67 protein-coding genes, 10 tRNA genes and 4 pseudogenes (1 of these 81 running past the window's edge) are annotated in these 83,948 nt (G+C 60.5%); 32 read left to right on the top strand and 49 right to left on the bottom strand.

Annotation, left to right across the window (positions count from 1 at the left end):
• Together rapA and rluA are read left to right on the top strand one after the other, a co-directional pair.
• Positions 1–1,578, top strand: the 3' portion of a protein-coding gene (gene rapA, locus ACTG2O_RS06580; RefSeq protein WP_026035047.1) for an RNA polymerase-associated protein RapA. It extends 1,290 nt beyond the left edge of the window; only the last 1,578 of its 2,868 coding nucleotides appear in the window; the start codon falls outside the window, past its left edge; the stop codon is at positions 1,576–1,578.
• Between the two features lie 113 nt (positions 1,579–1,691).
• Complete coding sequence (rluA, locus tag ACTG2O_RS06575) at positions 1,692–2,348, top strand: bifunctional tRNA pseudouridine(32) synthase/23S rRNA pseudouridine(746) synthase RluA (protein ID WP_019446233.1); 657 nt, start codon at positions 1,692–1,694, stop codon at positions 2,346–2,348.
• A gap of 64 nt (positions 2,349–2,412) precedes the next feature.
• On the opposite strand, the gene ACTG2O_RS06570 is transcribed toward rluA, so the two are convergent.
• From ACTG2O_RS06570 to treR, 5 genes are all read right to left on the bottom strand, one after another.
• Positions 2,413–2,601, bottom strand: coding sequence for a hypothetical protein (locus ACTG2O_RS06570; RefSeq protein ID WP_019446232.1), 189 nt, complete (start codon positions 2,599–2,601; stop codon positions 2,413–2,415).
• Between the two features lie 246 nt (positions 2,602–2,847).
• A complete protein-coding gene (locus ACTG2O_RS06565; RefSeq protein ID WP_439975490.1) occupies positions 2,848–3,441 on the bottom strand; it encodes a sugar O-acetyltransferase in 594 nt (197 codons plus the stop codon).
• 3 nt (positions 3,442–3,444) lie between these two features.
• Complete coding sequence (gene treC, locus ACTG2O_RS06560) at positions 3,445–5,106, bottom strand: alpha,alpha-phosphotrehalase (protein WP_439975489.1); 1,662 nt, start codon at positions 5,104–5,106, stop codon at positions 3,445–3,447.
• 67 nt (positions 5,107–5,173) lie between these two features.
• Entirely contained in the window at positions 5,174–6,604 is a 1,431-nt protein-coding gene (gene treB, locus ACTG2O_RS06555) for a PTS trehalose transporter subunit IIBC (RefSeq protein ID WP_439975488.1), read from the bottom strand.
• Positions 6,605–6,796: 192 nt separating this feature from the next.
• Positions 6,797–7,744 carry a trehalose operon repressor TreR gene (gene treR / locus ACTG2O_RS06550; RefSeq protein ID WP_058057580.1) on the bottom strand — a complete coding sequence of 316 codons (948 nt, stop codon included), beginning with the start codon at positions 7,742–7,744 and terminating at the stop codon, positions 6,797–6,799.
• 137 nt (positions 7,745–7,881) lie between these two features.
• On the opposite strand from treR, the gene ACTG2O_RS06545 reads away from it, so the two are divergent.
• The 7 genes from ACTG2O_RS06545 to pbpG all read left to right on the top strand — a co-directional run bounded on the left by ACTG2O_RS06545 (position 7,882) and on the right by pbpG (position 13,612).
• Positions 7,882–8,832, top strand: coding sequence for an AEC family transporter (locus tag ACTG2O_RS06545; RefSeq protein ID WP_005336047.1), 951 nt, complete (start codon positions 7,882–7,884; stop codon positions 8,830–8,832).
• Positions 8,833–9,005: 173 nt separating this feature from the next.
• Positions 9,006–9,200 carry a heavy-metal-associated domain-containing protein gene (locus ACTG2O_RS06540; protein WP_005348755.1) on the top strand — a complete coding sequence of 65 codons (195 nt, stop codon included), beginning with the start codon at positions 9,006–9,008 and terminating at the stop codon, positions 9,198–9,200.
• A 130-nt stretch (positions 9,201–9,330) separates the two neighbouring features.
• Complete coding sequence (gene ansB / locus ACTG2O_RS06535; RefSeq protein ID WP_005348754.1) at positions 9,331–10,389, top strand: L-asparaginase 2; 1,059 nt, start codon at positions 9,331–9,333, stop codon at positions 10,387–10,389.
• A 90-nt stretch (positions 10,390–10,479) separates the two neighbouring features.
• On the top strand, positions 10,480–10,686 hold the full coding sequence (locus ACTG2O_RS06530; RefSeq protein WP_139123930.1) for a hypothetical protein: 207 nt from the start codon (positions 10,480–10,482) through the stop codon (positions 10,684–10,686).
• Positions 10,649–11,941: a hemolysin family protein gene (locus tag ACTG2O_RS06525; RefSeq protein WP_005336050.1), complete on the top strand. Its 1,293-nt coding sequence runs from the start codon at positions 10,649–10,651 to the stop codon at positions 11,939–11,941. The genes ACTG2O_RS06530 and ACTG2O_RS06525 overlap by 38 nt, the downstream gene beginning before the upstream one ends.
• Positions 11,942–11,959: 18 nt before the next feature.
• Complete coding sequence (locus tag ACTG2O_RS06520; RefSeq protein ID WP_005343012.1) at positions 11,960–12,625, top strand: DedA family protein; 666 nt, start codon at positions 11,960–11,962, stop codon at positions 12,623–12,625.
• Positions 12,626–12,784: 159 nt separating this feature from the next.
• Positions 12,785–13,612: a D-alanyl-D-alanine endopeptidase gene (gene pbpG, locus ACTG2O_RS06515; protein WP_005343009.1), complete on the top strand. Its 828-nt coding sequence runs from the start codon at positions 12,785–12,787 to the stop codon at positions 13,610–13,612.
• A 349-nt stretch (positions 13,613–13,961) separates the two neighbouring features.
• Here the strand turns inward: pbpG and ACTG2O_RS06510 are convergent.
• The 12 genes from ACTG2O_RS06510 to pncC form a co-directional block, all read right to left on the bottom strand.
• Positions 13,962–14,038 (bottom strand) — tRNA-Arg (locus ACTG2O_RS06510).
• A gap of 28 nt (positions 14,039–14,066) precedes the next feature.
• Positions 14,067–14,143: transfer RNA gene (locus ACTG2O_RS06505), tRNA-Arg, on the bottom strand.
• Between the two features lie 29 nt (positions 14,144–14,172).
• Positions 14,173–14,249, bottom strand: a tRNA-Arg gene (locus ACTG2O_RS06500).
• 25 nt (positions 14,250–14,274) lie between these two features.
• Positions 14,275–14,351: transfer RNA gene (locus ACTG2O_RS06495), tRNA-Arg, on the bottom strand.
• 100 nt (positions 14,352–14,451) lie between these two features.
• Positions 14,452–14,528: transfer RNA gene (locus ACTG2O_RS06490), tRNA-Arg, on the bottom strand.
• A 3-nt stretch (positions 14,529–14,531) separates the two neighbouring features.
• A tRNA-Ser gene (locus ACTG2O_RS06485) sits at positions 14,532–14,624 on the bottom strand.
• Positions 14,625–14,837: 213 nt separating this feature from the next.
• A complete protein-coding gene (csrA, locus tag ACTG2O_RS06480; protein WP_005336053.1) occupies positions 14,838–15,026 on the bottom strand; it encodes a carbon storage regulator CsrA in 189 nt (62 codons plus the stop codon).
• A 103-nt stretch (positions 15,027–15,129) separates the two neighbouring features.
• Positions 15,130–16,368 (bottom strand): aspartate kinase, encoded by a 1,239-nt coding sequence (locus tag ACTG2O_RS06475; RefSeq protein ID WP_005336054.1) that lies wholly within the window; start codon positions 16,366–16,368, stop codon positions 15,130–15,132.
• A 16-nt stretch (positions 16,369–16,384) separates the two neighbouring features.
• Entirely contained in the window at positions 16,385–19,009 is a 2,625-nt protein-coding gene (gene alaS, locus ACTG2O_RS06470; protein ID WP_042033273.1) for an alanine--tRNA ligase, read from the bottom strand.
• Positions 19,010–19,304: 295 nt separating this feature from the next.
• Positions 19,305–19,814 carry a regulatory protein RecX gene (locus ACTG2O_RS06465; RefSeq protein WP_257125025.1) on the bottom strand — a complete coding sequence of 170 codons (510 nt, stop codon included), beginning with the start codon at positions 19,812–19,814 and terminating at the stop codon, positions 19,305–19,307.
• A 44-nt stretch (positions 19,815–19,858) separates the two neighbouring features.
• Positions 19,859–20,923, bottom strand: coding sequence for a recombinase RecA (gene recA, locus ACTG2O_RS06460; protein ID WP_005348744.1), 1,065 nt, complete (start codon positions 20,921–20,923; stop codon positions 19,859–19,861).
• 80 nt (positions 20,924–21,003) lie between these two features.
• Positions 21,004–21,495 (bottom strand): nicotinamide-nucleotide amidase, encoded by a 492-nt coding sequence (gene pncC, locus ACTG2O_RS06455; protein WP_203118958.1) that lies wholly within the window; start codon positions 21,493–21,495, stop codon positions 21,004–21,006.
• Positions 21,496–21,745: 250 nt separating this feature from the next.
• Between pncC and mutS the strand changes: the two genes are divergently transcribed.
• Positions 21,746–24,328: a DNA mismatch repair protein MutS gene (mutS, locus tag ACTG2O_RS06450; RefSeq protein ID WP_439975487.1), complete on the top strand. Its 2,583-nt coding sequence runs from the start codon at positions 21,746–21,748 to the stop codon at positions 24,326–24,328.
• Between the two features lie 76 nt (positions 24,329–24,404).
• Here the strand turns inward: mutS and ACTG2O_RS06445 are convergent, their stop codons facing one another.
• The 4 genes from ACTG2O_RS06445 to ACTG2O_RS06430 all read right to left on the bottom strand — a co-directional run bounded on the left by ACTG2O_RS06445 (position 24,405) and on the right by ACTG2O_RS06430 (position 27,604).
• Positions 24,405–25,268, bottom strand: a complete 864-nt coding sequence (locus ACTG2O_RS06445) for a patatin-like phospholipase family protein (RefSeq protein WP_439975486.1) — start codon at positions 25,266–25,268, stop codon at positions 24,405–24,407.
• A gap of 278 nt (positions 25,269–25,546) precedes the next feature.
• A complete protein-coding gene (locus ACTG2O_RS06440; protein WP_439975485.1) occupies positions 25,547–26,446 on the bottom strand; it encodes a hypothetical protein in 900 nt (299 codons plus the stop codon).
• A gap of 74 nt (positions 26,447–26,520) precedes the next feature.
• Entirely contained in the window at positions 26,521–27,210 is a 690-nt protein-coding gene (locus ACTG2O_RS06435; RefSeq protein ID WP_005341581.1) for an LrgB family protein, read from the bottom strand.
• A complete protein-coding gene (locus ACTG2O_RS06430; protein WP_041202734.1) occupies positions 27,203–27,604 on the bottom strand; it encodes a CidA/LrgA family protein in 402 nt (133 codons plus the stop codon). The genes ACTG2O_RS06435 and ACTG2O_RS06430 overlap by 8 nt, the downstream gene beginning before the upstream one ends.
• 134 nt (positions 27,605–27,738) lie before the next feature.
• Here ACTG2O_RS06430 and ACTG2O_RS06425 point away from each other — a divergent pair, with 134 nt between their 5' ends.
• Positions 27,739–28,623 (top strand): LysR family transcriptional regulator, encoded by an 885-nt coding sequence (locus ACTG2O_RS06425; protein WP_103252113.1) that lies wholly within the window; start codon positions 27,739–27,741, stop codon positions 28,621–28,623.
• Here ACTG2O_RS06425 and ACTG2O_RS06420 read toward each other — a convergent pair.
• From ACTG2O_RS06420 to argE, 6 genes are all read right to left on the bottom strand, one after another.
• On the bottom strand, positions 28,617–29,501 hold the full coding sequence (locus ACTG2O_RS06420; RefSeq protein ID WP_439975484.1) for a hypothetical protein: 885 nt from the start codon (positions 29,499–29,501) through the stop codon (positions 28,617–28,619). The two genes, ACTG2O_RS06425 and ACTG2O_RS06420, sit on opposite strands and share 7 nt — an antisense overlap.
• 111 nt (positions 29,502–29,612) lie before the next feature.
• On the bottom strand, positions 29,613–30,404 hold the full coding sequence (locus ACTG2O_RS06415; protein WP_279465699.1) for a substrate-binding periplasmic protein: 792 nt from the start codon (positions 30,402–30,404) through the stop codon (positions 29,613–29,615).
• 116 nt (positions 30,405–30,520) lie between these two features.
• Entirely contained in the window at positions 30,521–30,985 is a 465-nt protein-coding gene (ybaK, locus tag ACTG2O_RS06410; protein ID WP_005336092.1) for a Cys-tRNA(Pro) deacylase, read from the bottom strand.
• Between the two features lie 147 nt (positions 30,986–31,132).
• Positions 31,133–31,534, bottom strand: a complete 402-nt coding sequence (locus ACTG2O_RS06405; RefSeq protein ID WP_021231250.1) for a hypothetical protein — start codon at positions 31,532–31,534, stop codon at positions 31,133–31,135.
• 121 nt (positions 31,535–31,655) lie between these two features.
• Positions 31,656–34,289: a phosphoenolpyruvate carboxylase gene (gene ppc, locus ACTG2O_RS06400; protein ID WP_439975483.1), complete on the bottom strand. Its 2,634-nt coding sequence runs from the start codon at positions 34,287–34,289 to the stop codon at positions 31,656–31,658.
• A 230-nt stretch (positions 34,290–34,519) separates the two neighbouring features.
• Positions 34,520–35,680: an acetylornithine deacetylase gene (gene argE / locus ACTG2O_RS06395; RefSeq protein ID WP_429140612.1), complete on the bottom strand. Its 1,161-nt coding sequence runs from the start codon at positions 35,678–35,680 to the stop codon at positions 34,520–34,522.
• Positions 35,681–35,951: 271 nt separating this feature from the next.
• Between argE and argC the strand changes: the two genes are divergently transcribed.
• The 5 genes from argC to argH all read left to right on the top strand — a co-directional run bounded on the left by argC (position 35,952) and on the right by argH (position 41,615).
• Complete coding sequence (argC, locus tag ACTG2O_RS06390; protein WP_429140611.1) at positions 35,952–36,959, top strand: N-acetyl-gamma-glutamyl-phosphate reductase; 1,008 nt, start codon at positions 35,952–35,954, stop codon at positions 36,957–36,959.
• A 22-nt stretch (positions 36,960–36,981) separates the two neighbouring features.
• Positions 36,982–37,761, top strand: coding sequence for an acetylglutamate kinase (argB, locus tag ACTG2O_RS06385; RefSeq protein WP_005336097.1), 780 nt, complete (start codon positions 36,982–36,984; stop codon positions 37,759–37,761).
• A 25-nt stretch (positions 37,762–37,786) separates the two neighbouring features.
• Positions 37,787–38,698 carry an ornithine carbamoyltransferase gene (locus ACTG2O_RS06380; protein ID WP_439975482.1) on the top strand — a complete coding sequence of 304 codons (912 nt, stop codon included), beginning with the start codon at positions 37,787–37,789 and terminating at the stop codon, positions 38,696–38,698.
• 84 nt (positions 38,699–38,782) lie between these two features.
• Entirely contained in the window at positions 38,783–40,018 is a 1,236-nt protein-coding gene (locus tag ACTG2O_RS06375) for an argininosuccinate synthase (protein WP_439975481.1), read from the top strand.
• Between the two features lie 211 nt (positions 40,019–40,229).
• Positions 40,230–41,615 (top strand): argininosuccinate lyase, encoded by a 1,386-nt coding sequence (argH, locus tag ACTG2O_RS06370; protein WP_439975480.1) that lies wholly within the window; start codon positions 40,230–40,232, stop codon positions 41,613–41,615.
• A 75-nt stretch (positions 41,616–41,690) separates the two neighbouring features.
• Here argH and ACTG2O_RS06365 read toward each other — a convergent pair.
• Positions 41,691–42,148, bottom strand: a pseudogene (locus ACTG2O_RS06365) (hypothetical protein).
• 245 nt (positions 42,149–42,393) lie between these two features.
• Positions 42,394–42,909, bottom strand: a complete 516-nt coding sequence (locus tag ACTG2O_RS06360) for a ClbS/DfsB family four-helix bundle protein (RefSeq protein WP_128815834.1) — start codon at positions 42,907–42,909, stop codon at positions 42,394–42,396.
• Between the two features lie 132 nt (positions 42,910–43,041).
• Between ACTG2O_RS06360 and ACTG2O_RS06355 the strand changes: the two genes are divergently transcribed.
• Positions 43,042–43,374, top strand: coding sequence for a hypothetical protein (locus ACTG2O_RS06355; RefSeq protein WP_042053566.1), 333 nt, complete (start codon positions 43,042–43,044; stop codon positions 43,372–43,374).
• A gap of 86 nt (positions 43,375–43,460) precedes the next feature.
• On the opposite strand, the gene ACTG2O_RS06350 is transcribed toward ACTG2O_RS06355, so the two are convergent.
• The 6 genes from ACTG2O_RS06350 to plsY form a co-directional block, all read right to left on the bottom strand.
• Positions 43,461–44,633 carry a CD0519/CD1768 family membrane protein gene (locus ACTG2O_RS06350; RefSeq protein WP_005355060.1) on the bottom strand — a complete coding sequence of 391 codons (1,173 nt, stop codon included), beginning with the start codon at positions 44,631–44,633 and terminating at the stop codon, positions 43,461–43,463.
• A 105-nt stretch (positions 44,634–44,738) separates the two neighbouring features.
• Positions 44,739–44,814, bottom strand: a tRNA-Asn gene (locus ACTG2O_RS06345).
• 8 nt (positions 44,815–44,822) lie between these two features.
• Positions 44,823–44,898 (bottom strand) — tRNA-Phe (locus ACTG2O_RS06340).
• A 3-nt stretch (positions 44,899–44,901) separates the two neighbouring features.
• Positions 44,902–44,977, bottom strand: a tRNA-Thr gene (locus ACTG2O_RS06335).
• Between the two features lie 52 nt (positions 44,978–45,029).
• A tRNA-Phe gene (locus ACTG2O_RS06330) sits at positions 45,030–45,105 on the bottom strand.
• A gap of 47 nt (positions 45,106–45,152) precedes the next feature.
• Complete coding sequence (plsY, locus tag ACTG2O_RS06325) at positions 45,153–45,815, bottom strand: glycerol-3-phosphate 1-O-acyltransferase PlsY (RefSeq protein WP_158110320.1); 663 nt, start codon at positions 45,813–45,815, stop codon at positions 45,153–45,155.
• A 157-nt stretch (positions 45,816–45,972) separates the two neighbouring features.
• Here plsY and folB point away from each other — a divergent pair, with 157 nt between their 5' ends.
• The 3 genes from folB (at position 45,973) to ACTG2O_RS06310 (ending at position 47,468) form a co-directional block, all read left to right on the top strand.
• On the top strand, positions 45,973–46,344 hold the full coding sequence (folB, locus tag ACTG2O_RS06320; RefSeq protein ID WP_075115845.1) for a dihydroneopterin aldolase: 372 nt from the start codon (positions 45,973–45,975) through the stop codon (positions 46,342–46,344).
• Complete coding sequence (gene folK / locus ACTG2O_RS06315; RefSeq protein WP_005336107.1) at positions 46,344–46,853, top strand: 2-amino-4-hydroxy-6-hydroxymethyldihydropteridine diphosphokinase; 510 nt, start codon at positions 46,344–46,346, stop codon at positions 46,851–46,853. The genes folB and folK overlap by 1 nt, the downstream gene beginning before the upstream one ends.
• Positions 46,854–46,979: 126 nt before the next feature.
• Positions 46,980–47,468: a YbaK/EbsC family protein gene (locus ACTG2O_RS06310; RefSeq protein WP_005336108.1), complete on the top strand. Its 489-nt coding sequence runs from the start codon at positions 46,980–46,982 to the stop codon at positions 47,466–47,468.
• Here ACTG2O_RS06310 and mdtD read toward each other — a convergent pair.
• Both mdtD and ACTG2O_RS06300 read right to left on the bottom strand, forming a co-directional pair.
• The gene (gene mdtD, locus ACTG2O_RS06305) at positions 47,440–48,855 is read right to left on the bottom strand and encodes a multidrug transporter subunit MdtD (protein WP_439975479.1); all 1,416 of its coding nucleotides are present in this window, start codon (positions 48,853–48,855) and stop codon (positions 47,440–47,442) included. The genes ACTG2O_RS06310 and mdtD overlap by 29 nt on opposite strands.
• Positions 48,856–48,866: 11 nt before the next feature.
• A complete protein-coding gene (locus ACTG2O_RS06300) occupies positions 48,867–49,475 on the bottom strand; it encodes a TetR/AcrR family transcriptional regulator (RefSeq protein ID WP_139433422.1) in 609 nt (202 codons plus the stop codon).
• Between the two features lie 90 nt (positions 49,476–49,565).
• Between ACTG2O_RS06300 and ACTG2O_RS06295 the strand changes: the two genes are divergently transcribed.
• Entirely contained in the window at positions 49,566–50,666 is a 1,101-nt protein-coding gene (locus tag ACTG2O_RS06295) for an efflux RND transporter periplasmic adaptor subunit (protein WP_439975478.1), read from the top strand.
• Positions 50,663–53,770, top strand: coding sequence for an efflux RND transporter permease subunit (locus ACTG2O_RS06290; RefSeq protein WP_439975477.1), 3,108 nt, complete (start codon positions 50,663–50,665; stop codon positions 53,768–53,770). The genes ACTG2O_RS06295 and ACTG2O_RS06290 overlap by 4 nt, the downstream gene beginning before the upstream one ends.
• Here ACTG2O_RS06290 and ACTG2O_RS06285 read toward each other — a convergent pair.
• From ACTG2O_RS06285 to ACTG2O_RS06265, 5 genes and pseudogenes are all read right to left on the bottom strand, one after another.
• Positions 53,755–54,882 carry a CobW family GTP-binding protein gene (locus tag ACTG2O_RS06285; RefSeq protein WP_439975476.1) on the bottom strand — a complete coding sequence of 376 codons (1,128 nt, stop codon included), beginning with the start codon at positions 54,880–54,882 and terminating at the stop codon, positions 53,755–53,757. The genes ACTG2O_RS06290 and ACTG2O_RS06285 overlap by 16 nt on opposite strands.
• 9 nt (positions 54,883–54,891) lie before the next feature.
• On the bottom strand, positions 54,892–56,286 hold the full coding sequence (locus ACTG2O_RS06280; RefSeq protein WP_439975475.1) for a D-arabinono-1,4-lactone oxidase: 1,395 nt from the start codon (positions 56,284–56,286) through the stop codon (positions 54,892–54,894).
• Positions 56,287–56,448: 162 nt separating this feature from the next.
• Positions 56,449–58,032 carry an EAL domain-containing protein gene (locus ACTG2O_RS06275; RefSeq protein ID WP_439975474.1) on the bottom strand — a complete coding sequence of 528 codons (1,584 nt, stop codon included), beginning with the start codon at positions 58,030–58,032 and terminating at the stop codon, positions 56,449–56,451.
• A gap of 280 nt (positions 58,033–58,312) precedes the next feature.
• Positions 58,313–60,909: pseudogene (acnB, locus tag ACTG2O_RS06270) on the bottom strand (bifunctional aconitate hydratase 2/2-methylisocitrate dehydratase).
• 229 nt (positions 60,910–61,138) lie between these two features.
• Positions 61,139–63,398: pseudogene (locus tag ACTG2O_RS06265) on the bottom strand (patatin-like phospholipase family protein).
• A gap of 234 nt (positions 63,399–63,632) precedes the next feature.
• Between ACTG2O_RS06265 and ACTG2O_RS06260 the strand changes: the two are divergent.
• Positions 63,633–65,543, top strand: coding sequence for a methyl-accepting chemotaxis protein (locus tag ACTG2O_RS06260; protein WP_439975473.1), 1,911 nt, complete (start codon positions 63,633–63,635; stop codon positions 65,541–65,543).
• 84 nt (positions 65,544–65,627) lie between these two features.
• Here ACTG2O_RS06260 and ACTG2O_RS06255 read toward each other — a convergent pair whose 3' ends face one another.
• From ACTG2O_RS06255 to ampD, 7 genes and pseudogenes are all read right to left on the bottom strand, one after another.
• Entirely contained in the window at positions 65,628–66,590 is a 963-nt protein-coding gene (locus ACTG2O_RS06255) for a sensor domain-containing diguanylate cyclase (RefSeq protein ID WP_236285564.1), read from the bottom strand.
• Positions 66,591–66,711: 121 nt separating this feature from the next.
• Positions 66,712–67,931 (bottom strand): IS3 family transposase gene (locus ACTG2O_RS06250; RefSeq protein ID WP_439975195.1). Its coding sequence is split into 2 segments (ribosomal slippage): positions 66,712–67,583 and positions 67,583–67,931, totalling 1,221 coding nucleotides; the frame shifts between segments, so codons are not numbered across the junction.
• Positions 67,932–68,040: 109 nt separating this feature from the next.
• Positions 68,041–69,468: a dihydrolipoyl dehydrogenase gene (gene lpdA / locus ACTG2O_RS06245; protein WP_033115370.1), complete on the bottom strand. Its 1,428-nt coding sequence runs from the start codon at positions 69,466–69,468 to the stop codon at positions 68,041–68,043.
• A 148-nt stretch (positions 69,469–69,616) separates the two neighbouring features.
• A complete protein-coding gene (gene aceF / locus ACTG2O_RS06240) occupies positions 69,617–71,506 on the bottom strand; it encodes a pyruvate dehydrogenase complex dihydrolipoyllysine-residue acetyltransferase (protein ID WP_439975472.1) in 1,890 nt (629 codons plus the stop codon).
• 119 nt (positions 71,507–71,625) lie between these two features.
• Positions 71,626–74,285 (bottom strand): annotated as a pseudogene (gene aceE / locus ACTG2O_RS06235) (pyruvate dehydrogenase (acetyl-transferring), homodimeric type).
• A 79-nt stretch (positions 74,286–74,364) separates the two neighbouring features.
• On the bottom strand, positions 74,365–75,129 hold the full coding sequence (pdhR, locus tag ACTG2O_RS06230) for a pyruvate dehydrogenase complex transcriptional repressor PdhR (RefSeq protein ID WP_005336127.1): 765 nt from the start codon (positions 75,127–75,129) through the stop codon (positions 74,365–74,367).
• A 278-nt stretch (positions 75,130–75,407) separates the two neighbouring features.
• Complete coding sequence (gene ampD / locus ACTG2O_RS06225; protein ID WP_439975471.1) at positions 75,408–75,983, bottom strand: 1,6-anhydro-N-acetylmuramyl-L-alanine amidase AmpD; 576 nt, start codon at positions 75,981–75,983, stop codon at positions 75,408–75,410.
• Between the two features lie 130 nt (positions 75,984–76,113).
• Between ampD and ACTG2O_RS06220 the strand changes: the two genes are divergently transcribed.
• The 9 genes from ACTG2O_RS06220 to yacG all read left to right on the top strand — a co-directional run bounded on the left by ACTG2O_RS06220 (position 76,114) and on the right by yacG (position 83,925).
• Entirely contained in the window at positions 76,114–76,584 is a 471-nt protein-coding gene (locus tag ACTG2O_RS06220; RefSeq protein WP_005336129.1) for a retropepsin-like aspartic protease family protein, read from the top strand.
• A gap of 3 nt (positions 76,585–76,587) precedes the next feature.
• On the top strand, positions 76,588–77,451 hold the full coding sequence (nadC, locus tag ACTG2O_RS06215) for a carboxylating nicotinate-nucleotide diphosphorylase (protein WP_043821973.1): 864 nt from the start codon (positions 76,588–76,590) through the stop codon (positions 77,449–77,451).
• 315 nt (positions 77,452–77,766) lie between these two features.
• Positions 77,767–78,207, top strand: a complete 441-nt coding sequence (tapA, locus tag ACTG2O_RS06210) for a type IVa pilus major pilin TapA (RefSeq protein WP_302054763.1) — start codon at positions 77,767–77,769, stop codon at positions 78,205–78,207.
• A gap of 3 nt (positions 78,208–78,210) precedes the next feature.
• A complete protein-coding gene (gene tapB, locus ACTG2O_RS06205; protein WP_005336134.1) occupies positions 78,211–79,917 on the top strand; it encodes a PilB family type IVa pilus assembly ATPase TapB in 1,707 nt (568 codons plus the stop codon).
• Positions 79,918–80,157: 240 nt separating this feature from the next.
• Positions 80,158–81,399 (top strand): type II secretion system F family protein, encoded by a 1,242-nt coding sequence (locus ACTG2O_RS06200; protein ID WP_005336136.1) that lies wholly within the window; start codon positions 80,158–80,160, stop codon positions 81,397–81,399.
• 61 nt (positions 81,400–81,460) lie between these two features.
• Positions 81,461–82,333 carry a prepilin peptidase gene (locus ACTG2O_RS06195; protein ID WP_439975470.1) on the top strand — a complete coding sequence of 291 codons (873 nt, stop codon included), beginning with the start codon at positions 81,461–81,463 and terminating at the stop codon, positions 82,331–82,333.
• 13 nt (positions 82,334–82,346) lie between these two features.
• A complete protein-coding gene (gene coaE / locus ACTG2O_RS06190; RefSeq protein ID WP_439975469.1) occupies positions 82,347–82,961 on the top strand; it encodes a dephospho-CoA kinase in 615 nt (204 codons plus the stop codon).
• A gap of 37 nt (positions 82,962–82,998) precedes the next feature.
• Positions 82,999–83,721 carry a cell division protein ZapD gene (zapD, locus tag ACTG2O_RS06185; protein WP_005336141.1) on the top strand — a complete coding sequence of 241 codons (723 nt, stop codon included), beginning with the start codon at positions 82,999–83,001 and terminating at the stop codon, positions 83,719–83,721.
• A gap of 9 nt (positions 83,722–83,730) precedes the next feature.
• Positions 83,731–83,925 (top strand): DNA gyrase inhibitor YacG, encoded by a 195-nt coding sequence (gene yacG, locus ACTG2O_RS06180; RefSeq protein WP_005336142.1) that lies wholly within the window; start codon positions 83,731–83,733, stop codon positions 83,923–83,925.
• Positions 83,926–83,948: the final 23 nt, after the last annotated feature.

The raw sequence follows: 83,948 nt of genomic DNA, 5'->3' as shown, positions 1-83,948 counted from the left end.
TACAAGACCGCCATCAAGGTAATGGGCATGATGGGTGGCAACGGTGGCGATCTGCAGACCCGTGCCTTGCGCTATCTCTATCCCGAGAAGATCTTCCAGCAGTTCGAAGGTGACAACGCCACCTGGACCCAGTTCGACCCGCGCGTCGAATGGTTGCTGGAGCTGCTGCTCTCAGCCCGCCAGCAGAAGGTGCTGGTGATCTGCTCCGAAGCGGCGACCGCTATCGCGCTGGAAGAGGCGCTGCGTACCCGTGAAGGGATCCGTGGTGCCGTGTTCCACGAAGGGATGTCGATCCTCGAGCGGGACAAGGCCTCCGCCTATTTTGCCCAGCAAGAGGGTGGCGCCCAGGTGCTGCTCTGCTCCGAGATCGGCTCAGAAGGGCGCAACTTCCAGTTTGCCAGCCATCTGGTGCTGTTCGATCTGCCTCTCAACCCGGATCTGCTGGAACAGCGTATCGGCCGACTGGATCGTATCGGTCAGCAGAACACCGTCGAGATCCACGTTCCCTATCTGGAAGGGACTGCCCAGCGCGCCCTGCAGCTCTGGTATCACGATGGTCTGGACGCGTTCGAGCAGACCTGCCCGACTGCCCGCCCGGTATTCGAAGCGGTACGTGAAGAGCTGTTCGAGCTGCTGGCCGCCAACACCGGCGATCAGGCAGCCCTCGACGCCCTGCTGGTCAAGACCCGCGAACTGCACGAGCCGCTCAAGGCCAGGCTGGAGCAGGGCCGCGATCGTCTGCTGGAGATTCACTCCAGCGGTGGCGAAGCCGCCAAGCAGCTGGTCGAGAAGCTGGCCGCCGAAGATGACGACACCGGCATGATCTCCTTCGCCCTCAAGATGTTCGACGAGATCGGTGTCAATCAGGATGACCGCGGCGAGAACGCGCTGGTGCTGATGCCGGGCGATCACATGCTGGTGCCCAGCTTCCCGGGCCTGCCGCAAGACGGCATGACCATCACCTTTGATCGCACCACCGCCCTGTCGCGGGACGATATGTCGTTCCTCTCCTGGGATCACCCCATGATGCGCGGCGGTATCGACCTGATCCTCGGCTCCGAGATCGGTGCCACCTCGGTGGCTCTGCTCAAGAACAAGGCGCTGCCGGTCGGTTCCATCCTGCTGGAGCTGATCTTCGTCGCCGAGTCTGCGGCTCATCCCCAGCTTTACCGCTTCATGCCGCCGACACCGATCCGCCTGCTGATGGACAAGAACGGCAACAATCTCGGCGAGAAGGTGGCGTTCGATGCCTTCAACCGCCAGCTGACGCCGGTCAACCGCCACCTCGGCAGCAAGCTGGTGACTGCGTCCCAGCCGGTGATCCATGGTCTGATTGGCCAGGGTCAGGCGATTGCCGAAGAGCTGAAGGCCGGGATTGTCGACAAGGCCCGCGCCCAGATGGCGCAGACCCTGCAGCAGGATCTCGATCGTCTGGAGGCGCTCAAGGCGGTCAACCCGAACGTGCGCGACAGCGAGCTGGAATATCTGCGCAATCTGCAGGCAGAATTGCACCACCTGATCGACCAGACCCAGCTCAAGCTGGATGCCATCCGCTTTATTGTGGTGACCCATAACTGATAAAACGGTGAAATGGCCAAACCCAACGCAAGTTGGCTGCCATGCACTTTTTATCGTGGTAACCCATAACTGATGGGGGCTTGCCCCCGCTTTGACCAAAGATGCGAGACGCTATGTTTGTATACTCACCGCCCCTGGAACCCTGGCTCGATATCCTGTTCAAGGACAAGGACATCATGGTGGTCAACAAGCCCACTGGCCTGCTGAGCGTCCCCGGGCGCGGCCCCGAGAACGAAGACAGCGTGCTCCATCGGGTCAAGCAGCAGCACCCCAAGGCGGCAGCCGCCCATCGCCTCGATATGGCGACCACCGGCGTGCTGGTGATCCCGCTCAACCCTAACTCCCACCGGGAGCTGAGCCGGCAATTCCGCGAGCGGGAGACCGAGAAGCACTACCTCGCCTGGGTGTGGGGTGAACCGGAGCTGGATGCGGGTGAAGTGGATCTGCCACTCTGCGTCGACTGGCCCAATCGGCCGAAACAGAAAGTTGACCACGAGGAGGGGCGTCATGCCCTGACCCTGTGGCAGAAGCTGAAGGTGGAGAATGGCAACAGCCTGATCAAGCTGACCCCGATTACCGGTCGCTCCCATCAGCTGCGGGTGCATATGCTGGAGCTGGGTCACCCTATCCTCGGCGATAACCTCTACGCCAACCCGGATGCGCTGGCGGCGGCACCGCACCTTTATCTGCATGCGGCCAGCCTGACCATCAGCCACCCCCGCAGCGGCGAGCGGATGACCTTCGAGGCACCAGCCCCTTTCCCGGTCTGAGCCCGCCAGGTAACAGCCCAATAAAAAGAAAGCCCCCATCGAGAGATGGGGGCTTTTTTATCGCTCAGACGCGGATATCGATATTGCTTCCGAGGGAAGCGCTGGCCGATGTCGGCGCAGCCGGAGCGGATTGCGCTGCTGTTTGCAGCAATTTCAGTGCGGATTCGCCCTCTTGGGTCTGCTGTTTTTTGGCCAGACTGGCCGCCATCAACGCAGAACCGAACGACGCATTTGCAGAGCTGGATATGTCCATAGGTTACCTCCTGCATCAAAGAGTATCGGCCGCCCTCAGCCAGACATGAGCAATCAATGGACAATAATCCGAACCGGAGCCCGGTTGCATGTCGATCGGACGAACGCTGCGGAAGGGATAAATCGCCCCGAAACCGCGCCAGCTGGGCGCTGTAAGTGTTTATTATTCATTCGATAAGCAAATGATGGTGGCAATATCATTTAAAAAATAAATGATAAAAAGCGCCGGCAAGCCCCTCGAAAATGCCTATTCGAGGCCCGCAAGCTCCTCCGCCGTCATCGCCCGCAATACCCGACAAGGGTTGCCGGCCGCCACCACGTTGGCTGGCACATCTTTGGTCACCACCGAACCGGCACCGATGACGCTGTTGTCACCGATGGTGACGCCGGGGCAGATGACGACGCTGCCACCAATCCAGACGTTGTGACCGATCCGTACCGGCTTGCCGAACTCGACACCCCTGATGCGCGGCGCCACCGCCACCGGGTGAGCGGCGGTGTAGATCTGCACCCCGGGCGCCAGCAGCACGTTGTCGCCGATGTGCACCTCACAGACGTCGAGGATGGTGCAATTGACGTTGGCGTAGAAGTTCTCGCCGACGAAGATGTTGGCGCCATAGTCGCAGAAGAACGGCGGATTGATGGCACACTCCTGGCCACGACTACCGAGCAGCTCGTGCAGCAAAGCATCCCGCGCCGGTTTCTCCTGCCAGCTGGTGTTGAAGGTGTGATAGAGCCTGCGGCAGCGCTCGCGCGCCGCTTTCAGCTCAGGGTCAGCCGCATCATAAGGCTCCCCCGCCACCATCTTCTGCCACTCGGCACCACGCACCACCTTCTCCATTACCTACTCCATCAGCCAGATCAGGGATTCATAAGGGCGCAGCATACCCGATTGCGGTTGGGCCGGGCTATCCGGGTAGTTGCCGAGCAGCAGCCGACCCTTCCCGCTTTGCAGCTCGGCAGGCAAGGCAAACTCAACCGGCTCGCCGTAGAAGTTGCTCACAACCAGCAGGGTCTGACCGTTGGCGCGGCGGGCATAGGCCCAGATCTGCGGGTGCCCGGTCAGCAGCTCCTGATAATCCCCCTGCGTGAAGATGGGGTGCGCCTTGCGAAGGGCGATGAGATCCCGGTAGTGCCAGAACACCGAGTGCTGGTTGGTCAGCGCCGCCTCGGCATTGATCTCGGAATAGTTGGCGGCTGGCTTGAGCCAGGGTGTCCCGTTGGTGAAACCGGCGTTGGCCGCAGCGCTCCACTGCATCGGGGTGCGCGAGTTGTCGCGGGACTTGGCACCGAGAATGGAGAGGATCTCGGCCTCGCTCATCCCTTCGGCCTGCTTGATGGCAAAGATGTTGCGGCTCTCCACATCCTGATAGTCATCGATGCGCTGATAGCCGGGGTTGGTCATGCCGATCTCCTCCCCCTGATAGATGTAGGGGGTGCCCTGCAAACCGTGCAGAGTGCTGGCCAGCATCTTGGCGGCCACTACCCGATGCTCGCCCTCATCGCCGAAACGGGAGACGATGCGCGGCTGATCGTGGTTGCACCAGAACAGCGCCGACCACCCCTTGCCATGCATACCGCTCTGCCAGTGGTTGAAGATGCGCTTGAGCTCGAGGAAATCGAACGGCGCCTTGGTCCACTTGTTGCCGTTGGGGTAATCCACCTTGAGGTGGTGGAAGTTGAACACCATGGAGAGCTCGGAGCCATCGAGGGCGCCATAGCGCTGGCAGTGCTCCAGCGAAGTGGAGGACATCTCCCCCACCGTCATGGCTCCCACCGGGGCAAACACGTCGCGGCTCACATCCTGCAAAAATTCGTGGATGCGCGGCCCGTCAGTGTAGAAGCGGCGGCCATCGCCAATCTCGTCGTTCGGGAACACCTGATCCTTGGAGATAAGGTTGATGACGTCGAGGCGGAACCCGTCCACCCCCTTCTTCGCCCAGAAGTGAATGATGTTTTTGACCTCGGCGCGCACCGCCGGATTTTCCCAGTTGAGATCCGCCTGCTCGCGGGCAAACAGGTGCAGGTAGTACTGACCGGTGGCTGAGTCCAGCTCCCAGGCGCTGCCGCCAAACTTGGATTGCCAGTTGTTGGGCACGCCGCCATCCACCGGATCGCGCCAGATGTAATAGTCGCGGTAGGGGCTGTTCTTGTCCCCCAGCGCCGACTTGAACCAGGCGTGCTCGGTGGAGGTGTGGTTGACCACGATATCCATCACGATGCGGATGTCGCGCGCGTGGGCGGCGGCCAGCAGCGCCTCAAAGTCGGCCATGGTGCCGTAGGCGGGATCGATGGCGTAGTAGTCGGCGATGTCGTAGCCGTTGTCCACCTGCGGCGAGACGTAGACCGGGGTCAGCCAGAGGGCATCGACCCCCAGCGTCTTGAGGTAATCGAGGCGGGCCATGATCCCCTTGAGATCACCGGTGCCACGGGCACCGGAATCCTGAAAACTCTTGGGATAGATCTGGTAAATCACGGCGCTCTGCCACCAGGGTGTTTGGCTCATGGCTCTTTCTCTTGTCACAAATTGAAAAGGGAGAGGGCGACCCGTTGGGTCGCCCTGACAATCAGATTCAGGCGCTGGCTTCGGCCAGCTTGCCGGCCGCTTGCTGGCGCTTGTAGACCAGCAGGGTCAGCACCACCGGCACCACGATGGCGACCAGCATGGCGATGGCAAATACCGCCCAGTATTGCGGCTGGATGGAGAGGATGCCGGGCAGGCCGCCTACCCCGATGCCGTTGGCCATCACCCCGGCGAAACCGCAGATGAGGGCCGCAAGGCTGGAGCCCACCATGGCGCACAACATGGGGAACTTGTACTTGAGGTTGATACCGTACATGGCCGGTTCGGTCACCCCGAGGTAGGCGGAGATGGCAGCAGGCACCGAAATCTCCCGCTCGTTCTCCTTGCGGCTGATCAGAATGATGCCCACTACGGCAGAAGCCTGGGCGATATTGGAGAGGGCGATCAGCGGCCAGATCGGGGTGCCACCCATGCTCTGCATCAGCTGCAGATCCACCGCGTTGGTGGTGTGGTGGATACCGGTGATGACCAGCGGTGCGTAGAGGAAACCGAACAGGGCAGCACCGATGGGAGCGAAGGAGCCGGTCATGGCAGCCTTGGCCGCGAAACCGACGCCATCACCAATCCAGCGACCGAACGGGCCGATAAAGGCGTGGGCCACGATCACTGCCAGCAGCAGCGAGACAAACGGCACAATCACCAGATAGAGATAGGCCGGAATGATCCGCTTGAGGTTGGTCTCAACCCAGGCGAGGAAGACACCCGCCAGCAGCGCCGGAATGACCTGGGCCTGATAACCCACCTTCTGGATCACGAACAGGCCGAAGTCCCACACCTCGGGAGTCTGCTGACCAATGCCGTAGGCGTTCATCAACTGCGGTGACACCAGCGTCACCCCCAGCACGATACCCAGGATCTCGGAGCCGCCCATCTTCTTCACTGCAGACCAGCAAACACCAACCGGCAGGAAGTGGAAAATCGCCTCGCCCAGCAGCCAGAGGAAGGCGTGTACCTGAGCCCAGAACTGGCTGATCTCGGTGAGGGTGTGAGTGCCATCGTCGAACATCTTGATGTCGCCGATGACGTTGCGAAAGCCCAGGATCAGACCGCCGGTGATGATGGCGGGCAGCAACGGTACGAAGATCTCCGCCAGATGGGAAATGCCCCGCTCCAGCGGGTTCATGTTCTGGCGCGCCGCCTGCTTGGCGGTCTCCTTGCTGCCACCGCTGACACCGAGCTGTTCGGTCAGCGCCTTGTACCACTGCTCTACCTCGTTGCCGATCACCACCTGGAATTGACCGCCCTGGGTGAAGCTTCCCTTCACCGCCGGAATGGTTTCGATGGCCTTGCTGTCGGCCTTGGCCGGATCGTTCAGGACAAAGCGCAACCGGGTCAGGCAGTGGCTAACGGTGGCGATGTTCTCCTTGCCGCCGATCTTGTCGATCAGGGTGGCAAGCTGCTGTGCGTTGATCTTGGACATGGGTCTTCCCTCTGTGACGCCATTGAATAGTGGTCTGTATCGCCCTTTTGAGCCAGTCTGTCGGCCGGAGCGTTTTTGGTATCGTTCCCATTTAGCATGCCGACAATCTGGCCAGATCAAAATGGGAACGTTCCCAATTCGTGGCCAGCGTCACAAAAAGCACGTTTTTTGTTCAGTTCGAAGTGATGGGGGTCACAGGGTGCGACAGGGGGCAATGGTCGCCAGCGGAGGCTGATCCTGCTCAATCTGACCGAGCAGCTGACGCGCCGCCTGCTCCCCCGCCCCCTTGTAGCCAAGATCGAGACTGAGGGCGTTGGGGAAGAGGAAACTGAGCATGGGATTGTTGCCAAGGCCGGTCACCAGCACCTCGCTACGCCCTTGTTCTTGCAGATATTTTGCCGCACCGATGGCGAGGGTGTCGCTGGCGCAGACCAGCGCCTGAGTGGAGGGGGTAAGCAGCTCGGCCGCCAGCCGGTAGCCGCTCTGCAGGCTGAGATCGCCGAGGGCGCTGCGCGGGCGCAACCCCTGCTCTGCGCAGTAAGCGAGATAAGCATCTAGGCGGCGCTGGCCGGTGGTGAGATCCGAGGTATCCACCCCCAGATAGGCGATGTCGCGGGCGCCACGGCTTGCCAGCTGCGCCAGCATGGTGCGCACCGCACCGGCGTCGTCAAAGCAGACCGAGGAGAAACCGGGATATTCACGGGCGACCAGCACCAGCTTCTCTTGCAGCGGCGCCATGGCGGCATAGTCCAAGTCATTGAAAGCAAAAAGGATAATGCCATCCACCCCGCGCCGCTCCAGCACCGCCAGATGCTCCTGTACCTTGGCGGGGGAGAACTTGCTCTCCATCAGCACGGCATCGTAGCCGCGCTGATAGAGGGTCTCCAGCATGCCGCGCACCGCCTGATTCTCCGAGCTGGAGTCGAGCCGCGAGACGATGATCCCCACCACCTGCTGGCTCTGGCTGCGCATGGCCCGCGCCGATTTGCTCGGCACAAAGCCGTGCTCGGCGATGATCTGCTCCACCCGCTCGCGGGTCTCCTGCTTCACCTTGGGATCCTGGTTGAGCACCCGGGAGACGGTCGACTTGCCGACGCCACTCAGTCTGGCGATATCGAGGATGGTCAGTTTCTTGTCCATGAATTGGCTCACAGGAGGCTAGGCGGTGGAATTGCCCACATTGTTGTGATTAACCCCTGTGAATACAAGCCCATGGCGTTAGAATGCCCTTTTTGCCCCGCCGTCAGGGTGTGTGGGCACAGCACAGGATGCCCATCATGGATCTGCTGGCCAGTCTGCTCTTCTCCCTCTCCATCACAGGCCCCATCTGCGTGGTGCTGCTGCTCGGCATCTTGCTCAAGCGGCTGGGGCTGCTGCCGGATCCCTTTACCGAATCCGCCTCGCGACTGGTGTTTCAGGTCACCCTGCCCGCTCTGCTCTTTCTCAGTATTCTGGGTACCAACTTCGCCACCATGCCGAGCCTCTGGTTTATCGGCTATGGCCTGCTCGCCACCGTTATCAGCTATCTGGTGCTGGAGCTGCTGGCCGGACGTTTTATCGGGGAGCAGCGACTGCGCGGGATCTTCGTGCAGGGGAGCTTTCGCGGCAACAGCGCCATTATCGGGCTCGCCTATGTGCAGAACGCCTACGGCCACGAGGGGTTGGGGGCGGCGGCCTTCTACGTCGGCGCGGTGACCGTGCTCTACAACATTCTCGCGGTGATCACCCTCACCCGCAGTCTCGGCGGCGCTACCGGTATTCGCCCCATTCTGCTCGGCATCATCAAGAATCCGTTGATCATCGCCATTGTGGCGGCGCTGCCGTTTACCCTGCTCGGTATCAAGATGCCGCAACTGCTGCTCACCACCGGCAGCTACTTCGCCAACATGACGTTGCCGCTGGCGCTGCTCTGCACCGGCGCCTCCCTCAGCCTGGATGCTCTGCGTGGTGGTGCAGCCATTGCGGGCTGGGCCAGCATCATGCGGCTCTGTCTCATTCCGGCTGCGTTCACTCTTGGGGCGGCCCTGCTCGGCTTCAGCCATCTGGAGCTGGGTATTCTGTTTCTCATCAGCGCCACTCCGACTGCCGCCGCCAGCTATGTGATGACCCGCGCCATGGGTGGCGACAGCGTGCTGGCCGCAAACATCATCGCCACCACCACCCTCGGCTCGCTGGTTACTACCAGCCTCGGGGCGACTCTGATGAACTACCTAGGGTTGATGTACTGACCCTGCCCGAGGAAACTGCCAACCTCATCGCCACCACGAACCTTTGCTCGCATGTCACCCATACACCGGCCGGGAGCAACCCTGATGAACTATCTGGGTCTTATGTACTGACGGCTTGACCTTGCCGGAGGCGGCAGCTTTAGGCTGGCGTCCATCAACAGAGGAGATATCCCATGACCATCGAACTCACCGTGTCCGGCATGTCCTGTGGTGGCTGCGCCGCCAGTCTGCAAAAAGCGCTGCTGGCCCAGCCTGCGGTCACCACCGCAACCGTCGATTTCGCCAGCAGCAAGGCCTTCATCGAGAGCGAGCTGAGCAAGGCCGAGCTGATCGCCCTGATCGAAGCCAAGGGTTTCTCTGCGAGTTAAATTATCTCCATAGAGGTATAAAACAGGTTAAAAATCTGTACTCACCTGTCTTTTGGTGAGTTTTATCACAGACCGGGGTTATTAAACGGGCAAACTTGCTGCGATTATTCCAACCATAAGGATTTGCAGCATGACCCTACCGATCCGCAAGACCCTGCTCGCCGCCGTCGTTGGCCTGACCCTCTCCCCCATGGCAATGGCGCTGCCCAACGTGCACATTCTGGCAACCGGCGGCACCATTGCCGGGGCAGGCCAGTCGGCTACCCAGTCCAACTATGAGGCTGGCAAGGTGGCCATCGAAACCCTGATCGCCGCCGTGCCCGAGATGAAGAACGTGGCCGATGTGCAGGGTGAGCAGGTGGTGAAGATCGGCTCCCAGGACATGAACGACGAGGTGTGGCTCAAGCTGGCCAAACGGGTCAACGAGCTGCTGGCCAAGGATGACGTGGATGGCATTGTCATCACCCACGGCACCGACACCATGGAAGAGACCGCCTACTTCCTCAATCTGACCGTCAAGAGCGACAAGCCGGTGGTACTGGTTGGCGCCATGCGCCCCTCCACCGCCATGAGTGCTGATGGCCCGCTCAACCTCTACAACGCCGTGGTGACCGCCTCCGACCCCGCCTCCAAAGGCCGTGGCGTGATGGTGGCGATGAACGACACCGTGCTGGATGCCCGCGATGTCACCAAGACCAACACCACCGGCGTGCAGACCTTCGCCTCCCCCAACTTCGGCCCGCTCGGTTACATCCACAACGGCAAGATCGACTATCAGCGCAGCCCAGCTCGTCTGCACACCAGCAAGACGCCGTTTGACGTGAGCAAGCTCGACAAGCTGCCGCAAGTGGGCATCGTCTACAGCTACGCCAACGCCACCGACTTGCCGGCCAAGGCGATGGTGGATGCCAAGTTCGACGGCATCGTCAGCGCCGGGGTGGGCAACGGCAACCTCTACCACACCCTGTTCGACACCCTGGCCAAGGCGAGCAAGGATGGCATCCGGGTAGTGCGCTCCGCCCGCGTGCCGACCGGCGCCACCACCCTGGATGCCGAAATCGATGATGCCAAGTACGGCTTCGTGGCATCCGGCACCCTCAACCCGCAGAAAGCGCGGGTGCTGCTGATGCTCTCCCTGACCCAGAGCAAGGACCCGGCCCAGATCCAGCGCTGGTTCCAGCAGTTCTGATAACGGTTGCCTGACAAGTGATAAGCAAGGGCGGGACTTCCCGCCCTTTTCCCTCCTGCAATGCTGTCTCGCCAAGCTCCCGCTTCGTCCATGACACCATTTGGCGGGGTCATCCTTCCCTTTTCCGGCCATCTTTTTCAGCCATCGCAAAGCGCGGTCATCAAATTAGCGAGCCGGATCACCCGCTTTCACAAGCGCATCGCCGCCAAATTCATTACACTGCCAGCGATCTTATCCACTCAAGGAGTGCTGTTGCTGTATGGAAATATTGATCCTGCTGGGATTGATTTTGCTTAATGGCGTCTTCGCCATGTCAGAAATCGCCATCGTCACCGCACGCAAGGCTCGCCTCGGCAAGCTTGCCTCTGAAGGCAACCGCTCCGCCGCCATTGCCCTCAAACTGGGCGAAGACCCGACCCATTTTCTCTCTGCCGTCCAGATCGGCATTACCAGCATCGGCCTGCTCAACGGTATCTATGGCGAATCCCTGCTGGCCCAGCCCTTCTCCCTCTGGTTGCAGGAGTGGGGACTCCCGGCCAAGAGCAGTGGCCTGATCGCCACCATCATAGTGGTGGTGGTGGTTACTTACCTCTCCATCGTTGTGGGGGAGCTGGTGCCCAAGCGCCTCGGCCAGCTCAATGCCGAGCGCATCGCCTGTCTGGTGGCCCGCCCCATGCACTGGCTCGCCACCCTGACCCGCCCCTTCGTCTGGCTACTGTCGGCCTCTACCAATGCCAGCCTGCGGCTGCTGCGGGTCAACCAGAACGGCAGCGCCAACGTTACCGAGGAGGAGATCCACGCCATGCTGGTGGAGGGCTCTGAAGCCGGGGTGATCGAGGATCATGAACACACCATGCTGCGCAACGTCTTCCGTCTTGACGAGCGCAGCCTCTCCTCCCTGATGGTGCCGCGCAGCGATATCCGCTATCTGGATCTGGCGCTGCCGCTGGAGACCAACCTGCAGCGGCTGGTGGAGTATCGACACAGCTATTTTCCGGTCTGCGACGGCAACTTGTCAGAATTGGTGGGTATCATCAATGTCAGCAAGGTGCTGCACGCCTATATCAAGGGGGAGCCCATCGATCTGGCTGCCCTGACCCAGGAGGGCAGCCTGCTGCCCGAGACCCTCAACGGCGTCGAGCTGCTCAACCACTTCCGCACCCACAGCGAACAGATGGCGCTGGTGGTTGACGAATATGGCGAGTTGCAGGGACTGGTCACCCAGCAGGATCTGCTGGAGGCGCTGGCGGGGGATTTCCAGCAGGAGGATGGCGAGGACAACTGGGCCTTCCGGCGCGCCGACGGCAGCTGGCTGCTCGATGGCCTGATCCCGCTGCCAGAGTTGAAGGACTGTCTGGAGTTGGTTCGTCTGCCAGAAGAAGAAAAACATCACTATCACACCCTCGGAGGGCTTATCATGCTGCTCCTTGGTCGTGTTCCACAAACCGGAGACCTGGTGACACTGGAACAGTGGCAACTGGAAATTGTTGACATGGATGGCCTGCGCATCGACAAGGTGCTCGCCATGCCCTTGACCGATCAACCCAGCTAACCTGCGGAGTTTGCAAGTATGGAGCAGTTTTACCAACTGGCTCACGCCTTTATGAATCACGATCTGAACACACTTTCCGATCCCAAGATGGCCTTCATGATCTGTGGTGTGATTCTGACGTTTCTGGTACTGGAAAACGGATTCATCCCTACCGCCTTTCTGCCCGGTGACAGCCTGCTGATCCTCACCGGCGTGCTCATCTATCAGGATGTATTGTCTCTCGGGGTGATCCCGCTGTTGATCATGGCTACCTTTGTCGGCACCTGGCTCGGTTACATGCAGGGGCGCTTTCTCGGCCACACCCAGCTCTACCATCGGCTGATGTCCCACGTGGAAGAGCGGCACCAGCAGAAGGTCTACCACCTGCTGGACAAGTACGGGATCATCACCCTGATCACCGCGCGCTATATCGCCTTCGTGCGCACCGCCTACCCCTATATAGTGGGAGCTACCGAGCTGCCCCAGGGGCGCTTTCTCATCGTCAATCTGATCAGCTCCATCATGTGGATCTGCCCGCTGGTCGGGTTTGGCTACTACCTGAGCCACACCAAGCTGGCCGCCGAATACCAGACCCAGTTCTTCAACATCATCATCTATCTGCCGGTGGCCCTGCTGGTGGGTGGCATGGTGGCGCTGGTCTGGCGCTGGATCAGCAAACGCAGGGCTGCGCAGCCGCGGGATTGACCCCTCGTCCAACGCCCGACCCGAAAGCCCTCGCCAGAGGGCTTTTTTGATCGCCAATTTTGCGCAAATAGCAGAAATAGTCCCGCTCGGCCCTTGTAAAGCCGGGGTAAAAATGAGTGAATCTAGCGCCTTTTTTTGGATGGGAACGGAGTCGGTTGTATGTGGTGTCGGATTCGCGCAGCAGCGCTGGTTGTCGGGTTGATGGGAATACTGGGATTGCCTGCGGTCAGCGCGGCCCCCAACCCTGCCAAACTGGAAGTACGCTCGAGCAGCGCCCTGGTCGTGGATGTAAAAACGGGCAAGACGCTCTACCAGAAGAATGCCACCAAGGTACGTCCCATCGCCTCCCTCACCAAGCTGATGACAGCGCTGGTGGTGCTGGATGCCAAACAGAATCTCAACCAGACCATTACGGTCGACAAGAACGATCTGGATCGGGTCAAACACACCCACTCCCGCATCCGCATGGGCACCAAGGTGACCCGCCGCGACGCCCTGCATCTGGCATTGATGTCCTCCGAAAACCGGATGGCCTCGGCACTGGCGCGTCACTATCCGGGCGGTCGCAGCGCCTTCGTGCGAGCCATGAACAACAAGGCCAGACAGCTGGGTATGCGTAATACCCACTTCTACGACTCCACCGGCCTCTCCACCCGCAACGTATCTACCGCCCAGGATCTCGGCAAGCTGGCCGCCGCCGCCTATCGTCAGCCGCTGATCCGTCAGTTCACTCAGGATGAGAACCGGGAGATGCGCTTCAGCGCCCCCGCCTACAGCCTGATGTTCAACAACACCAACCCGCTGGTGAAAAACCCGGATTGGGACGTGCGCCTCTCCAAGACCGGCTTCACTGACGAAGCGGGTCGCTGTCTGGTGATGCGCGCCAAACCGGACAGCCGCGAGCTCGCCATCGTGCTGCTCAACTCGGTGGGCAAACGCACCCCTATCGGCGATGCCAACCGCATTCGCAAATGGCTGAAAAGCTGAGTAAATATTTCAACACGAGAGGATGCTGCGGCATCCTTTTTTATTGCCCGCAGAACGCCTCAGCAGGCCTTGCAGGATGTTGATGAGCGAACCCTGAGTGATGAGCTGCGCGGCATCTGCCGTTGCAACAGCAGGCATACAGGGCGCCTATAGATGAGGCAAAGGGTTGTACCGTTCAGAAGAACGCAGCTCAATAACAGAAGAGGTATAAAAGAGGACAAGAACAGACAGGCAGGCAGGCAGGCAGGCAGGAGGGTGACCCGGCCGCCACAGCGAACGCGGATCCACACGACAGGGGTAAATTTCGCCCATAAAAAAACGGCCCCGACCGAAGTCGAGGCTGTCTGTATGGTGCGCCCGAGAGGATTCGAACCTCTGACCACCTGGTTCGTAGCCAGGTACTCTATCCAGCTGAGCTACGGGCGCTCATAAACTTTTGGTACTGCTTGAAATATGGTGCGCCCGAGAGGATTCGAACCTCTGACCACCTGGTTCGTAGCCAGGTACTCTATCCAGCTGAGCTACGGGCGCTCACAAACTTTTGTGTACTGCTTGAAAAATGGTGCGCCCGAGAGGATTCGAACCTCTGACCACCTGGTTCGTAGCCAGGTACTCTATCCAGCTGAGCTACGGGCGCTCATAAATCGTTGTGTCGTTTTAAATGGTGCGCCCGAGAGGATTCGAACCTCTGACCACCTGGTTCGTAGCCAGGTACTCTATCCAGCTGAGCTACGGGCGCCCTGTTTTAAAACGATAAAAAAAGCTTACTTATCAGTAAGCCTTTTCCAAAGTGTCGACTTGCTGATGGTCAACACATGACTCTTGCTTGAGTCGTAATATGGTGCGCCCGAGAGGATTCGAACCTCTGACCACCTGGTTCGTAGCCAGGTACTCTATCCAGCTGAGCTACGGGCGCAAATGGCGGAGAAGGGGGGATTCGAACCCCCGATGCGGGTATAAGCCGCATACTCCCTTAGCAGGGGAGCGCCTTCAGCCTCTCGGCCACCTCTCCGTTTGCGGGGCTGATAATACTTCACAGGGATTTTTAGTCAAACACTTTTTTGGAGAAAAAAGTGCGTTCGCTCAGCATTTGGTCAAAGCGTGGAATATTCAAACAATATCGGCACTTATCCCGCAGTTTCGCGCCCTGCAGGGCGATTTCAGGGGGCCGAAAAAACAAAAGGCGACACATGAGGTGTCGCCTTGTCACAGCCATGAAAGTGGCTTAGAAGCCCGGTTGGCCCGGAACTTTCTCGGCCTGGATGCGCTGGTAGATCTCTTCGCGGTGTACGGAGACCTCTTTCGGCGCGTTAACACCGATACGGACCTGGTTGCCTTTAACGCCCAGTACGGTGACAGTCACTTCATCACCAATCATCAGGGTTTCCCCAACACGACGAGTCAAAATAAGCATTCGCTTGCTCCTGTATCCTGTTTTGTTTTTATATCGATATGCGACATTATCTAACAAAGATACCGATATGGTAAATGGTTGAAACTAAATCAATCAGAGATTGTTAGCCCAAGGGCTGCTCTTGCGGTGCCTGATCCAACCCGAAAGCCGCGTGCAGGGCCCGCACCGCCAGCTCCAGATACTTCTCGTCAATCACCACAGAGATTTTGATTTCAGAGGTCGAGATCAACTGCATGTTGATCCCCTCCTCGCCCAATACCTTGAACATGGTGCGCGCAACACCAGGATGGTTCCACATGCCGACACCGACAATGGAAACCTTGGCAATTTCGCCATTTCCCTGCACGCAGGAGGCGCCAAGTTCGGTGGCGGTCTCCTCCAACAGAGCCCGGGCACGGCGATAGTCATCACGATTCACCGTGAAGGTGAAGTCGGCGGTGCCATCTCCCAGGGTGTTCTGCACAATCATGTCGACATCAATGTTGGCGTCGCTGATCGGATTCAGGATCTGCGCGGCAACGGTTGGTCTGTCCGGCACGCCCAGAATGGTCAGGCTGGCCTCGTTGCGGTTAAAAGCGATCCCGGATACCAGGGGAGCTTCCATCCTATCACCTCCATATGTGATTAAGGTTCCCTCTCCATCGATAAAGCTCGACAGCACCCGCAGCGGGACGCGGTACTTGCCCGCAAACTCCACCGAGCGGATCTGCAGCACCTTGGCGCCGAGACTGGCCATCTCCAGCATCTCCTCGAAGGTGATGGTGTCGAGACGACGAGCCTTGGGCTCGATGCGCGGATCCGTGGTGTATACCCCATCCACATCGGTAAATATCTGGCACTCATCAGCCTTGATGGCCGCCGCCACGGCAACTGCCGTGGTATCCGAACCGCCGCGGCCCAGCGTCGTGATGGCGTTATGCTCGTCACGGCCCTGGAAACCGGCGATCACCACCACCTTGCCCGCAGCCAGTTCGGCATGAACCAGCTCGGTGTCGATGTGGGTGATGCGCGCCTTGCCATAGGCGGAATCGGTATGAATCCGTACCTGATCGCCAGTCATCGAGACCGCCGGGCAACCGCGTTTGTTCAACGCGATGGCCAGCAGCGCTATGGTGACCTGCTCACCGGTGGAGACCAGTACATCCATCTCGCGCCGGTTGGCATCAGGATCCAGTTGCTGGGCCATGCCCAGCAACCGGTTGGTTTCGCCCGACATGGCGGAGACAACCACCACCACGTCGTGTCCCTGGGCGCGGGTCTGCTCGACCCGCTCAGCTACCGCCTCGATCCGCTCCAGTGTGCCGACCGAGGTGCCGCCGTACTTCTGTACATAGAGTGCCACAGATCACCTCGCCCGATTACAGGCGCTCTTCCAGCCAGGAGTGAACGGATTGCAGCGCTGCCGGCACCGCCTCAGGCTGGGTACCACCCGCCTGTGCCATGTCCGGACGGCCACCGCCCTTGCCCCCCACCTGCTGGGCAACCAGATTGACCAGCTCACCGGCCTTGACCTTGCCGGTCAGGTCGTTGGTGACGCCCGCGATCAGGTTGACCTTGCCGTCGGCACAGGTGGCCAGCAGCACGACACCGGACTTCATCTGGTTCTTCAGCTCGTCCAGCATGCCGCGCAGGGATTTCGGATCGGCCCCTTCCAGCGCTGCAACCAGCACCTTCTGACCGTTGATCTCGATCACCTGACCCAGCAGATCGTTACCAGCCTGAGCGGCCAGCTTGGCCTTAAGCTGCTCCAGCTCGCGCTCCATCATCTTGGCCTTGTCCAGCATCTGGCGAACCTTGTCGGCGATGCAGAACTGGTCACCTTTCACCAGTGCAGCAGCCTCTTCAATCTGCTCGCCAACCTGATGCATGAAGTCGATGGCCGCTTTGCCGGTCACCGCTTCGATACGGCGCACGCCAGCAGCGATACCGCTCTCGGCGATGATCTTGAAGAAGCCAATATCACCGGTACGCTTGGCGTGAGTACCGCCGCACAGCTCGGTGGAGTAGTCGCCCATGCGCACGACACGCACGTCGTCTTCATATTTTTCACCAAACAGCGCCATGGCACCGGCGGACTTGGCCGCTTCCAGATCCATCAGCTGGGTGGTGATTTCGTGGTTGGCGCGGATCTGGTTGTTGACCAGCTCCTCGACCCGGCGAATGGTCGCCATGGTCAGCCCCTCGAAGTGGGAGAAGTCGAAACGCATGCGCTCGGCTCCAACCAGAGAACCTTTCTGGGTGACGTGCTCGCCCAGTGCCTGACGCAGGGCAGCGTGCAGCAGGTGAGTTACGGAGTGGTTCAGGGCGATGGCCTGACGACGGTCAGCATCCACCACGGCCTCGACCTCGGCCCCTTTCTCCAGGGTGCCCAACTCCATGTAGCCCTTGTGGATGATCGCCTTGCCCGCTTTCAGGGTGTCGGTCACGGCAAAGATGCCGTCGTCCACTTTCAGGGTACCGCTGTCGCCAATCTGGCCGCCGGACTCGGCGTAGAAGGGGGTCTCTTCCAGCACGATGACCGCTTCGTCACCGGCGATAAGACCGCTCACCTCTTCCACACCCTTGTAGATGCCGACCACGCGAGTGCGCTCGCTCAGGGTCTTGTAACCGGTGAAGGGGGTCTCGAAGTCGAGCTTGAGCATCTCGTTGTAGTTCACGCCGAAGCTGGACGCTTCCTTGGCACGAGCACGCTGCTTCTCCATCTCGGCCTTGAAGCCTTCTTCGTCGATGCCGATCTCGCGCTCGCGCACCACGTCGGCAGTCAGGTCGGCCGGGAAGCCGTAAGTGTCATAGAGCTTGAACACCACTTCGCCCGGAATAACCTTGGCATCGCCCAGGTTGGCCAGAGCATCTTCCAGCAGCAGCAGACCGCGATCCAGCGTGCGGACGAACTGCTCCTCTTCGATGCGCAGCACGCGCTCGACCAGCGGCAGCTGGGCAATCAGCTCGGCAGCGACATCCTTCATCTGCACTGCCAGCTCGGCAGCCAGTTTGTAGAAGAAGACATCGGTCGCGCCCAGCTTGCGACCGTGACGCACGGCGCGGCGGATGATGCGACGCAGCACATAGCCACGACCTTCGTTGGACGGCATCACGCCATCTGCCACCAGGAAGGCGCAGGAGCGGATGTGGTCAGCGATGACGCGCAGGGACTGGTTGCTCAGATCGGTGGTGCCGACAATCTCGGCCGCTTTCTTGATCAGCGCCTGGAAGATGTCGATTTCGTAGTTGGAGTGCACACCCTGCATGATGGCGGAGATACGCTCCAGACCCATGCCGGTATCCACGGACGGACGCGGCAGCGGCTCCATGGTGCCGTCAGCCTGACGGTTGAACTGCATGAAGACCACGTTCCAGATCTCGATGAAACGGTCGCCATCCTCTTCCGGTGAGCCGGGACGGCCACCCCAGATGTGATCGCCGTGGTCATAGAAGATCTCGGTGCAGGGACCGCACGGGCCGGTATCGCCCATCGCCCAGAAGTTGTCGGAAGCGTAAGGGGCACCCTTGTTGTCACCGATGCGCACGATGCGATCGGCCGGGACACCAACCTCTTTTTCCCAGATATCGAAAGCTTCATCGTCAGTCGCGTAGACGGTCACCAGCAGGCGATCTTTCGGCAGCTGCAGCACCTCGGTCAGGAAGCCCCATGCAAACTTGATGGCATCCTGCTTGAAGTAGTCACCGAAGCTGAAGTTGCCCAGCATTTCAAAGAAGGTGTGGTGACGAGCGGTATAGCCGACGTTTTCCAGATCGTTGTGCTTACCACCGGCACGCACGCAACGCTGGGAAGTCGTCGCGCGATTGTAGGCACGCTTGTCTGCGCCAAGGAACACGTCCTTGAACTGGTTCATACCCGCGTTGGTAAACAACAGGGTCGGGTCGTTATGCGGTACCAGCGAGCTGGAGGAGACAACCTGGTGCCCCTGGGAACGGAAATACTCGAGAAACGCAGCGCGAATCTCTGACGTGGACATATACATGGAAAATCCTGCTTGATTCGAATACGGACTTTTAACCGCATTAATGTAAGTTTTCTGCGGGGTAAAGTAAAACGGACAGGGCCGCCACGGGCGAAAAAGCGCACATAAACGGGCCAGATAAGAGCGCCGCTGCCCACAGTGGCTTTTTTCAGTGTCGAGAGGCAAAAAAGCAGCGCATAAAGAGGGATGAGATGAACAAAAGGCCGCTTTTTCGGGATTGTGCGCGCAAGCTACTGAACGGGCAGGAAAAACCTGCCGCAAGGAGAGGTGAAACGATGTTTGCCACGCAGTGGCGTTACTCCTCCCGCTCCTGAAGGGCCGAGATGGCGTAACGGGCCTGATCCTGGGTAAAGCCGCGCCCCAGCAGATATTTGAGCCACTTCATTCGCAGCTTGAAATCCGCCAGATCGGCCACTCGGGCGCGCCGTTCGAGCAGGGCAAACGCCAGTTCGAACCAGTCCAGCTCCGGCTGATCGAAGGCGGCATCAATCTGCATATCGTCGAGCCCCTTGCGGCGCAGATCGAAGCGGATCTTGATGGGGCCATGGCCCTTGGCGGCACCGGCCCGTACAGCCATACCGCCGTAACGTTCGTCATTGACCCAGTTGTAACCGCGGCAGTAGTCGACCACCGCCTCGATCACCTCTTCATTGAAGCCCTGCTGGCGCAGCCGGTTGGCCAGCTCTGACTCGGCACTCTCGCGACGGGCCAGACTGCGCATGGCATAAGCACGGGCAGCGGTAAGCTGCTCTGCAAAGGTCGGCTCGGCAGGTTCGACCGGTTCGGTAACGGATTCATCAACCATCATAAATAACAAGGCCGGGTATCTACCCGGCCTTCCTTTGTTCCTTATTCGAACTCTTGTTCGCTTTCGGCATCGAACTCGTCTGCCTCAACCGGTGCAGCCTTGTCATCGACTGGCACGGCACCGGAGAGCAGCAGCTCGCGCAGGCGGGCTTCCACTTCGCCAGCCATCACCTTGTTCTCGGCGAACAGCTTCATCACGTTGGCCTTGCCCTGACCGATCTTCTCGCCGTTGTAACTGTACCAAGCACCGGCCTTGTCGATCAGCTTGTGCTTGACACCGAGATCCACCAGCTCGCCCTCTTTGGAGATACCGGCGCCGTAGAAGATCTGGAATTCAGCCTGCTTGAAGGGCGGGGCCACCTTGTTCTTGACCACTTTGACGCGGGTCTCGTTACCGACCACTTCGTCGCCTTCCTTGATGGCGCCGATACGACGGATATCCAGACGCACGGAGGCGTAGAACTTGAGCGCGTTACCACCGGTAGTGGTCTCCGGGCTACCGAACATGACGCCGATCTTCATCCGGATCTGGTTGATGAAGATGCACAGGCAGTTGGCGTTCTTGATGTTGGCGGTCAGCTTGCGCAGCGCCTGGGACATCAGACGAGCCTGCAGACCAACGTGGGAGTCACCCATCTCCCCTTCGATTTCCGCTTTCGGGGTCAGGGCCGCCACGGAGTCGACGATGATGACGTCAACCGCGTTGGAGCGCACCAGCATGTCGCAGATCTCCAGCGCCTGTTCACCGGTATCCGGCTGAGAGATGAGCAGGTCGTCGACGTTGACGCCCAGCTTGGCAGCATAGATAGGGTCGAGGGCGTGTTCCGCATCGACGAAGGCACAGGTTTTGCCCTTCTTCTGGGCTTCCGCGATCACCTGCAGGGTTAGGGTGGTTTTACCGGAAGATTCCGGGCCGTAGATCTCGACGATACGGCCACACGGCAGACCGCCGATCCCCAGCGCCACGTCCAGCGAGAGGGAACCGGTAGAGATGGCTTCGATATCCATGGTCTTGCTGTCGCCCAGACGCATGATGGAACCTTTGCCGAACTGCTTTTCAATCTGACCCAGCGCAGCCGCCAGTGCCTTCTGTTTGTTCTGATCCATGCCAATCTCCGCTGGAAATCGTGAGTAAGAAGTGAAGTTGGGCTAAGTATACTGTCTATTCATACAGTATCAAGCCCAATTTATCTGAGCAGGGCCAACAGACCCGACAAGGCCTGTCTCACCGCCTGCTGGCGCACCTGTCGGCGATCCCCGTCGAAGCGGGCGAGCAGGGAGTGGTGACGGCCATTGCGGTCGGCCCAGGCGAACCAGACGGTGCCGACCGGCTTGCCCTCGGTGGCGCCGCCGGGGCCGGCGATGCCACTGATAGCAACGCTGATGGAGGCAGACGAGTGCGCCAGCGCGCCGCGGGCCATCTCCAGCACCACGGCTTCACTCACCGCACCGTGCTGATCCAGGCTATCGCTGCTCACCCCCAACATCTGCTGCTTGGCCTCGTTGGTGTAGGTGACAAATCCGCGATCGAACCAGCCGGAGCTGCCCGCGATGTCGGTGATGGCGCTGGCCACCCCGCCGCCGGTACAGGATTCGGCGGTCGCCGCCAGCCAGCCCCGCTGGCCAAGGGCCCGTCCCAGCTCGATGGCAAGGTGCTCTATCTCTGCATCCAGTTTCATCACGACTCCTTCTGATCCGCTCAAGAGGCACATTATGCGATCCCGCTAGCGCCGCCCGCAACCACGGCAGACCGCCCTTGCCTGCCGCAATGTGAGGTGCCGCACCGGCGTCATGCCTTCAATAGTGCAGAACAACCGCGTCCGGAACACCCGCTCCCCCGGCGCGGCGCTTATGTGTAGAATGGCGCCATCAAGCTCAAGGCTCATCACCGCAGACCCGGGCCCGCAGAGGCCCCTTCTGGAATAGAACATGACCGCACAACACCAAGCTACTGGCGCCGCGCCAAGCGCCAATCTCAGCACCCACACGCCCATGATGCAGCAGTATCTGACCCTCAAGGCCGAGAACCCGGAGATCCTGCTGTTCTACCGGATGGGCGACTTCTACGAGCTGTTCTATGACGATGCCCGCAAGGCCTCCCAGCTGCTCGACATCTCCCTGACCAAGCGCGGCCAGTCGGCCGGCAGCCCCATCCCGATGGCGGGTGTTCCCTATCACGCCATCGAGGGTTATCTGGCCAAGCTGGTGCAGCTCGGCGAATCTGCCGCCATCTGCGAACAGGTGGGGGATCCCGCCACCAGCAAGGGGCCGGTGGAGCGCAAGGTCATTCGCATCATCACCCCGGGCACCGTCTCCGACGAGGCGCTGCTCAGCGAGCGACAGGACAACCTGATCGCCGCCGTCTATCACGATGGCCGCCGCTTCGGCTATGGCACCATGGACATCGGCTCCGGCCGCTTCTTCATCAACCAGTTCGAGAAAGAAGAGACCCTGCTGGCGGAGCTGCAGCGCACCAATCCAGCGGAGCTGCTCTACCCCGAATCCTTCGCCTTCCTGCACCACGTCGAGGGTCGCCGCGGTCTGCGCCGACGCCCGGAGTGGGAGTTCGAGCTCGGTACCGCCCGCAAGCTGTTGTGCCAACAATTCGGTACCCAGGATCTGGTGGGCTTTGGCGTCGAACAGAGCGAGACCGCCCTGTGCGCTGCCGGTTGCCTGATGCAATACGTTAAGGACACCCAGCGCACCGCCCTGCCCCACATTCGCAGCGTGCGCCTCGAACAGCCCGATCACGCGGTCATCATGGATGCAGCCACCCGCCGCAATCTGGAGCTGACCCAGAATCTGGCCGGCGGTCACGATAACACCCTCTCCGCCGTGCTCGATTGCACCGCCACGCCGATGGGCAGCCGGCTGCTCAAGCGCTGGATCCACCAGCCGATCCGCGATCGGGTGATCCTGAAAGGTCGCCAGAGCACCATCAAGGAGCTGATCGAGCAGAACCTCTATGACGAGTTGGGCGGATTGCTGCGTCAGGTCGGCGATGTGGAGCGGGTGCTGGCACGCCTCGCCCTGCGCTCGGCCCGTCCGCGCGACCTCACCCGTCTGCGGCAGGCTTTCGCCCAGCTGCCCGAATTGCAGCGCCTGCTGGCGGAGAGCGAGCACGAGGCGGTGCAGCAGCTGCGCGAGCGGGCCAGCACCTTCCCCGAGCTGCTGGACCTGCTGGAGCGCGCCGTGATGGAGGTGCCGCCGGTGCTGATCCGCGATGGCGGCGTGATCCGTGAAGGGTTCAACGCCGAGCTGGACGAGCTGCGGGATCTGGCCAACGGCGCCACCGCCAGCCTCGCCCGTATCGAGGAGCGGGAGAAGCTGCTGACCGGCATCAACACCCTCAAGGTGGGTTACAACAAGGTGCACGGCTTCTATATCGAGGTGAGCCGCGCCAACAGCCATCTGGTGCCGGCCCACTACATCCGCCGCCAGACCCTCAAGAACAACGAACGCTACATCATCGACGAGCTGAAAAAGTACGAGGATCGGGTGCTCACCGCCCAGGCGCAGGCGCTGGCGCTGGAGAAACGCCTCTACGAGGAGCTGCTCGATGCCCTGCTGCCGCATCTGGGCGATCTGCAGGAGTCTGCTGCCGCGCTGGCGGAGCTGGACGTGCTGGCCAACCTGGCCGAGCGGGCCGAGACCCTCGACTACCGCTGCCCCACCCTCATCGACGAAGATCAGATCATCATCGAGGCGGGCCGCCATCCGGTGGTGGAGCAGGTGATGACCGACCCCTTCATCGCCAACCCCATCCGGCTGGAGCGGGAGCGGCGGATGCTGATCATCACCGGCCCCAACATGGGCGGTAAATCGACCTACATGCGCCAGACCGCGCTGATCGTGCTGCTGGCCCATATCGGCGCCTTCGTCCCCGCCGACAGCGCCCGCATCGGCCCCATCGACCGCATCTTTACCCGCATCGGGGCGTCGGACGATCTGGCATCGGGAAGATCCACCTTTATGGTGGAGATGACCGAGACCGCCAATATCCTCAACAACGCCACCGCCCGCAGTCTGGTGCTGATGGACGAGATTGGCCGCGGCACCAGCACCTACGACGGCCTCTCGCTGGCGTGGGCCTGTGCCGAACAGCTGGCGAGCAAGATTGGCGCCTACACCCTGTTCGCCACCCACTACTTCGAGCTGACCCGCTTGCCCGAGCTGATGAGCGGGCTGGCCAACGTCCACCTGGATGCGGTGGAACACGGCGACACCATCGCCTTTATGCACGCGGTGCAGGAAGGGGCGGCCAGCCGCTCCTACGGCCTGCAAGTAGCGGCACTGGCGGGGGTACCCAAATCGGTGATCCAGCAGGCCCGTCACAAACTGCATGAGCTGGAGAGCGCCACTCCGGCCGCCGCCGGTGAAAGCCGCCCTGCCCCGGTGGCCCTCGCCCCGCAGCCTCATCCGGTGGTGGAAGAGCTGGAAGCGCTGCGCCCGGACGAGCTCACTCCCCGTCAGGCACTGGACCTGCTCTATCGCCTCAAGCAGATGTTGTAATCAGCGACTACAACACAAGCATGCAAAAGGGGAACCGCGAGGTTCCCCTTTTTATATTCAGCACCCGGCAAACCAGTCAGGCCACCGCTCGCGCCTCTCCACGGGCCCGCAACAGACTCTGGCGCCCCTGCCAGTAACCCTGCAGATAGCCGGACTCCAGCTTGACCGGGTCCTGGGTAAAACGGGAAACCATGAAATCGGCCGGTGGCGCGATCACCTCGATGTCGCAATCGGCAGGGGGATTGGCGATGAAATCGAGCGCCCGGTTGTAGGCGCGATCCCGCTCCAGCATGGCTTGCGCCAGTGCAGGCTGGGTTTTCAGCAAGGCTTTGACCATCCAGCAGAAACGGGCCGGCTTCTTGCGATATCCCCAGGGCTCCGACAGCACCACCGTCATCCGCCGCGCCCCGCGACGATAAGCCTCGATCACCGGAATGGAGTCGCTGATCCCGCCATCGGCCATGGAGCGACCTTCGACGCAGGGGGTATCGTGCTGCACCACCGGCAGAGCGCAGGTGGCAGTCAGCACCTCATCCATGTTGTCGGGCCGCACCGGCAGATAGATGGCCTTGCCGCTCGCCACATCGGTCGCCACCGCGTAAAAGGGAATGTCGCGGGCGCAGAAGGTCTCGAGATCGAGCGGGAAGCGATGGCGACTGGCCTGCCACAGCCAGCCGATGTCCACCAGATCGCCCCCTTTGACGAAACGCAAGGGATCGAGAAACCGGGAGCTGCAAGCCAGCTCGGTGATGATGTGGTGGCTGCGGCGCGGCTGCTCGCTCAGGTAGGAGACCAGATTGGTGGCACCGGCCGAGACGCCCATGACGAAATCGAACGGGTAGTGGTGACTTTCGACAAACGCATCGAGCACGCCGCTGGCAAAGATGCCGCGCATCGCACCCCCTTCGACAATCAGGGCGCAAGAGTGGGGATTAAACATAACAAGGCTCCGTCAGCTGTAATACCTGCCGGGATCGATCCCGGCCCAGTGATGGACGCCTTCATGCAGAACATCAAGACGCCGCAGCAGGACGATTCAGGCTCACTCGCGCAAGCCAGAAGCGGGCAGGAGCAAACCTGAACCGTGAAGCGACCCCCAGTATATGCAGCGCACAAACCTTCAAAAAAATGAATTTAAATAATAAAAAACATGCCTTTTTGGCATGATTTAGTACATCAGCAGAGACGGCCCTTTATCCGGGAACAGCACCATCAGGATCAAGGCAGCCCGGGCCCGAACGTCCCGTCGACGGGGTTGTAGTGGTAGGCCCGATAATCAAAGTCCACCTTATCAAGGTGCGGATTGGCCAACTCGAACAACAGGCGCCTGGGGAGCTGTGCCTGATCGAGGGAAGGTTTGAAGTGGCGCAGCCAGAGCTGTTGCAGCGAGCCATCCCGCCACGCCAGCTTGAGCCCGACCGAGATGCGGCGGATGGCGGCCTGATTATCCTTGTGGGTGTAGAAGAGGTGGAGGAAGGGATAGTGCAGCGCCACTCGCCGATCCACGGTGAGGCCGGGCAGATCACTGTGCTGCTCCTGCTCGATAAAGAGCTCGTTGGCCCCGCGGCAGAAGAGGTCGATGCGACCGCGAGCCACCAGCTTGAACAGCCGCTCGTAACCGTCGATCTCCTGCACCTTGAACCCCCCATGACGCAGGATCTCAGCATCCTGCCAGCCACGCCCCTGCCCGTGCAGAAATTGCTGCAGCTCGGCCAGGGTATTGACCCTTGCCACCGCATCGGCCTGCTGCGGACTGACAAAGCAGATGCGATAACCGAGGATGCCCAGCTCCACCGGAAAACGGACGTAATCCAGCGCTCCGCTCTCCGCGGCCGGACGCAGACTGTCGGCCACAAACAGATTGGGGTATTGCTGAGTCTGCACAATCTGTCGCATCCGGATACGGTTCATCGGCGGCGCGGTTCGCAGCTCGTAGTCACCGAAGCTGTCGCGGGTCTTCTCCAGCGCCAGCTGCAACAGATCGCGAAAATAGAGGGTACGCAAGTCCCGATCGCTCTCGGGGCTGATATGAGTGATGACGTCGCTCGCCCGTAGGGGAGTGCCAAGGAGGGAAAGACTGCACAACAGCAAGCAGGAAGCGAGGCGATGAAAGGTCATACTGCTCATCCCGGGAATACACGCTCACTAGAGTGTAGCGCCGGGACGAGCAGCCTTCTAAAGGGAAGCCCGGCCTACCAGAACATCCGGCCCAGCAGGGGCGCCAGCAGCACGGTCACCATGCCGGCAATCATCATCACCATGCTGGAGACCACCCCCTCCTCATTACCCATCTGATAAGCCCTGGCAGTGCCGGCGCCGTGGGCCGAGGCACCAAACCCCGCCCCCTTGCCGAGACGACTGCGAATGGCCAGCACGGTGAGCACGCTCTCCCCCACCGCCATGCCGATGACACCGGTCAGCACCACAAACAGCGCAGTGAGATCGCTCTGACCACCGATGGCGCGGGTCGCCTCCACCGCAAACGGCGTGGTGATGGAGCGCATCGCCAGACTGCGTTGCAGCATGTCGGAGAGATCCAGCCAGCGGGCCAACAGCACAGTACTGCCCACCGCCATGATGACCGAGGCGACCACCCCGACCGATAGCGACAGCCAGTGGCGGCGAATGAGCTGGCGGTTCTCGTAGACCGGCACCGCGAAGGCGACGGTGGCTGGGCCCAGCAGCCAGAGCAGCCAGTGGGATTCCGCCATGTAATCCTGATAGGGGATGTGGAACAGCAGCACCACGGCCACCAGCAGGGTCGGCGCCAGCAGCAGGGGCATCAGCGGCAGAATGCGCTTTTTGCCGTAGAGCCATTTGCTGGCGTAGTAGAAGAGCAGGGTGAGGGCGAAACAGATCAGCCCGAGCAGGGTATCAGACATGACGACGACTCCGGCGGGCCAGTTTCAGTTCGAGGCGGTAAACCCGGTCCACCACCAGCGCGGTAGTGCCGAGCACTAGCGTGGTGCTCACCAACAGCACTACCATGATGCGCCACCCCTCTTGCAGCAGCAGCTCCTGATAGTTGACCACCGCCACCACGGCGGGGACGAAGAAGAGCAGCATCTCGGCCAGCAGCCAGCGAGCACCCGCGCTGAACCACTCGGCCTTAACCACCCCGAGCAGGATGCAGGCCAGCAGCAACAGCATGCCGGTGAGGTTGGCGGGCAGCGGCAGATGGAGGGTACGCACCGCGGTATCGGCCAGCAGCCAGATGGCTGCCAGCAACACAATCTGGAAGGGAGTCTGTAACCAGCGCAAGCAGAGGGCTTTCATGATCATCGTCTTTCTGTGAACCGGCTCACAGTATAGAGTTGAGCAAAACCTGCCAGAAATGAATTAAAATTATCGAATTCATGCCGCATAGGCATACTTCATCCCACACCCGCCAACACGAGTCGAGAGAGTCCATGGATATTCGCGCCCTGCGCTATTTTGTCGAACTGGTGCGGGAAAAAAGCTTCACCCGCGCCTCTGAAAAGCTGTTCGTCACCCAACCCACCATCAGCAAGATGATCCGCAATATCGAAGAGGAGCTGGGCCAGCCGCTGCTCAACCGGGAAGGGCGCCGCTTCACCCTGACCGACAGCGGCCAGGTGCTGTTCAACCGTGCCCAGACCATTTTGGCGGAGATGCAGCAGCTGGAGGCCGAACTGGCGGATCTGCAGAGCCTGCAACATGGTCGCCTCACCCTCGGCATTCCCCCCATGGTGGGTCACGTCTATGCGGATCTGATCCGCGCCTACCGCACCCGCTATCCCAAAGTGGAACTGACCTTGGTGGAGTACGGTGGTCGCCGCATTGAACAGGCGGTGCTGGAAGGGGAGCTGGATCTCGCCATCACCATGCTGCCGACCAAAGAGGGAGGCGCCCTCAGCGCGCTGGAGCTGGATCAATACCCGATCCGGGTAGTGCTGCCTGATCAACCCCGCTGGCATGGCGAGGCGCCGCTGCGGCTGGAGTCCCTGCAGGAGGAGCCCTTCCTGCTCTATACCCAGGCGTTTACCCTGAGCGAGCGGCTGGAGCAGGCGTGTCAGGAGGCGGGCTTTGTGCCGCAGGTGGCAGCGCGCAGCAGCCAGTGGGATTTTCTCACCGCCATGGTACGCAGCGGCATGGGGGTCGCCTTCTTGCCGGAGCCGGTCTGCCACCGGCTGACCCCGGATGGTCTGGTGCTGCGGCCGCTGGAGCCCGAATTGAGCTGGCGACTCGGGGTGATCTGGCCGAGCGAGCGCTATCTGTCGCGCACCGCCGAGGCTTGGCTGGCCCTCTGCCGCCAGCGGCAGGCACCTCAGTAATCGCCGAAGCGATCGGTCTGCGGATTGTAGAAGTAGGGGCGGTAATCGAAGCTGATCCCGTCGAGGAAGGGATTATCCAGTCGCAACAGTCGGCGCTGGGAGAACTTGGCAAAGGCGATGGCCGGGCCAAAGCTCTTGCGCCACAGCGCCTGTAGCGAGCCATCCTGCCACGCCAGCTGCAACCCCCGCTCGACCCGCTTGAGCGCCTCGCGATTGTTGGGATTGGTGTAGAAAACCCGGGGCAGCGGGTAGTAGATCAACAGCGCGTCATCGACCAGCAGATCCGTCATCTCCTTATGGGTAAGCTGCTCGCTGCGCAGCTCGCTCACCCCGCGGCAGAAGAGATCGAAGCGGCCCCGCGCCACCATTTTGAACAGCTTCTCGTACCCCTCCACTTCCACCACCTCCATCCCGGCGTAACGCAGGATATCCACATCCAGCCACCCCTTGCCCTGACCGAAGGTAAACTGGCGCAGCCCCTTGAGGTCGGTCACTTTGCTCACCGCCGCCTTTTGCTGCGGGCTGACAAAACAGATGCGGTAGCTGACGATGCCCAGATGGATGGGAAAACGGACATAGGCGAGCCCCAGATCCTCGCGGGTGCTGCTGTAGCTGTCCATTACAAAGAGGTTGGGATAGCTGTCGAGCTGCATGCTGAGCCGCTCGCGCGCCTTGGTCATGGGCGGCGCAGGCTCCAGAAGATAATCGCCAAACTGGTCGCGGGTCTTGTCGAGGGCGAGCCGCAGCAGCTCCCGATCATAAGTGGTGCGCGGATCCCGCTCGCTCTCCGGGCTGATGAAGGTAAACCGGGTGGCCGCCTGTCCGGTCAGCGACAACATGCAGAACAGAGCGGTGGCCAGCAGATGCAGGGGTGACATAAACCGCGCCTTGGCTGAAGGGGTACTTTCAGTGTAGCCCTGAGCGTGGCCGCTCGGCCCTGCCACCACCCCACGCTCTCCTCCCATTTTCGGCCAGTCGCATCCATCAGCCTACTCCCCCACCGGAGGCGTGCTTCTGAGCGCCGTGGCATAACGCTGATAGGCAGCAGAGTCGCGCACCTGCTCGATGGCATCCCACACCTGCCGACTTTGTCGGGGATGGGCCTGATAGAAACGGTGAGAGAAGACCAGATAGTAGGGCTTCTCCACCAGCACCGGCGACAGCCGCTCGATGCGAGCCTGCAACGCGGGATGGGCCGCCAGAATGCTGTCGGCCACCTCGGTCTGGATGGCGGTCGCCTGCGCCCGATCCATCACCAGCTTTTTCAACATGATCAGCGGGTCACGGCTGGAGTCATCCACCTCGGCTCCCGCAGCCTGCAACAAGTCGACGATGGAAAATCCCGACTGGGCAGCCACCATGCCCTTGACCCTGAGGGAGGTGCCATCCCACTGGCTCTTGCCCCCCTTGAGCTGGTAGAGGCTGTAGCTCTCGGTCAGCAGCCGCTTGGCAGGGTCGGGTTTGCCCTCACGCATGGGATAGACCCCCACCTTGGTCGCACGCTCGACGCTGTAACTCATCTTGATGGCGGCATCCATCTGGCCACTGCTCACCCTAGAAAGGCAGCGCTTCCACGGTAGCGGCGTCAGCACGATCTCGGCATCAAGAGCGGTAGCAACCGCCTTGAGGTGATATTGCACAACCCCCTCCCCCGATTGCAGCAGCCAAGGGTAGGAATCACTGTTTTCAAAGCAGGTACGCAGCGTAAAGGCCGGAGCCGCGCTGCCGGTGGCGGGCAGCAGCAACGCGATAAAGAGCAGGGAGCAGGCAGATGCGCGCATGGGCCATATCCTTGGCGGCAATTATTCCATCTCCACTATATCAGCCAGGAGTGAGCCAACAAGGATACATCCGGGCCACCACAGGCCCGGAGAGCAGGTTCACACCTTGCCCGGCACTACTCTTCGCCGATGGGAGCGGCGATCCACTTCATCAACGTCAGCATATCCTGCGGCGCCACCCCGACCGAGAGACCGCGCTTGCCGCCGCTCACCAGGATCTCGTCAAACTGCAGCGCCGACTCGTCGAGCACAGTGGGCAGCAATTTCTTCTGGGCCAGCGGGCTGATACCACCCACCTTGTAGCCGGTCAGCTTCTCCGCTTCCGCCGGTTTCATCATCTCCACCTTCTTGAGGCCGGTCGCCTTGGCCAGCTGCTTCAGGCTGCACATACCGGATGAGGGAACGATGGCCACCACCGCCTGCTTGTCGTGATGGGCAACCAGAGTCTTGAACACCTGCGCCTCCGGTAGCCCGAGCTGGGTCGCGGCATGCTTGCCGAAATCGTCGTGGGCTTCGCACTCATAGGGGTAGAGCTTGTGGGGAATTTTGAGCTTCTTCAGCAGGTTGATGGCAGGAGTCATGATGGTTGCCTTGAATCGAATCGCATAAAAACAAGGCCAAACAGTCTGCTCCTTACACTTGGGTGATGCAAGTCACGCTCGAACGTTGATGTTCGGCAAGAGTTAGAGCAAGCCAATACTTTTAACAAACTGGTGAGGAGCGATTAGTCACATGGCAGGCCATTGCCCATTCAGTTCAATACACTCCTTACGAAACTTGCCCCATAGTTTGGGGTCTGTAACGCCATTTAGTTTCAAGCCCATATTGATCAATAGACTCCGGAAAATCCGGAGCTGGCGCAAAACATTGAACTCAGCCCGCTCATGTGTGAGATGAGTGGACGCAACCAATTGAGAAATCGAGTCATCAACTGTTGAACCATACTCCTGACGGAAATCATCCAAGGTAGCATCGAACGTTGATTCTCTGAGCTCTTTTAGGATGGCGGGAGACATAGTGGAATAGTCTTGAGCTTTAGTAATCAAGCCATCACAGACCGTGTTGATATCCGTTGTATTAGCCCATGATGCGGAAGAAACGAGCAGGAAAAGTAAATAGAGTTGGCGCATGAATAGATTCCCCCCATAAAGGCTGAAATGATGCTGCAATCAACAAATTTTGAAAAGGGCGCCTTGTCGGCGCCCTTTGGCTGGATGGATATCGCTGAAGCCTGCTGGCTTGGGCTGGCGATCAACCGGTGTTGCGCATACCTGCGGCAATACCGGCGATAGTGACCATCAGCGCCTTGTCCAGCTCGGGGTGCAGGGTCTCCGGGTGGTTGCGGGAGCGGTTGAGCAGCTCGGCCTGCAGCACGTTGAGCGGGTCTGTGTAGGGGTTGCGCAGCTTGATGGACTCCTTGATCCAGGGCTGATCCTCCAGCAGATCCCCGCGCGGGCTCAGTTTCAGCACCACCTCGATGGATTCGGCGAGCTCCTGACGCAGCTGTTTGCCAAGGCCCCACAGCTCCTGCGGCACCAGACGGGTGTCGTAGTACTCAGCGAGCCAGACGTCCGCTTTGAGGAACACCATCTCCAGCATCTCGAGGCGAGTGCGGAAGAAGGGCCACTGGGCGCTCATCTCTTCCAGCACCGCCAGCTTGCCGCCGTCGATGGCCTGTTGCAGCGCCTTGTGGGCACCGAGCCAGGCCGGCAGCATCAGGCGGTTCTGGGTCCAGGCGAAGATCCACGGAATGGCGCGCAGGCTCTCGACGCCGCCGTTGGGTTTGCGCTTGGAGGGACGGGAACCGAGCGGCAGCTTGCCGAGCTCCATCTCCGGGGTGGCGGCACGGAAGTAAGGGACGAAGTCCGGATGACCGCGCACAATGCTGCGGTAGTGCTCGCAGGAGTCGGCGGCCAGCTGTTCCATCACCTCGCGCCAGCACTCTTTCGGCTTGGGCGGTGGCAGCAGGTTCCCTTCCAGCACGGCGCTGGTGTAGAGCTCCAGACTCTTGATCGCCACTTTCGGCAGACCGAACTTGAAGCGGATCATCTCCCCCTGTTCGGTGGTACGCAGACCGCCGCGCAGGGATCCCGGCGGCTGGGAGAGGATGGCCTGATGGGCAGGCGCACCACCACGACCGACGGTACCGCCACGGCCATGGAACAGAGTGAGGCGGATATTGTTGGCTTCGGCCAGCCCCACCAAGGATTCCATGGCGGCGTACTGGGCCCAGCCAGCGGCCATCATGCCCGCATCCTTGGCAGAATCGGAGTAACCGATCATCACGTACTGACGGCCCTGAATGTAACCGCGATACCAGTCCACCGAGAGCAGACGCTCCATCACGGCGGTGCCAGCCATCAGGTCATCCTGGGTCTCGAACAGCGGGGCGACCGGCATGCGGAATTTGCAGCCCGCCTCTTTGAGCAGCAGTTGCACCGACAGCACATCGGACGGCGCACCGGCCATGGAGATGATATAGATACCAAACGCATCGGGGTCGTGCTCGGCGATGACCTGACAGGTATCCAGCGTCTCGCGCACCTCGGCACTCGGCTCCCAGTCGTGGGGAATGAGCGGACGGCGCGAGTTCAGTTCATTGAGCAGGAAGGCCTGCTTGTCATCTTCGCTCCACTCGGCGTAGTCACCCAGGCCCAGATAGCGGGTCAGCTCGGAGAAGACCAGCCCATGGCGCTCGCCATCCTGACGGATATCAAGCTTGACCAGATGGATGCCGAAACAGGCGACCTTACGCAGCACATCCAGCAGCATGCCGTCGGCGATGTTGCCCATGCCGCAGGCGTGCAATGAGTGGTAGCAGAGCTCCAGCGGCTCGCGCAGCTGGGCGGTGGTGGTGATCAGGTCGCGACTCTCGCTCACCTGACCCTGCACCTTGGCGGTGAGGTGCTCCTTGGTTTCGCGCAGCGCTTCACGCAGCTCGCGCACCAGCGCGCGGTAGGGCTCGGGGTGATCGCCAACGCGGGCGCGCACGGCGTCGGTACAGTCGGACATGGAAAGCTCGGAGGTGAGCTCCTTGATGTCTTTGTAGAACAGGCTCACCGCCATCCAGCGGCCCAGCTCCAGCACTTCGGCAGTCACCTTGGCGGTGACGAAGGGGTTGCCATCGCGGTCACCGCCCATCCAGGAGGTGAACTTGACCGGCGCGGCATCCAGCGGCAGCCGCACACCCAGATGGTGTTGCAGACGCTCGTCCAGATTGCGCATGAATTCGGGGATGGCTGGCCACAGGCTGTTCTCCACCACAGCGAAGCCCCACTTGGCCTCGTCAACCGGGGTCGGGCGCTGTTCGCGGATCTCGTTGGTGTGCCATGCCTGATTGATCAGCTGTTCGATGCGATTGAGGATCTTGTCCCGCTCGCGGGGCAGCAGGTCGGAGAGCTCCAGCGCCTCGAGGCAGTCGTTGAGCTGCACATGCTTGTGGATCAGGGTACGACGGGTCACCTCGGTGGGGTGAGCGGTCAGCACCAGATCGATATCCAGCTCGCGCACGGCCTGAATGATGGCCTCTTGCGACAGGTTGGAGGCTTTAAGCTTGTCGAACATCTGCTCCAGCGGATCCGGGGTGCAGACCTGCTCTTCGCAGCGACGGGAGATGGTGTGGAACTGTTCCGCCACGTTGGCCAGATTGAGGAACTGGCTGAAGGCGCGGGCCACCGGCAGCAGCTCGCTATCACTCAGGGTGCGCAGGGTATCGAGCAGACGTTCCCGGTCTGATTCATTGCCCTTGCGGGAGGACTTGGCCAATTGGCGAATGGTTTCGATCTTGTCGAGAAAGGCCTGACCCTGATGATCCTTGATGGATTTACCCAGCAGCTGACCCAGCATGCCTACGTTGGCGCGTAGTGCGGCGTACTTTTCGTTCATTCCACATCCTTATCTTGTTGGTGCCTGACACCCATCCGGGGTGCAAGACGACCTCACTTATTGTTGTGCGATTACAACATATGCTCCGTCATCTTAGGGTGACAATCTACCCAGATTGTCTGCGCAAGGTCAAATAACAGGCCGATTCAGAACATGTATTTCCATCACCACTCCACAACCGGCTTGTTATGTAACTTACTTACAGTTTTACGCCCCTTTCATCGCCGCCGCTACAGGCAAAAACGTCTGATCAGGTGCTGCAACACTGTGGTGGTCGGCTTGACGAACGAGAGGTCGAGATACTCGTCAGGCTGGTGCGCCTGGGTGATATGGCCGGGACCCATCACTATGGTCTGGCAACCGAGCTGCTGGATAAACGGCGCCTCGGTGCAGTAGTTGACCGACTCGGCGGCGCGGCCGCTCGCCTTCTCTGCTTCGCGCACCAGCACAGAGTCGTCGGCGCAGGCGTAGGCGGGAATGGGCTCGTGCAGATGTTGCAGATGCAGGCAACCAGGCTGGTGAATCTCGATGGGAGAGAGCGCCTCTTTGAGCATCCCCATCAACTCGTCTGGCCCCACCTGCGGAGTGGGTCGCAGATCGATATGCAGCTCGCAGCAGCCGCAGATGCGGTTCGGGCTGTCACCACCCTGAATGTAACCGAGGTTCAGGGTCGGCTGCGGCACGGCAAAGCGGTGGTCGGCGTAGCGATCTTTCAGATCCTGCTGCAAGCGCAGCACCTGCCCCATCGCCTTGTGCATGATCTCCATGGCGTTGACGCCGTTGGCGGGATCCGAGCTGTGACCGCTCTTGCCGGTAATGCGGATCGCCTCCGACATATGCCCCTTGTGGGCCACCACCGGCACCAGTCCGGTCGGTTCGCCAATCACGGCATAGTCGGGTTTCAGCTCGGCCGCGGCGGCGATGGCGCGGGCCCCCGCCATGGTGGTCTCTTCATCGGCAGTGGCGAGAATGCGCAGCGGCTTGGTCAGCTTGGTGAGGTCGATCTCTTTCAGTGCCTCGACGATAAAGGCGAAGAAGCCCTTCATATCGATGGTACCGAGGCCATAAAGACGGTTGCCCTCTTCGGTCACCTTGAAGGGATCCTTGCTCCAACCCCCCTCATCGAACGGCACCGTATCGGTGTGGCCCGCCAGCAGCAGACCGCCCTCCCCCTGACCAATCGTCGCCACCAGATTGAACTTGCCCGGCAGCTTACTGCCGGAAGAGAGTGGCAGCGCCGTCACCTCGCACTGAAAACCGAGCTGACCGAACCAGTCGGCCAGCAGCCGGATCACCGCCTCGTTACTCTGGTCCCACTTGGGATCCGTGCTGCTGATAGAGGGAATCGCAATAATATTCTTATAAAGTGAAAAAAAATCCAGATTGGCCATCAGCTCCTCCTTGCGTCCCCGGAATGTTTCTGTTAGAAAATACAAATGCAAAGTGAGTGCATGAATATTCTGTAATTTTACCTGAATATCTGGCTCATCAACAAAGGCTTCTAGTTGTAAGGGAAAGTTAATGTTCTGTCACCTGATCTATAACCGACGACACACACCCGCCTGAATTGCCCCTCCGCACTTGTGCAAAGGGGCGATCGAACACCCTTGTGCACTGCAGCGTCATGCTGTGAATCTCGAACTCTGACTTGGAATATTCAACATGCTTAACACCGTTATCGTCGGTGCCAGTGGCTACGCGGGAGCCGAACTGGCCGCACTGGTACAGAACCATCCACAACTCAAACTGTTCGGCCTCTATGTCTCCGCTGGCAGTCAGGATGCCCACAAGCGCTTCTCTTCCCTGCATCCCCAGTGGGTCGGTGCCCTCGATCAGCCGCTGCTGCCGCTGGACGACGACGGCATGACCCGGATCCTGACCCAGGCCGATCTGGTACTGCTGGCCACCGCCCACGAGGTGAGCGCCACGCTTGCCCCCAAGTTTCTCGCCAAGGGGCTGCCGGTGTTCGATCTCTCCGGCGCCTTCCGGGTCAAGGATCAGGGCTTTTACGACAGCTTCTACGGCTTCACCCACGACAGCGAACAGTGGCTGGATCAGGCCGTCTATGGTCTGGCGGAGTGGAACAGCGATGCCATTGCCACCGCCCAGCTGATCGCCGTGCCCGGTTGCTACCCGACAGCCTCCCTGTGCGCCCTCAAGCCGCTGCAGCAGGATGGTCTGATTGCCAAGGGTTGGCAGCCGATCATCAATGCCGTCTCCGGGGTTTCCGGTGCCGGTCGCAAGGCGGCTATCAACACCAGCTTCTGCGAAGTGAGCCTTAACCCTTACGGCACCTTCAATCACAGGCACCAGCCGGAGATCAGCCACCACCTCGGCAAAGAGGTGCTGTTCCAGCCCCACCTTGGCAACTATGTGCGCGGCATCCTGGCCACCATCTATGTGCAGCTGGCGGACGGCGTGACCCCCACCCAGGTGGATCAGGCCTTCCTCAAGGCTTACGAAGGCAAGCCCTTGGTGCGCCTCACCGGCCAGATGCCTTCCATTCGCGGCGTCGCGGGCACCCCTTACTGCGACATCGCCTGGCAACAGCAGGGCAACATGCTGGTGGTGGTCTCCGCCATCGACAACCTGCTCAAGGGCGCCGCCTCGCAAGCCATGCAGTGCATAAATATCAAATTTGGTTTTGAACCGGCCACCGGCCTGATTTAAGGACTTAGGAAGGATCTCGAACATGGACAAACAGACGTTGGTAATCAAGCTGGGCGGTGCCCTTATCGAGAACGACGAGGCGCTGACCGCCCTGTTCGCCACCCTCAAAACCTTTCTCGACGATCAGCACCGTCCTCTGGTGCTGGTACACGGCGGTGGCTGTCTGGTGGATGACCTGCTCAAGGGGCTGGGTCTCACCTCCACCAAGAAGAATGGCTTGCGGGTGACCCCGTTCGAGCAGATCCCCTTCATTGCCGGGGCACTGGCCGGGACGGCCAACAAGCAGATGATGGCCAAGGCGATCGCCACCGGCATTCCGGCGGTGGGGCTCTGTCTGGCGGATGGCGGCCTCTGTCAGGTGACCCAGCTCGACCCGGATCTCGGCGCTGTCGGCGAGTGCAAGCCGGGCAACCCGGCGCTGGTAGCAGGCATCCTCGGTCAGGGCTTCCTGCCGGTGGTGAGCTCCATCGGCATCACCGCCGAGGGGCAGCTGATGAACGTCAACGCGGATCAGGCGGCCACCGCCATTGCCGAGGCGCTCGGTGCCGATCTGGTGATGCTCTCCGACGTGAGCGGCATCCTCGATGGCAAGGGCAAGCTGGTGCCCCAGCTCGACAAGCTGACCGCGCTGGATCTGATGGAGAAAGGGGTGATCCGCGATGGTATGGCGGTCAAGGTAGAAGCGGCCCTGCACGCTGCCGAGACCCTCGGCAAGCCGGTCTGTGTCGCCAGCTGGCGTTACCCGGATCAGCTGCTCAAGCTGCTGGCTGGCGGCGCGGTCGGCACCCAAGTGGCCATTTGATCTCCACCGGAACAAGGAACATCCGATGCAACATCTTCTGAAAGACAGTGATCTGAACAAAGCCCAGATTGAAACGCTGATTGCGCTGGGCAAAGCGGTCAAGGCCGACCCGAAGAAGTACAGCCAGGCGCTGGCCGGCAAGAGCGTGGTCACCCTGTTCGAGAAGCCCTCCCTGCGCACCCGGGTCACCTTCGACATCGGCATCGCCAAACTGGGCGGCCACAGCGTCTATCTGGATCAGCAGAACGGCGCGCTGGGCAAGCGGGAGTCGGTGAAAGATTTCGCCGCCAACCTGTCCCGCTGGTGTGATGCCATCGTCGCCCGGGTGTTCGATCACCAGACCCTGGTCGAGCTGGCGGAGCACGGCACTGTGCCGGTGGTGAACAGCCTGTGCAACCTCTACCACCCCTGTCAGGGGCTGGCCGACTTTATGACCATTGCCGAGCACTACGACGATCTGTCGAAGGTGAAGCTTGCCTACCTCGGTGATGGCAACAACGTCAGCCACTCTCTGCTGCTGCTGGGGGCGACCCTGGGCACCGACGTCACCCTGATCTGCCCGAAAGGCCACGGCCCGGATACCCAGATCTTCCTGCAGGCGCAGGCTCTGGCGGCCAAGTCGGGGGCGACCATCCACATCAGCGATGACGTGGCGGATATCGAAGGGTTCGACGTGGCCTACACCGATACCTGGGTCTCCATGGGTGACAACACCCCGATGGAGCAGGTCAAAGACCTCTTTATGCCTTACCAGATCAATCAGGCCCTGCTCGACCGCACCGGCATTGCACATGTGCTGCATTGCCAGCCGGCCCACCGCGAGCTGGAGATCACCTCGCAGGTGATGGATGGCCCCGCCTCCCTCATCATGGACGAGGCCGAAAACCGGATGCATATCCAGAACGCCGTGTTGCTGACCCTGTTTGGGCATAAATAGTCGGGGCAACAAGTAACGCGGCAATCAACCTGAATCACGACACCTTTATTGAATCATCATCGAATCATCACGGAGAGAAGTAACATGAGCGGAATCAACAAGATCGTACTGGCTTACTCGGGTGGACTGGATACCTCGGCCATCATCCCCTGGCTGAAAGAGCACTATGATGCCGAAATCATCGCCTTCGTGGCCGACGTCGGTCAGGAGCGCGACGATCTGGAAGGGATCGAGCAGAAAGCGATCGCCTCCGGCGCCACCAAGTGCATCATCAAGGATCTGCGCGAAGAGTTCGTCAAAGAGTACGTCTACCCGACCCTGAAGACCGGCGCCGTCTATGAAGGCACCTACCTGCTGGGTACCTCCATGGCCCGTCCGGTGATCGCCAAGGCGATGGTCGAAGCGGCACTGGCGGAAGGGGCTGATGCCATCTCCCACGGTTGCACCGGCAAGGGTAACGATCAGGTGCGTTTCGAAAGTGCGGTCGCCGCGCTGGCGCCCCAGCTGAAAGTGATCGCCCCGTGGCGGATCTGGGACATGCGCTCCCGGGAAGATCTGCTCTCCTATCTGGAGACCCGCAACATCCCCTGCAAGGCGACCCTGAAGAAGATCTACAGCCGCGACGCTAACGCCTGGCACATTTCCACCGAGGGTGGCGAGCTGGAGAGCACCTGGAACGAGCCCTCCGAAGCGGTCTGGCAGTGGACCGTACCGGCCGAACAGGCACCGGATCAGCCGGAGTACGTCAAGCTGACCGTGGCGCAGGGTGAAGTGGTGGCCGTTGACGATCAGCCGCTCAGCCCGCACCAGATCCTGATGACCCTGAACGAGCGTGCCGGCAAGCACGGCGTGGGCCGCATCGACATCACCGAAAACCGGATGGTGGGGATGAAGTCCCGCGGCTGCTACGAAACCCCGGGCGGTACCGTGATGGTCGCCGCGCTGCGCGCCGTGGAAGAGCTGGTACTGGATCGCCCGACCCGCGCCTGGCGGGAAAAGCTGGGTGCCGAGTTCTCCCATCTGGTCTATGACGGTCGCTGGTTCACTCCGCTGTGCAAGGCGATCCTCGCCTCGGCCAACGCCATCGCCGAAGATCTCGACGGTGAAGTGGTGCTGAAGATGTACAAGGGTCAGGTCACTGCGGTGCAGAAGAAGTCGCCGAACAGCCTCTACTCCGAAGACTTCGCCACCTTCGGCGCCGATGAAGTGTATGACCAGAGCCATGCCGAAGGCTTTATCCGTCTCTACACCCTGGCCAGCCGGATCCGCGCCATGAAGGAGCAACATCAGGCCATCGGTGGTGATCACACCCACGGTTAAGCAAGCGCGATAACCCGTTGATTCCGTTGAGGGGGCATGGCCCCCTCTTCTACAGGCAGAGGGCATGGCCCCTGAACCATCATCGACGGGTGTGACAAGAGCGGCAGCACCCGGGCCGCTTCTGTGAGATAACAGGCTCGCAGAAAAACAGGGCACGATTTCAAGCTCGACGGCGCAAGGCGCCGCCGACAACGCATTCAAGGAGAGCAGTATGGCACTTTGGGGTGGACGCTTCAGTCAGGGAGCCGATAGCCGGTTCAAGCAGTTCAACGATTCGCTTCGGTTCGATTACCGCTTGGCGGAGCAGGATATTCAGGGCTCCATGGCCTGGGCCAAAGCGCTGGTGAAAGTGGGCGTATTGACCGCCGATGAGCAGGGCAAACTGCAGCAGGCGATGGAGGTGCTGCTCGCCTCGGTGCAGCAGGATCCCCGGCAGATCCTGAGTTCGGACGCCGAAGATATCCACTCCTGGGTCGAGAGCCAACTGATTGCCGCCGTCGGCGATCTCGGTAAGAAACTGCACACCGGCCGCTCGCGCAACGATCAGGTCGCCACCGACCTGAAACTCTGGTGCAAGGCGCAGGGCGAGCTGCTGCTCGGCTCCATCACCGCCCTGCAGCAGGGACTGGTCGCCTCGGCGCGCGCCAATCAGGCCGCGGTGCTGCCCGGTTACACCCACCTGCAGCGGGCCCAGCCGGTCACCTACGCCCACTGGGCGCTGGCCTATGTGGAGATGCTGGAGCGGGATTACTCCCGGCTGCAGGATGCCCTCAAGCGCCTCGACACCAGCCCGCTCGGCTGCGGCGCGCTGGCGGGCACGGCCTACGCCATCGACCGTGAAGCACTGGCGCTCGACATGGGCTTTGCCGGCGCCACCCGCAACAGTCTGGATTCGGTCTCCGATCGGGACCACGTGGTGGAGCTGATGCACGTGGCGTCCCTCTCCATGACCCACCTGTCGCGCTTTGCTGAAGATCTCATCTTCTACAACACCGGCGAGGCGGGCTTTGTCGAGCTCTCCGATGCGGTCACCTCCGGCTCTTCGCTGATGCCGCAGAAGAAGAACCCCGATGCGCTGGAGCTGATCCGCGGCAAGACTGGCCGGGTGGTCGGCGCCCAGATGGGCATGCTGATGAGCCTCAAGGCGCTGCCGCTGGCCTATAACAAGGACATGCAGGAAGACAAGGAGGGGCTGTTCGATGCCCTCGACACCTGGCACGACTGCCTCGATATGGCTGCGCTGGTGCTGATCGATCTGAAGGTCAATGGCGAGCGCACCATGGCGGCGGCGCAAGGCGGCTATGCCAACGCCACCGAACTGGCGGACTATCTGGTGGCCAAGGGGATTCCGTTCCGTGAAGCGCACCATATCGTCGGTGAGGTTGTGGTTTATGCCATTGGCGCAAAGAAGCCGCTGGAAGATCTCTCGCTGCCCGAGTTCCAGCGCTTTAGCCCGGTGATTGGTGCAGACGTCTACCCCAATCTGGAGCTGGAAGCGACACTGGCCAAGCGGGTCGCCAAAGGCGGCGTCGCCCGCGAGCAGGTAGAGGCAGCCCTGACCGCAGCCGAAACCTGGCTGGCAAAACGGACGGTTTAAACCAACCTGCTTGTCATTCGAACTAGAAAGCAAAACGGCAACCTCAGGTTGCCGTTTTTTATTGCTCACCGCAGTTCAGGCGCTGGCATTGAGCAGTTTGCCAACCCCATCGCCCTTGCCATTGGGCAGGGTCTGTTTAAAGGCACCGAGCAGCTGATAGAGGTTGAGATGGCTGGTACCGAGGGAATCCTTGAGGGTATCGAGCTCACTTTGCAGGGCATCGAGGCGGGTGCTCTGGGTGCCGCTCGCCAGCTGGTTGCGGGCGCTGTCGATGGCAGCCGGGAGGGATTGGCCGCCATTCTCCTGCCCCAGAGTCTGCATCAGCTCACCCATAAAGTGGTTGATGGCAGCGCGGTTCTGCTCGCTGTCGGCATCCTTGATGCCGAGTCGCTGGAACAAACTCTGGACGGTCGGGGCAAGGCGAGCCTCCTGCACGGCAGGCTTCACGGGCTGGGGGGTTTGCTACTGCTGCCAAGCAGCTGACTGCCCAGCTTGAGGGCGATCGAGGCAAGGGGAAGCAGGCTGCTGATCATGATATCTCTCCGCGACAACGACCCTGATGGTGTTGCCAAGAGGTCTGCATAAGCGGGGCCAGCACGATGATAAAACGCACCACACCGGCTAATCCCTTGAATGGCTGGTCTATTTATTCAACCAGCACGCAGGAGATGGCCGAGCGCAAAGGGGTGTCAGGCGGCCAGTAGCTGCCGCCACGGGCGGTAGTGGCAATGTGGTGGCAAAGCGTTTTGCCGCCCACCCGAGCCGCGACCCCTTCCTTTCACACCCTGATCGCCAACTCTTTGAGCCACTTGCGCAGCCGCCCGTTGGCGTTGAGATAGGGGGAGGCGCTATTGAACTGGATCATCCGCCCGAGCGTCCACTTCTCATACCAGAGGCAGCCATACAGCTGCTGGTCGCTGCGCGCCTCCACCAGTTCGATGATGCATCCTCTGGCGGCAGCCAATCGCTGCAACAACGCCGGATAGCAGAGCCCCTCGTAATCCCGATAGAACTTTTGGGCCAGCCTGCCCAACTCGTTCCACTTAAAACCGGTTTCGGGAAAATCCACTGGCAGACCTGCCGCATCCCGCTCGATCCACTTGATCAGCAGTTCACTCCAGCCGATAAGGTAGGCCAGCAGATTGGCGACGCTCATGGTGGTTCCCTTGCTGTGCCCTGCCAGGGTCGGCTCCCGCACCCGGCTCTCGGGGACGGCCTGCAACGCCTTGAACAACTTGCTGAAATTGGTATCGATCGCGAGTAGCAGCTCGGCCTTGTTTTGCGGGATCCCCATTGCTCTCCCCTTTTCAGGTTTGCTTGCGGCGCAGCCGAAGCGATTGCCGCAACCAAGGCAGCACGTTACGCTAGCCCTCTTCATCCTGTACAGCTCATCCAGTACAGGTCAACCATCACGGCAAGATCGGCAATGAATCAACTAATCAGCTATATCAGGGCCATTCATCGACAGGCGAGCCCCGTCACCCTCACACGCCAAGAGAGTGAACACTATAGCGAGCATGATGAGAGCGGCACTGTGATCCAGCACCAGATAACCACCAGCTGGTTTGCCAATGGGGTCGTCATCCGCCAGCAAACCGAGCAGGACGAAGCGCCATCGCAGCAGCTTTGTGCCGAGTGCTGGATCAGCTATCGGGTCATCGCCAGTCCCATCCCCATCACTCCAGCCCGCAAGCTGTTTCACAACCACTGTCAGGAGCGATTCTGGTTGAAGGTGCAGGGCATCACGCCGCAAGGGTGACTGGTGCGCCCGTGAGCAGGGTGCGGCAGGGGGAAACAAAAAGAGGCTCCGAAGAGCCTCTTTTTGTTTCCGTGCCTGAACCCGACTCAGCCCAGCAGCAGATAGAGCTGGTGCGCCGCCACCCCGGCGCACAGGCCGCCGATGGTATGGGCGACAATGGCGCGGGAGGTGAGGTGGCGATAGCCGAGGGCATCGAGCATGGCGGTGTGGGTGCTCAAGAAGCCGCTCCAGCACATCCCCATGGCGGTAAACACCGCGACCTCGTTACCGGTGATCCACCCCTTGGCGATAAAGGGGGGCACCAGTGACATGGCGGCGCCGACCGCACCGAGCGAGGTAGCCGGGAAGGCGACCAGCTCCGGCTGCTGGAAGCCGAACAGCAGGTCAAACAGCCAGCTCACCTTGGCAGCCAGCACCGGCAGCAGGGCAACCCCCTGAAACGCTTCGCCGGTATAGCCCTTGTCGCCCGGGCCGAAGGTGAGCAGCATCACGAAGGTACTGATGATCAGCACCCCGGGGATCACCGCCATCCCCAGCTCCACACCGGATTTGCCGCCATCGAGCAGAGAGTTGAGGATCCGCAGCCAGCCGGGAGCCGCCTCTTTGGTCACCCCTACCTTGCGGCCGTCGGACGATACAGCGTCATCGTTCAGCACTTCCCCCACCAAGGGGCGGATCATCCGTTGCATCAGTCGGGTAGAGACCACCGAGCCCACCAGAGCACCGAGCAGCCCGATCAGCGCCGCGCTGGCGGTGGATTCACCGCTCGGCAGTTGCAGGGTGGCCATAAAGGTCACCACGATCAGCCCCATGCCGAAGGCGGTGCCGAAGTTGGTCAGTGACACCAGCTGCCAGGGGGTGAAGCCCTTGCGAAAGCGGCTGTCCTTGGCGAGGCTGATCACCGCCGGGTTGTCGGAGAAGAAGGTCATCAGGGCCGCCAGGGCGGTGCGGCCAGGCAGGCGAAACACCGGCTTCATCAGCGGGGCCAGCAGCACCTCCAGCAGGCGGATCACCCCGAACTCGCTCAACAGCTGGCTCAGGGCACCGGAGAGCACCGTGATCCCCATGATAAAGAGCACGGTATTGAGCAGCAGCTGGTGGGCGGTATTGAACAGGGTGTTGACCATGGCAGAGAGGCCCATCTGGCTACCGAGGTAACCGAACAGGCTGCCGAGAATAAGCAGTACCAGCACGGGTTCCATCCAGTTCCTAATGGCGGCAAGTCGCCCCTTTGACTCTATAACTACATGATTTTCCATATCTATCCTGCGGTTCATCTGTGCGTGTGTGGTTGTTTTTATGGTTAAAAAATGGCTGCGCCAAATAGAAAAAAGCCCTTGTCTTGCGACAAGGGCTTTTTGAATTGGCTCCTCCTACTGGACTTGAACCAGTGACATACGGATTAACAGTCCGCCGTTCTACCGACTGAACTAAGGAGGAATTGTAATTGGTGCCCAGAGACGGAATCGAACCGCCGACACGGGGATTTTCAATCCCCTGCTCTACCGACTGAGCTATCTGGGCAAATGGTGCCGGCTACCGGAATCGAACTGGTGACCTACTGATTACAAGTCAGTTGCTCTACCTACTGAGCTAAGCCGGCACACTTTAAACCATTGTGCATGAACAAATTTTTTCTTTCATGGCACCAAAATTGGTGCCCAGAGACGGAATCGAACCGCCGACACGGGGATTTTCAATCCCCTGCTCTACCGACTGAGCTATCTGGGCGTGGGCGCTATTAAACGGATTTTAAGGCAGATGGTCAACGGGAAATTTCACTTTTTGTCTCGTTCGTCTCTTTTTTGCGCAACATCGTCCATTTCTGCCACATCTTCGGCACAGGCCGCGCGTTTTCGCCCCCAGACTCTGGGTTCCTCCCCCTTGAGCAGGCGGGAGATGTTCTCGTGATGGCGGATCAGGATAAGGCAGGAGAGCAGCGAGACAGGGAGGGTGTATTCGGGTTTGAGCAGGTAGGTAAAGAGCGGCGTCAGCAGCACGGTAATGATGGAGGCCAGCGAGGAGTAGCCACTCACCAGCAGCACCAGCAGCCAGGTGCCAATCACGGCGCCCCCCATGGTAAAGCCGATGGGCATCATGGTCCCCAGTGCCGTGGCGACTCCTTTGCCACCACGAAAATGAAAGAAGATGGGGTACATATGGCCGAGGCAGGCGGCGACCCCGATAAAGCCGAGGTAGACGGGTTTGATCTGCAGATACCAGGCGAGATAGACGGGCACAGTCCCCTTGAGCACATCAAGCAGCAGCACCACCAACGCCGCCATCCGGCCACCGAGGCGCAGCACATTGGTTGCCCCCGGATTGTGGGAGCCATGATCCCGCGGGTCGGGCAGACCGGTGCAACGGGAGACCAGCACAGCACTGGATAGTGAACCACCCAGGTAGGCCAGAATAATCATCAAAATCGTCAGGGCCGTCATCTTGGTCGTTTTTACCACGATATGAATGGGGTATGATGCGGGCCACATACGCTGGCATGGGCCCATGCCCACCCAGAGCGCCTCGGCAAGCCTGTTGCCCGGCCAGCATCCCTGCGCTGTCATCACAGCCCATCAAGAGTAAAGAAGAAGTACAGTCATGGACAAGGTGTTTATTCGCGGACTCGAAGTTTTGACCACCATCGGTGTATATGAGTGGGAGAAGGGCATTCGCCAAAAGCTCCGTTTTGACCTCGAGATGGGGTTCGACAACCGCCCCGCGGCAGCCACCGACGACATCAATCTGGCACTGGATTATGCCGACCTCTCCAACAAGATTTGCGAGCATGTCAGCAGCAAGGTGGTCGAGCTGGTCGAGACCATGGCCGAGCAGGTTGCCATGCTGGTGCTCGCCGACGAGCGGGTACAGTGGGTCAAGGTGACCCTCACCAAGCCGGGCGCCGTGCCCAATGCCGCCGGGGTCGGCGTCGAGATCCTGCGCCATCGCACGCCAGCCGCGAGCAGCAACTGATGACCACCATCTATATCAGCCTCGGCTCCAACATCGAGCGGGATCGCCATATCCGCGCCGGGCTCGATGCCCTGCACGCCGAATTTGGCGAGCTGCGGGTCTCCCGGGTATTCGAGAGCGAGGCGGTCGGCTTCAACGGCCGCCCCTTCTACAACCTGGTGGCGGCTGCCGAGACCGATCTGCCGCTGACCACCGTCTGCCAGCGACTGCGGGCCATGGAGTTCGCCCACGGCCGCGAGCCGGATGCCAAGAAGTTCGCCCCGCGCACCCTGGATCTCGACCTGCTGCTCTATGGCGATCTGGTCTGCGACACCCCGCTGGTGCTGCCGCGCGGTGAAGTGCTCACCAACGCCTTCGTGCTCTGGCCGCTGGCCGAGCTGGCCCCCAAACTGCGCCACCCCGTCGATGGCCGCACCATGGGCGAGCTGTGGCAAGCCTATGACAAGGCCTCCCAGCAGCTGTGCCCTATTCCCTTTCACTGGGAAGCGTGCGAATTGCAGCATCACTGATCCGCAAGGGCGCCTCACGGCGCCCTTGTTGTTTGCTCGGACAGGGTTGCTTATCACGGATAAGAAAGTGTCATTGGGCCTGACCCTGCGAGGCTGGCAGGATAGCGCCCACTACAGGAGAACCCCATGCCACTCGATACCATTCACCATTTCAACTGCCAGCTACTGGCCGAACTGCCCCACCAGCGCTATGAGCATGAACCCATCCTCGACTACGCCACCGATGAAAAGGTCAAGGCCCGCCTCGGCTGGCAGGCGGAGTTCAGCAAGACCCTGTTTCTCAAGTTCAAGGATGGCCGCTTCGCCCTGCTGCTGACCCACAGGGACGGACGGCTCGACAACAAGGCGGTCAAGGCCGCACTCGGTGCCAAGCCCTCCATCTGCACCGCCGAAGAGATGCAGGCGGAGATCGGCTGCCTGCCGGGGGCGGTCTGCCCCTTCCTGCCCCGCGCCGATATTCCGCTACTGGTGGATCCGCAACTGCTCAACCACACCGCCTTCACCTGGACTCCGGGCCACCCGGAGCAGACCTTTCTGCTGGCGACCGAGCATCTGGCCGAAGTGCTGGCGCAGCTCCCCTGCGAGGTCAGCTATCTGCCCGCACCGACGGCGTAGCCCCATCACGCGCCAGCTGGGCGAAGATCAGCGCCGCCAGCATGGAGAGCAACCCGACACAGAGGTAGGTAAGGTGGAACCCGGCCAGCCACTGCCCCTCGGCCGCTAAGGTGCCCGCTGAGGTGCCCGCCGAGAAGAGCCCGAGCAGGCTGGCGGCAATCGCCACCCCCAAGCTCATGGAGAGCTGCATCACCACCGAGAGCAGGCCGTTGCCACTGCTGGCCAGGGTCGGGCTGAGATCTTGCAGCGTGAGAGTGTTCATGGCGGAGAACTGCAGCGAGTTGATGGCGCCGAAGATCGCCAGCCAGCCCAGCAGGACCCCGTAGGGGAGCTGGTTGTCGATAAAGTAGAAGCTGGCGATCATCGCCCCCAGCAACAGGGTGTTGCCGATCAAAATGCGGCGATAACCCACCTTCGGAATCAGCTTGTTCACCAGCGTCTTGGTCAGCATGGCGCCAATCACGGTGGGGATCATGGTCATCCCCGCCTTGCTCGGGGAGAAGCCGAGCCCCAGCTGCAGAAACAGCGGGGTGAGGAAGGGCATGGCGCCGCTGCCGAGGCGGGCAAACAGGTTGCCCCAGATGCCGATGGCAAAGGTGGTGGTCTTGAACAGGTTCAGGCTAAAGAGCGGCTGCTCTGCATTGGCGGCATAGAGCCAGTAGCTCGCCATCGCCGCCAAGCCGAAGATCAGTGCAAACAGCGCCCAACCGGTGGAGATGCTGTGCTCCCCCAGCCCCTGCAAGCCGACCGACACCAGCACCATGCCGACGCTGAACATCACAAAGCCCTGCCAGTCGAACCGGGCAGTCTGCTGCCGCAGCTCCGGCATAAAGTGCCAACTGGCGATAAAGCCGAGCAGCCCCACCGGCAGGTTGATGAGAAATACCCAGTGCCAGCTCGCCACTTCCACCAGCCAGCCACCGAGTGCCGGCCCCATCAGCGGGCCGAGCAGCCCCGAGATGGTGACAAACGACATCACCCGCAGCAGCTCGTGCTTGTCATAGACCCGCAGCACCGCCAACCGCCCCACCGGCATCAGCAGCGCACCGCCAATCCCCTGAAGCACCCGGGCGGCCACCAGCATGGAGAGCGAATTGGAGGCGGCGCAGGCGAGCGAGCCGAGGGTAAAAAGCGAGATGGCAGCCAGATAGATGCGGCGGGTGCCGAATCTGTCAGCCAGCCAGCCGGAGGCCGGGATCAGCAGCGCCACCGTCAGCATGTAGGCGATGATCACCGACTGCATCTGCAGCGGGCTCTCCCCCAAGGTCTCGGCCATGCTGGGCAGGGCGGTGTTGAGAATGGTGCCATCCAGCGCCTGCATAAAGAAACCGACCGCCGCCAGCAGGGGCAGCCACTTGCGCTGGGCATCTGTCACTGTGTGGCTCATTGCCACCTCCATTATTTTTGCGGGGGAGCGGCGGCGGTCAGGAAGAGATCGACACAACTCAGGGTCCAGGCATCCTGCTCGGCAGCGCTCTGGGTCAACGGCAGACCCAGCTCACGGAGCATGCGCTCCTTGCCCTGCCACATCAGCAACAGCTGCAAGGCGGCCTGTTCGCTGTCTTGATGGCACAGCATGCCTTGCTGCTTCTGCTGCTCCAGCCAGTTGGACAGCATCTCGGTCACATAGAGCGGGCCCGCCTCGAAAAAAAGGGTGGCCAGCTGGGCATCGTTGCAGCTGATGCAGGTGCGAAAGATATTGATGGCATCATCGCTCAGGATCAACTTGCGAAAGCTGCGACCAAAGGCAATCAGACTCTCCCGCACATTGTTGCCACGCAACAATACCTCCGGCATCAGCTCGCTGCTGACGCACTTGCTGCCCACCGCTTCGGCAAACAGCGACTCCTTGTTGGCAAAATGGCTGTAGACCGTCTGCTTGGAGACGCCCGCTTCACTGGCCACCATGTCCATGCTGACCAGATGCAGACCGTGCTGACAGAAGAGCCGCCCGGCAGCATCGAGGATCGCAGCCCGCTTCTGCTGACTACGGGGTGAAATGTTCATTTTTCCTCCACAATCAAACTGGACAGTCTAGTTTCGAAAAACTAGACTCACCGGTGTGATTTGATGTTATGTCAACCAGAGGATGATGTCATGACACTTTGCTTAATCCTGCTGGCGCTGTTACTGAGTGGCTGCAGCCCGGTCACAGAGTCAGAAGAAACACCCGCCCTGACCCGGGTGATCGCCCAGCCGCTGCAAGCCAGCGATCACTACCCGGTGCTGCACCGCTTCAATGGCCGGGTGATCGCCCCCGAGCACAGCCAGATAGGCTTCGAGCTTGCAGGGCGGATTACTACCCTGTACAAGGGACGCGGAGAGCCGGTCGCGGCCGGCGAGCTGCTCGCCACACTGGACACCCGGCTGCTGGCAGTGGAAGCCAAAGAGCTGGCTGCCCGGGCCGCCCAGAACGAGGCCGAGCTGACCCTTGCCCGGCAGACGCTCGACCGACTCACCGCCCTGCGCCAGCAGCAGTTCAGCTCCCGTCAGGCGCTGGATGAACAGCAAGGCAAAGTCCGCATGCTGGAGGCAAGCGCCAACCAGCTGGCCGCCGCCCTCGAAGCCAACCGGGTCAAACAGGAGAAATCACAGCTGCGCGCCCCCTTCAACGGGATTGTGGTCAGCCGCGAGCAGGCATTGGGGGCCGTGGTGGCCGCAGGCCAGCCTCTCTTCTCCCTGACCCGCAGCGGCCAGTGGGAGGCCGATATCGGCGTGCCGGTGAAACAGGCCGAGACCCTGATCGTCGGCCAACACTACCCCCTGCAAAGCGGTGCGCAATCACTGGAGGGGCGCCTGCTTAATCTGGGGGTACAAGTGGACGGGCAGACCCACACCCGCACCGCCCGCTTCCAGCTGACCCGGGGCGGCGAACAACTGGCAGAGGGGCAACTGATCACCCTGTTGCATCAGACCCGCGAGCCCACCCGCGCCTACGAAGTGCCGCTCACCGCGCTGACCCAGGGATTGCGCGGCAGCTGGACCCTCTATCTGCTCAACGACGAAACGCCACCCCGGGTGGTCAGTCGGGACGTCACCCTGCTGCAGCAAGATGGCGAGCGAGCCTGGATCAGTGGTGCCCTGAATGGACAAGAACAGCTGGTGACCGATGGCCTGCATAAACTGGTGCCGGGCCAGCAGGTCACCCTGACCACCAGCGTGGATCATCAGGCAGGCCATCCGGAGCCACAGTCATGATCCGCCCGTTTATCGAGAATGGCCGCCTGCTGCTTTTGACGGTCGCGCTGCTGCTGACGGCCGCCCTTGCGGCATTGCAGACCCTGCCCAGAACCGAAGATCCCCAGCTCACCAGCCGTTTTGCCAGCGTAGTTACCCACTTCCCCGGGGCCAGCGCCGAACGGGTGGAAGCGCTGGTGAGCGAGCCCATCGAGAACCGGCTGCGGGCCCAGAGCGAGATCAAGCTGATCGAGTCGAGCTCTCGCCCCGGCCTCTCCATCATCAATCTGGAGCTCAAGGATGAGGTCAGCGATGTCGAACCCGTCTGGTCCAGAGTCCGTGATCGGCTGGCAGATCTTGCCGCCGGACTGCCAGCCGGCGCCAGTGCCCCCAAGCTGGATGACGAGAAGGGCTACCCCTTCACCCGGCTGGTCAATGTGGTCTGGCGCGGGCCGGGCCAGCCGCAGCTGGATCGCCTCGCCCGCTACAGCGCCGAGCTGGAACGCCGGGCTCGCCAGCTGCCGGGCACCGAATACGTCGAGCGGGTCGGGGCACCGCAGGAGGAGATCGAGGTGCGGTTCGATCCACTCGCCCTCAGTGCCAGCGGCATGAGTGGCGAACAGCTTGCCCAGGCGCTGAGTGGTGCCGATGCCAAAGTGGCCGCCGGGGAGTTGCAGGGCAGCCACAATCGCTTTCAGGTGGAGATCCGCGGCGCCCTCGATACCCTGGAGCGGATCCGCCAGATCCCGCTGCGTACCGGCGAGCAGGGCCAGACCCTGCGCCTTGGCGATCTGGCCGAGGTAAGGCGTACCCTGCACCAGCCAGAGAGTCAGCTGGCCTTTGCCAATGGTGAGCGGGCCGTGGTGGTCGGCCTGCGCATGGCACAGGATCACCGCATCGACCTCTGGTCGGCACGGGTCGATACCATGCTGGCCCAGCTGGAACAGGACTTGCCGGATAATATCGGCCTCGTCACCAGCTTCGATCAGCAGCGTTATACCGATCAGCGGCTCGACACCCTGCTCATCAACATTGTGCAGGGCTTCCTCATCATAGTGGCCGTGCTGCTGGTGACCTTGGGAGTCAAGGCCGCCATTATCGTGGCCCTGTCGCTGCCGCTTACCGTGGCGTTCTCTTTCGCCTGCATGAACCTGATCAATCTGCCCATTCACCAGATGTCGGTCACCGGTCTGGTGGTGGCGCTCGGGATCATGGTGGACAACGCCATCGTCATGGCGGATCGGGTGCAGTATCAGCGCCGTCACGGCATGGCCATGAGTGCCGCCGCACTGGAAGCCATCGGCCACCTCTGGCTGCCACTGCTGGGCTCCACCCTCACCACCATGCTCGCCTTTATGCCGATCATTCTGATGCCGGGCCCGGCGGGCGAGTTTGTCGGCGGCATCGCCTGGGCGGTGATCTGTTCGCTGCTGGGATCCTACCTCATCGCCCACACCCTGGTGGCTGGCCTCGCAGCCCGCTGGATTGGCAGTGACCAGGGGGGACGCTGGTATCAGGATGGCTTGCACCTGCCCCGGGTGAGCGCCCGTTTCCAGCAGAGCATCGCCATGGCGCTGGCTCATCCCTGGCGCACCCTGCTGCTGGTCAGTCTGCTGCCCCTGCTCGGTTTTTGGGTGGCGGGCCGCCTCACCGAACAGTTTTTTCCCCCTGCCGACCGGGACATGATCCACATCGAGGCCAGCCTCTCCCCACAGGCGAGCCTGGCGCGCACCCGCGAGCTGGCACTGGGGATCTCTGCCGAGCTGGCTAGCCTCCCCGAGCTGGTTCGTCAGGATTGGGTGGTGGGCGACAACGCCCCCAGCTTCTACTACAACCTGGTGCCCAGAAAACAGGGGCGGGCCGATTACGCCCAGGGGATGATCACTCTGCAGGATGCCGATGCTGCCGAGCGGCTCATTCCACAACTGCAGCAGCGGCTCGATGCAACATTTCCCGAAGCGCAGATCCTGGTGCGCAAGCTGGAACAGGGGCCGCCTTTCAATGCTCCGGTCGAGCTGCGGCTGTTTGGCCCCGACCTTGAACAACTACACCGTCTGGGAGAGGAGCTGCGCAGTCTGCTCGCCAATACCCCGGCAGTGGTGCAGACCCGCGCCACCTTGCAGGCCGGGGCCCCCAAACTCTGGTTGCAGGTCGATGAGGAGGCCGCCCAGCTGGCAGGCATGAGCCTGACCGATGTGGCCTCCCGGCTGGCGGGCGCACTGGATGGCAGGTTGGGCGGCACTGTGCTGGAAGGCACCGAGTCAATCCCGGTTCGAGTGCGACTGGCCGAGCCCTTGCGTCAGGATCCGGATGCGCTGCTCAATGTGCCGCTGTCGCTCACCGACACCGGCCAGCAAGGGGCTGCCAATCTCACCTTGCGGGCACTGGCCACTCCCGAGCTGCTGCCAAGCTGGGGGGAGATCAGCCGTCGGGATGGTGAGCGGGTCAATGTGCTGGAGGCCTATCTGGCGGTCGGCGTACTGCCGCAAACCGTGCTGGAGCAGGTCAAAGAGAGGCTGGCCGCCAAGGCGCTGGCGTTGCCGCCGGGTTATCGACTGGAGTTTGGCGGGGAAGCCGCCAAGCGGGATGAATCGGTGGGCAATCTGATGGCGCACGTCAGCCTGGTCGCCGTGCTGCTGGTGGCCGTGCTGGTGCTCAGCTTCAACTCGTTCCGGCTGGCAGGCATCGTCACCCTGGTGGCGATCCAGTCGGCTGGGCTCGGGCTGCTGTGGGTCTGGCTACTGGGGTACCCCTTCGGGTTTACGGTGATCATCGCCCTGCTGGGACTGATGGGGCTGGCCATCAACGCCGCCATCGTCATTCTGGCCGAGCTGAGGGCAGACCCGCTGGCACAACAGGGCAATCTGCCGCAGATCCGCGATCTGGTGGCCGGTTGCAGCCGCCACATCGTCTCGACCACCATCACCACGGTGGGCGGCTTCATCCCGCTATTGCTGGGGGGCGGCGGCTTCTGGCCCCCCTTTGCCATCGCCATCGCCGGTGGCACAGCGCTGGCGACCCTGCTCTCGTTCTACTTTGTGTCGGTGGCGTTTGTGCTGTTCAACCGTCGCCGTCCTGACCCGATGCAGGAGAGCCGCAACGCGCAAGATCAGTTGTCGGGCTGACCCAGCATGGCTTTGAGCCGCTCTTCCAGAGTGGGCTCGGGGGCCTTGAGGGTCGCCATAAAGAGCTGCTCGATACCGGCCTTGTCCTGACTTTTCACGATAAACACCAGTCGGGACTGGGCCTTGCCCTCCGGCCACTCCCCCAGTGCCTGCAGCGGATAGAGCTGGCCGTGGACGCCGTGGATCACCACCGGCTGGCTCTCCCCTTCCAGCTGCAAGATCCCCTTGAGCCGCAGCAGGGCATCGCCATATTGGGCCTGCACCGCATCGATGGCAGCCAGCAGACGGGATGGCTTGAGCGGCTCGCCGATGCGAAGAGAGAAACTCTCGATGTTGCCGTGCTCGAAGTGGGTAGGCGCAGCTGTGCCCACCTTGGCGGCGAACGGTTGCATCTTCGGCTGCATGGGTGACGCCAGCCCCTGCTTGGGGGATTCGGTGCGCAGCCAGGCCAGCAGCTGGCGCACATCGCGCCCCGCCGCTTCGTTGTAGGCGCCGAGCTTCTCCAGCACTGCTGGCGACAGTTCGCCATTGGTCACCTGCTGGATGGGGGCCGCCGGATTGAGTGCCGCCAGCTGGGCTTCGACCCGCGCCAGCTGTTCGCCATCCACCAGATCCCCCTTGCTCACCACCAGCAGATCCGCCAGCGCCACCTGTTTCACCGCTTCATATTGAGTCGCCAACTGCTGCTCAATATGGCCGGCATCCACCACGGTGACTGTGCCATCGAAGCGGTAGCGCTGGGCGATAAAGCCCTCTTCGCGCAGGGTAAAGAGCACGGGGGCCGGATCGGCGAGGCCAGTGGTCTCGATAATCAGCCGCTTGAACGGTTTGATCTTGCGCTGGATGGCCTTCATAAACAGCCCCTGCAACGCCTCCACCAACGAGCCCTGTACCGAGCAGCAGATGCAGCCGGAGTCGAGCAACATCACCTGTTCATCCACCTGCTGCACCAGATGGTGATCCAGCCCCACCGAGCCGAACTCGTTGATCAGCACGGCGCACTCACCGAGCTCCGGCTGCTTGACCCAGTGGTTGAGCAAAGTGGTCTTGCCGCTGCCGAGAAAGCCGGTCAGCAGGGTCACAGGGATACGGGTATCTTGCATATCGGTCATGTCAGATCCTTACCGGTTGGCAAACAGGTCGCTGAGCCAGCGGTTTTCAAAGCGGCCGTGGGGGTCGAGCTCGGCTTTCAACGCCACGAAGTCGTTCCAGCGTGGCAACAGGGCCGGGAAGTCGTAGAGATCCATCGCCAGATGCTTGCCGAAATGGGGAATGCCGCCAAGCGGTACCAACAGTTGCTGCAGCTCGCGCATCTGCTCCATGGAACCGTTGACGAAGGTGCCGTCCGCCGCCAGATAGACCAGAAAACCGATCCAGCAGACCGGCTGGCCATAGGCGGCGCTGAGCCAGGCCTCGGAAGGGCCGGTGCAGCGCAGGATAAAGGGGTAGTGCAGCACGCCCGGGTTGGCCTGCTGCCAGGCTTGCAGGGTCTCCAGTGCCTCGTTCATGCGATGAAGCGGCACCGCCACCTCACAGTTGATCTGAGGTGCCGGGATCCCCTTGCAGAGAATTTGGTAGACGTTGCCCACCAGATCGGAGGCATCCTTGAAGCGGCGCACCGTCTCGAAGTGCTCGCCAGCCAGCGCCTCATCCTTGGTGTCTTTCGCCATCTTCTGCAAAGTGGCATCAATGGTGGCATTCATGCGGGCGTCGATATCACCATCCAGCAGCAGCGGCTCGCTGCCGCCGGCGCGGTAACGGGCCACCTCCTCATCGGAGGCGGGATCCACCAGCCAGATGTGGCTCTCGCCGGTCCAGGCAAACCACCAGCTCTTCACAAAGCCGTGCTCGCGGTTAAGCCGCTCGTTGTGCTCCAAGAGGAAGGGGTTATCGGTGGTGAACTTGGTGCAGCGCATAATGCGGTTGGACACAGTGCGCAGGGTGACGTCGAGCAGGATGCCGAGCATCCCCATCCCCATAACGAAGGCGCCGAAGCGCGGGTCGGAGCGATCAACCCGGATGATGTCGCCATTGGCCAGCATCACGGTCAGGGCCTCCACCGCATCGCACAGGGCAGATTGGTGCAACCCCTGACCGTGGGTGCCAGTGCTGAGGGCGCCGCCCAGGGTCTGGATGCCGATAACGCCCGGGGATGCGGGCAGCATCCGCTCTATGGCGATCAGCTCGGCATAAACGGTATCGAGCGGCGTCCCCGCCTGATAGGTCACGGTATCGGCCGTTTTCGCCAGCTGGCCGCGCAGGTGGTGCAAGTCCACCAGCAGCGCCTGACTGCCCTCGGCATAGACGCTGTGGATGGGTTCGAAGGAGAGGCCGGAGCCGATAAGGCGCAGCTTGCGCTCGGGGTGCTCCCGCAGCAGCGCTTGCAACTCGTCGCGGCTTTTCGGGCGCCACACCTGATCCAGCGCCCCAAGGGGATTGGTTCTCGACCAGTTGAACAGCACCTCCCGATTACCGATCGCCTTGATGCTGTGAAATGCCTGGAACTGAACCGTCATACCGCGCCTCATCTTTTACTGACGTCAAAATGAGCGCCGATTCTACCGAAAAGCGAGCCACAAGGCATGAAAAACAAGCCCCTGCACTCGAGGGGGGATAGGGAGAGAGCACTCCCCTACCCTGCCAGACGGGAGCGTGTCCGCCCGTCTGTCACCGATAAATCAGGTCGCATTTGGGATGCCTCGCACCCCATCTGGCTGGCGGGTCTGTGCCTCTTCCGGCAGCAGCTCCTCGCAGAACTGGCGCAGCGGCATGGGGCGGGCAAACAGGTATCCCTGCAGATAATCGACCCCTTTGGCCCTGAGGTAGTCAGCCTGACGCTCGCTCTCCACCCCTTCCGCCACCAGCGCCAGACCGAGCCGGGTCGCCAGATCGATCACATTGTCCACGATATGTTCCGAGAGCGACTCGGTACCGATGCGGGCGATAAAGGATTTGTCGATCTTGAGGTAATCCACATGGAACTGCTGCAGGTAAGCCAGGCTGGAGTGGCCGGTGCCAAAGTCGTCGATGGCGAGTTTGACCCCCATCTCGTCCAGCTGGCGGAACAGGGAGAGGGTCTGGGGATCTGACATCAACAGCTCCCGCTCGGTCAGCTCCAGCACCAGTACCACCTTGCCGGGGAGGAAGTGACCGAGAAAGGCGCGGCACTCGGCCAGCAGGGCAAAATCGTGGCAATGGGCGGCGCTGATGTTGAAGCTGACATGAAACCCATCGGGCAACTGCTCCTGAGAGCGGTTCAACCGTGTCGCCACCTGCTTCATGATATGGGTGGTCATGGGGACGATCAGTCCCGACTCCTCCGCTTGCGGGATAAAGAGATCGGGCCGGATCACCCCTTCATTGACATGCTCCCAGCGCATCAGCACCTCGGCGCCCATCATCTTGCCATCGTGGCTGGCAATCAGCGGCTGCAGATAGGGAACAAACTCCCTTGCCCGCAGGGCACGTCGCAACTCATCTGTTGGCGAGCCGGGACGCCCCAGCACCCACCACACCAGCCAGGCCAGCAAAAGCGAGGAAACCGCCAGCCACGACAGCGCCACGTGCCGCGCGGCCCACAGCGACTTCCAGTAGACCGGCATGGCATAACCGGCATGGATGGTGAAAGGATAATGGGATGAGGTGAGGGCCTGGCTGATCCCGCGATGGAGGGTGGGCGCCTCGCTCAGATAACGGCCAGACTCATTGAGCCAGGCCGACCCCACCTGCAGATAGAGTGCACTGGATTTTCCGCTCATGGAGAGCATGAAGCTGAGCTGGGTACTGTCGATGGCGCTCAAGGAGGCATCCTTGCCCTGTTCGGTGCGCACCACCAGCAGAGGGTGATTTTGCCGCACCCGGTTGCCACTCATCAGCAGTAGCTTGCGGCCGGTGTAGATACCGTCATCGGCATCATTGGCCTCACCAAACAGCGAGGTACAATTAATGATGCCGTTTCGCACCAGATTGACCGAACGCAGGAAGGGCTCGATGGCGACCTTCTTGCGCAGCACCAGCAGGTTGTCGCGACAGGGAGCATTCACCAGAGGCAGCACGGAGCGGTTGGCCTGCTCCGCATGATCCAGCATCGACTCCATCAGGGTTCTGGCCTTGTGGGCCGAGGCGCTGGATTCCGCTTTCAGCTCCTGCACATAATTGCTGTGGATGAGCCAAGCTCCCACCAGCAGCGGCAGGGTAAAGACCAGCAAGGCACCGCCGAAGCGTAACCCGGTTCGGGAGAGATCGATCCTGAACAGAAACATAAAGAACCACGCCGCAATTCGTCAGGCCTGCCAACGCAAGCACCCAGTGAACAGATATCCACTTTCCCTCGATAACGATGCCTCATCATTACCGCACATAACCGAACAACATAACCCAAAGCGTTTATAAAACGAACCACCAAACAGGTGGTTGGATCTCTCTAGCAAGGATCGTGCAAACAATCTTCAAAAAAGACGGTGAATAACACACAAATAAATAATGCCGCGTAAATACGCGGCATTATTAGCTTCTTATCGCGCAAATCGCGCAAGAACTCCGTTAAACGGCTTGCTGCAGGATCACCGCATCGGCCTTCTTGGTGTAAGAGGCGATCTCGTTGAAGTTGAGATAGCGGTAAGTATCTGCCGCAGTGGCATCGAGCGCCTTGGCGTATTGCAGGTACTCTGCCACGGTCGGGATCTTGCCGAGAATGGCGGCAACGGCTGCCAGCTCCGCAGAGGCCAGATAGACGTTGGCACCTTTACCCAAACGGTTCGGGAAGTTACGGGTGGAGGTGGAGACCACCGAGGCACCTTCCGCTACTCGCGCCTGGTTACCCATGCACAGGGAACAGCCCGGGATCTCGATGCGGGCACCGACGCGACCAAAGATGCCGTAGTAGCCCTCTTCAGTCAGCTGATCCTTGTCCATCTTGGTGGGCGGCGCGATCCACATGCGGGTCGGCAGCTCGCCCTGATACTTCTCGAGCAGTTTGCCGGCGGCACGGAAGTGGCCGATGTTGGTCATGCACGAACCGATGAACACCTCGTCGATCTTGTCGCCAGCCACGTCGCTCAGCAGACGGGCATCGTCCGGATCGTTCGGCGCACACAGGATTGGCTCCTTGATGGTGGCCAGATCGATCTCGATGATTTCGGCGTACTCGGCATCCTTGTCCGCTTCCATCAGGGTCGGGTTGGCCAGCCACTCTTCCATCCCCTTGATGCGACGGGTGATGGTGCGGGGGTCGCCGTAGCCTTCGGATAGCATCCATTTCAGCATCACGATGTTGGACTTCAGATACTCGATGATCGGCTCTTTATCCAGCTTGATGGTGCAACCGGCAGCGGAACGCTCGGCGCTGGCATCAGCCAGTTCGAACGCCTGCTCCACCTTCAGGGTCGGCAGACCTTCGATCTCGAGGATACGGCCGGAGAAGATGTTCTTCTTGCCCGCTTTCTCGACGGTCAGCAGCCCTTTCTGGATGGCGGCGTAGGGAATGGCATGAACCAGATCACGCAGAGTGATGCCCGGTTGCAGCTCGCCCTTGAAGCGCACCAGCACAGATTCCGGCATATCCAGCGGCATCACGCCGGTCGCGGCGGCGAAAGCCACCAGACCGGAGCCCGCCGGGAAGGAGATACCGATGGGGAAACGGGTGTGGGAGTCACCACCGGTACCCACGGTATCCGGCAGCAGCATGCGGTTCAGCCAGGAGTGGATGACGCCGTCACCCGGACGCAAGCTCACACCGCCGCGGTTCATGATGAAGTCCGGCAGGGTGTGGTGGGTCTGCACGTCGATGGGCTTCGGATAGGCCGCGGTGTGGCAGAAGGACTGCATGGTCAGATCGGCGGAGAAGCCGAGGCAGGCCAGATCTTTGAGCTCGTCGCGGGTCATCGGGCCCGTGGTGTCCTGGGAGCCGACCGTGGTCATCTTGGGCTCGCAGTAAGTGCCCGGGCGAATGCCCTTCACGCCGCACGCCTTGCCCACCATCTTCTGGGCCAGGGTGAAGCCTTTACCGGTATCGGCCACCGGCTGCGGGCGACGGAATACGGTGGAGAACGGCAGACCCAGCGCTTCGCGGGCCTTGTCAGTCAGGCCGCGACCGATGATCAGCGGAATACGGCCACCGGCGCGCACTTCGTCGATCAGCACGTCGGTTTTCAGTTCAAACTGTGCCAGCACCTGTTCGGTGCCGTGTTTGCAGATCTTGCCGGCATAGGGGTAGATGTCGATCACATCGCCCATTTCCAGCTTGGAGACATCCACTTCGATAGGCAGTGCGCCGGCATCTTCCATGGTGTTGAAGAAGATCGGGGCAATCTTGCCACCCAGACAGACACCGCCAGCGCGCTTGTTCGGCACGAACGGAATGTCGTCACCCATAAACCAGAGCACCGAGTTGGTGGCGGATTTACGGGAAGAGCCGGTACCGACCACGTCACCCACATAGGCAAGCGGGAAGCCTTTCTCTTTCAGGGCATCGATGGTCTTGATGGGGCCGACGGCGCCATCCTTGTCCGGAGTAATGCCGGGACGGGCGTTTTTCAGCATCGCCAGGGCGTGCAGCGGAATGTCCGGGCGGGACCAGGCGTCCGGTGCCGGAGAGAGGTCGTCGGTGTTGGTTTCGCCGGTCACCTTGAACACGGTGACAGTGATCTTCTCGGCCAACTCCGGGCGGGAGAGGAACCACTCGGCATCAGCCCAGGACTGCATCACCTGTTTGGCGTGGACATTGCCCGCCTTGGCCTTCTCCTCCACGTCATGGAAGGAGTCAAACATCAGCAGGGTGTGGGAGAGCCCCTTGGCGGCAAGCGGCGCCAGAGTGGCGTGATCCAGCAGGTCGATCAGCGGCTGAATGTTGTAACCACCCTGCATGGTGCCCAGCAGCTCAACGGCTTCGGCTGCAGTCAGATGGGAGAGTGGGCTTCGCCCTTGGCGACGGCGGTGAGGAAACCGGCTTTGACATAGGCCGCTTCATCAACACCGGGGGGAATACGGGAGGACAACAGCTCTTTCAGAAAGTCTTCTTCGCCAGCGGGCGGGTTCTTGAGCAGCTCAACCAGGGCGGCGACCTGCTCTGCATCCAGAGGTTTGGCAACCACGCCCTCGGCGGCACGTTCTGCGACGTGTTTACGGTATGTTTCAAGCACGACTAATTCCTCTTTGGTCTTTTTTTGGGGTTCGCCCACGCTCGCGGCGATCGTCCTTGCGGGACACCCCGTAGGGTGCTCCCCACTATATAAGTTTTAACGACTAATTAAAATCCAAACCCTGTTTGCTTATTCACCACAAAATCGTAACCAATTAAACAGACTGGTATTTTTTGAAAATTAATTGAACGCCATCAACCAGAGTTAACAAATTGGCATCATTTCGGCATTATTCGAACGTACTGCCCAATTGCAGATAAAGACGTCATTGCCCCCCTCCGCCATGCCGTAGCCGAGGAACACAGGGCCGAGGAAGCTCTCCACCCCGACATAAACCGACCCGGCGGTAAACGAGCTCTCCAGACTGATATCCTCCCCCTTGTTCCAGACCCCGCCCTGCTCCAGAGATCCGCCCAGATAGAGCGGCATCTTGAGGGCACCGAAGTCATTGTCTGCCACCCGATAGATGTAGCGCAGGCCACCAAACAGGCTGTAGCGACCGCTCAGCTGGTAGCGCTGGAAACCGGAGAGGCGGAACAGTCCGCCCAGATCCTGAATATGCAGCGGCACCACCTCTTCACTGCCCGAGCCACCCCCTTCGAGGATCAGGTTGAGGCTGTGCCTGTCCCATGACCAGGGCTTGATCATCGAGAGCTGATAATTCCAGCCTTCACTGCGGCCATCTGCTGACTCGAGTCCATCCACACTGACATGGGAGTGGCCCAGTTTCATGTCCCATTTCACCCCCTGATAGGGGAAATAGAGGCTATCCAGATTGTCGTGTTCAAAGCGGACATAGGGGCCCCACGCCGTGGCATCCATCTCCAGTCCCTTGAAGTTCTTCACATCAATCGTGCCCAGTTGTCCCTCCAGCCCCATCGACAACCTGCTCCAGGGCTGGCGGTTCCAGCCCACCGCCAGATCACCGCTGAAGAAGGAGTATTCGGAGTCGAGATAGCTTATCGAAACCGCCTCGGGATCCGGATTGGGGAAAAACAGGCGGCGCAGGGTCTGGTCATAGGCCAGACTCGCCTCACCATAGAAGGTCTGGGAGGGTTCGAGCGGGGTATAGAAGTCGGTCTTGATATGTTTGGCCGTGCCCAGCGACGCCTCGGTCAGCCACTCGGCACCCCACTCGTTGACATTGGTGAGGGTATAGGACATGCCGACGTTGTAGTTGGAGGTGTTCTCGAAGTCATCGGTGAAACCGAACTGGAAGTTGAGGTAGCCCGGCCCCCAGTTCTTCTCGCTGGCATCCACCAGCAGCACGTTCTCCCCGTCACGCTCCTCCACCTCGTAGGTGATGCGATCGAACGACTCCAGCGCGTAGAGGCGGCGAATGCCCGCTTCCAGACTCTCGTTGGTCTGTACCTTGTCCGGCCGCACTTTCAGCATGGCGCGCACCGTCTCGTCGGAGAGGCGCGACTTGTTGATGATCTCCACCTTATCGATGAAGTAGGCAGGCTGACCGCTACGCTCGGCACGGCGGCTCAGCTTCTGGTTGCGATAGGCGTTGTACTGCGCCTTGGTGAGCGACAGCTTATCAAGTTGCAGCGACACCTTGTCAGCGGCCGTCTCACCGATCTTGATCCCCTCCGGCATCCGGGCAAAGTCGGCGATCCCCATATCGCCAAACTCGGGGGCGATCAAAATATCCTTCGGTCCCATCAGCGCCTTCTGCTTGTCGGTGCCCACCTGGGTCATGTAGGTGGTGAGCTGGTCGATCATCGCCAACCCTGACTTGAGGGACTCCCGGGTAGCAGCTTGGCACCGATATCCACCGCGATCACCACGTCGGCCCCCATCGCCTTGGCGACATCCACCGGCATGTTGTTGACGCTGCCGCCGTCCGCCAGGATGTGCCCCTCCCACTCCACCGGCTTGAGGGCACCGGGAATGGACATGGAGGCCTGCATCGCCTTGGCCAGGCTGCCGTGATCCAGCACAAAGGGGGTGACCGTCTCCATGTCGGTCGCCATGGCGCGGTAGGGAATGGGGAGATCATCGAAGCTCTCCTGCACCGGCAGGTTGGAGGTGGCACCCCGCAGCAGGCTGGCCATGGATTGGCCCTGGAAGAAACCGTCCGGCAACTGGGTGGTGTCGCCATTCACCCCGATGTCGGTGCGCAGTTGATACTGCTCGTTCTGCTGCTTTTTGCGCAGCGACAGCTCGTCACGGCCCACCTTGTCCTGATACCCCTTGTTCCAGTCGATGGCCAAAGTGGTGCGCTCCACCTCCTCGGCACTGAGCCCCATGGCATACATCCCCGCCACATAAGAGCCCATACTGGTACCGACTATGATGTCGACCGGAATCCGTTTCTGCTCCAGCACCTTGAGGATGCCGATATGGGCCGATCCCTTGGCGCCGCCGCCACTGAGCACCACCGCAATCTTCGGGCGCTCCCCCTGTGCCGCCACAGCCAGCAGCGGGCAGGCCGCCAGCATCACCAAAAGCAGACGGGTCCATCCCGCACCTAAGCTGCGCATCATATTTTCCATATTATTCAGAGGGTCAGTCACCAAGGATGGCCTCTACTATAAGGGGCCCGGCAGTTAGCGCAACCGTCAATCCGCATCCCGCCTGTGCTGCATGGCGAAGGGGCGTGTCGCCGCCCCTGTGAGCGCAAACGTAATCCGCAAATAAAGGGCTGCAAGCCTCATGGGTAGCGCCGCGCTGCCGCTAATATGAGCGTCGTCAATCTCAACCTTTTGAGCACCTTTATGCTGGCAACCCTCACTCTTAAACAGAAAATACTGGCCACGGTCACCCTGGCCGTGGTCGTCTCCTGCCTGCTGGTAGGCTACTTCAGTCAACGCTCGGCCCAGCAACTGATCGAAAACCGGATGTTCGAGCAGGAGCTCCCCAACCTGACCCAGCGGATCAGCAAGGAGATTGAACAGGATCTCCACGGCATCGCCCAGGCCGCCCGCCAACTGGCCACCGACCGCTTTATCCTCGACTGGGTGGATCGGGGCATGCCCAAAGAGCAGGAGCCAATCCTCATCAACCAGCTCAAGGATGTGGCCAACCAGTATGGTCTGGTGACCGCCTCCTTCGCCGATCGCCAGAGTGCAGCCTACTACAACCAGGATGGCTTTCTGCGCAACCTGACCCCCACGCAAGACGCCTGGTTCTATGACTACACCAAGAGCCAGAAAGAGATGACCCTCAGCATCTTCCGCGAGAGCAACGGCGAGGTGAAGCTGTTCGTCAACTTCCAGCAGCTCAACGGGCGCGGGCTGGCCGGCTTTGCCAAATCCCTCGACACCATGGTGACCATGGTCTCCAACTTCCGGCTGGAAGAGAGCGGCATCGTCTTTATGGTCGATGGCAGCGGCAAGGTGAAGCTGCATCCCGAGGCCAACCGCATCGAGCGTGACACCCTTGGCAACATTGCCAGCGGTGATACCGGCAGCCTGCTGGCCAAACGCCCCTTTGCCGTCATCAACGCCGAAGTCAATGGCGAGCCCATGGTACTGGCCAGCAGCTATATCCCGCTGCTCGACTGGTATCTGGTGGCCCAGGTGCCAGAAGCCGAGATCTATGCCGAACTGGATCAGACCCGCAACGAGATCCTGATGATCTCGCTGGTGATTGCGCTGGCCATGGGGCTAATGGGGATGCTGCTGGCAGGCTCGGTCAGCCGCCCGCTCAACGAGCTGGCCCGCCTGTTCAAGGAGCTGGGCAGCGGCGATGGGGATCTCACCCAGCGCCTCAAGGTGGAAGGACGTGACGAACTGAGTCAGGTCGCCACCGGCTTCAACAACTTCGTCGCCAAGATCCACGGCTCCATCGAGCAGGTGGCGGAGAACTCACGCCAGCTCGCGGCCACCGCCAACGAGGTGGCCAACAAGGCGCAGCTGACCCAGCATAACTGTACTGCCCAGCGTGACCGCACCGTGCAGGTGGCCACCGCCATCCACGAAATGGGGGCCACTGTGAGCGAGATCGCCGGTAACGCTTCGCTGGCAGCCGAAGTAGCCAGACAGGCCAACGATCAGGCCGATGCAGGGGCAGTAGTGGTGGCGCAGGCGCGCCACGGTATCGTCGACCTCTCCGGCGAAATTGAGCAGGTGGCCGGAGTTATCGAGTCGCTGGCGAGCCAGACCGACTCCATCGGCAGCATCCTCGAAACCATCCGCAGTATTTCGGAACAGACCAACCTGCTGGCACTGAACGCCGCCATCGAGGCCGCTCGCGCCGGTGAACAGGGTCGCGGTTTCGCCGTGGTGGCAGATGAAGTGCGCAATCTGGCCAACCGCTCCGCCGCCTCGACCGCCGAGATCCAGGGGATGATCAACCGCTTGCATGAGCAGAGTGCCCGCGCCGTCAGCGCCATGGCGCAGGGGCGTAACCAGAGTCTGGAGGTGGTGAGCCAGGCCGATGAGGCCAACGCCGCCCTCGGCCAGATCACCGCCCACATCACCCAGATCAACGACATGAATATCCAGGTCGCCACCGCGACCGAGGAGCAGTCCAGCGTGGTCGGCGAGATCAACCGCAACGTGGAAGACATCAACCAGCTCACCATGGAGACCGCCGATATCGCCCACCAGCTGACCGAATCGAGCCGCAGCCTGCAGCAGCTCTCCGGTCAGCTCGACAAGCTGGTTGGCAACTTCCGACTCTGACCCCGACCTTGACCTGAGTCATCAACAACAGAGAGCGCCGTGGCGCTCTCTGTTGTTTTGGTGGCGGCTAATCCGGCATAGCAGTCAGCCCTTGCCATCCCGTTTGCGCTGATACATCAGCTCATCCGCGCGGGTGAGCAGCTCGGCCAGAGAGACACAACCGCGCCCGTCATAGCAGACAATACCGGTGCTGCAGGTCAGCGCATAACCGCAACCACTGTGCTGATTGTGCTCGACCAACATGGCATTGAAACGCTCATAGGCCAGTTGTGCCTGCGCCTCCACCACATTGGTCAACAGGACGGCAAACTCATCGCCGCCCATGCGGGCAAACACGTCGGCGCCACGAAAAGCCTGCTTTAGCAGAGTGGCAAAGGCGATCAGGGCCCGATCCCCTTCTGCATGCCCCCACCGATCATTGATCCCCTTGAAGCCATTGAGATCCAGATAGAGCAGCGCCAGCGGCATCTGCAAGCGACTGGCCAGCGAGAGGCTCTTCTCCGCCAGCATCACGAACCCGCGCCGATTGGAGATCAGGGTCAACTCATCAATGGTGGCCAGCTGCACCGCTTCGAGCTCCCGCACCACCATCGCCGCCAGATCCTTGAGCAACCCCACATCCTCCTCGCTCAATTCCCGCGGCACCGTATCTATGATGCAGAGCGTCCCCAGTTTGCAGCCGTTGGCGATCCGCAGTGGCTGTCCGGCATAGAAGCGGATGCCGGGCCCACCCACCACCAGCGGATTGTCGGCAAAGCGGGGATCCTGCGAAGCATCCGGCACGATGAAGGTCTCATTACCCATGATGGCGTGGCCACAGAACGAAATGTCCCGGGCGGTCTCACGGACCTCCAGTCCAATACAGGATTTGAACCACTGGCGCTCTTCATCCACCAGACTCACCAGCGCGATGGGGACATTGAACACCCGTCGGGCCATGCGGGTCAGCCGGTCAAACCTCTCCTCGGCCTCGGTATCGAGCAAAGAGAGCCGCCGCAGGGTCTCCAACCGCAATGCCTCATCGGGTGGAATGGGTGCTTCTAGCATCGTGCCTCTCTCGTCAGTGCCAAAACCTATCTTTAGCATATTGGGCTTTGTCGAAGTCGGGGCAGCAAGGAGTGTCTAGTCCTGAAATAGGTTTACACATTTTCGGCTAGCTTTGCTCCACTCAGAACCCCCTATGTACCGCATCGGGGGTTCTGTATTTCAACGCATGATGCGGCCGCTCCGCGTTGTAAATATCCACTGCTTCACGCACCATTTCCCGCGCTTGCGTCAAATCCTGCGGGCTTTGCAACAATAACTCTCCTTTCAAAATCCCGTTCACCCGCTCCGCCAACGCATTCTGGTAGCAGTCATACCCATCCGTCATCGAGCATTTCACCCCGTACCGTTCATGTAATGACTGATACAGCCCAGAGCAATACTGCACGCCGCGGTCAGAGTGATGGATGAGTTCACCGCCGCCACGTCGTTGCTTCAGTGCTTTCTTGAACGCCATCGCCACCGATTCGGCGTGCATCCCTTCGTGCACGTGATGGCCCACTATCTTGCGTGAGTAGGCATCCGTCACCAGGCTCAGGTACAGCGGCCCGCTTCTGGCTGGCAGATAGGTGATATCAGCGACCCAGACCTGCTCCGGGGCCACCGGTGTGACCTGCTCTGGCCCCGCCTTGAGCAAGTTGGGATGACGGTAGAAACGGTGAAAACTGTGGGTGGTCTTGTGATACGCCCGCCTGGGCTGCACCAGCAGGCGGTGCTCGGCCAATATCTGAAACAGCCTGTCCCGCCCGACCTTGAGCCCGCCATCATCCTGACCCTGCAGCAGATAATGCAGCTTGCGAGTGCCCACCCGCGGTTGTCGCAGTCGAACCTGACGCACAAAACGCACCACTTGCAATCCCTGTGCATGGCGCTCGTCGGCGACCCGATTGCGCTTGTAGTAAGCCTGCCGGCTTATCCCCAGAAACAGGCAAGCCCTGACAATGGTCAGCCTCTCGACTTGCCGCTGCGAGAGGACTTGCCGGGTCGCTTTTTTACGATGGAGACGCCGTAGTCATTCTTCAGTACATCGACGACGGCCTCAAAGAACTGGGCCTTCTGACTCATCAACGCCAGCTGTTGCTCAAGTTCCTTGATGCGCTGTTCGGGCGTCTGATTGTCGTGGTCAGGCATGGTGATGCTCCTGCCGGCACGCACAGAAGCCCCCTGGCTCCAATCTTGCCGACCATGTTTACGCAACCATACCAGAACGGTGGAGCGGCCCTGAATGCCATAACGCACCTGAGCCTGTTTGTAGGTGAGCTCGCCTTTTTCAATCTGCTCGACCAGCGCCAGTTTAAAAGTCAGCGAGTAATCGCGCTGTGTCCGTTTCACACCTTGTCCCATCGGGCTCTCCATTTATTGGGGGGAAAGGTGTAAACCATATTCAGGACGGGACAGGAGAAAACAAAAAGCCGCTCATTCGAGCGGCTTTTTAGACAAGCGGGGAAGAACATTACTTTTTCTTCTTGGCCTTGGCGTTCGGCAGATCGGTGATGGAGCCTTCGAACACTTCGGCAGCCAGACCCACGGACTCGTGCAGAGTCGGGTGAGCGTGGATGGTCAGCGCGATATCTTCGGCGTCAGCCCCCATCTCGATGGCCAGACCGATTTCACCCAGCAGTTCACCACCGTTGGTACCCACGATGGCACCACCGATGACGCGGCCGCTCTCCTTGTCGAAGATCAGCTTGGTCATGCCGTCGGAGCAGTCAGACGCAATGGCGCGACCGGAAGCAGCCCACGGGAAGGTGGCCACTTCGAAGTTCAGGCCCTGTTGCTTGGCTTCCTTCTCGGTCAGACCAACCCATGCCATCTCTGGCTCGGTGTAGGCGATGGACGGGATCACTTTCGGGTCGAAGTAGTGCTTCTTGCCGGCGATCACTTCGGCGGCCACGTGACCTTCGTGCACACCTTTGTGCGCCAGCATCGGCTGACCAACGATGTCACCGATGGCGTGGATGTGGGCCACGTTGGTACGCAGTTGCTTGTCCACCTCGATGAAACCGCGCTCGTTGACGGCAACGCCAGCCTTCTCGGCATCCAGCATCTTGCCGTTCGGCACACGGCCTACGGCAACCAGCACGTTGTCGTAGCGAACCGGCTCGGCCGGAGCGTGCTTGCCTTCGTAGGAGACGTACAGGCCGTCTTCACGGGCTTCAACTGCGGTGACCTTGGTCTCCAGCATGATGTTGAACTTCTTGGCAACGCGCTTGGTGTAGATCTTGACGATATCTTTGTCGGCAGCCGGAACCAGCTGGTCGGCAAATTCCACCACGTCGATCTCGGAACCCAGAGAGGAGTAAACGGTACCCATCTCCAGACCGATGATGCCGCCACCGATAACCAGCAGTTTGCCGGGAACGGTTTTCAGCTCCAGCGCATCGGTAGAGTCCCATACGCGCGGGTCATCGTGGGGGATGAACGGCAGTTTCACCGGACGGGAACCGGCCGCGATGATGGCGTTGTCGAAAGTCACGGTGGTCTTGCCATCAGCGCCTTCAACTTCGATGGTGTTCGGGCCGGTGAACTTGCCGAAGCCGTTCACAACCTGAACTTTACGCATCTTGGCCATGCCAGCCAGACCGCCGGTCAGCTGGTTGATAACCTTCTCTTTCCACAGACGGATCTTGTCGATGTCGGTCTGCGGGGCACCGAAGACAATGCCGTGCTCGGCCAGCGCCTTGGCTTCTTCAATCACTTTGGCAACGTGCAGCAGCGCCTTGGAGGGGATGCAGCCCACGTTCAGGCAGACGCCACCCAGGGTGGAGTAACGCTCGACGATAATAGTATCCAGACCCAGATCGGCTGCACGGAAAGCAGCGGAATAACCGGCAGGGCCAGCACCCAGTACTACGACCTGGGTTTTGATTTCTTTACTCATCATGACCTCTTTGTCGTTCTTATATCCCCGGACAGCGCAGTCTTATACCGAAACGGGTGGCTGCAGCCGTGAAAAAAACGGGGCAAGTTTACGATCATGTTAATGAAATGAGAAGTAAAAAGGGCAGGCTCTGGGCCCGCCCTCTCACTTACAGGACCAGTCGACGAATGTCGGACAGCACGCCGTTCATGGTGGTGATGAAGCGAGCCCCATCGGCACCATCGATCACGTGGTGGTCGTAGCTCAGAGCCAGCGGCAGCATCAGGCGCGGCGCGAACTCTTTGCCGTTCCACTTCGGCTTCATCTCGGACTTGGATACGCCCAGGATGGCCACTTCCGGCGCGTTGACGATCGGGGTAAAGCTGGTACCGCCGATGCCACCCAGGCTGGAGATGGTGAAGCAACCGCCCTGCATGTCGGCAGCGGTCAGCTTGCCGGCACGGGCCTTCTTGGAGATCTCGGCCAGATCGCGAGACAGCTCCATGATGCCCTTCTTGTTAACATCGCGCACCACGGGCACAACCAGACCGTTGGGGGTATCTACCGCCACACCGATGTGGATGTACTTCTTCATGATCAGCTTGCTGCCATCTTCGGACAGGGAGCTGCAGAAGCGCGGGTGGGCTTCCAGCGCCTTGGCAGCGGCTTTCAGGATGAACACCAGCGGGGTGATCTTCACGTCGGCCTTCTGCTTCTCGAGCATCGCGTTCTGCTCTTTGCGGAACGCTTCCAGCTCGGTGGTATCGGCTTCGTCGAACTGGGTGACATGAGGGATCATGACCCAGTTGCGGTGCAGGTTCGGACCGGAGATCTTCTGGATGCGGGTCAGCTCGACCTCTTCCACATCACCGAACTTGCTGAAGTCTACTTTCGGCCACGGCAGAACGCCCAGACCGTTGCCACCGGCTACGCCGGCAGAGGCAGGAGCGGACTCGGCACGCTTGATGGCATCCTTCACGTAGGCTTGCACGTCTTCTTTGACGATGCGGCCCTTGCGACCGGAAGCTTTCACCTTGGCCAGGTTGACGCCGAACTCGCGCGCCAGACGGCGTACTGCCGGAGAGGCGTGCACGTAAGCGTCGTTGGCAACGAAATCGGTCGCAGCGGCAGCAGCCTGGGCAACCGGAGCCGGAGCAGCGGCAACAGGGGCTGCAGCGACCGGAGCGGCAGCTTGAGCAACCGGCGCGGCGGCAGGAGCTGCGCCAGCCACTTCGAATACCATGATCAGGGAACCGGTGGAGACCTTGTCACCCGCCTTCACCTTGATCTCTTTGACCACACCGGCGAACGGTGCAGGCACTTCCATGGAGGCCTTGTCACCTTCCACGGCGATCAGGGACTGGTCGGCTTCAACCTTGTCACCCACCGCAACCATGATCTCGGTGACTTCCACTTCGTCGCCACCGATATCCGGTACGTTGACCTCTTTGGCAGCAGCGGCAACCGGAGCAGCAGCCACGGGCGCGGCAGCTTGAGCCGGAGCAGCAACGGCAGCAGGCGCAGCGCCAGCCACTTCAAATACCATCACCAGAGAGCCGGTAGAGACCTTGGCGCCAGCGGCAACCTTGATCTCGACCACGCGACCTGCGAACGGTGCCGGTACTTCCATGGAGGCCTTGTCACCTTCTACGGCAATGATGGACTGGTCAGCTTCTACCATGTCGCCCACGGCAACCATGATTTCAGTCACGTCCACTTCGTCGTCACCGATGTCCGGTACGTGCACATCTTTGCGCACGGCAGCGGCAGGTGCGGCGGCCGGAGCAGCAGCAACCGGTGCAGCCACTTCAGCAGGGGCGGCAGCGCCTTCGGCTTCGAAGATCATGATCTGGGAACCGGTGGCAACCTTGTCGCCCACCTTGATCAGGATCTCTTTAACGATACCGGCGGACGGAGCCGGTACTTCCATGGAGGCCTTGTCGCCTTCTACCGCGATGATGGACTGGTCCAGCTCGACCTTGTCACCCACGGCCACCATGATCTCGGTGACTTCAACTTCATCGGCGCCGATATCCGGCACCATAATCTGTTTGGACATTGTGCTTTATCCTCTTGCGTCGATCCGCGTGACTGGCTGATGCCGCCACGCACATCTCGCGTTAACCGTTTTAAATCCTGGCAGGGTCGCGCCGTCATACGGCGCGACCCTTGATCCACTTACGCGTACAGCGGGTTGACCTTGTCGGCATCGATGCCGTACTTGGCGATGGCGTCGGCCACAACCTGCTTGTCTACCTCGCCGCGCTTGGCCAGTTCGGTCAGGGCAGCAACCACCACGTAGAACTCGTTCACTTCGAAGTGACGACGCAGGTTGGCACGGCTGTCGGAACGGCCGTAACCGTCGGTACCCAGCACGCGGTAGTTCTCGGTCGGAACGAAGGCGCGAACCTGGTCGGCGAAGGACTTCATGTAGTCGGTCGCAGCGATGGTGGCTTCGGAACCCAGTACCTGAGCGATGTACGGTACGCGAGCTTCGGCTGTCGGGTGCAGCATGTTCCAGCGATCCGCGTCCTGACCGTCACGAGCCAGCTCGTTGAAGGAGGTGACGCTGAACACATCGGAACCGATGCCGTACTCGCTGGCCAGGATCTGGGCAGCCTTGCGCACGTGACCCAGGATGGAACCACAACCCAACAGCTGAACTTTCGCCTTGGCACCGGCGACGGATTCCAGCTTGTAGATACCCTTGCGGATGCCTTCCTCGGCGCCTTCCGGCATGGCAGGCATGGCGTAGTTCTCGTTCAGGGTGGTGATGTAGTAGAACACGTTCTCCGGGTTCTCACCGTACATGCGGCGCAGGCCGTCCTGTACGATCACCGCCACTTCATAGGCGTAGGACGGGTCGTAGGAGATGCAGTTCGGGATGGTGTTCGCCAGGATGTGGCTGTGACCATCTTCGTGCTGCAGACCTTCGCCGTTCAGGGTAGTACGACCGGAGGTTGCACCCAGCAGGAAGCCACGGGCTTGCTGGTCACCGGCTGCCCACGCCATGTCGCCGATCCGCTGGAAACCGAACATGGAGTAGTAGATGTAGAACGGGATCATCGGGCAGTCGTTGGTGCTGTAAGAGGTCGCAGCAGCCAGCCAGGAGGACATGGCGCCCAGCTCGTTGATACCGTCTTGCAGAACCTGACCCTGCTTGTCTTCCTTGTAGTAGGAGACGATGTCGCGGTCTTGCGGGGTGTACTGCTGACCGTGCGGGCTGTAGATACCGATCTGGCGGAACAGACCTTCCATACCGAAGGTACGGGCTTCGTCAGCCAGGATCGGGACGATGCGCTTGCCGATGGACTTGTCTTTCAGCATCACGTTCAGGGAACGCACGAACGCCATGGTGGTGGAGATTTCGCGCGCCTGCTCACCCAGCAGCGGGCCGAAGGCATCCAGTGCCGGGATTTCCAGCTTGGTGGTGCTTTCGCGCAGACGGGTCGGCACATAGCCTTTCAGGGCGGTGCGACGGTCGTGCAGGTATTTGTGCTCGGCAGAACCGGCTTCGATCTTCAGGTACGGCAGATCGGCCAGTTGCTCGTCGGCCACCGGCAGGTTGAAGCGGTCACGCAGGTGACGCACGGAGTCCAGCTCCATCTTCTTGACCTGGTGAGCGATGTTCTTGCCTTCGGCCGCTTCACCCATGCCGTAACCCTTGATGGTCTTGGCCAGAATAACGGTCGGCTTGCCCTTGGTCTGGGTCGCCTTGTTGAACGCGGCGAACAGTTTGCGAGGATCGTGACCACCGCGGTTCAGAGCGAAGATCTCCTCGTCGGTCATGTCTTTGACCAGCGCGGCAGTTTCCGGATAACGGTTGAAGAAGTGCTCGCGGATGTAGCCACCGTCGCGGGACTTCATGGTCTGGTAGTCACCGTCCACGGTCTCGTTCATCAGCTGGATCAGCTTGCCGGAAGTGTCTTTCTTCAGCAGCTCATCCCACTTGCGACCCCAGATAACCTTGGTGACATCCCAACCGGCGCCAGCGAACAGGCCTTCCAGCTCGTTGATGACCTTGCCGTTACCGACAACCGGACCATCCAGACGCTGCAGGTTGCAGTTGACCACAAATACCAGGTTGTCGAGCTTTTCACGCACGGCAACGGTCAGGGCACCCTTGGCTTCCGGCTCGTCCATCTCGCCGTCACCCAGGAAGGCGTAAACGGTCTGCTCGGAGCAATCCTTGATGCCACGGTCGGTCAGGTACTTCAGGAAGCGAGCCTGATAGATGGCGGCGATGGGGCCCAGACCCATGGAGACGGTCGGGAACTGCCAGAAGTCCGGCATCAGTTTCGGGTGCGGATAGGAAGGGATACCCTTGCCGTCCACTTCCTGACGGAAGTTGTCCAGCTGCTCTTCGGTCAGACGACCTTCAGCAAAGGCGCGAGCATAGATGCCCGGGGAGATGTGACCCTGGAAGTAAACCAGATCGCCACCATCCTTCTCGTTGCGAGCACGGAAGAAGTGGTTGAAGCAGACATCATAGATGGTCGCAGAAGAAGCGAAGGAAGACATGTGACCACCCAGGTCCAGGTCTTTCTTGGACGCGCGCAGCACGATCATCATGGCGTTCCAGCGGATGATGGCGCGAATGCGGCGTTCCATCTCCAGGTCACCCGGGTAGTCCGGCTCATCGCTGGACGGGATGGTGTTGATGTAATCGCGATTTGCCTTGGCAGCCACGTCCACACCGCTTACGCGGGCTTTCTCGGCCACTGTTCAAGGATGAACTGAGCGCGTTGCGGACCCTCTTCACGCAGCAGGGATTCCAGAGAGGCAAGCCACTCCAGCGTTTCTATCGGGTCCACATCGTTCTTCAGGATATCAGACATGGCTGGTTCCTATGTTGTTGTGATTGCACGGCATTGCACGGCGAAGGGCGCAAGCATTCGACAATAAAGCCTTGTGGGATTAGTTTTCCTGCTGACGGATCCGACGCATGGATCGCTGGATCCGGCTGTCTTCCCTCTGCATATCCAACAAGGTGTCCTCGATAAAGGCCAGATGCTCATGACAAGCTGTTCTGGCCCGCTCCGGAGCCCCCGAAAGAATAGCCTCGATCAGATTCGCGCGATGGCGACGTATCTTGGCTACCACTCCCGGGCGGCGATTCAAAATCTCGTTATTCTGCAGAATGTTCTGTTCGAGCATGGGGCTCATGGCCCGCAGCAGGTGCAGCAGCACCACGTTGTGGGAGGCCTCGGCCACCGCCAGATAGAACTGGGTCACGGCTGCCGATTCGGCCACCAGCGAGCCCAGCTGGCCCGCCTCTTCGATGGTGGTTTGCACCTGACGAATGCGCTCGAAATCAGACCCGGTTCCCCGCAAGGCCGCGTAGTAGGCACAGATGCCTTCCAGCGCGTGGCGAAACTCCAGCAGGTCATACTGGGCTTCCGGGTGGGTACTGAGCAGTTCGAACAGAGGATCGGCGATCCCCTTGCTCAGGGCATTCTGCACATAAGTGCCGCCGCCCTGACGGCGATAAAGCAATCCGCGCGCTTCCAGTCGCTGGATGGCTTCGCGCAAGGAGGGGCGCGATACCTGAAACTGGATGGCGAGTTCCCGCTCGGGAGGCAATTTCTGCCCCGGCTGCAGGCTGCCTTCCAGAATCATCTGTTCCAGCTCGGCGACAATGGAGTCGGCCAACTTGGGTTGCGTAATCTTGCGATAGGGCATGAGGCTACTTTGTTAAATTGGTATTACCAATTTTATGGATGGGGCGAAAATTAGCAGAGGCCTTTTGAAAAGTCCACTCAAAAGATGATCTGAGTCAAGAATCAACCCCACCACTTAAGGGGTAAAGCAGGGGAAACATGATTTAGCTCATAGAAAATGGTCTGACCAATATTCTTGACCACGCTCACAAATAACATTTGCGCAACCAGAGACAAAAACGGCCTGCCAGATAGGCAAGCCATTGATTTTAAAATCCAAACTAAATTTGAATATTTACTTTAGCTGTTTAGTAGTTGCCGGTAGTAATCCCACTGGAAACTGGCTCCGGGATCCGTCTTGCGCCCTGGTGCGATATCGCAATGGCCGACAATTTTTTCGTAGGTAATCGCCGGATAGCGCTCCGAGATAGCTCGAGTGAGCCCTGCCAATGCCAGGTATTGAGCCTCGGTATAGGGGGTTTCGTCAGTCCCTTCCAGCTCGATGCCAATGGAGAAGTCATTGCATGCCTCCCTTCCCAGCCAGCTCGATACTCCCGCATGCCAGGCGCGCTCGCCAAACGGTACATACTGCACCAGCTCGCCATCACGGCGGATCAGGCAGTGTGCCGAAACCCGCAGCTGATGGATACCGGCAAAATAGGGATGAGCCTCAGGGTCGAGTCGTCCCATAAAGAGATCGTCGATAAAGGGGCCGCCAAACTCCCCCGGCGGCAGGCTGATGCCATGCACCACCAGCAGGGAGATATCGTCCGGCACGGCCCGCTCGTTGTGATGGGGAGAAGGCACCCGGCGCGCCTGCTGGCACCAGCCTGCGGCATCGATAGAGAAACAAGGTTGCGAAGCGAGTTGAGTCATCGGCTACTCGAGTTGGCTGATAAATGGCGAGAAAACGAAGATACCTGATAGGCAATCCGGCACCAACTCACTGAATCCAAGGGAAATGGTATGTTAGGCTGAGTCATCTTCCGCTCGATATGGATGGGGTATGCAGCACACGGCACGCTGGATGTGGTTACTGGCCTGGCTCTCTTTGATGGGCCTGCTGACCCTCTATTTTCACTCCCGCAACCAACCCAGCGTCACCGCCAGCGGTGAGCTGTTGCTGCGGGCCGACCAGAGCGGCCACTATCGTCTGGAGGGTGCCATCAACGGCCAGCCGGTGCAACTGCTGCTCGATACCGGCGCCACCCGTATCACCATCCCGCAGCAGGTTGCCGAGCGGCTCGGCCTGACCGCTTATGGCAGCAGCCAGGTCAATACCGCCGCGGGGCAGATCCGGGTCGGCAACGGCACCATCGAAACGCTGGCGATGGGGCCATTGACCTTGTACGATCTGGCCATCTTTATCAATCCGGCGGCAGACGGTGACGAAGTGCTGGTTGGCATGAACGCCCTCGGTCGGCTGGAGCTGGTTCAAAAGGAGCGGCAACTGCTGCTCAGACCCTTGCAGGAATAAGGCATGTTTCAACAGGATGTCAGCCGCGCCGTGCGCGCCGCACTACTCGAAGATCTGGGCGATGCCCTCACCACGCTGGACCAACCGGACGCCAGCGCCGATATCACCGCCCAGCTGATCCCGGCCGATCGGATGGCCAGCGCCCGGGTCATCACCCGTGAGGCCGGAGTTTTCTGCGGCCAGCCCTGGGTGGACGAAGTGTTTGTACAACTCGGCGGCGACGTGAAGGTGGAGTGGAAGGTGCAGGATGGGGAAGTGCTCTCCCCCAATCAGGAGCTGTTCCGCCTCCATGGCCCTGCCCGCCTGCTGCTAACCGGCGAGCGCAATGCGCTGAACTTTGTCCAGACCCTCTCAGGCGTCGCCACCCTCACCGCCCGCTACGTGGCTGAACTGGAAGGCACCGACTGCCGCCTGCTCGACACCCGCAAGACCATCCCCGGGCTTCGCACCGCCCAGAAGTACGCGGTCACCTGCGGCGGCGGCAAGAATCACCGCATCGGGCTCTACGACGCTTACCTCATCAAAGAGAACCATATCCTCGCCTGTGGCGGCATTGCCGAGGCGATTAATGAAGCTCGCCATCTCAATCCGGGCAAACCGGTGGAGGTGGAAGTGGAATCACTGGCAGAACTCGAACAGGCGCTGGCGGCAAAGGCCGATATCGTGATGCTCGACAACTTCGACGTGACCATGATGCGGGAAGCGGTCGCCATCAATCAGGGCCGCGCCAAGCTGGAAGTCTCCGGCAATGTGACCCTCGACACTCTGGCCGAGTTTGCGGCCACCGGCGTCGATTTTATCTCGGTCGGGGCACTGACCAAGCATGTGCGGGCGCTCGATCTCTCCATGCGCTTTATCCAGCAGTGAGATTCACCCCGCAGGCCTGAGCAAATACTCGACCTAACCGGATAAACAACTTGCAAAAGGCGCCATGGGCGCCTTTTCTTTATGCAGGATCCATCAGCAAAGGAGTGTAATGACGGACCCGCTTTGCCTCATAAAAAAGAGTCGTTAGAAGCCTCTTATTTTATGATTTATATCATGTTTTTGGTAAATGATAGAAAAGTGGTTAACAAAGGCGGCAATCTCTGTTGCCACCCCTCACAGCTCGGATAAGATACTGACGTGCGGATGATTTTCCACCGACACTTCCCAGGAACCAAGGATAAAAGGATATTTTCCATGAACAGCGAAATGAAGAAACAATCAGGCTTTACCCTTATTGAACTGATGATCGTGGTCGCGATCGTGGCCATTTTGGCTGCAGTAGCATTGCCGGCTTATCAGACCTACACCAAAAAAGCTAAGTTTACTGAAGTCGTATCTGCAGTGGGCCCATTTAAAACAGCAATTGAGATCTGTGCACAAACAACTGCCGCTCCTGACGGTACACTCTCAACATGTGACGCCGGAACTAATGGAGTCCCTCCCGCAGTAAGCGCAGCTAATGGAAATGTTGCGACCGTAGATGTAAGCACCACAACTAACGCGATAACCGCAACCGCTACAACCACTAACGGATTAAATGGCGAGCAGTACATTCTTATTCCTACAGTGCAAAGTGGGAAAGTGAATTGGGCTGCAAGTTCATCAGCATCCTGCGTAGCAGCAGGTATCTGCTAACGCATGACCTCTAGCCCTAATAGCGGCCTGGCGTTAAGCTTGGCCGCCTCTTCACTGATCAGTGAAGAGGACTCCCAGCGCTATCTGAGCCAGGCCAAGGCCCAGCGCAAACCCTTTGTGACATTTCTGATAGAAAACGAGATCCTCGACAGCAAGGCGCTCGCCGACTTTTGCGAGCTGGAGTATGGGGTACCTCTGCTGGATCTTGCCGCCTTCGACTTGGCCGAGATCCCGCAGAAGTACCTCAATCAGAAGCTGATTGAGAAACACCATGTGCTGCCCATCTACACCCAAGGCCACACCCTCTATATCGCCATGTCGGATCCGACCAATGTCTCGGCGTTGGAGGACTTTGGCTTCAGCTTCGGTCTTCATACTGAAGCCCTGCTGGTGGAGGAAAACAAGCTCACCGCCGCCATCGGCAAGCTGCTGGAGAGCGAAAATGACGCCCTCGGCATGGAGGATATCGACGAGTCCGAGATTTCGGATCTCGAGGTCTCCGACGAAAACAGTCGGCTGGACGAGAGCGTCAATACTGCCGATGACGATGCTCCCATCGTCAAGTACATCAACAAGATCCTGATGGACGCCATCAAGCGTGGTGCCTCCGACCTGCACTTCGAGCCCTATGAGTTCAAGTATCGGGTGCGCTTTCGCATCGATGGCATTCTCCATGAAATCGCCACACCGCCGGTCAATCTCTCCAACCGCTTCTCCGCTCGCCTCAAGGTGATGGCGCGGCTCGATATCGCCGAGCGGCGGCTGCCACAGGATGGCCGCATCAAGCTGAAGCTGTCGCGCAACAAGTCGATGGATATGCGGGTCAATACCCTGCCCACCATGTGGGGGGAGAAGATCGTTATCCGTCTGCTCGACTCCTCGGCGGCACGCCTCAATATCGAGCAACTCGGTTTTGATGACCGGCAGAAGGCGCAGTATCTGCGCGCCCTCTCCAAGCCACAGGGGATGATCCTGGTGACTGGCCCCACCGGCTCGGGCAAAACGGTCTCGCTATATACCGGCCTCAATATTCTCAACACCACCGAGGTCAATATCTCTACCGCCGAAGATCCGGTGGAGATCAACCTGCCCGGCGTCAATCAGGTGCAGGTCAACCCCAAGGCGGGGCTCACCTTCGCCAGCGCCCTGCGCTCCTTCCTGCGGCAAGACCCGGATGTGGTGATGGTGGGTGAAATTCGCGATCTTGAAACCGCAGAGATTGCCATCAAGGCGGCGCAGACCGGTCACCTGGTGCTTTCGACCCTGCACACCAACTCCGCCGCCGAGACCCTGACCCGGATGATGAACATGGGGGTTCCGGCCTTCAACATCGCCTCCTCGGTGACCCTGATCATGGCCCAGCGGTTGGCCCGTAAACTGTGCGACCACTGCAAAGCGCCGGAAGTGGTGCCGGAAGCCGAACTGCTGGAGCTGGGCTTTACGCCGCAGCAGCTGGCAGCCGGACTGCGACTGTTCAAACCGGTCGGTTGCAAGGAGTGTTCCGGCGGCTACAAGGGGCGGGTCGGCATATACGAAATCATGCTGATGTCGGAGAACATCGCCAAATTGATTATGCAGGGAGCAAACTCCCTGCAAATTGCAGCTATCGCGCAGAAGGAGGGGATGCGCACCCTGCGCACCTCGGGGCTGGAGAAGGCCCGGCTCGGGGTCACCAGTCTGGCCGAGGTCAACAGGGTCACCACCAACTGATCCGTATGACGGAACGACCCGCCGATTTGGTTGGCAGAACGAATTCGTCGTTCACGAACACGGAACGGATGATAGTCCGAACGACAGAGTAATCAGATATTCAAGTGACCTGGCTGGCGCCAAGAAGGTACCACCCACCCTATCAGTACCCCGCAGGCATCAAGCCAGTCGGGCACCTTGACCAGGTTGGTGACACGCAGAGCCCGGCTCTGACAACCAACCCCATTGCAGGATGCAAAGATGGCAACCCTAACGAAAAAGAACAATGCCCCCAAGAAAGTCTTCGCCTTCCGCTGGCACGGGGTAAACCGCAAGGGGCAGAAGGTCTCCGGCGAGCTGCAGGCCGACAGTATCAACACCGTCAAGACCGAACTGCGCAAGCAGGGGGTCAACGTCACCAAGGTAGCCAAGAAATCACAGGGGCTCTTCTCCAAGGGCGGCGCCAAGATCAAGCCGATGGATATCGCCATCGTCTCACGCCAGATCACCACCATGCTCTCCGCCGGCGTACCACTGGTGCAGAGCCTGCAGATCATCGCCCGCAGTCACGAGAAAGCCTCGATGCGCGAGCTGATGGGGCAGATTGCCGCCGATGTGGAGACCGGTACCCCCATGTCGGAGGCGCTGCGTCGCCATCCTCTCTATTTCGATGATCTCTACTGCGATCTGGTGGAAGCCGGTGAGCAATCCGGTGCGCTGGAAACCATCTACGACCGTATCGCAACCTATCGGGAAAAGTCGGAAGCGCTCAAGTCGAAGATCAAGAAGGCGATGTTCTACCCAACCATGGTCATTCTGGTCGCCATCGTGGTCACCTCCATCCTGCTGCTGTTCGTCATTCCGCAGTTCGAGGATATCTTCAAGAGCTTCGGCGCCGAGCTGCCGGTGTTCACCCAGTTTGTTATCGGCATCTCCCGCTTTATGCAGAACTGGTGGTATGTCTTCTTTGGTGGCACGGCCCTTGGCATCTTCCTTTACGTGCGAGCCTGGCGGGCCTCCCAGAAGGTGAAAGACAATACCGACAAGTTCGTCCTCACCATTCCGGTGGTCGGGATGATCCTGCACAAAGCGGCGATGGCGCGCTTTGCCCGCACACTGTCGACCACCTTCTCCGCCGGTATTCCGCTGGTAGATGCGCTGATTTCAGCAGCAGGGGCCTCCGGCAACTATGTCTATCGCACCGCCGTCATGGCGATCCGCAACGAGGTGGTGGCAGGCATGCAGATCAACGTGGCAATGCGCACCGTCGATCTCTTCCCCGACATGGTGATCCAGATGGTGATGATCGGTGAGGAGTCCGGCGCCATCGATGATATGCTCTCCAAGGTCGCCACCATCTTCGAGCAGGAGGTGGATGATCTGGTCGATGGCCTCACCAGCCTGCTGGAACCCCTCATCATGGTGGTGCTCGGGGTGCTGGTCGGCGGCATGGTTATCGCCATGTACCTGCCCATCTTCAAGCTTGGCGACGTGGTAGGCTGATTTATCAGGGCATGGCACCACAACCATGCCCTCCCCCTCATTCAATAACTGACGGTTGGTTATGACACTTCTTCTCGAGCTGGCTCACGGCTTGCCCTGGCTCTACTTCTCGCTGGTTTTTCTCTTCTCCCTGATGATCGGCAGCTTCCTTAACGTAGTGATCCACCGCTTGCCCATCATGCTGGAGCGGGAGTGGCAGGCCGAGTATCGCGGCTACTTTTCCCCCGATGAGGAGGCCACTGCGCCAGAGCGCTACAACCTGATGGTCCCCCGCTCCGCATGCCCTCACTGTGGCCACGCCATCACAGCGCTGGAGAACATCCCGCTGTTGAGCTGGCTCTGGCTCAAAGGGCGTTGCCGTGACTGTCAGGCCCCCATCTCGGCCCGCTATCCGCTGGTAGAGCTGCTGACCGCCCTGCTCTCGGTGGCCGTTGCCATGGTCATAACGCCGGGCTGGGGCACACTGGCCGCCCTGTTCCTGACCTGGGTACTGGTCACCCTTACCTTCATCGATCTCGACAAAATGTTGCTGCCAGACCAGCTCACCCTGCCCCTGCTGTGGGGCGGGCTGCTGTTCAATCTGGCAGGTGGTTTCGTGCCGCAGGCGGATGCCGTGATCGGCGCCATGGTGGGCTATATGGTGCTCTGGAGCCTCTACTGGGCTTTCAAGCTGCTCACTGGCAAGGAGGGGATGGGCTATGGCGACTTCAAGCTGCTAGCAGCTCTGGGCGCCTGGCTCGGTTGGCAGGCGCTGCCCATTATTTTGCTGCTCTCATCCCTGGTCGGCGCCGTGATCGGCATCAGTCTGATCGCCTTGCACAAACACCATCAGGGCAAGCCTATCCCCTTCGGCCCCTACCTCGCCATCGCGGGCTGGATCGCCCTGTTGTGGGGCGATACCATCACCCGCTGGTATCTCTCTACCCTGCTTTGAGCAAGAGGCCCCCATGTATGTAGTTGCTATCACAGGTGGTATTGGCAGCGGCAAGACCACCATCGCCAATCAGTTTGCTGCGCTGGGTATCGAGGTGGTGGATGCCGATGTGATCGCCCGCGAGGTCGTAGAGCCGGGCACCCCGGCTCTTGCCGCCATCGCCGACCATTTTGGCCCGGATGTGATTGATCCGAGCGGTCAACTCGACCGTCGCGCCCTGCGCGAGCGGGTCTTCAGCGACCCACAGGCCAAGGAGTGGCTCAATGCTTTGCTTCACCCGCTTATTCGCAGCGAAATGCAGCGCCAATGTGCCGCGGCCAGTTCTCCTTACTGCCTGCTGGTGGTGCCGCTGCTGGTGGAGAACAAACTCACTGGTCTCGCCAACCGTGTGTTGGTGGTCGATGTGGATGAAGCCACCCAGATTGAGCGCACCTGTCGCCGTGATGGGGTATCGGCCGAGCAGGCCCGAGCCATCATCGCTGCTCAGGCGAGCCGGTCGGAACGTCTCGCTGCGGCGGATGATGTAATCGAAAACCACAATGGCAGCGAAATGGCGATTAAAACGCGGATTTTGGCGCTGCACGAGACATATCTGGCAATTGCCTCTCAACAAGGCCGCCAAGTGTGAGTACACTAGGCCGGTTTATGGCTGGCCAGGATTAGGCATGATTTACGATTTCCCCCTCAATGAAAAAAGCCGGACCTATCTTCGTCTGGAGTCCCTGTTTTCCCAGATCCGCGACAATCTGGAGAGTGAACAATCCTGGGCACATATCGCCTTCTTCAAGGGGCTGTTCGATCTGCAGGAGTTGCTGGAGCGTGGTGACCTGCGCGCCGACCTCATCAAGGATCTGGAGCGTCTCGGCCAGCGTCTGAGCCACTGGGCCAGCCTGCCCGACGTCGATCTGGAGCAGATCAAACTGATGCAGCAAGAGAGCAGCCAGCTCTCCCGCAACCTGCTCAACTCGCCACGCCCGGGTGCCCGCCTGAAAGAGGATCGTCTGCTCGGCTCCATTCGCCAGCGTTTCTCCATCCCGGGTGGCCTGTGTGCCTTCGATGTGCCGCAGCTGCACCACTGGCTCGGTACCCCGGCCATCACCCGTCACCAGCAGATGCAAGGCTGGCTGAGCGACATTAACCTGCTGATGAATGCCATCACCCTGCTGCTGCGCCTGTGGCGTGAATCAGGCAGCTTCAGTGAGCAGGTTGCCAGCAACGGTTTCTTCCAGGACACCGCCGAGAGCGCCGAGCTGATCCGCATCAAGCTGCCGGGCAATCTGTTCTGCTACCCGACCCTGAGCGGCCACAAGAACCGCTTCGCCCTGCGCTTTCTGCCCACCGCAGAACAGCCGATTGGCGACGTGCCGTTCCAGCTCGCCTGCTGCTAAGGAGCGCTTATGGTCACCAAGGTAAAGTGTCCGACCTGTCAGAGCGAAGTGGAATGGGGCCCGCAGAGTCCGTTCCGCCCCTTCTGCAGCAAGCGCTGTCAGCTGATCGATCTTGGCGAGTGGGCCGATGAAGAGAAGCGCATTCCCGGCGAAATCAACCCTGATCTGCTGCCGGAGCCGGAAGAGGGTGACCAGTGGCTATAAGCCTCCGGTCACTCACCTCTGCA

This window comes from Aeromonas sp. 61P, from assembly GCF_051919545.1.
GTDB classification, from domain to species: Bacteria; Pseudomonadota; Gammaproteobacteria; order Enterobacterales; family Aeromonadaceae; genus Aeromonas; species Aeromonas veronii.
This window is presented reverse-complemented; position numbering and strand designations above follow the sequence as displayed.

Coding starts and splice junctions, on each gene's coding strand:
- ACTG2O_RS06290 (WP_439975477.1), top strand. CDS start 50,663: ATGATCCGCCCGTTTATCGAGAATGGCCGCCTGCTGCTTTTGACGGTC.
- treB (WP_439975488.1), bottom strand. CDS start 6,604: ATGTCCAAGATCAACGCACAGCAGCTTGCCACCCTGATCGACAAGATC.
- ACTG2O_RS06375 (WP_439975481.1), top strand. CDS start 38,783: ATGAGCGGAATCAACAAGATCGTACTGGCTTACTCGGGTGGACTGGAT.
- ACTG2O_RS06520 (WP_005343012.1), top strand. CDS start 11,960: ATGGAGCAGTTTTACCAACTGGCTCACGCCTTTATGAATCACGATCTG.
- lpdA (WP_033115370.1), bottom strand. CDS start 69,468: ATGAGTAAAGAAATCAAAACCCAGGTCGTAGTACTGGGTGCTGGCCCT.
- argE (WP_429140612.1), bottom strand. CDS start 35,680: ATGGCCAATCTGGATTTTTTTTCACTTTATAAGAATATTATTGCGATT.
- plsY (WP_158110320.1), bottom strand. CDS start 45,815: ATGACGGCCCTGACGATTTTGATGATTATTCTGGCCTACCTGGGTGGT.
- recA (WP_005348744.1), bottom strand. CDS start 20,923: ATGGATCAGAACAAACAGAAGGCACTGGCGGCTGCGCTGGGTCAGATT.
- ACTG2O_RS06545 (WP_005336047.1), top strand. CDS start 7,882: ATGGATCTGCTGGCCAGTCTGCTCTTCTCCCTCTCCATCACAGGCCCC.
- zapD (WP_005336141.1), top strand. CDS start 82,999: ATGATTTACGATTTCCCCCTCAATGAAAAAAGCCGGACCTATCTTCGT.
- tapB (WP_005336134.1), top strand. CDS start 78,211: ATGACCTCTAGCCCTAATAGCGGCCTGGCGTTAAGCTTGGCCGCCTCT.
- alaS (WP_042033273.1), bottom strand. CDS start 19,009: ATGTATATGTCCACGTCAGAGATTCGCGCTGCGTTTCTCGAGTATTTC.
- ACTG2O_RS06380 (WP_439975482.1), top strand. CDS start 37,787: ATGCAACATCTTCTGAAAGACAGTGATCTGAACAAAGCCCAGATTGAA.
- ACTG2O_RS06570 (WP_019446232.1), bottom strand. CDS start 2,601: ATGGACATATCCAGCTCTGCAAATGCGTCGTTCGGTTCTGCGTTGATG.
- ACTG2O_RS06565 (WP_439975490.1), bottom strand. CDS start 3,441: ATGGAGAAGGTGGTGCGTGGTGCCGAGTGGCAGAAGATGGTGGCGGGG.
- ACTG2O_RS06285 (WP_439975476.1), bottom strand. CDS start 54,882: ATGACCGATATGCAAGATACCCGTATCCCTGTGACCCTGCTGACCGGC.
- ACTG2O_RS06200 (WP_005336136.1), top strand. CDS start 80,158: ATGGCAACCCTAACGAAAAAGAACAATGCCCCCAAGAAAGTCTTCGCC.
- ACTG2O_RS06195 (WP_439975470.1), top strand. CDS start 81,461: ATGACACTTCTTCTCGAGCTGGCTCACGGCTTGCCCTGGCTCTACTTC.
- coaE (WP_439975469.1), top strand. CDS start 82,347: ATGTATGTAGTTGCTATCACAGGTGGTATTGGCAGCGGCAAGACCACC.
- treC (WP_439975489.1), bottom strand. CDS start 5,106: ATGAGCCAAACACCCTGGTGGCAGAGCGCCGTGATTTACCAGATCTAT.
- argC (WP_429140611.1), top strand. CDS start 35,952: ATGCTTAACACCGTTATCGTCGGTGCCAGTGGCTACGCGGGAGCCGAA.
- ACTG2O_RS06440 (WP_439975485.1), bottom strand. CDS start 26,446: ATGACCTTTCATCGCCTCGCTTCCTGCTTGCTGTTGTGCAGTCTTTCC.
- ACTG2O_RS06300 (WP_139433422.1), bottom strand. CDS start 49,475: ATGAACATTTCACCCCGTAGTCAGCAGAAGCGGGCTGCGATCCTCGAT.
- pdhR (WP_005336127.1), bottom strand. CDS start 75,129: ATGCCCTATCGCAAGATTACGCAACCCAAGTTGGCCGACTCCATTGTC.
- ppc (WP_439975483.1), bottom strand. CDS start 34,289: ATGAACGAAAAGTACGCCGCACTACGCGCCAACGTAGGCATGCTGGGT.
- ACTG2O_RS06255 (WP_236285564.1), bottom strand. CDS start 66,590: ATGCTAGAAGCACCCATTCCACCCGATGAGGCATTGCGGTTGGAGACC.
- ACTG2O_RS06405 (WP_021231250.1), bottom strand. CDS start 31,534: ATGCGCCAACTCTATTTACTTTTCCTGCTCGTTTCTTCCGCATCATGG.
- ansB (WP_005348754.1), top strand. CDS start 9,331: ATGACCCTACCGATCCGCAAGACCCTGCTCGCCGCCGTCGTTGGCCTG.
- ACTG2O_RS06540 (WP_005348755.1), top strand. CDS start 9,006: ATGACCATCGAACTCACCGTGTCCGGCATGTCCTGTGGTGGCTGCGCC.
- ACTG2O_RS06280 (WP_439975475.1), bottom strand. CDS start 56,286: ATGACGGTTCAGTTCCAGGCATTTCACAGCATCAAGGCGATCGGTAAT.
- ampD (WP_439975471.1), bottom strand. CDS start 75,983: ATGACTCAACTCGCTTCGCAACCTTGTTTCTCTATCGATGCCGCAGGC.
- ACTG2O_RS06530 (WP_139123930.1), top strand. CDS start 10,480: ATGACACCATTTGGCGGGGTCATCCTTCCCTTTTCCGGCCATCTTTTT.
- ACTG2O_RS06430 (WP_041202734.1), bottom strand. CDS start 27,604: ATGAAAGCCCTCTGCTTGCGCTGGTTACAGACTCCCTTCCAGATTGTG.
- mutS (WP_439975487.1), top strand. CDS start 21,746: ATGACCGCACAACACCAAGCTACTGGCGCCGCGCCAAGCGCCAATCTC.
- ACTG2O_RS06465 (WP_257125025.1), bottom strand. CDS start 19,814: ATGGTTGATGAATCCGTTACCGAACCGGTCGAACCTGCCGAGCCGACC.
- folB (WP_075115845.1), top strand. CDS start 45,973: ATGGACAAGGTGTTTATTCGCGGACTCGAAGTTTTGACCACCATCGGT.
- ybaK (WP_005336092.1), bottom strand. CDS start 30,985: ATGACTCCTGCCATCAACCTGCTGAAGAAGCTCAAAATTCCCCACAAG.
- ACTG2O_RS06220 (WP_005336129.1), top strand. CDS start 76,114: ATGCAGCACACGGCACGCTGGATGTGGTTACTGGCCTGGCTCTCTTTG.
- treR (WP_058057580.1), bottom strand. CDS start 7,744: ATGGACAAGAAACTGACCATCCTCGATATCGCCAGACTGAGTGGCGTC.
- ACTG2O_RS06425 (WP_103252113.1), top strand. CDS start 27,739: ATGGATATTCGCGCCCTGCGCTATTTTGTCGAACTGGTGCGGGAAAAA.
- argH (WP_439975480.1), top strand. CDS start 40,230: ATGGCACTTTGGGGTGGACGCTTCAGTCAGGGAGCCGATAGCCGGTTC.
- argB (WP_005336097.1), top strand. CDS start 36,982: ATGGACAAACAGACGTTGGTAATCAAGCTGGGCGGTGCCCTTATCGAG.
- rluA (WP_019446233.1), top strand. CDS start 1,692: ATGTTTGTATACTCACCGCCCCTGGAACCCTGGCTCGATATCCTGTTC.
- ACTG2O_RS06310 (WP_005336108.1), top strand. CDS start 46,980: ATGCCACTCGATACCATTCACCATTTCAACTGCCAGCTACTGGCCGAA.
- ACTG2O_RS06260 (WP_439975473.1), top strand. CDS start 63,633: ATGCTGGCAACCCTCACTCTTAAACAGAAAATACTGGCCACGGTCACC.
- folK (WP_005336107.1), top strand. CDS start 46,344: ATGACCACCATCTATATCAGCCTCGGCTCCAACATCGAGCGGGATCGC.
- ACTG2O_RS06420 (WP_439975484.1), bottom strand. CDS start 29,501: ATGTCACCCCTGCATCTGCTGGCCACCGCTCTGTTCTGCATGTTGTCG.
- csrA (WP_005336053.1), bottom strand. CDS start 15,026: ATGCTTATTTTGACTCGTCGTGTTGGGGAAACCCTGATGATTGGTGAT.
- ACTG2O_RS06275 (WP_439975474.1), bottom strand. CDS start 58,032: ATGTTTCTGTTCAGGATCGATCTCTCCCGAACCGGGTTACGCTTCGGC.
- mdtD (WP_439975479.1), bottom strand. CDS start 48,855: ATGAGCCACACAGTGACAGATGCCCAGCGCAAGTGGCTGCCCCTGCTG.
- ACTG2O_RS06415 (WP_279465699.1), bottom strand. CDS start 30,404: ATGCGCGCATCTGCCTGCTCCCTGCTCTTTATCGCGTTGCTGCTGCCC.
- aceF (WP_439975472.1), bottom strand. CDS start 71,506: ATGTCCAAACAGATTATGGTGCCGGATATCGGCGCCGATGAAGTTGAA.
- ACTG2O_RS06355 (WP_042053566.1), top strand. CDS start 43,042: ATGAATCAACTAATCAGCTATATCAGGGCCATTCATCGACAGGCGAGC.
- tapA (WP_302054763.1), top strand. CDS start 77,767: ATGAACAGCGAAATGAAGAAACAATCAGGCTTTACCCTTATTGAACTG.
- ACTG2O_RS06350 (WP_005355060.1), bottom strand. CDS start 44,633: ATGGAAAATCATGTAGTTATAGAGTCAAAGGGGCGACTTGCCGCCATT.
- ACTG2O_RS06295 (WP_439975478.1), top strand. CDS start 49,566: ATGACACTTTGCTTAATCCTGCTGGCGCTGTTACTGAGTGGCTGCAGC.
- pbpG (WP_005343009.1), top strand. CDS start 12,785: ATGTGGTGTCGGATTCGCGCAGCAGCGCTGGTTGTCGGGTTGATGGGA.
- ACTG2O_RS06435 (WP_005341581.1), bottom strand. CDS start 27,210: ATGTCTGATACCCTGCTCGGGCTGATCTGTTTCGCCCTCACCCTGCTC.
- nadC (WP_043821973.1), top strand. CDS start 76,588: ATGTTTCAACAGGATGTCAGCCGCGCCGTGCGCGCCGCACTACTCGAA.
- pncC (WP_203118958.1), bottom strand. CDS start 21,495: ATGAAACTGGATGCAGAGATAGAGCACCTTGCCATCGAGCTGGGACGG.
- ACTG2O_RS06525 (WP_005336050.1), top strand. CDS start 10,649: ATGGAAATATTGATCCTGCTGGGATTGATTTTGCTTAATGGCGTCTTC.
- yacG (WP_005336142.1), top strand. CDS start 83,731: ATGGTCACCAAGGTAAAGTGTCCGACCTGTCAGAGCGAAGTGGAATGG.
- ACTG2O_RS06445 (WP_439975486.1), bottom strand. CDS start 25,268: ATGTTTAATCCCCACTCTTGCGCCCTGATTGTCGAAGGGGGTGCGATG.
- ACTG2O_RS06360 (WP_128815834.1), bottom strand. CDS start 42,909: ATGGGGATCCCGCAAAACAAGGCCGAGCTGCTACTCGCGATCGATACC.